General features: G+C 38.9%; 108 protein-coding genes and 1 pseudogene (2 of these 109 running past the window's edge). 82 read left to right on the top strand and 27 right to left on the bottom strand.

The window, feature by feature from the left end:
- Window positions 1-1,383, top strand: partial view of a glucose PTS transporter subunit IIA gene (locus DOK79_RS01390; protein ID WP_206853987.1) — the 3' portion only. Its footprint begins 591 nt before the window's first position; 1,383 of the gene's 1,974 nt are visible here — the last part of the coding sequence; the start codon falls outside the window, past its left edge; the stop codon is at window positions 1,381-1,383.
- Window positions 1,384-1,420: 37 nt separating this feature from the next.
- Here DOK79_RS01390 and nrdI read toward each other — a convergent pair whose 3' ends face one another.
- Window positions 1,421-1,870 (bottom strand): class Ib ribonucleoside-diphosphate reductase assembly flavoprotein NrdI, encoded by a 450-nt coding sequence (nrdI, locus tag DOK79_RS01385; RefSeq protein ID WP_206853986.1) that lies wholly within the window; start codon window positions 1,868-1,870, stop codon window positions 1,421-1,423.
- A gap of 211 nt (window positions 1,871-2,081) precedes the next feature.
- Between nrdI and DOK79_RS01380 the strand changes: the two genes are divergently transcribed.
- The 6 genes from DOK79_RS01380 to DOK79_RS01355 all read left to right on the top strand — a co-directional run bounded on the left by DOK79_RS01380 (window position 2,082) and on the right by DOK79_RS01355 (window position 8,805).
- The gene (locus DOK79_RS01380) at window positions 2,082-3,506 is read left to right on the top strand and encodes a basic amino acid/polyamine antiporter (protein ID WP_206853984.1); all 1,425 of its coding nucleotides are present in this window, start codon (window positions 2,082-2,084) and stop codon (window positions 3,504-3,506) included.
- Between the two features lie 252 nt (window positions 3,507-3,758).
- Complete coding sequence (locus DOK79_RS01375; protein ID WP_206853981.1) at window positions 3,759-4,547, top strand: TraX family protein; 789 nt, start codon at window positions 3,759-3,761, stop codon at window positions 4,545-4,547.
- A 297-nt stretch (window positions 4,548-4,844) separates the two neighbouring features.
- A complete protein-coding gene (locus tag DOK79_RS01370; RefSeq protein WP_104776690.1) occupies window positions 4,845-5,531 on the top strand; it encodes a DUF969 domain-containing protein in 687 nt (228 codons plus the stop codon).
- 1 nt (window position 5,532) lies between these two features.
- Window positions 5,533-6,486 (top strand): DUF979 domain-containing protein, encoded by a 954-nt coding sequence (locus DOK79_RS01365; protein ID WP_206853979.1) that lies wholly within the window; start codon window positions 5,533-5,535, stop codon window positions 6,484-6,486.
- Window positions 6,487-6,737: 251 nt separating this feature from the next.
- Complete coding sequence (pcp, locus tag DOK79_RS01360; RefSeq protein WP_206853976.1) at window positions 6,738-7,382, top strand: pyroglutamyl-peptidase I; 645 nt, start codon at window positions 6,738-6,740, stop codon at window positions 7,380-7,382.
- A 154-nt stretch (window positions 7,383-7,536) separates the two neighbouring features.
- The gene (locus tag DOK79_RS01355) at window positions 7,537-8,805 is read left to right on the top strand and encodes a hypothetical protein (protein ID WP_206853975.1); all 1,269 of its coding nucleotides are present in this window, start codon (window positions 7,537-7,539) and stop codon (window positions 8,803-8,805) included.
- Window positions 8,806-8,938: 133 nt separating this feature from the next.
- Here DOK79_RS01355 and pnuC read toward each other — a convergent pair whose 3' ends face one another.
- Window positions 8,939-9,685: a nicotinamide riboside transporter PnuC gene (gene pnuC, locus DOK79_RS01350; protein ID WP_206853973.1), complete on the bottom strand. Its 747-nt coding sequence runs from the start codon at window positions 9,683-9,685 to the stop codon at window positions 8,939-8,941.
- Window positions 9,686-9,967: 282 nt separating this feature from the next.
- On the opposite strand from pnuC, the gene DOK79_RS01345 reads away from it, so the two are divergent.
- The 5 genes from DOK79_RS01345 to DOK79_RS01325 all read left to right on the top strand — a co-directional run bounded on the left by DOK79_RS01345 (window position 9,968) and on the right by DOK79_RS01325 (window position 13,900).
- Window positions 9,968-10,348: a VOC family protein gene (locus DOK79_RS01345; protein WP_206853970.1), complete on the top strand. Its 381-nt coding sequence runs from the start codon at window positions 9,968-9,970 to the stop codon at window positions 10,346-10,348.
- Window positions 10,349-10,438: 90 nt separating this feature from the next.
- Window positions 10,439-10,948, top strand: a complete 510-nt coding sequence (locus DOK79_RS01340; protein ID WP_206853967.1) for a hypothetical protein — start codon at window positions 10,439-10,441, stop codon at window positions 10,946-10,948.
- Window positions 10,949-11,028: 80 nt separating this feature from the next.
- Window positions 11,029-11,208 carry a hypothetical protein gene (locus DOK79_RS01335; protein WP_019723704.1) on the top strand — a complete coding sequence of 60 codons (180 nt, stop codon included), beginning with the start codon at window positions 11,029-11,031 and terminating at the stop codon, window positions 11,206-11,208.
- A gap of 53 nt (window positions 11,209-11,261) precedes the next feature.
- Window positions 11,262-11,831, top strand: coding sequence for a GNAT family N-acetyltransferase (locus DOK79_RS01330; RefSeq protein ID WP_206853965.1), 570 nt, complete (start codon window positions 11,262-11,264; stop codon window positions 11,829-11,831).
- Between the two features lie 275 nt (window positions 11,832-12,106).
- Entirely contained in the window at window positions 12,107-13,900 is a 1,794-nt protein-coding gene (locus tag DOK79_RS01325) for a DUF4573 domain-containing protein (protein WP_339092689.1), read from the top strand.
- A 34-nt stretch (window positions 13,901-13,934) separates the two neighbouring features.
- Here the strand turns inward: DOK79_RS01325 and DOK79_RS01320 are convergent, their stop codons facing one another.
- Window positions 13,935-14,450 carry an LURP-one-related/scramblase family protein gene (locus DOK79_RS01320; protein ID WP_206858783.1) on the bottom strand — a complete coding sequence of 172 codons (516 nt, stop codon included), beginning with the start codon at window positions 14,448-14,450 and terminating at the stop codon, window positions 13,935-13,937.
- A 27-nt stretch (window positions 14,451-14,477) separates the two neighbouring features.
- The gene (locus DOK79_RS01315; protein WP_206858782.1) at window positions 14,478-15,347 is read right to left on the bottom strand and encodes a Cof-type HAD-IIB family hydrolase; all 870 of its coding nucleotides are present in this window, start codon (window positions 15,345-15,347) and stop codon (window positions 14,478-14,480) included.
- Window positions 15,348-15,470: 123 nt separating this feature from the next.
- On the opposite strand from DOK79_RS01315, the gene DOK79_RS01310 reads away from it, so the two are divergent.
- The 4 genes from DOK79_RS01310 (at window position 15,471) to DOK79_RS01295 (ending at window position 18,385) form a co-directional block, all read left to right on the top strand.
- Window positions 15,471-16,151: a uracil-DNA glycosylase gene (locus tag DOK79_RS01310; RefSeq protein WP_206858781.1), complete on the top strand. Its 681-nt coding sequence runs from the start codon at window positions 15,471-15,473 to the stop codon at window positions 16,149-16,151.
- Between the two features lie 155 nt (window positions 16,152-16,306).
- Window positions 16,307-17,287 carry a phosphate acetyltransferase gene (gene pta / locus DOK79_RS01305; protein WP_010734762.1) on the top strand — a complete coding sequence of 327 codons (981 nt, stop codon included), beginning with the start codon at window positions 16,307-16,309 and terminating at the stop codon, window positions 17,285-17,287.
- A gap of 116 nt (window positions 17,288-17,403) precedes the next feature.
- A complete protein-coding gene (gene tsaE / locus DOK79_RS01300) occupies window positions 17,404-17,880 on the top strand; it encodes a tRNA (adenosine(37)-N6)-threonylcarbamoyltransferase complex ATPase subunit type 1 TsaE (RefSeq protein ID WP_206858776.1) in 477 nt (158 codons plus the stop codon).
- On the top strand, window positions 17,870-18,385 hold the full coding sequence (locus tag DOK79_RS01295; RefSeq protein ID WP_206858768.1) for a GNAT family N-acetyltransferase: 516 nt from the start codon (window positions 17,870-17,872) through the stop codon (window positions 18,383-18,385). Before tsaE ends, DOK79_RS01295 begins: the two co-directional genes overlap by 11 nt.
- Window positions 18,386-18,486: 101 nt before the next feature.
- On the opposite strand, the gene DOK79_RS01290 is transcribed toward DOK79_RS01295, so the two are convergent.
- Together DOK79_RS01290 and DOK79_RS01285 are read right to left on the bottom strand one after the other, a co-directional pair.
- Window positions 18,487-19,020, bottom strand: a complete 534-nt coding sequence (locus DOK79_RS01290) for a 3'-5' exonuclease (protein ID WP_206858766.1) — start codon at window positions 19,018-19,020, stop codon at window positions 18,487-18,489.
- 155 nt (window positions 19,021-19,175) lie between these two features.
- A complete protein-coding gene (locus DOK79_RS01285; RefSeq protein ID WP_206858763.1) occupies window positions 19,176-19,928 on the bottom strand; it encodes an exodeoxyribonuclease III in 753 nt (250 codons plus the stop codon).
- Window positions 19,929-20,032: 104 nt separating this feature from the next.
- On the opposite strand from DOK79_RS01285, the gene DOK79_RS01280 reads away from it, so the two are divergent.
- The 3 genes from DOK79_RS01280 to DOK79_RS01270 all read left to right on the top strand — a co-directional run bounded on the left by DOK79_RS01280 (window position 20,033) and on the right by DOK79_RS01270 (window position 22,517).
- Window positions 20,033-20,953 (top strand): Gfo/Idh/MocA family protein, encoded by a 921-nt coding sequence (locus DOK79_RS01280; protein ID WP_206858760.1) that lies wholly within the window; start codon window positions 20,033-20,035, stop codon window positions 20,951-20,953.
- A gap of 70 nt (window positions 20,954-21,023) precedes the next feature.
- The gene (gene murB / locus DOK79_RS01275) at window positions 21,024-21,929 is read left to right on the top strand and encodes a UDP-N-acetylmuramate dehydrogenase (RefSeq protein ID WP_206858758.1); all 906 of its coding nucleotides are present in this window, start codon (window positions 21,024-21,026) and stop codon (window positions 21,927-21,929) included.
- Between the two features lie 18 nt (window positions 21,930-21,947).
- Window positions 21,948-22,517: a GNAT family N-acetyltransferase gene (locus DOK79_RS01270; protein WP_206858788.1), complete on the top strand. Its 570-nt coding sequence runs from the start codon at window positions 21,948-21,950 to the stop codon at window positions 22,515-22,517.
- Window positions 22,518-22,537: 20 nt separating this feature from the next.
- On the opposite strand, the gene DOK79_RS01265 is transcribed toward DOK79_RS01270, so the two are convergent.
- A complete protein-coding gene (locus DOK79_RS01265) occupies window positions 22,538-23,383 on the bottom strand; it encodes a hypothetical protein (RefSeq protein ID WP_206858756.1) in 846 nt (281 codons plus the stop codon).
- 281 nt (window positions 23,384-23,664) lie between these two features.
- Between DOK79_RS01265 and DOK79_RS01260 the strand changes: the two genes are divergently transcribed.
- Window positions 23,665-25,173 (top strand): flavocytochrome c, encoded by a 1,509-nt coding sequence (locus DOK79_RS01260; RefSeq protein WP_206858753.1) that lies wholly within the window; start codon window positions 23,665-23,667, stop codon window positions 25,171-25,173.
- A 111-nt stretch (window positions 25,174-25,284) separates the two neighbouring features.
- Here DOK79_RS01260 and DOK79_RS01255 read toward each other — a convergent pair whose 3' ends face one another.
- The 6 genes from DOK79_RS01255 to DOK79_RS01230 all read right to left on the bottom strand — a co-directional run bounded on the left by DOK79_RS01255 (window position 25,285) and on the right by DOK79_RS01230 (window position 29,974).
- Window positions 25,285-26,268 (bottom strand): NAD(P)H-quinone oxidoreductase, encoded by a 984-nt coding sequence (locus DOK79_RS01255; RefSeq protein WP_206858748.1) that lies wholly within the window; start codon window positions 26,266-26,268, stop codon window positions 25,285-25,287.
- A gap of 2 nt (window positions 26,269-26,270) precedes the next feature.
- Window positions 26,271-26,921 carry an NAD(P)-binding oxidoreductase gene (locus DOK79_RS01250; protein WP_206858747.1) on the bottom strand — a complete coding sequence of 217 codons (651 nt, stop codon included), beginning with the start codon at window positions 26,919-26,921 and terminating at the stop codon, window positions 26,271-26,273.
- 141 nt (window positions 26,922-27,062) lie between these two features.
- Window positions 27,063-27,677 (bottom strand): ECF transporter S component, encoded by a 615-nt coding sequence (locus tag DOK79_RS01245; RefSeq protein ID WP_206858744.1) that lies wholly within the window; start codon window positions 27,675-27,677, stop codon window positions 27,063-27,065.
- Between the two features lie 16 nt (window positions 27,678-27,693).
- Entirely contained in the window at window positions 27,694-28,245 is a 552-nt protein-coding gene (gene coaC / locus DOK79_RS01240; RefSeq protein ID WP_206858734.1) for a phosphopantothenoylcysteine decarboxylase, read from the bottom strand.
- A 14-nt stretch (window positions 28,246-28,259) separates the two neighbouring features.
- Complete coding sequence (locus DOK79_RS01235) at window positions 28,260-28,988, bottom strand: phosphopantothenate--cysteine ligase (protein ID WP_206858732.1); 729 nt, start codon at window positions 28,986-28,988, stop codon at window positions 28,260-28,262.
- Entirely contained in the window at window positions 28,985-29,974 is a 990-nt protein-coding gene (locus tag DOK79_RS01230) for an acryloyl-CoA reductase (RefSeq protein WP_206858731.1), read from the bottom strand. Before DOK79_RS01230 ends, DOK79_RS01235 begins: the two co-directional genes overlap by 4 nt.
- A 227-nt stretch (window positions 29,975-30,201) precedes the next feature.
- Between DOK79_RS01230 and DOK79_RS01225 the strand changes: the two genes are divergently transcribed.
- From DOK79_RS01225 to DOK79_RS01165, 13 genes are all read left to right on the top strand, one after another.
- Window positions 30,202-30,744, top strand: a complete 543-nt coding sequence (locus DOK79_RS01225; protein ID WP_206858725.1) for a helix-turn-helix domain-containing protein — start codon at window positions 30,202-30,204, stop codon at window positions 30,742-30,744.
- Between the two features lie 17 nt (window positions 30,745-30,761).
- Window positions 30,762-31,847, top strand: a complete 1,086-nt coding sequence (locus DOK79_RS01220) for a polyamine ABC transporter ATP-binding protein (protein WP_206858722.1) — start codon at window positions 30,762-30,764, stop codon at window positions 31,845-31,847.
- An 11-nt stretch (window positions 31,848-31,858) separates the two neighbouring features.
- Window positions 31,859-32,665, top strand: a complete 807-nt coding sequence (locus DOK79_RS01215; RefSeq protein ID WP_206858719.1) for an ABC transporter permease — start codon at window positions 31,859-31,861, stop codon at window positions 32,663-32,665.
- Complete coding sequence (locus DOK79_RS01210) at window positions 32,662-33,492, top strand: ABC transporter permease (RefSeq protein WP_206858717.1); 831 nt, start codon at window positions 32,662-32,664, stop codon at window positions 33,490-33,492. Before DOK79_RS01215 ends, DOK79_RS01210 begins: the two co-directional genes overlap by 4 nt.
- Window positions 33,489-34,562 carry an ABC transporter substrate-binding protein gene (locus DOK79_RS01205; RefSeq protein WP_206858715.1) on the top strand — a complete coding sequence of 358 codons (1,074 nt, stop codon included), beginning with the start codon at window positions 33,489-33,491 and terminating at the stop codon, window positions 34,560-34,562. Before DOK79_RS01210 ends, DOK79_RS01205 begins: the two co-directional genes overlap by 4 nt.
- A 563-nt stretch (window positions 34,563-35,125) precedes the next feature.
- The gene (locus DOK79_RS01200; protein WP_206858704.1) at window positions 35,126-35,941 is read left to right on the top strand and encodes a PRD domain-containing protein; all 816 of its coding nucleotides are present in this window, start codon (window positions 35,126-35,128) and stop codon (window positions 35,939-35,941) included.
- Between the two features lie 107 nt (window positions 35,942-36,048).
- Window positions 36,049-37,977: a beta-glucoside-specific PTS transporter subunit IIABC gene (locus DOK79_RS01195; RefSeq protein WP_206858693.1), complete on the top strand. Its 1,929-nt coding sequence runs from the start codon at window positions 36,049-36,051 to the stop codon at window positions 37,975-37,977.
- Between the two features lie 11 nt (window positions 37,978-37,988).
- Entirely contained in the window at window positions 37,989-39,482 is a 1,494-nt protein-coding gene (locus DOK79_RS01190) for a sulfatase-like hydrolase/transferase (RefSeq protein ID WP_206858690.1), read from the top strand.
- A gap of 67 nt (window positions 39,483-39,549) precedes the next feature.
- The gene (locus DOK79_RS01185) at window positions 39,550-39,861 is read left to right on the top strand and encodes a hypothetical protein (protein WP_206858683.1); all 312 of its coding nucleotides are present in this window, start codon (window positions 39,550-39,552) and stop codon (window positions 39,859-39,861) included.
- Between the two features lie 9 nt (window positions 39,862-39,870).
- Window positions 39,871-40,983: an anaerobic sulfatase maturase gene (locus tag DOK79_RS01180; protein WP_206858679.1), complete on the top strand. Its 1,113-nt coding sequence runs from the start codon at window positions 39,871-39,873 to the stop codon at window positions 40,981-40,983.
- A complete protein-coding gene (locus DOK79_RS01175; RefSeq protein ID WP_206858787.1) occupies window positions 40,983-41,759 on the top strand; it encodes a TSUP family transporter in 777 nt (258 codons plus the stop codon). Before DOK79_RS01180 ends, DOK79_RS01175 begins: the two co-directional genes overlap by 1 nt.
- Window positions 41,760-41,771: 12 nt before the next feature.
- Window positions 41,772-42,626, top strand: coding sequence for a formylglycine-generating enzyme family protein (locus DOK79_RS01170; protein ID WP_206858677.1), 855 nt, complete (start codon window positions 41,772-41,774; stop codon window positions 42,624-42,626).
- A 413-nt stretch (window positions 42,627-43,039) separates the two neighbouring features.
- On the top strand, window positions 43,040-44,269 hold the full coding sequence (locus DOK79_RS01165) for an ATP-binding protein (RefSeq protein WP_206858675.1): 1,230 nt from the start codon (window positions 43,040-43,042) through the stop codon (window positions 44,267-44,269).
- A gap of 262 nt (window positions 44,270-44,531) precedes the next feature.
- On the opposite strand, the gene DOK79_RS15465 is transcribed toward DOK79_RS01165, so the two are convergent.
- The 4 genes and pseudogenes from DOK79_RS15465 to DOK79_RS01145 all read right to left on the bottom strand — a co-directional run bounded on the left by DOK79_RS15465 (window position 44,532) and on the right by DOK79_RS01145 (window position 46,080).
- Complete coding sequence (locus tag DOK79_RS15465; RefSeq protein ID WP_422392106.1) at window positions 44,532-44,612, bottom strand: putative holin-like toxin; 81 nt, start codon at window positions 44,610-44,612, stop codon at window positions 44,532-44,534.
- A gap of 239 nt (window positions 44,613-44,851) precedes the next feature.
- Window positions 44,852-44,996, bottom strand: a pseudogene (gene pepG1, locus DOK79_RS01155) (type I toxin-antitoxin system toxin PepG1).
- A gap of 137 nt (window positions 44,997-45,133) precedes the next feature.
- Window positions 45,134-45,844, bottom strand: a complete 711-nt coding sequence (locus tag DOK79_RS01150) for a sugar-binding transcriptional regulator (protein WP_339093357.1) — start codon at window positions 45,842-45,844, stop codon at window positions 45,134-45,136.
- 14 nt (window positions 45,845-45,858) lie between these two features.
- Window positions 45,859-46,080 carry a helix-turn-helix domain-containing protein gene (locus DOK79_RS01145; protein WP_242543331.1) on the bottom strand — a complete coding sequence of 74 codons (222 nt, stop codon included), beginning with the start codon at window positions 46,078-46,080 and terminating at the stop codon, window positions 45,859-45,861.
- Window positions 46,081-46,269: 189 nt separating this feature from the next.
- Here DOK79_RS01145 and srlA point away from each other — a divergent pair, with 189 nt between their 5' ends.
- From srlA to rhaM, 19 genes are all read left to right on the top strand, one after another.
- A complete protein-coding gene (gene srlA / locus DOK79_RS01140) occupies window positions 46,270-46,803 on the top strand; it encodes a PTS glucitol/sorbitol transporter subunit IIC (protein ID WP_206858672.1) in 534 nt (177 codons plus the stop codon).
- Between the two features lie 20 nt (window positions 46,804-46,823).
- Complete coding sequence (gene srlE / locus DOK79_RS01135; protein ID WP_206858669.1) at window positions 46,824-47,846, top strand: PTS glucitol/sorbitol transporter subunit IIB; 1,023 nt, start codon at window positions 46,824-46,826, stop codon at window positions 47,844-47,846.
- Between the two features lie 22 nt (window positions 47,847-47,868).
- On the top strand, window positions 47,869-48,924 hold the full coding sequence (locus DOK79_RS01130) for a zinc-dependent alcohol dehydrogenase (RefSeq protein WP_206858665.1): 1,056 nt from the start codon (window positions 47,869-47,871) through the stop codon (window positions 48,922-48,924).
- 21 nt (window positions 48,925-48,945) lie between these two features.
- Window positions 48,946-49,938 carry a 2-hydroxyacid dehydrogenase gene (locus DOK79_RS01125; RefSeq protein ID WP_242543330.1) on the top strand — a complete coding sequence of 331 codons (993 nt, stop codon included), beginning with the start codon at window positions 48,946-48,948 and terminating at the stop codon, window positions 49,936-49,938.
- An 18-nt stretch (window positions 49,939-49,956) separates the two neighbouring features.
- The gene (locus tag DOK79_RS01120; protein ID WP_206858659.1) at window positions 49,957-50,328 is read left to right on the top strand and encodes a transcriptional regulator GutM; all 372 of its coding nucleotides are present in this window, start codon (window positions 49,957-49,959) and stop codon (window positions 50,326-50,328) included.
- Between the two features lie 20 nt (window positions 50,329-50,348).
- Entirely contained in the window at window positions 50,349-51,596 is a 1,248-nt protein-coding gene (locus DOK79_RS01115; RefSeq protein ID WP_206858655.1) for an NAD(P)H-dependent oxidoreductase, read from the top strand.
- Between the two features lie 16 nt (window positions 51,597-51,612).
- A complete protein-coding gene (locus DOK79_RS01110) occupies window positions 51,613-51,969 on the top strand; it encodes a PTS glucitol/sorbitol transporter subunit IIA (protein ID WP_206858653.1) in 357 nt (118 codons plus the stop codon).
- A 719-nt stretch (window positions 51,970-52,688) separates the two neighbouring features.
- Window positions 52,689-55,544, top strand: coding sequence for a GLUG motif-containing protein (locus DOK79_RS01105; RefSeq protein WP_206858651.1), 2,856 nt, complete (start codon window positions 52,689-52,691; stop codon window positions 55,542-55,544).
- Between the two features lie 722 nt (window positions 55,545-56,266).
- Complete coding sequence (locus DOK79_RS01100) at window positions 56,267-56,428, top strand: hypothetical protein (protein WP_206858649.1); 162 nt, start codon at window positions 56,267-56,269, stop codon at window positions 56,426-56,428.
- 5 nt (window positions 56,429-56,433) lie between these two features.
- The gene (locus tag DOK79_RS01095; RefSeq protein ID WP_339092664.1) at window positions 56,434-59,232 is read left to right on the top strand and encodes a GLUG motif-containing protein; all 2,799 of its coding nucleotides are present in this window, start codon (window positions 56,434-56,436) and stop codon (window positions 59,230-59,232) included.
- Window positions 59,233-59,458: 226 nt separating this feature from the next.
- Window positions 59,459-62,416, top strand: a complete 2,958-nt coding sequence (locus DOK79_RS01090) for a GLUG motif-containing protein (RefSeq protein ID WP_339092662.1) — start codon at window positions 59,459-59,461, stop codon at window positions 62,414-62,416.
- 532 nt (window positions 62,417-62,948) lie between these two features.
- Window positions 62,949-65,660: an LPXTG cell wall anchor domain-containing protein gene (locus DOK79_RS01085; RefSeq protein ID WP_206853380.1), complete on the top strand. Its 2,712-nt coding sequence runs from the start codon at window positions 62,949-62,951 to the stop codon at window positions 65,658-65,660.
- A gap of 291 nt (window positions 65,661-65,951) precedes the next feature.
- Entirely contained in the window at window positions 65,952-66,584 is a 633-nt protein-coding gene (locus tag DOK79_RS01080; RefSeq protein ID WP_206853384.1) for a response regulator transcription factor, read from the top strand.
- Window positions 66,585-67,715, top strand: a complete 1,131-nt coding sequence (locus DOK79_RS01075; protein WP_206853387.1) for a sensor histidine kinase — start codon at window positions 66,585-66,587, stop codon at window positions 67,713-67,715. It abuts the gene before it with no gap.
- Between the two features lie 65 nt (window positions 67,716-67,780).
- Window positions 67,781-68,716 (top strand): ABC transporter ATP-binding protein, encoded by a 936-nt coding sequence (locus tag DOK79_RS01070; protein WP_206853390.1) that lies wholly within the window; start codon window positions 67,781-67,783, stop codon window positions 68,714-68,716.
- 11 nt (window positions 68,717-68,727) lie between these two features.
- Window positions 68,728-69,828, top strand: a complete 1,101-nt coding sequence (locus DOK79_RS01065; protein WP_206853392.1) for an ABC transporter permease — start codon at window positions 68,728-68,730, stop codon at window positions 69,826-69,828.
- Window positions 69,828-70,958, top strand: coding sequence for an ABC transporter permease (locus tag DOK79_RS01060; protein ID WP_206853396.1), 1,131 nt, complete (start codon window positions 69,828-69,830; stop codon window positions 70,956-70,958). The genes DOK79_RS01065 and DOK79_RS01060 overlap by 1 nt, the downstream gene beginning before the upstream one ends.
- A 217-nt stretch (window positions 70,959-71,175) precedes the next feature.
- Window positions 71,176-72,228 carry a hypothetical protein gene (locus tag DOK79_RS01055; RefSeq protein WP_206853399.1) on the top strand — a complete coding sequence of 351 codons (1,053 nt, stop codon included), beginning with the start codon at window positions 71,176-71,178 and terminating at the stop codon, window positions 72,226-72,228.
- Window positions 72,229-72,630: 402 nt separating this feature from the next.
- On the top strand, window positions 72,631-72,954 hold the full coding sequence (rhaM, locus tag DOK79_RS01050) for an L-rhamnose mutarotase (RefSeq protein WP_206853401.1): 324 nt from the start codon (window positions 72,631-72,633) through the stop codon (window positions 72,952-72,954).
- Window positions 72,955-73,022: 68 nt separating this feature from the next.
- Here rhaM and DOK79_RS01045 read toward each other — a convergent pair whose 3' ends face one another.
- Window positions 73,023-74,963, bottom strand: a complete 1,941-nt coding sequence (locus tag DOK79_RS01045) for an ABC-F family ATP-binding cassette domain-containing protein (protein WP_206853405.1) — start codon at window positions 74,961-74,963, stop codon at window positions 73,023-73,025.
- A 216-nt stretch (window positions 74,964-75,179) separates the two neighbouring features.
- Between DOK79_RS01045 and DOK79_RS01040 the strand changes: the two genes are divergently transcribed.
- Both DOK79_RS01040 and DOK79_RS01035 read left to right on the top strand, forming a co-directional pair.
- Window positions 75,180-75,836 (top strand): redox-sensing transcriptional repressor Rex, encoded by a 657-nt coding sequence (locus tag DOK79_RS01040; protein ID WP_206853406.1) that lies wholly within the window; start codon window positions 75,180-75,182, stop codon window positions 75,834-75,836.
- 254 nt (window positions 75,837-76,090) lie between these two features.
- Window positions 76,091-78,334, top strand: a complete 2,244-nt coding sequence (locus DOK79_RS01035; RefSeq protein ID WP_206853408.1) for an ATP-binding cassette domain-containing protein — start codon at window positions 76,091-76,093, stop codon at window positions 78,332-78,334.
- 55 nt (window positions 78,335-78,389) lie between these two features.
- Here DOK79_RS01035 and DOK79_RS01030 read toward each other — a convergent pair whose 3' ends face one another.
- The gene (locus tag DOK79_RS01030; RefSeq protein ID WP_206853410.1) at window positions 78,390-78,734 is read right to left on the bottom strand and encodes a thioredoxin family protein; all 345 of its coding nucleotides are present in this window, start codon (window positions 78,732-78,734) and stop codon (window positions 78,390-78,392) included.
- A gap of 279 nt (window positions 78,735-79,013) precedes the next feature.
- Between DOK79_RS01030 and DOK79_RS01025 the strand changes: the two genes are divergently transcribed.
- Together DOK79_RS01025 and DOK79_RS01020 are read left to right on the top strand one after the other, a co-directional pair.
- The gene (locus tag DOK79_RS01025; protein WP_206853412.1) at window positions 79,014-79,931 is read left to right on the top strand and encodes a permease; all 918 of its coding nucleotides are present in this window, start codon (window positions 79,014-79,016) and stop codon (window positions 79,929-79,931) included.
- 10 nt (window positions 79,932-79,941) lie between these two features.
- Entirely contained in the window at window positions 79,942-80,781 is an 840-nt protein-coding gene (locus DOK79_RS01020; protein WP_206853414.1) for a TIGR03943 family putative permease subunit, read from the top strand.
- A 128-nt stretch (window positions 80,782-80,909) separates the two neighbouring features.
- Here the strand turns inward: DOK79_RS01020 and DOK79_RS01015 are convergent, their stop codons facing one another.
- A complete protein-coding gene (locus DOK79_RS01015; RefSeq protein WP_206853415.1) occupies window positions 80,910-81,383 on the bottom strand; it encodes a threonine/serine exporter family protein in 474 nt (157 codons plus the stop codon).
- A gap of 15 nt (window positions 81,384-81,398) precedes the next feature.
- Window positions 81,399-82,151 (bottom strand): threonine/serine exporter family protein, encoded by a 753-nt coding sequence (locus tag DOK79_RS01010; protein ID WP_206853418.1) that lies wholly within the window; start codon window positions 82,149-82,151, stop codon window positions 81,399-81,401.
- A gap of 174 nt (window positions 82,152-82,325) precedes the next feature.
- On the opposite strand from DOK79_RS01010, the gene DOK79_RS01005 reads away from it, so the two are divergent.
- The 8 genes from DOK79_RS01005 (at window position 82,326) to DOK79_RS00970 (ending at window position 85,975) form a co-directional block, all read left to right on the top strand.
- Complete coding sequence (locus DOK79_RS01005; protein ID WP_206853421.1) at window positions 82,326-82,718, top strand: helix-turn-helix domain-containing protein; 393 nt, start codon at window positions 82,326-82,328, stop codon at window positions 82,716-82,718.
- A 3-nt stretch (window positions 82,719-82,721) separates the two neighbouring features.
- The gene (locus DOK79_RS01000) at window positions 82,722-83,081 is read left to right on the top strand and encodes a hypothetical protein (protein ID WP_206853424.1); all 360 of its coding nucleotides are present in this window, start codon (window positions 82,722-82,724) and stop codon (window positions 83,079-83,081) included.
- Between the two features lie 306 nt (window positions 83,082-83,387).
- On the top strand, window positions 83,388-84,107 hold the full coding sequence (locus DOK79_RS00995) for a DNA/RNA non-specific endonuclease (RefSeq protein ID WP_206853428.1): 720 nt from the start codon (window positions 83,388-83,390) through the stop codon (window positions 84,105-84,107).
- Between the two features lie 259 nt (window positions 84,108-84,366).
- Complete coding sequence (locus DOK79_RS00990) at window positions 84,367-84,633, top strand: IreB family regulatory phosphoprotein (RefSeq protein WP_002290885.1); 267 nt, start codon at window positions 84,367-84,369, stop codon at window positions 84,631-84,633.
- On the top strand, window positions 84,630-85,061 hold the full coding sequence (gene ruvX, locus DOK79_RS00985; RefSeq protein ID WP_206853431.1) for a Holliday junction resolvase RuvX: 432 nt from the start codon (window positions 84,630-84,632) through the stop codon (window positions 85,059-85,061). Before DOK79_RS00990 ends, ruvX begins: the two co-directional genes overlap by 4 nt.
- Window positions 85,062-85,083: 22 nt before the next feature.
- Window positions 85,084-85,389: a DUF1292 domain-containing protein gene (locus DOK79_RS00980; RefSeq protein WP_010734809.1), complete on the top strand. Its 306-nt coding sequence runs from the start codon at window positions 85,084-85,086 to the stop codon at window positions 85,387-85,389.
- A gap of 151 nt (window positions 85,390-85,540) precedes the next feature.
- On the top strand, window positions 85,541-85,801 hold the full coding sequence (locus tag DOK79_RS00975; protein WP_339092643.1) for a hypothetical protein: 261 nt from the start codon (window positions 85,541-85,543) through the stop codon (window positions 85,799-85,801).
- A 24-nt stretch (window positions 85,802-85,825) separates the two neighbouring features.
- Window positions 85,826-85,975 (top strand): hypothetical protein, encoded by a 150-nt coding sequence (locus DOK79_RS00970; RefSeq protein ID WP_339092641.1) that lies wholly within the window; start codon window positions 85,826-85,828, stop codon window positions 85,973-85,975.
- Between the two features lie 60 nt (window positions 85,976-86,035).
- Here the strand turns inward: DOK79_RS00970 and DOK79_RS00965 are convergent, their stop codons facing one another.
- The 3 genes from DOK79_RS00965 to DOK79_RS00955 form a co-directional block, all read right to left on the bottom strand.
- Complete coding sequence (locus DOK79_RS00965; RefSeq protein ID WP_206853433.1) at window positions 86,036-87,358, bottom strand: 2-hydroxycarboxylate transporter family protein; 1,323 nt, start codon at window positions 87,356-87,358, stop codon at window positions 86,036-86,038.
- 262 nt (window positions 87,359-87,620) lie between these two features.
- Window positions 87,621-89,261 (bottom strand): malolactic enzyme, encoded by a 1,641-nt coding sequence (locus tag DOK79_RS00960; protein WP_206853436.1) that lies wholly within the window; start codon window positions 89,259-89,261, stop codon window positions 87,621-87,623.
- 218 nt (window positions 89,262-89,479) lie between these two features.
- A complete protein-coding gene (locus DOK79_RS00955) occupies window positions 89,480-90,874 on the bottom strand; it encodes a PLP-dependent aminotransferase family protein (RefSeq protein WP_206853439.1) in 1,395 nt (464 codons plus the stop codon).
- Window positions 90,875-90,967: 93 nt separating this feature from the next.
- Between DOK79_RS00955 and DOK79_RS00950 the strand changes: the two genes are divergently transcribed.
- Both DOK79_RS00950 and DOK79_RS00945 read left to right on the top strand, forming a co-directional pair.
- Window positions 90,968-91,939: an ornithine cyclodeaminase family protein gene (locus tag DOK79_RS00950; RefSeq protein WP_206853442.1), complete on the top strand. Its 972-nt coding sequence runs from the start codon at window positions 90,968-90,970 to the stop codon at window positions 91,937-91,939.
- The gene (locus tag DOK79_RS00945; RefSeq protein ID WP_206853446.1) at window positions 91,936-92,718 is read left to right on the top strand and encodes a PhzF family phenazine biosynthesis protein; all 783 of its coding nucleotides are present in this window, start codon (window positions 91,936-91,938) and stop codon (window positions 92,716-92,718) included. The genes DOK79_RS00950 and DOK79_RS00945 overlap by 4 nt, the downstream gene beginning before the upstream one ends.
- Window positions 92,719-92,815: 97 nt before the next feature.
- Here the strand turns inward: DOK79_RS00945 and DOK79_RS00940 are convergent, their stop codons facing one another.
- Entirely contained in the window at window positions 92,816-93,919 is a 1,104-nt protein-coding gene (locus DOK79_RS00940; RefSeq protein WP_206853447.1) for an alpha-hydroxy-acid oxidizing protein, read from the bottom strand.
- Window positions 93,920-94,151: 232 nt separating this feature from the next.
- Window positions 94,152-94,922: a DeoR/GlpR family DNA-binding transcription regulator gene (locus DOK79_RS00935; RefSeq protein ID WP_206853450.1), complete on the bottom strand. Its 771-nt coding sequence runs from the start codon at window positions 94,920-94,922 to the stop codon at window positions 94,152-94,154.
- Between the two features lie 174 nt (window positions 94,923-95,096).
- On the opposite strand from DOK79_RS00935, the gene ulaG reads away from it, so the two are divergent.
- The 11 genes from ulaG to DOK79_RS00875 all read left to right on the top strand — a co-directional run bounded on the left by ulaG (window position 95,097) and on the right by DOK79_RS00875 (window position 108,538).
- Window positions 95,097-96,158, top strand: a complete 1,062-nt coding sequence (gene ulaG, locus DOK79_RS00930) for an L-ascorbate 6-phosphate lactonase (protein WP_206853453.1) — start codon at window positions 95,097-95,099, stop codon at window positions 96,156-96,158.
- A 172-nt stretch (window positions 96,159-96,330) separates the two neighbouring features.
- Entirely contained in the window at window positions 96,331-96,786 is a 456-nt protein-coding gene (locus DOK79_RS00925) for a PTS sugar transporter subunit IIA (protein ID WP_206853735.1), read from the top strand.
- A 178-nt stretch (window positions 96,787-96,964) separates the two neighbouring features.
- Window positions 96,965-98,455, top strand: coding sequence for a PTS ascorbate transporter subunit IIC (locus DOK79_RS00920; protein WP_206853456.1), 1,491 nt, complete (start codon window positions 96,965-96,967; stop codon window positions 98,453-98,455).
- A gap of 15 nt (window positions 98,456-98,470) precedes the next feature.
- Window positions 98,471-98,782 carry a PTS sugar transporter subunit IIB gene (locus tag DOK79_RS00915; RefSeq protein WP_206853458.1) on the top strand — a complete coding sequence of 104 codons (312 nt, stop codon included), beginning with the start codon at window positions 98,471-98,473 and terminating at the stop codon, window positions 98,780-98,782.
- Entirely contained in the window at window positions 98,783-99,424 is a 642-nt protein-coding gene (locus tag DOK79_RS00910; protein WP_206853461.1) for a 3-keto-L-gulonate-6-phosphate decarboxylase UlaD, read from the top strand. It begins immediately after the preceding gene.
- A 1-nt stretch (window position 99,425) separates the two neighbouring features.
- Window positions 99,426-100,277, top strand: coding sequence for an L-ribulose-5-phosphate 3-epimerase (locus DOK79_RS00905; protein WP_206853463.1), 852 nt, complete (start codon window positions 99,426-99,428; stop codon window positions 100,275-100,277).
- 138 nt (window positions 100,278-100,415) lie between these two features.
- Window positions 100,416-101,486, top strand: coding sequence for an ABC transporter permease (locus DOK79_RS00900; RefSeq protein WP_206853465.1), 1,071 nt, complete (start codon window positions 100,416-100,418; stop codon window positions 101,484-101,486).
- Between the two features lie 15 nt (window positions 101,487-101,501).
- The gene (locus DOK79_RS00895; protein ID WP_206853466.1) at window positions 101,502-102,170 is read left to right on the top strand and encodes an ABC transporter ATP-binding protein; all 669 of its coding nucleotides are present in this window, start codon (window positions 101,502-101,504) and stop codon (window positions 102,168-102,170) included.
- Between the two features lie 17 nt (window positions 102,171-102,187).
- On the top strand, window positions 102,188-102,763 hold the full coding sequence (locus DOK79_RS00890; protein ID WP_206853468.1) for a TetR/AcrR family transcriptional regulator: 576 nt from the start codon (window positions 102,188-102,190) through the stop codon (window positions 102,761-102,763).
- A 396-nt stretch (window positions 102,764-103,159) separates the two neighbouring features.
- Window positions 103,160-105,910 carry a glycosyl hydrolase family 18 protein gene (locus tag DOK79_RS00885; RefSeq protein WP_206853470.1) on the top strand — a complete coding sequence of 917 codons (2,751 nt, stop codon included), beginning with the start codon at window positions 103,160-103,162 and terminating at the stop codon, window positions 105,908-105,910.
- 345 nt (window positions 105,911-106,255) lie between these two features.
- Window positions 106,256-108,538, top strand: a complete 2,283-nt coding sequence (locus DOK79_RS00875; RefSeq protein ID WP_206853472.1) for a glycosyl hydrolase family 18 protein — start codon at window positions 106,256-106,258, stop codon at window positions 108,536-108,538.
- A gap of 170 nt (window positions 108,539-108,708) precedes the next feature.
- On the opposite strand, the gene rnhC is transcribed toward DOK79_RS00875, so the two are convergent.
- A complete protein-coding gene (rnhC, locus tag DOK79_RS00870; RefSeq protein WP_206853474.1) occupies window positions 108,709-109,629 on the bottom strand; it encodes a ribonuclease HIII in 921 nt (306 codons plus the stop codon).
- A 1,114-nt stretch (window positions 109,630-110,743) separates the two neighbouring features.
- On the opposite strand from rnhC, the gene zapA reads away from it, so the two are divergent.
- The 5 genes from zapA to uvrC all read left to right on the top strand — a co-directional run.
- On the top strand, window positions 110,744-111,178 hold the full coding sequence (gene zapA, locus DOK79_RS00865) for a cell division protein ZapA (protein ID WP_206853476.1): 435 nt from the start codon (window positions 110,744-110,746) through the stop codon (window positions 111,176-111,178).
- Window positions 111,179-111,215: 37 nt separating this feature from the next.
- Entirely contained in the window at window positions 111,216-111,764 is a 549-nt protein-coding gene (locus DOK79_RS00860; protein WP_206853478.1) for a CvpA family protein, read from the top strand.
- Window positions 111,765-111,869: 105 nt separating this feature from the next.
- Window positions 111,870-114,230 carry an endonuclease MutS2 gene (locus tag DOK79_RS00855; protein WP_206853480.1) on the top strand — a complete coding sequence of 787 codons (2,361 nt, stop codon included), beginning with the start codon at window positions 111,870-111,872 and terminating at the stop codon, window positions 114,228-114,230.
- A gap of 85 nt (window positions 114,231-114,315) precedes the next feature.
- Window positions 114,316-114,630, top strand: a complete 315-nt coding sequence (trxA, locus tag DOK79_RS00850) for a thioredoxin (protein WP_206853482.1) — start codon at window positions 114,316-114,318, stop codon at window positions 114,628-114,630.
- Between the two features lie 271 nt (window positions 114,631-114,901).
- A protein-coding gene (gene uvrC, locus DOK79_RS00845; RefSeq protein ID WP_206853484.1) for an excinuclease ABC subunit UvrC crosses the window boundary here: on the top strand, window positions 114,902-115,343 show its 5' portion. 1,337 nt of this gene lie beyond the right edge of the window; the window shows 442 of its 1,779 coding nt (coding positions 1-442); its start codon is at window positions 114,902-114,904; its stop codon lies beyond the right edge, outside the window.

Raw genomic sequence — 115,343 nt, 5'->3', positions numbered from 1 at the left:
ATCAATGCGGCTCAAGTATTTGGCGCAACTCCTACGCTTGGTGGTGTCATCGGTGCGGTTGTTATGTTGTTGGGAATGAATCCAGAAGCGCCTTTAACGAACTTATTCACTGGTCAGCCCTTAGCTGCGGGACAAGGTGGTATCCTTGGAGTGATTTTTGCGGTTTGGTTGCTTTCAATCGTCGAAAAGAAATTGCACCAAATCGTTCCCGATGCGGTAGATATCATTGTCACACCAACCCTTTCATTGATCGTGATTGGTTTGATCGAGATATTCTTGATCATGCCATTAGCAGGCTTTATCTCAGATGGCATGGTTGGTGGAATCAATTGGGTACTTAGCGTGGGCGGAGCCTTTTCCGGATTTGTGTTAGGTACATTGTTCCTACCAATGGTGATGTTTGGTTTGCATCAGATTTTAACTCCGATCCATGCACAGATGATCGATCAAACAGGCTATACATTACTATTACCTATTTTGGCGATGGCAGGTGCAGGACAAGTTGGTGCAGCTTTAGCATTATGGGTTAGATGTAAAAAAGACAAAGAATTGACTGAGATGATCAAAGGGGCTTTGCCTGTTGGGATTTTAGGAATCGGGGAACCGTTGATCTACGGTGTAACGTTACCTTTAGGCCGTCCGTTCATCACTGCTTGTATCGGAGGAGGTATTGGTGGTGCGGTGATCGGTTTGATCGGAAATATTGGTGCGATTGCCATTGGCCCTTCTGGTGCAGCGTTGATTCCTTTGATTTCAAATGGCAAATGGTTTGGCTACGTTCTTGGGTTACTGGCCGCTTATGCTGGCGGATTTTTAGCTACTTTCTTTTTCGGGATTCCAAAAGAACAATTGCTGAAAGAAGAAATCGCAGAAGAAGCTTCTGATTATGACGAATCTTCGACTGTTTTGCCTAGTCAAACACAAGCAGTTCAACTATATGCAGTAGCGGACGGTACGGTGCAATCGATCGAACAGGCGAGCGATCCTGTTTTTGCTCAAAAGATGATGGGAGAAGGTTATTTCGTTGAACCGATCAACGGTCAGATCTATGCCCCAACTTCAGGGGTCATCAGCTCGATTTTCCCAACGAAACATGCCATCGGATTGACCACTTCTGATGGGTTAGAGATCTTGGTGCATATGGGCATCAATACGGTTGAATTAGGTGGAGTCCCATTCGATATAAAAGTGAGTGAAGGACAGACTGTCACAAAAGATACATTGTTAGCAGAAGTTGATTTAGCGGCAATCAAAGACGCCGGAAAGGAAACTTCTATGATGGTTCTATTGACTAATATGGAACATGTCCATACGTTTGTTTTGACACATACAGGTGAAGCAAAAGCAAAAACACCAGTAATGGATGTTGAAAGTGTGAAATAACAAAAAGCGCAAAATCCTTTCGATTTTGCGCTTTTTGTTATGCTTTATAACGGTCAACTAAGGCCCGATAGATTCTTTCGACATCTGTTGGTGTACCACGTAATTCATAGTCTTCTACCATAGGGAAGCCAAATTGTTCAGCATATTGTTTTGCTGTCAAACAATATTGATGATTAAAGTTTTTGTTCCCACTACCGATGACACCAAGACAAAGCGTATGATTTTCTTGGTATTCCAAATATTCACGCATAGTCTCTGTCAAAATCTCCTGATCACCGCTATCGATGCCATTACCTCCTTCTAAATAAGTAGGTACAAAGGTAAAAAAAGGTTCAGTTTCTTTTTCAAAGTCGCTATTTTCATGGATCTCTTTCAAATCGACTAAGGGAAGTGAAGCATCTATGTCATGCTGTTCCGCAGCAAATGCCGCTAATTTTTTGACGAATCCTCGGGTATTACCAGAAATTGAGATATATAAGATATTCATGATCTCGTCCTCCAATCATTCTTAACCAGTATAGCATTTTTTTGTTTTTTAGGTAGAGAAGAAAAAATGAAATGACCATTCGCTTTCCTTGTATAATTAGAAAAAAGTAGTTACAATTAAATTTCCATTAGAATTTTTTAGAAAGAAATAAATGGATCAAAGATTTGCTATACTTTGCATATAAAAGCGTTTTATTTTGGAGGATGGGTACATGGACACAGAGCAACAGAGAAAAGGTATTGGGTTGATCCCGTTAGCGGCCTTAGTGATTGGATCGGCGATTGGAGGTGGCGTTTTCGGTATTATGACCGACATCTCAGGATCGGCTGGTGGCCCGGCAATATTCAGCTGGGTGTTAGTTGGGTCTGCCATGATGATGCTCTCGCTGTCAATCAATAATATCAATAAAAAACGACCAGAGTTAGAAGGTGGTATTTTTAGTTATGCCGAAGCTGGTTTTGGTCGATTTGCAGGATTTATCAGTGGTTGGGGGTATTGGCTGACTTGTTGGTTAGGAAATGTGGCCTTTGCTACTTTATTGATGAGTGCGCTAGGTTACTTCTTTCCAATATTTGATGGCGGGCAAAATATTGCCTCAGTCATTGTCAGTACGATTTTTTTATGGGGATATGCTTGGCTTGTCAATCGCGGCGTCGAAAATGCAAGTTACGTCAATGCAATCGTGACGATCTGTAAGTTAGTCCCTCTGTTTTTATTTATTATCGTTGCAATCAGTACCTTCTCACTGCAACAATTTATCAATAATTTTTCAAGTGAGATCATCTTGAATGCGAATGGACAACCGGTTCCTTTCTCAGGACAGATTCTCAGTTGTATCATGGTGATGCTATGGGTATTTGTAGGGATCGAAGGAGCTTCTGTTGTTGGTTCACGAGCAAAGAAAAAATCAGATGTTGGAAAAGCCACGATTTTAGGTATTTTTGGCTTGATTGTTATCTATGTGTTAGTTTCCATGTTACCTTATGGCACGATGTCGATGCAGGAACTACAGACGATACAAACGCAACCTGCGATGGGCTATGTGTTTGAGATGATGGTTGGTAAATGGGGCGCCATCGTGATCAATGGTGGCTTGATCATTTCCTTGGTCGGTGTATGGTTGTCTTGGACGATCCTACCGATCGAAACGATGCGCAATATGGCGGATGACGGATTATTGCCGGCACGCTGGGGGAAAGTCAATAAAAAAGGGGCACCAACATATGCGATCGTATTAACGACTATATGTACAAATGCTTTTTTACTTTCTCTATTGTTTACCGATAGTGCCTATAACTTTGCTTACACACTCGGAACAGCAGCGATCTTCTTTACATGGCTGTTTTTAGGATTGTATCAAATGAAACTTTCTTATCAAAGAAAAGAGTGGGTCCAGTTCTTTGTTGGGCTATTAGCAAGTGCTTTTCAAGTTTGGGCGATGTTATTTGTCGCTTTCAATGAAGTGATGCTCGTTCTTGTATTGTTTTTACCAGGTATCTTGTTTTATCTCAAAGCAAGAAAAGAAAAACAACAAGCTACTCCACAGACAAAACTTGATTATCTATTGCTTTCATTAGTATCGATTTTTGGGATAGTAGCAGCGGCATTATTTGCAACTGGAGTGTTACATCTTTAGAGCAAAGTTAAGTTACTATTTTTGTTTTACTCAATAACATCTGAGAGATTGTCCAGATCATGGTCATTTCTCAGATGTTTTTTCGTGTCTGTTACCCGATAAAAGGATAAAAAGAAGGATCGTTCTCAGGACGATTGTAATGATTGATCAAACAAACAATTTTGTAAGGGAAAATATTGAGAGAAAGATGGTCGAAAGATAAGACGATTGTCTATACTTGTTTTGTGAGTCACAGAAAAAAGGAGGAAATATATGAGGGTAAAAGGGTTGACGAGCTATCAATTGAAATGGATAGCGATTGTCTTTATGGTCGTTGATCATATCAATAGTTATTTCGGGATGCAATTAGGGTTGCCTAGTTGGGTTTCATGGTTAGGACGTTTCGTTGCGCCATTATTTGTGTTTTTATTAGTTGAAGGTTTCAAGTATACGCACAGTAAATATCAATATGCAAAACGATTAGGAATGGCGGCTTTTGTAGTGGCTATTGGAAATGTTATCTATAATTTAGCAACAGGAAATTACATTAGTTCGTACAATAATCAGCCAAACTATTTTTTATTTTTAGGGCCACATAATATCTTTTTGACATTATTCTTACTATTTTGCTTGATGTGGGTTCTTTCTATAATGAATGGGACGATTTGGAGAAAGGTAATACTTTCAGTAGCAGCACTTGTGTTGATGTTCATCACTGTGGCTTTTTCTGAAGGGGGCATTTATTTAGTTCCGATGTTGTTGCTGATGTACTTCTTCCGTGAGAAAAAAGAACACGGGAAATTGATAGTAGGTATTTTTGTATATACGCTGATTCTATTTTGCTTAGCTATCTTATCTTATACACAAATGCCTGATTACCAATCATTGTATCAGTTTTTGACGTTCGATAACGAATTCATGATGGTAACAGTCATTCCGTTCATTATTTTGTACAATGGAAAACTAGGAGGGACTGGACGCGCATTTGACAAGTATTTCTTCTATTTGTTCTATCCGATACATCTATGGATCATTTACTTGATCTATACCTTGATCAACTAAGCTATATTCAATGAAACAAACGAGGTGATTAGAAATAGTTTTTTACTATTTGTAGTCTCCTCGTTTATTTTTATGATCGATATTAATGACTATATTTTAGTTAAGTAGTCAATAACAAAGGGTCGTTATGTAGTGTAAGGAAGAGAACAGCCGTAGAGTACGCATAAAATGGCTTCTTTGTTATAGAATTGACAGAATTTTTGCAATATAAAAATTTTTTTGTAAGATTTCTCTATATTTTCAGTCGATTTTATTTTATAATGAAAAAATATCATGTAATTTTTAGGAGGAAAACGGATGGAAAATTATCTTAGCCTTTTAGGCGTACTGATTGTTATTCTTGGTTTTGCTTTCAAGTTAGATTCGATTTTGATCGTCATGGTTGCGTTAGTCGTGACAGCTTTTACTGGTGGTTTAGGACTTGAAGGAATGCTAGAAACTTTAGGTACAAGCTTTGTAAATAACCGAGGAATGGCAATTTTTATTATCATTATGTTAGCAACTGGTACGTTAGAACGCAATGGTCTGAAGGAATCTGCTGCAACGTTGATCAAACGTTTCAAGAAGGTATCAGCTGGAATGATCATCGATATTTATGGTGTTTTCCGAATGATCTTTGCAGCCTTCAACGTTAGTTTCGGTGGTGTAGCCGGCTTTGTCCGTCCAATCATCATGCCGATGGCGTTAGGTACTGTGGAATCAAAAGGATTAACAGTTAATCCTGAACATGAAGAGGAATTAAAAGGGATGTCTTCAGCAATGGAGAATATCTGCTGGTTCTTTGGGCAAGTGCTATTTATCGGTGGTGCGGGTGCTTTATTGGTTCAATCCACATTGAAAGATTTAGGCTACGAAGTTACCCTTGGTCAGTTGGCGTTGGTGCAAATACCAGTCGCAATCACTGCGCTGATCGTAGCGAGTGTCTATTTCTATTTAAAAGAAAAGAAATTAGCGAAGAAATACTATCCAGGAAAGGAGAAATAAGATGGGTTTTTTAGACTTTTTTACAAATTCTGAAGTATTACTAAGTGAAAAATTATTAGAAATCTTATATATCTTGATGGGGCTAGTTTTGATCTATACAGGTCTTCGTAATGCTTTTGATAAAAGTAACCCTCATCGATTTGGTTCTGCCTTTTTCTGGACAGTTTTGGGTGTCGTGATTGCTGCTGGTCGTTGGATATCGCCAATTGCCAATGGGGTATTGATTTTCGCGATGACGATCCCAGCTATCACGAAAAAGGTGAGCAAGGGTGCAAGTCGTTTGCCATCAAAAGAATATATGGAAAAGATGTCAGACAAGTTAGGCATGAAAATCTTTATTCCCGCATTGAGTATCGGGATCTTTGCCATTTTATTCGCCCTGTTCACTGATTTAGGTGCTTTAGTCGGTGTTGGTGTGGGGGTATTCGTAGCGATGCTGATCTTGATGTTCTTTTCAAGAGACAACCGCCCAACAACCTTCTTAGATGATGCATCAGACATGTTAGGGACAGTTGGTCCTTTAAGTATGTTGCCGATGCTCTTAGCTTCACTTGGTGCGGTCTTCACGAGTGCAGGAGTTGGTACAGTGATCTCCAGTGCTGTCGGTACGATCGTTCCTGAAGGGAATGTCAATATTGGGATCATCATCTATGCGTTAGGAATGGTTCTATTTACAGTGATCATGGGGAATGCTTTTGCGGCAATCACCGTCATGACAGTAGGTATCGGTGCTCCTTTTGTCTTTAGTCAAGGAGCTAATCCAGCGCTGATCGGAATGGTCGCATTGACATGTGGTTTCTGTGGAACATTGCTAACACCAATGGCTGCCAACTTTAATGTGGTACCAGTAGCAATGTTGGAAATGAAAGATAAATACGGCGTGATCAAGAATCAATTGTTTGTTGCTGTATTCATGCTCGTTTTCCAAATCGTATATATGATTTTATTTAAATAAGTTTATTGAGCGAAAAAGAATCAACGATTTCCGTTAAATATGGAGAAGATTGATTCTTTTTCCGAACATCAAAACATTTCAATATTGTCCATTTTTTGTTAAAATGGACAGACACTGAACCATTCGAATAGGAACGAATGATTCCAAGTGCTGGATCGCGTCACAACTAACAAATTTTTGTTTGTTGGTTGAGTAAATCTTTTGATGATGAAATGACGTATTAAATTGATAGAATAATGGAGGAATGGAACATGAAAGTACTCGTAACTGGTTTTGATCCATTTGGTGGAGATAAAGTAAATCCTGCCTATGAAGCAGTCAAAAAAATGCCGTCTGAGATTGCCGGCGCAGAAATCATTAAATTGGAAGTTCCCACTGTCTTTGGTAAGAGTGGGCAAGTCGTGAAAGAAGCCATCCAAGAACATCAACCTGAGATCGTGATTTGTGTCGGTCAAGCAGGGGGACGTTCAGCAATTTCTTTTGAACGAGTAGCAATCAATCTAGCAGAGGCACGTATTGCAGATAATGAAGGAAACCAACCTTTTGATACACCATTAGAAGCAGACGGACCAGCTGCTTACTTTACCTCATTACCGATCAAAGCAATGACAAAAAATGTACAAGAACATGGATTACCAGCTTATATTTCTTATACAGCCGGTACATTTGTTTGTAATGACATCATGTATCGATTGCTACACTTGATCGAAACAGAATTCCCAACGATTCGTGGCGGCTTCATCCATGTGCCATTTTCACCAGATCAAGTCATTGATCGTCCTGTAGGGACACCAGCGATGTCACTTGATGATATTGCATCTTCATTGACTTATGCGGTAGAAGCGGCAGTAAACAACAAAGAAGACATTTCAGGCAATGCAGGAACAACTCATTGATCGCAAGTTGAATCAATAGAAGTGGCTGATGCGACTGAACGCTAGTTTAGAAATGTCACGTATGAAACAGCGAAAAGCCGAAACACTATTTTCGGCTTTTTTGTTGCTCTTTTGATTTATCTTACATCCCTATTTAGAAAAGCAGGTGCAAGCGATGAATGAAAGTTGGCAAGTCATTTTTGACGAGTGGTTTCCTAAAGAACTCAAGCAACACTATCCAATAAAAATCTCAAAACAGTATACAAGTAGCCAACGATGGGAAATCTACGAGCGGTTGACGAAAGAGCAACGAATCGTCATTGATCAACATCGCCGCTATTTGATCCATTCTCGTTTTTTGGAAGAAAATTATTTGGCAGCTACAGATTGGGTTTTTTCTGACTTCAAGATCAATCCTTTTTTTCGTACATCAAGAAGGCAACAGAAACTGTATTGTGAATGTGGGCGTGAATTGAAAGTGCAATATATCGTTCGTTCGTCGAAAACGGGCAAAGAGCTAAAATTAGGAATCAATCATTTTGCTGAACATTTACATGTTAGTCCTACAGTTGCAGCATCTATTAATCAAGGGATGACGAAAGTGGATCTGGCACTTGATGAGATCCTATGGCTAAAACAACAAAATATTGCTTTTCCAGAGCGCCTTTGGCAAGAATATTGTTTGATGCTGTATCATAATCGGCGCCTTAAACAGCCCATTCTTCCCGACAAAAAGCTGACTACACGAATCGCTGAATTTCGCCAAGCGCAATTACCGATTTATTTAGCAGACTATCAAGCAATGGAAAAATATATCCAGCAGGTGGGATATCAAACGAAAGATAAGCCGAAAAAATTCCTTGGGAAAAAAACATTGTTTGAGGACTTTTCAGAAGAATTGACGAAAGATGTTGAGAATTTCTTATCTAATTATCAACTATTTCTCCAAAAAGATTGGTCGTCTGTTTCATTTGAAGAAGCAAGCCACCCTTCTGTTGCTTTTTTTGAAAAGTTTATTGCTGATCTAAGAGAAGGATCAAGGGAAGAAAAGCATTTGGATGTTAACCGATTAGCAAAAGAGCAACGTTTTATCCAACCACAAATTTATCATTTTGTTTGGCAACAATATCAACGTTATGGCTTTACAACTGGTTTTTTCGATAGCATTCCTCGGGTAATGAGGAATGGTTTTCTAAAGACTTTACGCAAGGAACGTGAAGAAAAACAGCAAGCTGCAACAAAAACAGTGTCAGAAATAGAATGGCAAGAACTTGCAAAGAAACTCAAACAGCAATCCGTCCGCTCTTTGATGGAAGCATATGAACAAGCAAACTATGTATTTACTTCAGAACAACAGCTTGCATTGAAAAAATTCCAAGAATTGGAATCAGTGATACAAACGATGGATAAAGAGACTAGAATGTTGATCAAGGAATTGTTCTAGTGGTCTCGAACTATTGAGAGAATCATAACGTGTCGATACCTAGAAATAAGCGAGAAAAGTCCCAATCTATTTTTGGTGATTTTCTCGCTTTGCTAATGATTTTGAAAGAACAAATTAATTTCTAGTGCAAGTCTCAAGAAACATGATGTGAAAAGTATTCCGCTTCCATTCGTTGCATTCGTTCTCTTTCTTTTTTGTTGTACCAAGGGGATACAGTAAAGGCTAATAAGTCGTTGATCAAGTAAACTGAGCTATTGATAAACATCGCTAAACTAGCAGAACCATGAGTATATGAGACATACCAGAGAACCATTTGTGCAAGACCGGAAGCAAGCCACCAATAATATTGATTGTTGTAGCGAAGGAAGCTAATGATACCAGCAGACAGACTAATTGAAAAAGCAATCGCATCGATCCAAGGACGAGGATCATCTGTATACGTGCCAATCAAATAACCAGACGCCAAGTAAACCAAAATAGTACCAGCTATGGCGATCAACCAACTTTTTCCACTAAATTGTCGAATTTTAGAAGCCATATTATGGTTCCATTCTTTACTTAACAATACAGGGATATCTAAAGTAACCATATAGGCAATCTGTTCACCGATACTCAAGTAATTTTTAGCAGAAAAACCAACGATAATAAAACAAAGAGCAGAAAGTATCCCTAAGATACCATTGACTGATTTGGCGGCGTTGATCGATAAAATACATAATACACCTAAATTAGTACCGATAAAGGTAATGATCGCTAACCAAGTGATTGGCTGATTGACTAGAGTCATCACTTGGCATCCTAAACTAAAGTAGAATAAATAATAATTCTGTTGAGGCCAGCCTTTCAATTGATGAGTTAAAAATTTTAGATAATTACGCATGTAAAAAACTCCTTGGAACACAATATATAGTGTTTTATTATTTTCTGAACACAAATTATTGTATTCCTTTAAAAAAATATTTCTAGTCTTTCATTTTAAAAAAATATATGTTATTATTCGATTTGATTGTTTTCTGAAAAAATACATTTGCATTACAAATAATGAAAAAGCAGGATAGCCACGCGATGTGGTTCCTGTTTTTTTGTATTGAGGGAGAAAAATCTTTGTTCTTCCTACAAGTCCTGATAAGATAAAGGAAACAAAGAGATTGGAAGTGTAGAGATGAATTTAACAACGATCCACCATGTCGCAATCATTGTGTCAGATTATCAAAAGTCACGCACTTTTTACGTTGATTTATTAGGGTTTGAGGTTATCCGTGAGAATTATCGAGAAGACCGTGGAGATTATAAATTAGATTTGAAATTAGGTGAGATGGAGCTTGAGATTTTCGGCATTGAAAATGCACCTAAAAGACCAAGTTATCCAGAAGCTTGCGGCTTGAGACACTTAGCATTCAAAGTAGAAAGAATTGAAGAAACCGTAGCTGAATTGCAAAAACTGGGCATTGAAACTGAACCGATCCGCATCGATACCTTTACAGGAGAAAAAATGACCTTCTTTTTTGATCCAGACGGTTTGCCCCTCGAATTACATGAATAGGTAACAAATTTGTCACTTTTTCTTCCTTTCATTCGATTTTTTTCTTTTATGATTCTTGCTATTCTAAAAAGAAAACAGGGAGAGAATCGAATGAAAAAAATAATCATTGCAACGTCGATCGCCATCATTGTCAGCTTAGCCGCTCTATTAGGACTATTGGATGCAAACTTTTCCTTTGATGACATCAGTGACCAAGAATATCAAGTTTCATTGCAAAAAGCAGTGACTATCTTACGAGACGAATACCAAGAAGAGAAAGTTAGCCGTATCCAGTTCAACCAATTAAAGGAAGAACAAAGTAACAAAAAAATGTATGAGTATATTTTTTATACTCCTGATCGCGTCGTAACAGTGAACCCAATCTCAGGAAAGTCAAGAGTTGTGGAAGAAAGTCAGAAAGAGCCAGGGCAATTCTTTAGTTTAAAAACGATCCAGCAAGTGAAACATCCGCAGACTGCTATGAAAGAAGCGGTCCATAAAGTCGGAAAACAGCAAGGAAAAGCAAAAAGTTGGGAAATCACAACAAAAAGTGGTCAGTTGTATTATCGGATAGCCGTAGATGGCAAGAATCACTTAGAAGACGTGTTGATCAGCGCTTAAAAGAGAAGGGGTTTCACTTCTCTTTTTTGGTAGTTAAGAGTAAGCTAAAAGTGTAAAAAAAAGAAGGGATTGAGGAAATCATGCAAAAAATGATTTGTCCAAACTGTGGAAAAAAATTCACTTATGAAGAAGTAAACCATATCGTAGAACACGTAAAAAAAGAGATGCCGATCGTTTGTCCCTATTGCCGCTTTGAAGCGAAAACAATCGTTTCGAATGGGTACTTTGTGACACAAAAAATCGAGGATTATCTAAATTAGCTGTTTTGCTCTTAGATTTCATTGTGTTAGAATGAAAAAAAGGAGTGTCAGAAATGATTCGTAATGCAAGAAAAGAAGATGCGGCAGCGATTGCTCCGCTTATTTTAGTTATTTTGAAAGATATGGATCTACCCTTTCTTTTAAAGTACGGAGAAGAAAAAACATTGGAGATCTTAGAAGAAGCAATCACAGATCCAGACTATCGCTACAGCTATACAAGAGGGATCGTTGACGAGCGAGAAGGCAAGGTAGCAGGGATTGCTTATGGTTATACAGACGAAGAAGAGTCGTTTATCGATCAACCATTAGAGAAAGTGTTGCAAAAACATGGTATTTATGAACAGGTGGAAATGTTTGCGGATAGAGAAACCTTTCCTGATGAATGGTATTTAGATTCAATCTGTGTTTCTGAAGAATTTAGAGGACAAGGGATCGGTTCCTCTTTGCTAGAAGCATTACCTCCGATCGTAAAAAAACAAAACCGCGATGCCATTGGACTAAGCTGCGATAAGCAAAACCCGCAAGCTAGAAAATTATACGAACGTCATGGCTTCAAAGTAGTGGGCGAACGTACGATCAGTGGGCATCTTTATGATCATATGCAAAAGAAAATCGTCGAGTGATTTTTGTTATAATACTCAATAGTTAGAAATAAAAGAGGTGTATCTGAAGAAGATACGTCTTTTTTTTTGAAAAAATAAAAACATAATGTAGTACCTAAGTTAAAAATAACTAAAAGTGCGATTAAAGAGGAATTATCTAATAAATAGAATCTTATTTAAATGTGAATTTCTAGAAAAGTTTCATAAAAAGTGTTTATTTTATTGGTTATTAGGAATATAATAACAAATGTTTTTATGTTATGGAAATTCATATATTTATGAAAAGAGATGAAATTATGTTTAAGAACAAGTTTTTGAATCTATTCCTACTATCGGCTTTGGTGATCAATCTGTGTTTTCCAATCCAAGTAATTGCCGAAACATTTATTCCACAAGATCCAGGAAGTGTCTATGATGATTTGACTGGTGATTATGGACTACTAGGAATTGCTTCTCAGTTCCATGTATTCGCAAAAGAAAAAACAACGATCAATGCGCATACAGAGGGCAATGTAGCAACGGATGTGTTATCAGCCACAAATAATTTCGGTACCTCGATCACTACAGGAGATTTAAACAACGAGATCAACTATGCACAGGTTATAGAGAACATTAGCAGTTCAGTCGAGACCTCTGCTTCTGATACCCGCGTGAATGAATTTATTGTGGGTTCGGGAAATGTGGTCACGAGTGAAAATGATAAAGTTGTGGTCAACGGGACGAGATTGGATCATCTAACACAAGATGAATTCTATCAAGATCAACCAGGTCAACAATATATTGATTTTGAAAAGGAATTTGAACGATTGATTGAAGCTTCAGATAAGCTGATGACATCAGACTCATCAAAAACATATACAACTGCTGATTTTCCCGACATGAATAATCGTGTGATCGATTGTACAAGTATTGAAGGTGATGAACCTTTGATCATCAATGTGGATGCTTCGGTTCTTGCAATGAACACACCATTGCGAATCAATAATCCTGATGGGAAAGTGATTGTCATAAACGTGGTGGATGTACCAGAAGATTTCACTGTGCATTCACAAATCCAATATAATGATCGCTCAAACCATCAAACAGAAGATTTTTCTGATGCCAATATTTCTTGGAATTTTGGGACTAAAACTGGACAACTGACAATTGATGCACCATTTCAAGGAACGATTATTGCCCCTTGTTCGGATATCACGGTCAACCAAAGTCAGGATGGAACGATCATTGGGAAAAATGTTACTTTAAATGCCACAACAAACCGTTGGGATCCAAATGAAATTTTTCTTGCCACAGATACGGATGATAAGACAGGTGAAAGCAGTACCGAGCCAAGCACGAGTGAAAGCAGTACAGAACCAAGCACGAGTGAAAGCAGTACAGAACCAGGTACAAGTGAAAGCAGTACAGAACCAAGCACGAGTGAAAGCAGTACGGAACCAAGCACAAGTGAAAGCAGTACGGAACCAAGCACAAGTGAAAGCAGTACGGAACCAAGCACAAGTGAAAGCAGTACGGAACCAAGTACGAGCGAAAGCAGTACAGAACCAAGCACAAGTGTAAGCAGTACAGAACCAAGCACAAGTGAAAGCAGTACGGAACCAAGCACGAGCGAAAGCAGTACGGAACCAAGCACAAGTGAAAGCAGTACGGAACCAAGCACGAGCGAAAGCAGTACGGAACCAAGCACAAGTGAAAGCAGTACCGAGCCAAGCACGAGCGAAAGCAGTACCGAGCCAAGCACAAGTGAAAGCAGCTCGGATTCAGGAAACCGGGGGCATCATTCAGACACCACTACCACTAGCAGTTTTTCATCAACAAATACCTCTGAAGAACCTGTGAATAGCGAAAAAGTGACAACAGAGAGCGATGGAGTAGATACTGTGGGGACCGATAGAAGTGAAAACAAAGTAGGGGTAGTTGTTGGATCAAACAGCAATAACGGTGGTCCTTCAGCTAAAGATGAACAATCACAAAACCAACAATTTTTCCCTAAAACAAATGGGGAAAGAAATAATTTGTGGATCATGGTAGGTACAATGCTGATTTATGTAGTGACACTTCTTTTCTATAGAAGAAAACATGTTAACTAAAAAACGAACGCAAGGGATTCCTTGTGTTCGTTTTTTAGTTAACATCAAAGCGATAAGAAAGAGGTGTTTCTTTGTCTTTGTTTTTTCGATAGAGCCAATAATCAAGGACAGCAGCGATGCAGATACAAATAGGGGCATTCTCTTCATTTGGGATATCAAGAACATAGTAATCACCGGTAAAGAGCGTTGCTTTGTCCATTTCCATGATGGGTTCATTGAAATGTTGGATCTGATAGCGGTGATTATAGATATCTCCCTGTACAGTCCAATGTAATCGGCGGATATAATAAAAATCTCCTGGCCAATTGAAAATCTTTTGCATCGTACCGACTTTTTCGAAATCTTTGTAAAGTTCAAAGCGTGTACCAAATGTCAGGCTGATTTGCTTGATATGTGCGACTAGATCACCATTCATGGCATAAAGAGACAACGCATCTCCTTTCGTTCCCCAACGGCCGACCATCAAAAAAAGTGATTTCCCTTTTTCGTCTTTGACGATCGTCCGAGTAGCACGACTCAGCTGTTTTTCCTGAATGAAAAATTCTGACATGTTTGTTCCCCTCTTTTCTTCAAACAACTATAGATTTTCGTTGATTGCGCGCAAGATGGCTTTGCCAACACCTGATTCAAGATTTGTATCTGTTACGTATTTTGCGTAATCTTTGACTTCGATTTCTGCATTTCCCATGGCGAAACTAACGCCAGCGGTTTGCAACATGCTGACATCGTTGAAATTATCCCCGATCGTCATCACTTCGTCTAAATTGATACCACGTTCATGTGCGACGTGCGCCACTGCGATTCCTTTTTGAGCATTCTTATGATTGATCTCAATATTGTTTTGTCCAGAAGAAGTCACTGCCAGTTCGCCTAAACTACTGATTTCTTTCCCGACAGGTCCTAAAATGCGTGCCCCTTCTGTGTGGAAGCAGATGATTTTTAACACTTCTAATTTTTCATCAAGTAATAATTCACGTATGCTATCAACATAAGTGATGTGTAAAAGTTCAAGATTAGCGGAAGCCATGGCAATCGCCATTTTATAAGTCAAGTGAGGCATATGAGTCGCAATGGAAGAGGCGAAGCTTTCGATTCTCTTCGGTTGGCTTTCAGAATATAGCCCTTGATTTGTTGCTACTTCATAATAAATGCCATTTGCGTCTAAAATATCCATTACAGTCATTGCTTGGGGACTTGGAATCGGTACTGTAAAAAGCGATTTTCCTGATTTGTCATAGACTTGTGCGCCATTCAAAGTGATCATCGCACATTCGATTCCTACTTCATCTAAAGCTGCTCGTGCTTCTTGAGCGTTACGTCCAGTAGCTACCATAAATTCAATGCCTAGCTCGTTTGCCAAGCGGATCGCGTCAGTATTTTCTGTTGAGATACCCATGTGTGCATCGAGTAAAGTGCCATCCATATCAGAGGCAATTAGTTTGATCATGTCATTACCGTTCCTTTCCTTTTCTCTTCCCTAGTTTAACATACTAATACGAACTAGGAGGGAAGATTTTGACTTGTTAACAAATAATTTGTGAGTTATTCTGGAAAATAGGAGGTGGGGAATTTGAAAAAAATCATCCACAATAGTTGGCAAGATCGATTAGCTGATGAGTTTGAAAAAGACTATTATCAGCGTTTACGAAATTTTTTGAAAGAAGAGTATGCAACTCAAAAAATCCATCCCGATATGTACCATGTGTATGAAGCGTTAGAACTGACTCCCTATGAAGAAGTGAAAGTAGTGATTTTAGGACAAGATCCTTATCATGGTGTGAATCAAGCGCATGGTCTATCTTTTTCCGTACAGCCAGGAGTAAAAACACCACCATCTTTAGTCAATATCTACAAAGAATTGAAGAATGATCTAGGGATCGAACCTGTGGGGCATGGAAATTTAGTAAGTTGGGCCAAACAAGGGGTTCTACTATTGAATACCGTACTAACTGTCAGAGAAGGACAAGCTTATTCACATCGTGGGAAAGGCTGGGAACAGTTGACCGATGCGGTGATTGAGAAACTGAACGAACGGGACAAACCGATCGTATTTATTCTTTGGGGCAAACCAGCGCAGGAAAAAATGAAAATGATCGACAAGAGTCGTCACATTATAATAACAGCGCCTCATCCAAGCCCATTATCTGCCCATCGTGGTTTCTTTGGCTCAAAACCTTTTTCAAAAACGAATGATGCGTTGCTTGCATTAGGGGAAACGCCAATTGATTGGCAACTGCCTAAAACAGTGTAATGATACACCGCTTTCCTGTTATAGTGCAGTTTGTCTAGATTATGTGAAAAAGTTAATTATTATCCACTTTTTGACTGATACAGAAATTTAAAACTGTTCTTTTTTTTAATAATAGTGTATCATGGTAGTTAATAAAAATAACTGGAGGTCATCTTGTGGAATTGTTTGATAGTTTAAGATTTAAAATTGTACGTCGCGGGATCAAAATCGTGTTTCCAGAAGCAACGGATGCAAGAATTTTAGGAGCAGCAGCACGTTTAAAAGCAGAAGAATTAGTTGAACCGATTTTGATCGGTAGTAAAGAAGAGATTGAAGCAGCGGCCAATGCACGTGGTATCCAAACATCTAACTTCACGATCATCAATCCAAATGATTATGAAAAATGGGATGAAATGGTTGAAGCTTTTGTTGAACGACGTAACGGAAAAGCAACAAAAGAACAAGCTGAAAAAATCCTAAAAGATGTCAATTATTTTGGAACAATGCTTACATATATGGGCATTGCTGATGGTATGGTTTCTGGTGCGATCCATTCGACTGGAGATACAGTACGTCCAGCACTACAAATCATCAAAACAAAACCAGGTGTAAGCCGTACAAGTGGTGCAATGATCATGGTTCGCGGAAGAGATCAAGAAAAATATGTCTTTTCTGACTGTGCAATCAATGTAAATCCAAATGCACAAGAATTAGCAGAAATCGCTGTTGAGTCAGCAAAAACAGCTGAATTATTTGATATCGATCCAAAGATCGCTTTGATGAGTTTCTCAACAAAAGGTTCTGCCGCAGCTCCTGAAGTAGACAAAGTTGTTGAAGCAACTAGAATTGCGAAAGAATTAGCACCTCAATATACGATTGATGGCGAATTGCAATTTGATGCGTCATACGTACCAGCAGTCGCACAATTGAAAGCTCCTGACTCTAAAGTCGCTGGTCAAGCAACTGTCTTTGTTTTCCCAGAATTACAATCAGGAAACATTGGCTACAAGATTGCCCAACGTTTTGGTAACTTTGAAGCAATCGGCCCAATCTTACAAGGTTTGAACAAACCAGTAAGTGATCTATCTCGTGGTGCCAATGAAGAAGATGTTTACAAATTAGCGATCATTACAGGCGCACAAACATTATTAGATTAATCGAACAGTGTAAATAAAAGGAAAAGAGAAAGGGAGAACGGATGATTCCTGACTCTTTTCTTTTTTTTTGTTGGATTACACGTTATACTGACAAAAAAGAATGAGGAGAAATGAAGATGATTGAATTAACAAGTGTAGCGATGACTGATCAACTAGCAGAAATCATCGGAAAAGTTGCTCATCCAGGAGATAACCTAGTCTTGACTGGGGATCTTGGTGCAGGTAAAACGACACTGACTAAAGGAATAGCTAAAGGATTAGGAATCGATCAAATGATCAAAAGTCCGACCTATACGATCATTCGAGAATATACGCAAGGAAGATTACCTTTGTATCACATGGATATTTATCGTGTTGCTGCTAGCGGTGCTGATCTAGGTTTGGATGAATATTTTGAAGGTGAGGGACTATCTGTCATCGAATGGGGAAACTTATTAGAAGATGCTTTACCTGAAGATTATTTGGAACTGATTCTTGAAAAAAGTGATACAGAATTAGAAAAAAGGTATGTGAAATTCCAATCATATGGATCAGAGAGTCAAGCGTTTGAAAAGCGTATCCTTGAAGCATGGGCGGGTAGCTATGACAAGTGAGGTCGAATTGACGCTCAAAGAAGCCGATGAAAAGGATGCCCAAGGATTATTAAAGATGCTAAATCAAGCGAAACAAGAGACGGATTACTTTATTATTGATGAGCGTTCGCTTGGAATGAGTAAAGAAGTGCTCGCAGTTGAGTTGACCCGAATAAAAGAAAGCACAGAATACTTATTGTTTTTAGCCCTTATTAATGAACAAGTGATCGGTGTCGTTTCTGTTGCCCCTAAGTCTGAGTTACCTGAACAAGGTGAAATAGGGATCAGTATCTTGAAAGAATATTGGGGGATGGGCTTAGGAACGATCCTTTTAGAAGAGGCAATCATCTGGGCAACGGAAAATGAAAGCTTTAATACATTGGTACTTGACGTATTGGCCGATAACCAGCGAGCAATCCACCTGTATCATAAAATGGGCTTTCAAGAAGAAGCACGAAGCAATATTGAATTAATCGAACAAGATAAAGTGCCAACGATCAAGATGAAAAGAACGATTGAGGCATGAAGTGAAGATGATTTTACAAAACAAGAACCTGAAAAGTCGACCACTTTTCAGGTTCTTATTTTATTTTTAGACACATGTGATCGTCCATTTAGCTAGTAGAACTATTTTACTGTCACTAATTTTTTCAAAGGGTCTGTCCCGAAATATTTTTCCTGATACAATAAGATCTCCGCACAAGCTCGGCTATCTTCTAACGCATCATGGTGATTTTTCAATGTGATATCTAAATTCTCGCAAACCGTATTTAATCGGTGGTTAGGCATTTCAGGAAATAATCGTCGGCTTGTTTTGACCGTACATAACGAAAGATAATTAGGTTGGGGCAGTCGGTAGTAATCCAAGCAACCAGCCAATACTTTTGTATCGAAGGCAGCATTATGGGCCACAACTAATCGGTTTTTTTGGAAATACTTTTCGATTTTATGCCAAACATCTGGAAATTTAGGTGCCTGACGTACATCTTCAGGACGGATACCATGGATTTGGATATTACGCCAGAAAAATGGTGTTTCTGGTTGGATCAAGGTATAAAATTCATCGACAATCTGACTGTTTTCCACTTTCACAAGTGCTAAAGAGCAAGCGCTATGGGATTGATGGTTCGCAGTTTCAAAGTCCATCGCGATAAAATTCATTTTCAAATAAGCCTCCTTTAAAAAATAAACCATAACATAAATTTCTAAAAAAAGAAATAGCGTTTAACATTATGTAAAAAAGTAAATTCTGTCAGGTTCAAGGATCTCAGGAAGAAATTGGGCTACCCAATTTCTTCCGTTGCTATCCCTATTTGCTATTCGATGATCAGTTCGACAGGGCAGTGGTCACTACCTAAAATCGTGGTATGGATTTTTGCATCAACTAAGCGTGACGTCAAATCTTCACTCGTCAAGAAGTAATCAATACGCCAACCTGCATTATTTTTTCGTGCATTGAAGCGGTAGCTCCACCAAGAATAGACACCCTCTAGGTCTGGATAGAAGTGACGGAAAGTATCCACAAAACCATTATCAAGTAAATGGGTCAACGCTTCTCGTTCTTCAATTGAGAAACCAGCACTTTTTTGGTTTGTTTTCCAGTTTTTCAAATCGATTTTCTCGTGGGCAACATTTAGATCCCCACAGACGATTACCGATTTCTGTTTTTTCAACTCTTCTAGATAATCGTAGAAAGCAGCTTCCCATTCTAAGCGATAATCCAGTCGTTTCAATTCATTCTGTGAATTTGGCGTATAGCAAGTCACTAAGTAAAATTCTGGATATTCTAATGTGATCAAACGTCCTTCTTGATCATGCACATCGATCCCCATGCCATAAGAAACGTTCAATGCCGGTTCTTTCGCAAAAATCGCGGTACCTGAATATCCTTTTTTAACCGCATAATTCCAATATTGATGGTACCCGGGTAAATCTAAATCGATTTGTCCTTCTTGTAGTTTTGTTTCTTGGAGACAGAAGAAATCTGCATCAAATTCCTTGAATGTTTCTAAAAAATTTTTATTGACGATGGCTCTTAAACCATTAACGTTCCACGAAATCAGTTTCAAAAAAACACGCTCCTTCTCTATCGTATCTATGCGATTATATTGTACCTCATTTTTATTAAAAATAGTGTAAGATAAGAGTAATAATAGATACCAGGAGGGAAAAGATGAAAATTGGTGTAGTAGGAGTAGGGAATATTGCTGAAAAAGCATATTTACCCACATATGCAGAAAAACAAGGAATGATCGATTTTTATTTTGCGACACGTAATCAGGAAACGAAAGAGCGTCTGAAGAGAACCTATGGATTTACTCATTTGTATGAATCGCTTGATGAGCTAGTCGAACAAGGAATTGAAGCATGTATGATCCATGCGGCGACAAGCGTTCATTTTCAACTGGCAAAAAAATGTTTAGAAAATAAGATCCATGTTTATATCGATAAACCGTTAAGTGTTGATCTTCGAGAAATCGAAGAGTTACAGCAATTGGCAAAACAGCACCAAGTAACTTTGATGGTTGGCTTCAATCGTCGATTTGCGCCAATGGTCGAACAATTAAAAGCGATTCCAGAAAAGCGCTTGATCCAGTTACAAAAAAATCGCATTGCAGCAAAAGAAACGACTGCTTTTGTGATTTACGATCTATTTCTGCATCTGGTAGATACAGCAGTATATTTATTGGATGAGCCTATGATCAAAGCAAGTTCTCACATTAGAGAAAAAGAAGGCTTTATGGAAGTGGCGACGTTGCAAATTGAAACAGCGAATCAAACAGCGATCGTCACGATGGATCTTGCAAGTGGTGCAAATACCGAAACTTACCAAGTGACGAGTAAAGAGGGAACGTATGAGTTGAGCGATCTGACAGACTTAGTCATCCGTAAATCAAATACGACAGAAATGAAAAAATTCGGTGATTGGGAAACAACATTGAGCAAACGCGGCTTTGTGCCAATGGTCGAAAGATTTTTTGAAGAGATCCAACAAACGACACCAGACAAAGAAAAGTTGAAACAAACTGGCATTTACGATAGCCATGCGCTTTGTGAAGAAATGTTGAATAACCTTTATCGTCATCAGCTTTGAGCAAGACTGGCAAGATTGTTTTAAGCGTGATAGAATGATGAGGACGTTTGAAAAGAAAGGAAAGTCCTCAGTGAATAAAGAAGATATCGTAAGAAAAAATCCAGAGTTGAATCTGTTGCTTGATGAACCATTAAGACATTATACATTTACTAAAACCGGTGGTCCGGTAGATGTGTTAGCTTTTCCAAAAACAAAATCAGAAGTCAAGCAGCTAGTTGATTATTGTCGAGAAAACGAAGTCCCTTGGCTAGTGTTAGGAAATGCAAGTAACCTGATCGTCCAAGACGGTGGGATTCGTGGTGTAGTGATCATGCTGACGGAGATGAACCAGATCCGAGTAGAAGGCACGATGGTCATCGCAGAAGCGGGTGCGAAGTTGATCGATACGACCTATGCAGCATTAGCCGAGTCGTTGACAGGATTCGAGTTTGCCTGCGGGATTCCTGGAAGTATCGGTGGAGCGGTCTACATGAATGCGGGAGCTTACGGTGGTGAGATCAAGGACGTGTTTGCAGAAGTCGACTTATTATTAAGCGACGGTACGATCCAAACGCTGACAAATGAGGAAATGGCATTTTCTTATCGACATAGTGAATTACAAAAGATGGATGCGATCGTTTTAGAAGCACGCTTCCAATTGACACCTGGTGATTATGAGCTGATCAAGGGGCGGATGGATGAGTTGACACAATTGCGTGAATCCAAACAACCATTGGAATACCCTTCATGCGGCAGTGTCTTTAAACGACCTGTGGGCCACTTCACCGGACAACTGATCCAAGAAGCAGGATTACAAGGCTTGAGATGGGGCGGCGCACAAATCTCGGAAAAACATGCTGGCTTTATCGTCAATATCGATCATGCCACAGCGACTGATTACACTGAACTGATCGCCCATATCCAAGAAGTGATCAAAGAGAAGTTTGGTGTGACACTAGAAACAGAAGTACGAATCATTGGTGAAAAAAGAAGTTAAATGAAAGTGGGTGCAGCGATGTTAGATAAGCAACTGCCTTACGCTGAAATTTGGATGACGCGCCCCTTAGAGGAAGTGTTGCCAGATTATCCGCTGAATGAGCAGTATCACTTTGAAAAGTATCGACCAGGAGCAGAGAAAGATTGGGCGGCTATTGAGACTGCGGTCGGTGAATTTGATTCAATTGATGAGGCGCTAGCTTATTTTGATCAAGCCTTTGCATCTTATCAAGAAGAATTGACAAAGCGTATGTTTTTTGTAGTCAACGAAAAAAATGAACGCGTTGCTACATGCACTGCTTGGTGGAAGCTTCGTGAAGAAGAATATCCTCTGTTTCATTGGTTAGCGGTCAAACCGGAACATCAAGGAAAAGGGATCGCGCGAAGTCTGACGATCGAAGTGCTACGCCGCTTTCAACAGTTGACCTCTCAAAGCCCCGTTTATCTGCATACACAGACGTGGAGTCACCCAGCGATTAAACTTTATCAAAGCTTAGGGTTTACATTTATTCCTGATAACTTTGATGGCAGCGTGAATTCGGATTATCAGAAAGTAATGGATATTTTATCCTCGAAAGTAAAAAAATAAGGATGAGCAAAAGCTCAACCTTATTTTTTTTGTTTGTTTCCAGCGGTATCCATTCGCGTAGTTACCCCTTTTTTTCTAGGGATGAAGTTTCGGATGAACGTAAATTTTCGATAATCGTTTCGAGTATAAAGATAGCCGAAGATGCTGAAAACGAGTGCGCCAATAAAGTTGACGAATAAGTCTTTCATAGTATCTAAGATCCCGATATCTAAATAGCCATCATTCATAACGAATTCTTTGGCATTGCCATTTTCATCTTTGTAGGTCACGGTTGTTTGTTGGATATCTTTGATCGTATATACAGTATTGCCATCTTCACTCAGCTTGACGCTATTGATTTGGTCAACATAGTTGTCTTTTTGCATGTCCATCTGTAAGACTTGATCCGCTGAGAATTCGATAAATTCCCAAAAGACTCCTACGGTCATTGAAAAACAAAAAGAGACTAATGCGACTAGCAACGGGGTCAAATTCATGGTTTTGGTATTTTTGTTCAAGAGATAAACAAGCGAGAAACCAACACCACCTGCTAGAAAACCGCTCAATGCGTGTAAAGCTGTGTCCCAAAGTGAAAAATAGCCATAAAAGTCACTTAATTCACCCAAGACAGTGGCACTGAAAATAAAGGACAAGATAATGATTTCTAACGTATTGGGGATTTGGATCTTCAATAACTTTTCTAGTAGATAGGGGATCTCAAATAATAATAAAGTCAATAATAAGAGCATGATATTCCCCATATTACGGTCAATCACTTGGTCGACTAACATGACTACAACAATGACCCGTAAAATGATATAGATCGCATGAGTGACTTTCCCGGCTGACTTACTTCCTTTGGTAAAAAAATGTTTGATTACTTTCATAAATTAACTCCTTCGTGGTTCATACCGATTATACTTGTCTAGCGACAAAAGCCCAAATCTTCTGTTTGTAACGAAAGGAAAAAATTTTTTGGACTGGCTATTTATTCAAGAAATCCGTTTACTTTTTGATAGTTACTAGTTTAATATTGAAAACGTTGAAATATTACTGGTTATTTATAAAAGATGAAGATAACAGAAGTTCGAAAAAAATAAATTGTCTGTTGAATTTGTGAATGATATCACTTATGATGGAGTAAGTGTTAAATTTTAGGAGGACAACTATGAAGAAAACAATTAAAGGGTTACTGACAGTTACAGCAATTTTTGCCTTAGGTGCCTGTACGCCTGATGAAAGCGAATCTGCATCCAGTAGCTCTTCCACAAAAGAATCAACAGAAGTATCATCTGGAGCGTCTGCTCAAACTTACACAAATCCAGCTGAAATGAAAGACGAATACGATTTGATCATCGTTGGAGGAGGCGGGGCTGGTATGGCGGCTGCTATCGAAGCAAAAGATGCAGGCTTGAATCCAGTCATTTTTGAAAAAATGCCAGTTGCTGGTGGGAATACGTTAAAATCTTCAAGTGGGATGAACGCATCTGAAACCAAGTTCCAAGAAGAAGAAGGAATCACTGATTCCAATGATGCTTTTTATGAAGAGACATTAGCAGGCGCTAATGGAACAAATGACAAAGAAATGTTACGCTATTTTGTTGATCATTCAGCTTCTGCAATTGAATGGTTGGATGAAAATGGCATCAAATTAGATAACTTGACGATCACTGGTGGAATGAGCGAAAGACGTACACATCGCCCTTCTGACGGATCGGCTATCGGTGGCTATCTAGTGGATGGGTTATTACGAAATGTCCATGAACGTCAAATCCCGATTTTTGTAAATACAGAAGTGACAGATATCCAAAAAACAGGTGATACAGTCAACCAAGTAACGGTTCAAGTCCAAGGGGAAGAGCCAAAAGAAATCAGCGGAAAAGCGGTAGTTGTTACAACTGGTGGATTTGGTGCCAGTGAAGAATATATCCAAACTTACCGCCCAGATCTAGAAGGTTATGTAACAACGAACCAAGTAGGATCAACAGGGGACGGCATCAAGATGATCGAAAAATTAGGCGGTCAAACAGTCGATATGGATAAGATCCAAATCCATCCAACTGTTCAACAAGACGAAGGGTTCTTGATTGGAGAAGTTGTGCGTGGCGAAGGAGCGATCTTAGTTGATCAAGATGGTGAGCGTTTTGTCAACGAAATGAATACTCGTGACAAGGTATCAGCGGCAATCACTGCATTACCAGAAAAATCTGCTTATTTGATTTTTGATCAAGGCGTCCGTGACCGTGCGACAGCAATTGAGTTTTATGATGAAAAAGGCTATGTCACTACAGGTGAGACGATCGAAGAATTGGCAGAGAAAATCAACTTACCAGCAGAGACATTGGCTCAAACAGTTACAACTTGGAACGAAGAAGTGGCGAATCAAGAAGATACAGCATTTGGTCGTACAACAGCAATGGAACACGACCTTTCAAAACCAAACTACTATGCGATCAAGATCGCACCTGGGATCCACTATACAATGGGTGGCATCAAGATCAATACGAATACAGAAGTTTTAGACAAAGATGGAGAACCGATCACTGGCCTTTATGCAGCAGGTGAAGTCACTGGTGGCTTACACGGAGAAAACCGTATCGGCGGAAACTCTGTAGCGGAAATCATTATTTTCGGTCGACAAGCAGGACAACAAGCAGCAAAATTTGTTGCTAAATAAGCATAGAAATAACGAGAAAAGAGAACCTAAGGCGCATGCCTTGGGTTCTCTTTTTAAACATCACTATAATCGAATAACTGTCATTCCAGAGCTGACTCTTTCCGAACAAGCTCATTCACTAACTGTCAAAATAATCTTTCCGACAGTTTTATTTGCTTCCATATATTCATGAGCTTCTTTTGCTTCTGCTAATGAGAATGTACGATCGATGATCGGACGGATTGCTCCGGTCTCAAAATAAGGATCGATAGTTTCCATAAACTCTTGAGTTAATCTTGCTTTGTATTCGTCACTTCTTGGAGTCAATAATGTGCCAATCAATTGGATTCTTTTTTGCAATAACACTCTTAGATCAAGAGACTCAACTGTTGTCCCTCCAAGTGTGCCAATCAAGACCCAGCGACCATCAATGGCAATCGATGCCAGGTTTTTTTCCCAATACGAAGCGCCGATAAAATCCAAAAGAACATCAACGCCATTGCCATTTGTCAGCTTACGGACTTCTTCCGCAAAATCCTGTGTTTTATAGTTGATCACTTCATCTGCGCCGAGCTTTTTACAAAAGTCTAACTTTTCAGTTGAACCTGCAGTCACGATGACACGGGCTTGTGAATGTTGTTTGGCTAATTGGATCGCTGCGGTACCAACACCGCTTGCGCCAGCATGGATCAATACAGTCTCGCTCTTTTGCAGTTTTCCTAACCAATACAAGGTTTGATAGGCAGTTAAGAAAACTTCAGCAATACCAGCGGCTGATACGTAGTCAAGCGAATCAGGTAAAATGATCGCTCGATCTGCGGGAATAACGGCATATTCTGCGTAACCACCTAAATTCACTAAACCATATACTCTTGTTCCGATTGAAAGCTCAGAATGATCGCTGGCATTCTCGATGACTTCACCGGCAACTTCAACACCTAGAATAGGATAAGGTGCTTGAAGCGCAGTGTTTTCCCGACGCATGATATCCGTCCGATTGACCGCAGCGGTGTGGACTTTCAGCAATAGTTCCCCAGCTTTTGGAACAGGTCCAGGGACATCGATTTCGGTCAAAACGTCTGCCGAGCCGGGTTTTTTCATAGAAATTGCACGCATAATCAAGCCTCCTCAGCAAGTTGTTTGATTGCGTCTGGAACTGTAGCTGATCCTTCAGATAAAACAACGGTTGTTTTTGATATTGTTGGTTGATCCACTAACGCAGCTAATACTTCTGCTACCGTTTTTCTTGTAATCGTTTGAGCTGGTTTTTCATTTGGTTTCGTTAACTGGATCGTCATGACTTCTTCATCGTTGGTCAAAGCTACAGGTTGGAGGATGACATAATCCAATGCTGTTTGATTTTTCAACCATTCGTCAGCGTAATATTTAGTAATGTAATAATCCGTCATTGATTCAGGCCATTTTTCACGATTGTCTGCAAACGCCGCACTGATCATCAAATAGCGAGAAATATTTGCTTGCTCTGCTGCAATCATTGTTTTGATAGCGCCATCTAAGTCGACTTGTAAAAGATTCTTTCCTTGAGAACCAGCAGTAAAAATGACAAGATCACTGTCTTGAAAGGCTTCTGCCATTTTTTCTGAGGACCACGTTAAATCGAAGGGAACATAGGCAATGTTTTCTTCATCAAAAATTGCTTGGTTGGCAACATCTCGCACACCCGCGTAAACTTGATGTTCTGTTGTTCCTAGTTTCTGGATCAAATGACGTCCGATTTGTCCATTTGCTCCTACTACAAAAATATTCATATTCCTCATCCTTTCACTACTTAGCTGTATCATTCATGGTAACATCAAAACATAAAAAATTCAGGACTGAACACTTATCAATAAAAACCAAAAAAGAGCGAGCAGGATGCCTCACTCTTTTTTGATTTTTCGATCGTATCATTAACGCATCATTCGCAGCAAAACAGTAGACACCGCAGCTGTGACTAAACCTGCAACGATCGCTTCTGGCACGCCACTAGTAAAGATAACTGCAAGAATGGCGGAGTAAACAGCATTGATGTTGCTTCCGATGACTTGGGCATAATCTTGTTGGAAAAGAAAGTAGATCAAGTTCATCACTAAAACCGTGTTAGTAAGAGAACCAGCAATCCCAGCAAGAAACAAGGAAAGTGGACTAACTTTGTTCTTCGTCAATTTTTGGATGCCTTTATAAACAAAATACGGAACAACGCCAATCAAGATCCTTGGTATCAAAGCAATGATCAATGCTTTCCAACTTCCTTGATCCGTGCCGATCACTGGAATAAAAGGTGAGAACACAAAAGACAGAGGTGTTGGAATGAACGTACTGCGGATCATACTGATCACGCCAAATGTCCCTCCGAGAAAAGCACCTAGTCGTGGGCCTAAAACGATTGATGCGACGATGACCGGGATATGCATCGTGGTCGCATTGATCGGGCCAATCGGGATAAAACCGAGAGGCGTAACAGCCAGTAAAATCATAATAGCTAAAAACATAGCAGTCAAAGTAAAGTTTTTGGTATTTTTCATCATAACTCCTTAAATACTAGACCGACCTCTGATTAAGCAGAAGTGTGACTTGGTCGATAATGATTTGGTTATCTGCTAAAGCACCTTTGCCGAAATCTCCACAAGCTAAAAGTGATTCTCGTGGTTCAATTTCCTGATAACCGATTTCTTTTAAAGTGGCTAGATTTCTTTGATTGATCGGATGTTGATACATATTAGTATTCATTGCCGGCGCAATCAATTTTGGTGTCTCGGGTAAAAGTGCCATGGCAACCGTAGATAGTAGATCATCGGCTAAACCATTTGCCAGCTTTCCAATAATATTTGCAGTAGCTGGTGCAATCAAAAATAAGTCGGCTTGCTTGGCTAGCTCGATATGGTTGATGACTGAAGGATCGTTTTCTTGCATGACATCCGTGTGGACAGGACGTTTAGATAAAGATTGCAAAGTTAAAGGTGTAATAAATTTTGTACTGCTTTTCGTCATGATCACATCGACTTGGTAACCGAGTTTGACAAGTTGATTCGTGATATCTGCGCTCTTATATGCAGAAATACTACCAGATACGCCCAATAGGATTTTTTTCATTTCCGGATTCCTCCTTATTTTAAGATCGTAGAGACGATACATTGCGCAATCTCTTGCTTGGTGTAGGCTTCTGTAACTTCTCCATTTTTAGACAACAAGTAGCCATGATGGCGTGTTTCATTGATCTGTGTCAAGTCGTTGGCTAAAATATAATCGGTTTGGTTAGTGATCAAGCTCTTTTTAGCTACTTCCAATAACTGCTCTTTTGAGACATCGACTAATAATTTGAACCCAACGATCGTAGCTTTGGGTTGCCATTGGCGTAAAGAACGAATGATTTTTGGTGTTTTCTTCAAGGTCAAAACTAGATAGTCCGTATCCGATGAGATCTTCGCTTCTTTACTTACACTTTGTTCGGTTGCTTCAAGCCAAGAAGACAAGGAATCGGGAGTCAATGATTCTTTACTCAAGCGCTCAGCCAACTGTTGCTCAGACAGACTGAAAGCCGGTGTAAAATCACTGACCGCCATGCTATGGATGATCGCGTCGTAGCTCTTTTCTTGCATCAATCGTTCGAATGTATCTAGTAATTCTTGTGTAGATTCGATGAGATGGAATGTCAAACGTTCAGAATCGCTAGGTTTTACAGCGGGTTGCGTCGTTACGTAGTCGATCGTCACAGAAGGGTGTGTCAGAAAGGCTTCTGCGATTGCTTTTCCTAAGCGTCCACTTGAATGGTTCGTGATCGAGCGGACTTGATCGATTCGTTCGCTTGTGCCACCAGCTGTGATCAATACCTTCATACCGTTTCACCTACAGTGACAAGCGTTCTTCCTTGATGTGTCCCTTCAAGGATTTTTTTGGTCGTTTCTTCCAATTGTTCTAAGGTGATCTCGTTCACGACTAAGTGATCAGTCACAGAAAGATCGGCTAATTGTTGCCAGATATTCAAGCGTTTTTCATGAGGGACGTTGACTGAATCAATACCGATCAGCTGGATATTTCTTAAAATAAAAGGTAACACAGTCGTTGTTAATTTGATTCCACCTGCATTGCCGCATACTGCAGCAGCGCCATCATAGGCAATCAAAGGCAGTAAGCGAGTGAGCAGTTCTCCCCCAACAGTGTCGATGACATAATCCACTTGTTGTTTATCCAAAGGTTTACTTTTTTCTGGTAGAAAGGCTTCAGGATGCACCACTTGAGTTGCCCCTAGTTTTTGTAGCCAAGTTTGCGCTTCTTCTTTTCTCGAAAATGCAGTGATTTTTTTGAAGCCCATTTTGTGTAACATAGCAATGGCAACACTTCCTACTCCACCAGATGCACCTGTCACGACGACATGGTCGTCTGCTTTCATTCCTTGACTAAGTAAGGCATTCACGCAAAGGGCGGCAGTCAAACCAGCTGTTCCTAAAACCATTGCTTGACGAAGTGTCATCGTTTCTGGGAGAGGAACAAGCCAATCTCCAGGGATTTTTTGATAATCACTATAGCCGCCAGGTTGGCTAACGCCTATTCCATAGCCAGTTGCTAAAACTTGATCTCCGGGCTGGAAACGTTTGTCTAAACTTTTCATGACGACTCCGGAAAAATCAATACCAGGAGTCATTGGATAGGTACGGATCACTTGGCCATTTTCACTACAAGCCAACGCATCCTTATAATTGACATCTGAGTATGCGATTTTTACCCAAACTTCATTATTAGTCAGTTCGGGAAATTCTTTGTCGACAATGCTTGTATGGAAAGCTGGTTCATTGTTTACTTGAAACTGTTTGAATGTGTTCATTAGATAGAAGGTGCTCCTTTCGAAATTTTCCTTAATCATACCATAAAGCGTTTCATTTTCTAGTAGTTTGCTGATTAATTTCTATTAAAAAATAGTAGAAGCAACTGAAAAAAGTACGAGAAAATTTCAAGCAAAAGGGTTGTTTTTTTTGCTGAAGTTTGTATACTATTACAGGTGGTAGTAAACTTGGAGTTTACTATTAGAAAACTTCACGTAGGAGGAGACAAATGGAAATTGGTGAGAAGTTACGAAATCTGCGCATCCAAAAAAATTTAACGCAAGAAGAATTAGGGGAGCGGACGGATTTATCAAAGGGCTATATCTCGCAGCTTGAACGGGATTTAAGTTCACCATCGATGGAAACATTTTTCTCTATTCTTGAAGTATTGGGAGTTACCCCAGAAGCTTTTTTTCATCAAGAAACAGCCAACCTTCCTATCGTCTATACAAAGGAAGATCGTACCGTCTATTATGATGAGGAAAATGGGTACGAGCTAGAATGGTTAGTGACAGATTCAAATGAAAAAGAAATGGAGCCAGTGTTATTGACTTTTGATACTGCTGGTGAATATAAAACCTTTGAACCTTCCCTTTCAGAAACATTTATTTTTGTTTTAGAAGGAGAAATCGCACTAAGCTTAGGTGAACAAGAGTATGTAGCGAAAAAAGGTCAATCAATGTACTATCAGGCAACGACACAACACCAATTACGTAATCACCAAAGAAAACAAACAAAAGTATTGATCGTCGCAACCGAATCATACTTGTAATATAGGGGGCAGAAAAAGTGGGAAAACCAATCATATCATTCGATCAGGTCGTAAAAAGCTATGATGATGAAACAATTTTGAAGAAAGTCAGTTTTGAGATCGAACAAGGGAAATTTTATACATTGTTAGGGCCTTCCGGTTGTGGAAAAACAACGATTTTACGAATCATTGCAGGATTTACGGAAGCAACCGAAGGAGATATCTATTTTGAAGGAAAGCGACTCAATGATCTACCGGCGAATAAACGCCAAGTCAATACGGTTTTCCAAGACTATGCCTTATTTCCTCATATGAATGTATTTGACAATGTTGCTTTTGGCTTGAAAATCAAAAAAATGCCAAAATCGGAAATCGAAAAAAAAGTCAAAGATGCATTGCGCATGGTGCAATTACCAGGATATGAAACACGAGAAATCAGCGAAATGTCAGGCGGTCAGCGCCAACGGGTAGCTATCGCCCGAGCAATCGTCAATGAACCGAAAGTTTTGTTATTGGATGAACCATTATCTGCTTTGGATCTGAAATTACGTACAGATATGCAATATGAGTTGAGAGAACTTCAACAACGCTTAGGGATCACCTTTATTTTCGTTACGCATGATCAAGAAGAAGCATTAGCGATGAGTGATGAGATTTTTGTGATGAACAAAGGGAAAATCGTCCAAAGCGGTACCCCTGTAGATATTTATGATGAACCGATCAATCATTTTGTGGCAGATTTTGTTGGGGAAAGTAATATCGTCAACGGTGTTATGATCGAAGATAACTTGGTTGAATTTGTTGGTAAACAATTTGAGTGTGTCGATGGTGGGATGCGAGTGAATGAACCAGTGGAGATCGTCATCCGTCCAGAAGATTTGACGATCACTACACCAGACAAAGGAAAATTAGTCGTAACAGTGGACACTCAACTCTTTCGTGGCGTGCATTATGAGATCATTTGTTATGATGAGCAACAAAATGAATGGATGGTCCATTCAACGAAAAAAGCGCGTGAAGGCAGTCAAGTCGGTCTAGCTTTTGAACCAGAAGACATCCATGTTATGCGTTTCAATGAGTCGGAAGAAGACTTCGACGCACGTTTGGAAAGCTACGAAGAATAGGGGGAGAGAATATGAGAACAATGCGTAGGATCTATTCCATCCCTTATGTTTTATGGCTTGGATTATTCGTGATTGCGCCTGTTTTGATGATCATCTATCAATCTTTTTTTGATATGAGTGGTCAGTTTACATTAAGCAACTATGCCGCTTACTTTACTTCAGGGACTTATATCGCCATGACGATCAATTCGGTCTGGTATGCGTTCTTGATTACATTATTCACATTGTTGATCAGCTATCCGACTGCTTATTTTTTAACAAAATTAAAACATAAACAGCTTTGGTTGATGTTGATCATTTTACCGACTTGGGTCAACTTACTGTTGAAGGCATATGCTTTTATTGGGATTTTTAGTATCCATGGCAGTGTCAATCACTTTTTTGAGTTCATCGGTATTGGGCCGCAACAGATTTTATTTACTGATTTTAGCTTCTTGTTTGTGGCAACATATATCGAGATTCCATTTATGATCATGCCGATCTTCAACGCGTTGGAAGAAATGAATCCTTCGTTAGTAAGTGCCAGTAAAGATCTAGGAGCCAGTAATTTCGAAACGTTTCGCCGTGTGATTTTTCCGTTATCACTGAACGGGGTGAAAAGTGGGGTACAAGCAGTATTTATTCCTTCACTGTCCTTATTCATGTTGACTCGTTTGATTGGCGGAAACCGAGTGATCACACTAGGAACAGCTATCGAGCAGCATTTCTTAGTCACACAAAATTGGGGCATGGGTTCAACGATCGGTGTGATTTTGATCATTGCCATGTTCGTCGTGATGTTACTGACGGGTGAGAAGAAAAAAGGAGGCCGCTCATGAGAAAAAAATTCAAATGGTCATACCTTTATTTAGCGGTTGTTTTTCTGTTGTTGTACTTGCCGATTTTTTACTTGATATTCTACTCCTTCAATGAAGGCGGAACAATGAATAGTTTTACCGGCTTTACTTGGGAAAACTATCAAGCAGTATTCGAAGATACACGACTGATCATTATCGTATTGAATACGTTTATGTTGGCATTCTTATCCGCATTGATCGCAACGATCATCGGAACGTTTGGCGCGATGGGGATCTATTACACAAAAAAACGTCAGGCACGAACTGCATTATTGAGTATGAACAACATTTTGCTCGTTTCGCCTGATGTGATCATCGGTGCAAGCTTCCTGATTTTCTTTACGCTATTAGGCTTTGGCTTAGGATTTCAAAGTGTGTTGCTTTCACATATCGCCTTTAGTATCCCAATCGTTGTTTTGATGGTCTTGCCAAAGTTACAAGAAATGAACGACTCGATGGTAGATGCTGCGAGAGATTTAGGTGCAAACAATTTCCAAGTAGTAAAAAATATTATCTTACCATTTTTATCTCCAGGAATCATCGCCGGCTACTTTATGGCATTCACATATTCTCTGGATGACTTTGCGGTCACTTTCTTTGTGACAGGTAATGGCTTTACTACCTTATCTGTTGAGATCTATTCAAGAGCACGTCAAGGTATCAGTTTAGAAATCAATGCGTTGAGCGCACTTGTCTTCTTGTTCTCAATGGTATTGGTGATCGGTTATTACTTTATCAGTAAAGAAAACCGACCAAAACGATTGAAAAAAAATCGCCGCAACCGTGAGGAGGTGGCTCGTTTACGATGAAAAAATTACAATCTTTGCTTATCGGTATTATCTTGATCATTGGCGTATTGCTTGTGAGTGTTCGGCAATTAGAACGAGCAAGTGGAATGAGTGGGGCTAAAATCGTGACGATTTATAATTGGGGCGATTACATCGATCCTAGTTTGATTACGAAATTTGAACAAGAATCCGGCTATAAAGTGAATTATGAAACGTTTGACTCGAATGAAGCGATGTTTACCAAGATCCAACAAGGTGGGACTAATTATGATATTGCTATTCCGAGTGAATATATGATCCAAAAAATGATCGAAGAAAAACTAGTCATGCCTTTGGATCACAGTAAAATCAAAGGATTGGAAAACATCGATGATCGCTTTTTGGATCTAGATTTCGATCCGGACAATAAATATTCGATTCCTTACTTCTGGGGAACACTGGGGATCGTGTATAACGACAAAGTTTTCAACGAAGAAGAAATCAAACACTGGGACGATTTATGGAAACCAGAATTAAAAGATAGTTTGATGTTGATCGACGGAGCGAGAGAAGTGATGGGCTTGTCTTTAAATAGTTTAGGGTATTCTTTGAACAGTAAAAATATGACTGAACTGAATGAAGCGGCTCAAAAGTTGAACAAAATGACACCAAACGTCAAAGCAATCGTTGCAGATGAAATCAAAATGTATATGATCAACGAAGAAGCATCAGTTGCTGTGACATTCTCAGGGGAAGCAGCTGACATGATGTATGAAAACGAACATTTACATTATGTGATCCCAACAGAAGGGTCGAATCTTTGGTTTGATAATATCGTCATGCCAAAAACAGCGAAAAACCAAGAAGGTGCGTATGATTTCATCAACTTCATGCTTGATCCGGAGAATGCTGCGCAAAACGCAGAATATATCGGCTACTCCACACCAAACAAAGCAGCCAAAGCATTATTACCAAAAGAAATCTCAGAAGATGAACAATTCTATCCATCCGATGAAACGATTTCTCATCTTGAAGTTTATGAAAATCTCGGTTCAGAATATCTAGGGATCTATAATGATTTATTCTTGGAGTTCAAGATGTATCGGAAATAGCAGTAATCCAATCAATGGTAATCAGACAGCATCAATAATTTCAGGGTGTCTTCATTTACCTTTGTCATCATCAGTTTCACGATTTTCTCTCAAAAACGGCTTTATAGCCGTTTTTTTGTTCTTTCATCTTTTTCCTCCAATATTTCTCTCACTGTTTAATACTTAAAAATCTTTATTTATTAGCTATTTCTGTGTCTTGTATAGATCATGAAAAGAGAAGGAATGAGTATATCTCGATTTACTGATGTGGTGTATTATAACAAGTGTGCTTCACCTAGAAATACTAATGGATGAAGCAGTAGCGCCAATGAAGATTGGCATTCAAGGGGGAAGAGACCGGTGATAATTGAAGAGCAAACCTTCGTTTGCGGAGATAACCAAGGATAAAAAAACATCTTTCTTCCTAAAAAAAATTTAGAAAACGCTTGCTTTTATGTAGATTTTATTATACCATTTAGTCAATTGAATGGGTAGTTACTGGTAAAGCAGGCTATACCTTAGTATGCGCGTATATAATTACGTGTGTGTTAAGGTATGGCCTTTTTTAGGAGGTGGAATCTTGTTTGAAGGTTAAAAAGATACTAAACAATAATTCGGTGTTGGTAGGTGAAGGGGCAAAAGATTATATCTGGATCGGGACAGGCATTGGCTTTAAGATAAAACCTGGACAAGAAGCAGATGAAAAGAAAATTGAGCGGGTTTTTGTGTTGCAGAAACAATCAACAGAACGTTTGATGAATTTGTTACAGGATATGCCTGTCGAATATGCGAAGTTAGCAGACGATATTATCCAATATGGAAAACAAAAAATCACATATGAGTTAAGCGATTCTATTTATATTTCATTAACGGATCACCTTTATAACAGTGTGAGACTACAAAAAGAAGGGTTACATTTGAATAATCAATTGTTTTGGGAAATTCGTAAGTTTTACCCAAATGAATTTTTGGTGGGGGAATATGCGGTTCAATTGATTAATCAAAAATTTAAAACAACACTCGATGATTATGAAGCAAGTAACATTGCAATGCACTTTATCAATGCACAATTAAATAGTGACGAGCGAGTTGAAAACATTCAATCATTAACCCACAAGATTCGAGATATTTTAACTATTATTAGGATGCATAACCACGTGGATGTTGATGAAACGAGTTTATCATTCGATCGGTTTGTGACACATCTAAGATTTTTCTTTAAACGCTTGGAAACTCGTACAACTGAAAATTCGAGTAACCCGTTATTGGTTCATGTGATCGAAAAATATCCTGAAGCGTATGAAACAACCTTGCTGATTGGCAAATATTTAAAAAAAGAATTAATTGATGAAGAACAATTATATTTAACGCTACATGTACAAAAATTAATAGAGAAATAATTCAAGGTGTTACTGGTCATGCAGGCAAGACTTGACGAAGTTGTTGTGAGACAACTTTGTTTAGTCTTGCTTTTTATTTATACAAATTTTTGGAGAGGATGTTTGTGATGGATTATCAAGAATTAAATGAACAAATATTAGAAAATATTGGAGGAAAGAAAAATATCAATGCTTTAGCACATTGTATGACTCGTTTTCGTTTCAAATTAAAAGATGAATCGAAAGCAAACACAGAGGCGATTAAAAAGATTCCAGGGGTTGTAACGGTTGTTCAAAGTGGCGGTCAGTATCAAATAGTCATTGGAAATCATGTTGGAGAAGTATATAAAGAATTTGTAGAGTTAGCTGGAATCAAAGATGCATCAACTTCGGAAAATGATGTAGATAAGCCGAAAGGGATTTTAAATAAATTCATTGATATTGTATCCGGCGTATTTACTCCAGTCATTAATGTTTTGATGGCCGCCGGTATGATCAAAGGATTATTAGCTTTACTAGCAGCTTTTGAATTAATTGATAAAGCATCAGGAACATATTTGATTTTGAATGCTACTGGTGACGGTCTCTTTTATTTCTTTCCGTTGTTCTTAGGTTATACAGCATCGAGTAAATTTGGAGGGAAGCCCTTTATTGGTATGGCTATTGGTGCTGCATTAGTGTATCCATCAATTGTTGCAGCAAATAGTGCTGGAGGGGAAGCATTATTCACTTTATTTCAAGGAACAGTCATTGAATCCCCAGTCTATATCAAATTTTTAGGATTACCAGTAATTTTGATGAACTATGCTTCAAGTGTTATTCCTATCATTGCAGGAACTTATTTAGCTGCTAAATTTGAGGCTTTTTTAACAAGAGTTATTCCTCGTATGGTGCGTAGTTTCTTTGTTTCATTTCTAACATTGATTATTACAGTCCCTTTAATATTTTTAGTTGTTGGGCCTATTACAACTTGGGTGGGGTTGTTTCTTGGACAAATGTTATCAGCAGCAAATGATTTCAGTCCAATCATCGCAGGAATTGTGATTGGCGGCTTTTGGCAAGTCTTTATTATGTTTGGTTTGCATTGGGGATTTGTTCCAATTGCAATGAATAACTATGCAACGCTAGGATATGACGTAGTTATGATGGCTGGTCTTGCAACACCTTTGGCAATGGCAGGTGTGACATTTGCAGTTTTCTTCAAAACAAAGAACAAAAGACTAAAAGAAATCGCTTTTCCTGCAGCTTTGTCCGCAGTATTCGGAATTACTGAACCCGCATTATATGGTGTAACATTGGCTAGAAAAAAAGTTTTCTATACTACTTCGCTGGCAGTTGCCATTGCCGGCGCAATTATGGGGATTTTTAACACACGAGTGTACATTAATGGAGGAACAGGGATCTTTGCCTTGCCAAGATTTATCAACCCTGAAGTTGGTTTCGATAATAGTTTTATTGGATTTGCAATTGCTTGTGGAGTTGCATTTGTCGTAGGATTCTTAATTACTTACTTCTATTCTTATAATCCAAAATTGGATGAAGAAACAGATGAAGTTACTGAAAAAGAGAGTATTCCTGTCAATGCAGCTTTAGGTCAAACAGTTTTATATGAACTGGATACACCAATCAAAGGTGAAGTGATACCTCTAAGTAAAGTATCTGATACTGCGTTTTCGACAGGTTTACTTGGTCAAGGGGTAGCAATTTTGCCAACTGAAGGGAAAGTCTACGCACCAGCAGATGGTAAGGTGACAACGTTGTTTCCAACATATCACGCTCTTGGTCTAACAACCGATGAAGGAATTGAGCTATTGATTCATATTGGTATGGATACAGTGAATCTACAAGGAAAATACTTTGATCCAGCTGTAAAACAAGGTGATACAGTGAGAAAAGGCCAATTGCTATTAACATTTGATATTGATGCGATTGCAGCTGCGGGGTATTCATTGCAGACACCAGTAATTATTGCCAATTCAAAACATTATTTAGAAGTTGTAAGTTCAGAAGAAAAGAATGTAAATATTTCAAATAATTTATTTACAGTTATCGCCTAGGAGGAGTTTAAATGAGTGGCAAGAAAAATATCTTTTTATTTGTAGCCGATCAAATGCGTAATGATTCATTGGCACATATGGGGAATCCAGCATCCATTACACCTAATTTAGATGATCTAGTTTCAGAAGGCGTTTCTTTTGAGAACGCATACTGTCAAAATCCAGTATGCGTACCTTCTAGAAATAGTTTTTTAACAGGCTTATATCCACATGTGAGTGGACATCGTACGATGCATTATTTACAACGTGAAGATGAACCCAATATTTTGAAGGAAATGAAGAATAATGGTTACGAAGTTATCTGGATTGGTCGCAATGATGTGGTGCCTGCCGACCGCACAAAAACAGAATATTGTGATGAATATTATGATGGCATTACGAACGAGAATATGCGTGATGCTGAAAATAATCAGATGAATCACTCTGCTGAGATGAATGAAGAGAGTAAAAAGTTATACGATAAAATGTTATCAGGAGATACTTATTACTCTTTTTATATGGGGAAATTACCAGATGGAGAAGGCTATGGAAAAACAGATTGGAACTGTGTAGAAAAAGCATTGGAGTATATCGAACGTCGTAGTAAAGAATCTTCAGATAAACCGTTCTTCGTTTACTGTACTATTTCATTTCCACATCCGCCATATGCCTGTGAAGACCCATGGTATTCAAATATTGATCGAAGTAAGCTGCCTCCGCGTCGTCCAAATATTCAAGAGGTTCCAAACAAGGCTTCGATGCTATACAGTATTAATGAACGACAAGAATTAAACGGTTGGTCAGAGGAGCGTTTTGATGAATTGAGAGGAACTTATTTAGCGATGGTTTCTCGTTTTGATCATCAAGTAGGGTTGATTAAAGAAAAATTGAAAAAGTCGGGTTTATATGACGATACGAACTTGATCATCTATAGTGATCATGGTGATTATACAGGAGATTATACAATTACGGAAAAAGTTCAAAACTGTTTTGAAGATCCGATTTCGAATGTACCTTTATTGATTAAGCCTGCAAAAGGATTAGTAGTAGAACCACGTATTTCTAAAGCACAAGTTGAATTGCTGGATTTACCATCTACGATTGCTGAAATGGCAGAGATCGACTTATCGTATACGCAGTTTGGTAAGTCACTATTACATGTAGTAGCTGGTGACGAAGAACACAAAGATGCGGTCTTCTGTGAAGGAGGACGTATTCACGGTGAGAGACAGGCGATGGAGTTAGGTCATGGACCAGAATCTCCTTACTGGCCACGATTATCAACACAATACAGTGAAGGTCCAGAGCATACAAAAGCAGTCATGTGTAAAATGGGAGATTTTAAATACACAATGCGTCTGTATGAAACAGATGAATTGTATAATACTGCCGAAGACCCAATGGAAATCAATAATTTAGCGGTTTTAGATGAATACCAAGAGTTAGTTCAAAAAATGAAAAATCGAGTTACACAGTTTTATATGGAGACAACAGATTATGTACCTATGAAACGTGACAAACGGTAATAATGATTCAAATAAACAACCGAAGTATCGAGAAACATGGGTGAATTTCCAAAAAGTGAAATACTGGATGACATTTAATGAAGTTCATTCAGTCCTACATGCTTCGGTTTTGAACCAAGAGATGCTTAAACAAAGAGGTTCTGATGATTTCACAAATATGATTCAAGCTTGGCATAACCAAATCGTGACAAGTAGCAAATTAGCAGAAATTGGGGAAATAAAAGAAGATTCTACAACTGGGGAAATGAGTAAACTCTATGGGGTTATTTGTATCGATTTATATTACCAAGGGAATGGTACATTGGATTGTTCGAAGAAAAACCATTTGATTGGTATAAAGAAGAATTGCGACAAATGGAGAAAATTTAGAAGAAAGTAGGGATATACCTTGAAACATATTTCCGTGTTGATCAAACCAGCTTCAGCGCTTTGTAATTTACGATGCAAGTATTGTTTTTATGCTAATGTCAGTTCATTACGTGAAGTACGTTCTTATGGAAAAATGAAAGCTGATGTTGCTGAACAAATGATTGCGAATATTTACAAAGATTTAGAAGATGGTGATGAGTTAACACTGGCGTTTCAAGGAGGAGAACCAACTTTAGCAGGGTTATCCTATTTTCAAAATATAACTGAGTTGATTGAAAAACAAGGTAGACGTGTGCATGTCCGTTATGCGATACAGACGAATGGTACAGTGATAAATGAGAAATGGTGTGTATTTTTTAAACAACATAATTTTTTAGTGGGGTTGTCAATTGATGGACATCCCCTCTATCATGACTTGAATCGAGTAGATCCTAGAGGTCGAGGAACGTTTCACCGTGTTCTTCAAACAAAAGAGCTGTTTGATCGTTACGAAATCGATTACAATGTACTTTGCGTATTAACTGATCCGTTGGCGAAAGAAGCGAAGAAAGTGTTTCACTTTCTTAAAGAACAACAGATTAGTTATGTTCAATTTATTCCGTGTCTGGATGATTTAGACGTATCGGAACGAAATAGCTATGCATTGACACCTAAGCGTTTTGCAAGTTTTTATCATCAAATCTTTCAATTGTGGCTTGCTGAACTTCGGCAGGGGAATTACATAAGTATCAAGCTATTTGACGATATCTTGAATTTATTGGTTCGTCAACAAATAACAGCGTGTGGGATTTTAGGAAATTGTCAGGTGCAGTATGTTATTGAAGCTGATGGGAGTGTTTATCCTTGTGATTTTTATGTCTTGGACGAGTATCGTATGGGTTATATTCAAGAACAAACATTGCGGGAATTATTTTCGCAAAATGTTTCAAAAAAATTTCTTTGCGAAAGAGATCCTTTATCTGAAAAATGTCAAACCTGTCCCTTTATTAAAATGTGCCGCGGAGGCTGTAAGAGGATGAAAGATGCAATGTATGTAGATGAACGTGATTTTTGTGGTTATGCCTCTCTATTAAAAGAATTTGTTCCAAAAATAGATGAAATTTTAGGGATATTACAGGAGGTTTACGCATGATTGTTGGAATCATTTATTTTTTTGTGATTGTAACCGCCAATACGATCGGCGCTGTTTCTGGCATGGGTGGCGGAGTCTTAATCAAGCCGATTTTTGATTTTATCGGCGCGCACACAGTGGCGGCAATTTCGTTCTATTCGTCAGTTGCTGTTTTTACGATGTCAATTGTTTCGACAAGTCGCCAACTAATGAGTGGGCGGAAAATCAATTGGAAGATTGTTGTTTGGGTATCCACAGGTGCAGTACTAGGCGGAATTTTAGGCAATAGTACATTTGAATACTTCTTACGAATTTTTGCAAATGATGATGCCGTTCAGATGATTCAAATTATCCTAACGATAATTATGCTCTTATTTGCTTTTTTCTATACAACATACGATTGGAAAAACTTCCAATTAAGATACAGTTTTTGGTATTTATTTTGTGGTCTGATTTTAGGCTTTTTTGCTAGTCTTCTAGGCATTGGAGGCGGACCAATTAATGTTTCTTTACTAATGTTAATGTTCTCGGTTTCAATAAAAGAAGCAACGATGTACTCGATTTGTACAATTTTCTTCTCCCAACTCTCTAATCTAGTGACGATGGGGGTGTCTTCCGGTTTTGGCAATTTCGATCTAACTATATTGATATATATTGTGCCTGCTGGGATTATCGGTGGGATGTTAGGAGCGAAGTTAAGCAATGTGCTATCTGAGAAAAAAGTAACAACGGTGTTCCAATTAGTCATTATTTGTGTATTGTTGATTAATTGTTATAACGGTTTTCAGCTACTATAAGGAGTGACAAGAATGATAAAAATACCTGGTGGAAGTTATAAAGTAGGAACAAATCACGTAGACGGTTTTGAAGCAGATCATGAAGGACCTCGTTTATCGGTTATAGTTCAAACCTTTTGGATGGATGAGACGACTGTAACGAACGCTGAATTTGCTAAATTTATTGAGGAAACAGGTTACGTAACTGAGGCTGAACGTTTTGGTTGGTCGTTTGTCTTTCACTATTTTTTGAGTGAACAAACACGGATGAAAAGTCAATTAGTTTCCAATATGGTATCGTGGTACGCTGTAGCTGGTGCTGATTGGCGTCATCCAGAAGGTCCAGATTCAACGATTGAAATGCGTATGGATCATCCTGTTGTACAAGTCTCTCGTAACGATGCGATTGCTTATTGTAAATGGGCGGGCAAACGTTTACCAAGTGAAATAGAATGGGAGATTGCAGCTAAAGGCGGGACAAATAATGAGCGGTATCCATGGGGCGATGAAGAATTTATCTTAGCTGGTAAACATCGAGCAAATATTTGGCAAGGGGATTTTCCACACACGAATACAAAAGACGATGGTTTCACGAATACAGCACCAGCCAAATGGTACGAGCCAAATGGACTAGGGATGTATCAAGCGATTGGAAATGTCTGGGAATGGTGTAGCAATCCAGCACGAGTTGATTTGAAAAAATTTCAAACAACAACGAGTGAAGAAATTTGGCAAGCATATCAACAAGTAGATGATAACTTTTACGCAACACGAGGAGGTTCTTTCCTCTGTCATTATTCTTACTGTAAAAGATATCGGATTGCAGCACGTAATGGGAATTCAGGTATGTCTGCTGCAAACAACTTAGGATTCCGTTGTGTAAAATAAGACGATGGCAGAAGTAATCAAATTCAAGAAACAAACTTAATAATCTACAATGTTTCTTTTAGATTTTTGAAACTATTTAAGATATTTATGTAACTTAGTTTATTTGATTTTAGCATGTAGAATTAGAGTAAAATCACTAATCAAAAAATTCAATATAAGTTAGAATCTTATTCTCTGGATGAAATACGAGCAAGCCTAACTAGAAATAACTAAAGAGAGATATCAGAGAAGAGGAAGTAAAAATTTTAATACTCATGTTTTTCAAAAGAAAGCAATTAATTTTTCCAAACGAGAGTTAGAAAGTAGTCCACTCATTTCTTGCTATAAATCAGAATCATAGTTTCCATTATAATGAATAATTACCTGTTAAATGCATCTTGTTTCCATTATAATGGAAACAAAGAGGTGAGATTATGATTGTTAGAAAAAATTATTTAGAATTAATTATACCGTTTGTTGACACTGAACCGATCAAAGTGATGACAGGAGTTCGACGTTCAGGCAAATCCATTATGCTAGAGTTGATTCAAAACTATTTAAAGTCAAAAGGGGTAAAAGAAGAGCAATTTATTATTATTAATTTTGAAGAGTTAATCTTTGAACCATATTTAGAATACCATGCACTAAATGACTATATAGAAAAAAAAATAGCTCAAACTAATTTGAAAACATACATTTTTTTAGATGAGATTCAAGAAGTTAATCATTTTGAAAAAGTGATAAATTCTTTGCGTGCAACTTATAAAAGTAGAGTAGATATTTATATTACAGGTTCCAATGCAAAACTGTTATCTGGTGAATTGTCTACTCTGATTAGTGGGCGATACGTTCAATTTGAAATTTATCCTTTTAAATTTTTAGAATATGTTGAAGGAAGGCGTAGTATTGGAGATAATAGGAGTGAAAATGATTTATTTCAATCTTATTTAGTTGAAGGTGGTATGCCCTTTCCAGTATTTCAAAATATACAATATCGGGATCGATTAAATTATTTAAGTGATGTTTATAATTCAATTATTTTGAAGGATATTATCGAAAGAGAAAATCTCAGAGATCCTGAATTATTAAGAAGATTGTTGAATTTTGTTTTAGGAAATGTTGGAAGAACTTTTTCAGCAAACTCGATAACAAAATATTTGAAAAATGAGGGTCTTAAAGTATCGCCAACGACAATTCTCAATTATCTAGGATTTGCTACTGATGCTTACGCAATCATTCCATTAAAAAGATATGACGTTCAAGGTAAAAAATTTTTGGCTTCTCAAGAAAAATATTATGTTGTAGACCATGGATTAAGACAAGCGATTATCGGTAGAAATGAAGAAGATCTTGAGCTTGTGCTAGAGAATATCGTATTGTTGGAATTGATGGCACGAGGCTATGAGGTGTCAGTTGGAAAAACGAATCAATACGAAATAGACTTCATTGCTGAACGCAAAACGGAAACAAAAATCGACCGTAAATATATTCAAGTTAGTTATTTATTAGCTTCCCCTGAAACCCGTGAGCGAGAGTTTCGCCCCTTGAAGGAGATTGCCGATAATTATGACAAAATGGTTTTAACACTCGATCCATTTACAAGTGATGTCGATGGAATTGCGCATGTAAATTTGATACAGTGGTTATTGGATGATAACTACTGAGATCTAAATCAGTAGCAAGAAAGACAATCTTTGTATCAATAAGAAATTAATAGGGACAATAGTTGCTTTTGTTTTGCAAATTATTTATTCCTATAAATTATTCCTAAAATATCAATCAGAATTTAAGAAGAAGCCGAAGCTGTGTTATAATAAAAACGAAAAAAGGAACTGCGTCAACAGCTCCCTTTTGACAGCACCGTTAAAACCGGTGACAGAATTATATTTTAATTTGAAATAGACGTCTCCCGGAAAAAAGTGTCGGCTATTTCTTTTTGTCGTTTTTGTTGGTCAAGGTTAGGATGCCAAAGATCAGAGTTGCGGTAAATAAACTGAAACGAATCATTAGCTCTAGCGTTGATGCAATAGACAAAAGGCTTCTCCTTTCATAGATTTCAGTACTTATCTCCATTAAAATCTGCTTAATAAAAAATCAGAATTGAAGAAGAAGCCGAAACTATGCTATAATAAAAACGAAAAAAGGAACTGCGTCAACAGCTCCCTTTTGACAGCACCGCTAAAAGCTAGTGGCAAGTGTAATAGTTAACTCAAAGAGAAGTAACCATCGGCTCGCTAAAGTGACGGTTACTTCTCTTTGTCATTTTTCAGCATTGTAACAACCAAGCCAACTAAAGCGATGGTAAACATACCGAAAGCTAAAATTGTTTGGACTGTTTCATATGCGGACAAATAGGCTTCTCCTTTCATCGATTTCAGTACTTATCTCCATAAGCACCACCACCTTTTTCGAAGTCGCCACCGTCATTTCACTTTACTGTCTAAAAAAGTATAGCATATCGCCCTAGTTAGAGTCCTTGAACTTTGGATAATAACTAGTTTTTTTTATTTTTTTTCAAAAAAACTAAATTACAATTCTGCATTCAAAATCTCATTCGCGATCTCATCAGTTGTTATCAAATCAGTAATCAAATGATTGATACACGCATAGTAAATCCCTGACCACTTTTCTTTTTGATATGCAATGGCAATCACTTGTGGAATTTTCTTTAAGTCTTCGATGCTGATACCGATCACATTGGTATTTGATAAGTGATTGACTTCTTTTCCTTGTTTATCGAAGAAGCGAGAATTGATATCACCAACGATATTCAGTTCAAGAAGCTCAGCGATATCTTTATCTGTAATATACCCCATGTCTTGCATCGTATTTCTGTGTTGCGGGGAAGAGATGCTGACGATTGCCATATCAACATGTTTGGCTTCTTCCAACACTTCTTTGATGTTTTGATTGTTCTCCAGCACTTTTTTTGCAGAGGGATCATTGATCAAAGCGGGTGCATATAAATATTTAGATGAGCTTCGTGTTTTTTTCGCAAATTCATAACATAGATGATTCGAATGAACTTCAAAATTATCTGTACCCATTCCACCAATCAGGGGAATAAACACTTTATTTTGATAAGATTCAAATGGAAATTGTGAGACTAATGCTTGGATTGATTTCCCCCAAGACAGTCCAATCGAATGGACTGTCTCGATTTTATTTTTGATCGATAAGGCGGCTGTCTGACCGAGCAATTTTTTGATCTCAGAAGTAGATAAATTATTTGTATCGATAACAGTAGCTGATTTTAAACCAAATTTTTTTCCAATTGATTTTCTAGATTGACGGAATAAACTTCTTCGCTATTGAAGAAGAATTCAATGAATCCTTGATTTCTGGCAGCAACTAACCATTTTGAAATCAAGGATCGAGAAACGCCCATTTTCTTTGATATTTCGACTTGTGTCAAACCTTCTTTGTAATAAAGGGTAGCAACTTTGATTAAGTTTCGTTCTTCAGATTTATTCATTTTTTTCTCCTTTGTGGTCACTGGATTCTTCGTAATATTACATCAATTTTATACCAAATAATTTAAAAATAAAAGAAAATACCATTTGACAAGAAATGTGTCACTTGATATTATGAGTTCGAAGGTATCAAATGACACAAATCGTGTCTTTTGATATTAAAGAGCAAATTTTATCATAGGAGGAAGGTTATGGATTTTTTAGTAAAGCTTTCAGACGGTTTCATCGGGATGTTCCAAGCTGGAGCAGACACATTTATGGGGTTTCTGACTGGGATAGTGCCGCTTTTGATTACTTTGATTTTATTTGTAAACGCTTTAATCAAGATCATCGGTGAAGACCGAGTATTTGGATTTATGCAAGTATGTACAAAATTCATGATTCTTAGATACACTTTGATTCCATTTTTAGCTTGTTTTTTCCTGACAAACCCGATGTGTTATACATTTGGTCGCTTTTTAAAGGAGGAACATAAAGCAGCGTATTATGATTCAACAGTTTCCATGTTACATCCGATCGTTGGACTCTTTCCTCATGCGAACTCAGCAGAGTTATTCGTTTTCCTGGGCGTCGCTTCTGGATATGCTCAAGTAGGAAATCAGAGCGAATTAGGCTTACGCTACCTCTTAGCGGGTTTTGTGATTATTTTGATTCGTGGGATTTTGACTGAAAGAATCGCCGCTGTATTAGCAAGTCGTGACAAGAAAAAAGCTGTGAATGCCTGAATGAAATAGGAGGAGAGCGAATGGGAAATAAAGTAATCGTTAATAAAGGAAATGGTGGCTGGGGTGGACCTTTGACCTTAGTTCCTGATCATAAAAAGAAATATATCATCAGTGTCACAGGTGGAGGCATCCATCCTGTAGCGGAAAAAATTGCAGAATTAACAGGAACGACCGCAGTTGACTCATTCAAAAATCCAGTTGAAAAAGAAGAAACACTTGCCGCTGTCATTGATTGTGGAGGAACCGCTCGATGTGGCACATATCCTCGCATGGGTATCCCAACAATCAACGTTAAATTGCAAGCGCCTTCGGGTCCGCTAGCTAAGTTTATGACTGAAGATATCTTTGTATCAGGGACTACGGTGAATGATTTACAGCTAGTCAATGGTGAGTTGCCGGATGAAGCGATCCAAACTGCACCAACTACTTTAACTGAAAGCTTACAAGAGGAAAAGGCAGTCGATGAAACGGAAGCGTCTACTGCGGAAGCTTCGGCAGATTCAACGAAAAGAAAAGGATTCCTCGGATTTATCGATATGATCGGGCGTGGGGCTGGGACATTTATCAATATCATGTACCAAGCAGGGCGTGAAACGATCGATACAGTGATGACGAATATTATTCCTTTCATGGCTTTTGTCGCTACCTTGATCGGGATCATCAATTACACTGGCATCGGAAATCTGATTGCTCGAGTCTTATCACCATTAGCTGGAAGTTTGATTGGTTTAGTTGTTTTAGGTCTGATCACGAGTTTGCCTTTTCTTTCACCACTACTCGCTCCAGGGGCAGTTATTGCATCTGTGATCGGCTTGCTGATTGGGACAGAAATTGCAAACGGTACCATACCGGCGCATTATGCTTTACCCGCTCTATTTGCTATCAACTCTCAAGTTGGCTGTGACTTCGCTCCAGTTGGTATGACTTTAGGAGAAGCAAATCCTGATACGATTTCTTCTGGCGTTCCAGCCATCTTATTTTCTCGCGTGATTACCGGTCCATTAGCAGTTGTAGTTGCTTACTTTGTGTCGTTTGGACTATAAAAATAAAAATCGAGGTGGAAAGATGATTCCCAATAAAATAAAATTCGCATATTTAGCAGAAAAAGGAAATGCAAAAGTAACAGAAATGCCAATGCCAGAGTTATTAGATGATGAGATTTTGGTAAAGCAAGACGCATGCAATATTTGTACAACTGATTACCAACAGTGGCAAGGGTTAAGAGAACACCAAGGCTATCCAATGGCAGGAGGTCATGAAGGGGCAGGAACGATCGTAGCAAAAGGAAGTAAAGTCGGCGCAACGTTTGAAGTTGGGGATTGTGTGAGTGTGATCTATGATTACTGTGGCTATTGTGATGAATGTAAGCATGGAGAAGTCACTGGTTGTGAAAACATCAAGCAATTTGGCAAAAATTATTCCGATGAATTTTATGGGATCTTTGGATTTGCGAACTATTTTATCAGAAAAGCAAAAAGCTTTGTCAAGATGAGTCCAGATCTAGCACCTTCAGAAGCAGCATTTGTTGAACCACTTTCCTCGGTGATCCAGAATATGAAAAAATTGAGAATCAAATCTGGTACAGATACCGTCGTTGTGATCGGCGGAGGGACAATGGGCTTACTCAACGCTGAAACAGCTCGTGCATTCGGTGCGAGAGTCATTGTTTCCGAGTTGATGGAAAAGAAAATTGAGATTGCTGAATCTATGGGATTTGAAGTGGTCAACCCTAAGAAAGAAGACCCTGTTCAACGAGTAAAAGAATTAACCAATGGGAAAGGTGCAGATATCGTGATCGTTGCAGTTGGGCTAACAATTGCTAACAATCAAGCACTAGAAATGGTCAAGCCAAAAGATGGGAAAATATCGATGTATGCAGCGGGGTACCCTGCGCCAGAAATGGATGTTGATCCAAACAAGGTCCATTATATGCGCCTAGAGTTGATTGGAACATATGGCTCTACATTAGAAGATTTTTACGATGCGGCACAAATGTTGAATACTGGCAGAGTCGATGTTTCAAAACTGGTGGAGACACACATCCCATTAGATGATATCCAAAAAGCTTTTGAGACAGCAAGCACACCAGGAAACTACCGAGTATCAGTCACGTTAGATTAATTCAAAAGGAGCGAGCAAGTGATGAAATGTTTGGCAATTGCAGATTTATTCATTGATAAAAAAATGATGGATGACGGTTTAGCGTTATTAAAGGAAAAAGGCATCGAAGTGGAAGTCAAAGAGTGGCAACATGCTGATTTGGAAGCCTTGCAAAAAGACAATATCACTTTGGAAAAACAAGGCAGTGAATCAGTAGATCTCCCGGACTATTTAATGGAAGGAATCGAAGAGTACGATTACTTGATCACGCAATTCGCTCCTGTAGGAAAAAAAGTCATTGATCAGGCAAAAAAATTAAAATTTGTTGGGGTATTACGTGCTGGTATTGAAAATGTCAATCGCGAATATGCGGAAGAAAAGGGAATCACCGTTTTCAACACGCCTGGACGTAGTGAGACAAGTGTTTCGGAATATACAGTAGGCTTGATGCTTTCTGAGATCCGTAATATTGCCAGAGCGGATGGGAAATTGCGTAATGGTGAATGGGAGAAACACTATCCAAACGGTGTTTTGACCCCTGAGTTGAAAGAATCTGTTGTCGGTTTGATCGGGTACGGGGCAATTGGTCAAAAAGTTGCGAACTTGATACGTCCATTTGGTGGGAAAATCATTTTCTTTGATGATTATTTCAAAGGAGAAACAGAGGATACTCAAGTTTCTCTAGACGAACTGATTGAACAAGCAGATATCATTTCGATGCACTATCGTTTGACGGAGCAAACAAAAAATATGATCAACAAAGAACATTTTAAAAAAATGAAAGACTCTGCGGTTATCATCAACAGTGCGAGATCAGGATTGATCAACGAGAATGATTTGATCGAAGCTTTGCAAACAAAAGAAATCACTGGAGCCGCAGTAGATGTGTTTGAGCAAGAGCCGTTGCCGGCTGATCATCCATACTTGGCTTTAGAAAATGTCACCATCACACCACATATTGCTGGATCGACAATTGGAAATTTTGCCAACTCACCGAAGATTTTAGCCAATCGCATGGTGAATGAATATCTTTAAAAAACAGGAGTGTGAGCTATGGGGGAAATTCGTTTAGTGCTGCTCGTCGTTATACTACTTGGTTTGAACGTTATGACTTCGATCAGACATTCTAATTACTACAAAAAGACAGTCAATCAGATCATTCAAAACAATTCAGAAGGATATTTCGGTATTGGTATGACGCAAAGTATATTCAAAAAAAGAAACATTGTGTTGATGGTCACCAGCCTTGATGGTGTGATAAAAGAGTGTCAAGTGATGTCTGGCTTAACGATCTTTGCAAAGTTCAAACCATTTGAAGAAGTAAATGGGCAAGCAATTACGGACATCCCTGAACACCTTCTGAACGGAAAATATGGAGAAGCACTCACACAAGCAATCGAGTTCATTGAAAGTGAAAGAAAATAAACTATTTTGGAGGAACTATAATGACGTTATATGGAAAGCTTTTACAAAGAGAAAAAGATGGTGCGCCAATCAAAGTGGGCGTCATTGGTGCAGGACAAATGGGGTTTGGAATGGTCTCACAAATCTCAACGATTCCTGGTATGATCGTTGGCGGAATCAGTGATATCAATCTGGACGCGGCAAAACGAGCAGCAGATGCATACAATGCGAGTGCAGAGCAGAAAATCAATATTCTGACCAGTACAGATTTCAAAGAAATCGTCAATTCCGATAATGTAGAAATTATTGTTGATGCCACTGGAGTACCGGAGGCTGGAGCCAAAATTGCTTTAGCAACATTGATTGCGAAAAAACACTTAGTTTTATTGAACGTGGAAATCGATATTACAGTCGGGCCATTGATGAAACAGCTTTATGATGCGGCTGGATTGATCTACACAGGATCAGATGGGGATGAGCCTGCAGCAACCGTTCAGATGTACGAATTTGCTAAGAGTATGGGGATGGAGGTATTAGTCGCAGGAAAAGGGAAAAACAATGCACTGAAAGTAAACGCCAATCCTGATACAGCTCAAGCGGAAGCTGATGCAAAAGGAATGAACAGCCATATGCTAGCTGCTTTCCAAGACGGTACAAAAACGATGGCAGAAATGAATCTTCTTTCAAATGCAATCGGTTACTTACCAGATGTTGTTGGTATGCACGGGATTGCGGCTGATTTAGATGGGACAGTCGAGAAATTAGACTTGAAAGAAAACGGCGGGATCTTAAATAATTTTGGTGTGGTTGAGTATGTGGATGGCATTGCGCCAGGAATCTTCTGTATCGTTAAGGGACAAAATGAAGGCGTCCAGCATGAATTGAACTATCTAATGAAAAAAGGGGAGAGAGATCATCACCTCTTATACCGTCCGTATCATCTATGCAGTTTAGAAACACCATTGACGATTGCTCGAGCAGTCTTAGAAAACGATACAGCTATCGTGCCTATGGGCGCACCAATTTCTGAAACAGTTGCTGTAGCGAAGCGTGATATCAAAGCAGGTGAGAAAATTGATGGTATCGGTGGTTATTGCGTCCGAGGTGTACTTGAAACACATGCAGACATGAAGAAAAATGGCAATGTGCCAATCGGATTAGTCGGCGGTGGTTCAGTAGCAAAACGTGACATCAAAGGTGGTGCGTTCTTGACAATGGACGATATCGAACTGGATGAATCGACAACAGTGTTCAAGATCCGTCGATTGCAGGACGAAACATTCGCGTAAGATTAGGAGGCTGACGATGCATAAAACGAAGATAACTCAGATTGGTCATATCGTTGAAGATTTTGCTGAAGAATTTTTATTGGTTCTTTTTGGACCTGAAGCACCACCTGAATTAAGAGATATTTGTGTGATCCATGAGAACGTGACAAAGCCAGAGAATGTGTTGAGAAAAAACGCTACGCTAAAAATTGGTCAAAATAAATATCGAATACTTGAAGTTGGCTCAGACGCGAATGCGAATTACGAATCACTAGGACATATCTCGGTTTATTTTAGAGAAACTGAAAATAATGAGATCCTTCCTGGAGCAATTTTAGTGGAGCCAAAAGTTTTTCCGATACTTGAATTGGGAGACGAGATCACGATTGAATGATAATTGAAAAAGTAAATTTTGTTTGACTGATTGTTATGATGTTTGATCAATGAAAAAAATGGTTGAAAAATATAATCAAGAATCACTCAAAGCTACTGTAAGCTTTGAGTGATTTTTTTGGCGTACATTAACCTGTTACGAGAGGGATTTAATGATGAAACTAAAATAACGATGATAAACTATCGGATATTGCTTGAAGGAATAAATATTCGTGATTTCTGGATAATAAATCGAGTATTGTCGATCACTTATTTGAAAAAAAATAGACCTTTCTAATCATTTTATTTCTAAAAAAAGACGATACTTCGAATGTGGAGTGTTTTTCTATCATCTGGAAACATTATAATCTCCAATAGATACATTAAAAAAGAATGTTTATGGAAAAGTATTTTAACTGCGATGTAATCAGTAGCATATCGATAGTTTTTTATCCAAAGAATGTAAACGGATTTATTTAAGTTGGAATCAAAGGAATGGTATTAAACATAACAATATTTTAATATCGATCGTTGCTTTATTTTCCAGGAAAGTAATATAAAAAAACTTTTTATTAAATATCAAATTATGCATAATAAATAAAAAACATAAAATTATAAAATGATTAGAGTTCTTTAATTTTAAGAGTTTATTAAATAGCTAAAAAATTCAATTTTAAATCAATTTATGAGATAATTAATATATAAATTAAAATAAGATTAGAATTAGGAAGGCGGATTATTATGGTTAAGTTGAACAAGAAAAAACTGATGGCAAGTGTGCTTTTAAGTTCGATGGTATTTGCGCAAACAGCGCCTACTATTGCAAGCGCTTTAGAAGAGAGTGATCCAAACAGGAAAACTGTGATTGAAGCAGAGTCAATAGATGAAAAAATAGAAAATAGTAACGATGAGACTTTGATTAATCAAGTGGCACCCGACGAATTAGAGGTTCTGGAAGAAGCAAGTAATGTGGAAACCATTCCTGAAGACATTGACCAAGAAACAGTAGAGACAACCGAACAGCTGATTGAAGAGCAGCAGACATTGTTGGAAGAAATGGAAGAGCAAAATGAAACGGTGATTGAATCATACTTTTCTGGAGCGGGTGATGGTTCGATCAGCGCACCATTCCAAATCACTACTGAAGCTGAATTACATGAAATGCGAAATGATTTAACGGCGCATTATCAATTGATGAATGATATCACACTAACTTCAGAGTGGATACCAGTTGGATATGGATTAACTTTAGCGACAAAATTCACTGGAAGTTTTACAGCTGAACCTGGGACAGTTATCCATAATGTGAGAGTTAACTCTGGTGCGCAAGCTGGTGATGTGAGCAATCGAGGATTTTTTGGTGTAGTAGATGGCGCAACGATTTCAGGGATCACTTTGGAAAAGCCGCACATTGTGGGCGGGCTGAATGGGCTCAATACTGGAGGGTTGATTGGACAAATCAACGATCAATCTGGGAATCCAACAACCGTCACTGATTCTGCTATCAGTGGTGGAATTATCGAAGCGACTGGTGGGAGTGTTGGTGGGCTCGTTGGCTACATGGCGAATAGGGTCTCTGGTACTATGGTTCTTCGTTCTTCTTCTTCAGCAACGATCACAGTAAATGCGAATCCTAACATGTACCCTCAAGCAGTGGGCGGTTTGATCGGAATAAATGGGAATGTAGTAGTGGACAGTTATGCGACAGGCAATGTCACAGCAAACGCAACCAATACAGGTGGCTTGGTTGGTTTAAATAGCTTGGGCGTCGTTCGTCGTTCATATGCCACAGGAAATGTCGATGGTCAAGATAATGATAACATTGGTGGTTTGATCGGTGGGCAGGATTTCTATAGTACAGTGGTGGATTCTTATGCGACAGGAGATGTTATTGGACGAGAGAATGTCGGTGGGTTCATCGGAGCAGTTTATTCATACAATACCGTAGTAGCACGCAACTATAGTACAGGAAGCGTAGTTGGTACTAGTTATGTCGGTGGATTTATCGGTAACGCTGATAATTTGACTATCGAAAATAGCTTCGGAATGGGTGATGTGACGGGAGATTCGAATGTAGACCATTTTGGCTTAGGTGGTACGAATAGCAATAACTTCTACTATAATAATGCTGAAGTGCGCTCTCAAGGTATGCTAGTGAGTGGGCAAGTTACCCCAAACGTTATTGAGCCGTTAGATGTCATTGAATTACGAACACAAAGTACTTATGAAGCGAATGGTTGGGATTTCGGTAGTACTTGGGTGTGGGATGCTGCATCTAATTATCCTAAGTTAGGACTAGGTAACGAAATCGATACGTTACCGATCGATGCGTTAGGCGAAACGCTTCAAGTTCCGTATGGTGGAGCAGAAACAAGGATTCCGCTCATTGAGGCATTTTCTTTATTTGGTCGCGGAGGAAATCCAGAAGATTACCTTTTTGAAACAGATGCGGATGGGGTCAGTCTTTCAGATGATGGCGACTATTTGATTTTGGAGATCACGAGTATTGGTACCTATGAGATTACGGCTACACCAATCAACCGTCTGACTACGTTAGAACCTGGACAGAATTGGAATAAAGCAATCGTTGAAATCACTCCAGGAGAAATTGTTCTAGAAAAAGGAACGGTCTATACTCGTGCCTTTAATGGGACGACAGGAATCGATCATTTTGATGCACCAACGTTAAGTGGGCTAGCGCCAGGAGATGAAGTGACTTGGATAGAAGGAGACTTCCAGTATACGGATAGTGCTGCTGGCACAAATACGATTGAAGGAGCAAACTGGACACTTGATTGGGGAACGATCGACAACTCCAACTACGTTATTACAGGATTGCCCACTATTGGATCTGACGAGTACCTTGTCACCGATATTTTTGATGTAGAAGCAATTACAAAAGCAAATGGTGCATTCTTGAAAATTGACGAAGAGCTAGCGGCACAAAACAATACCCATGAAGTGATCACGATTGCGGGAACAGCGCTTCTTCATCACGACGATACACCAGATACACCTGGTGAACAGTGGTACCATGACCATGCAGAGGAATTACTCCAAGATGTGACCTTCTTGATCTACGACACAGATCCACAAGCGAATCCATTGGCACGAGTGGTTGCTTATGCAGATGGGATAGCGGCAGTAGACGGCGCATTTGTAGGTTTAAGTGCCAACACCACGTATTGGATCACTGCAACTTCAGATGAGAGTGCGAACTTTAACGCAGGGGAAGAATCGGATCCAATCGTTCTTACTACGTCACTTTCAGGAGACAATGGAGGAAACGGAGATAATGGTGGAGATAACGGGGGCAATGGAGGTACCGGCGGAAATACTGGAAATACCGGAAACACTGGAAATAATATCAGCGCTCCTTCAGGGAACAATCAAACTGGGACGATTCCAAATGGTGGAAGTGTGAATACTTCTGGAAATGGTAATGGAAGTATTCCTACGAATGCTGCATCAGCCGGAAATAATAGCAGAAGTGGTAATTTACCGAAAACTGGTGAAGTAGCGAGTACATTCGTATTGCTTGGCTTTGGTGCGGTAGGCACAGCGTTAGCTAGTTGGCTGAAACGTAAGAAGAATTAAACGATAATATAAAGAATGAGATTGAGAGAATGGTGAGCAGATTCAAAAAATCTTCTTGTTGACCTATTTCTCAATCTCTTTTTTTATTTTCTGATGTATTTCGATCGATTTTTTTTCTTATGTGTATCAGTTGAAAGATTGGTATTTCCTGAAAATAAAATAACGAAATTAGGGTGTTGGATCATTTGTTGGAAGAATAAATATTCATGTCTATTGAATGGTATCTTAGTGTTAGACTCTCAGTGATATCAATAATATCAACGATCTGTCCAATCATTTAATTGTTTGTGGAATAGGTTATTTGTTATTATTTTCTTGTTTTTTTTGTTTTTGAAAAACATTATAACCATTATCAACTGGAATAATGGCAAAGGTTAATAAACAAGTATTTAGGAGTTGAGCGGTAAATGTGCTGCCGAGGATAGCTTCTAACTTATCTTTGTAAGCGGTTTTATTTAAGTGGATAATTGAAAGAGTCGAGTTAAATATAACAATGTTTTAATATCGCATGTTTTCCTATTTCCAAGTAACGAAAGGCTAAAATCTTTTCGATTAAATATTAACGATTACGTAATGAAATAAAAAACAAAAGGTTATAATATAATTAGAGTTATCTAATACAAAAAGCTTTTCAAACAGTAAAAAAATTCATTTAAAGAAAGTTTTATGAGATAATGTGCATATAAATTAAAATATAATTAGAAAATAAGAGGTGGTTTTTTATGGTTAAGCTGAACAAGAAAAAACTGATTGCAAGTGTGCTGTTAAGTTCGATGGTGTTCGCACAAACAGCACCGACTTTTGCAAGCGTTTTAGAAGATATCGATCCAATCAATCACACAGTCACTGAAGCAGAGGAAACAATTGAAGAATTAAAGAATTAGATGAAATGGAAAATCTTATCGATGAAATCATAGATGAAGAGGTGTCATCAAATGAACCAGATATTCTAGATGATGAGAGCAATATAGTGGTAGCGACTGAGAAAATCGAACAAGAAGTGCTAGCAGAGGATTTGCTACCTTCGTCTGACGAACTGGCAGAAACAAACTTGTCTGAAAGTGATGAAGTAGAAATACTGGTCGAAGAAATGCCTGAGTTGCAAGAAGAGAACGAAGACTTAGAAGAGGCTTCGATCAGTTCAAGATTTACCGGTGTAGGAGACGGAACAGCTGTCTCGCCTTATCAAATCACAAATGAAGAACAGCTGAATGCCATGCGTGACGATCTGACTGCGCATTATAGAATTATGAATGATATCACCTTAACGTCAGAGTGGATACCAGTCGGCTATTATTCTACATCGTATGATACTATAAATAGAAATTTTAGAGGTAGTTTGACGTCTGAACCTGGTGCTGTGATCAAAAATTTAACGATCAAATCTAATTCACCGGATACAGCAGCGACTCGAGGGTATAGAGGGCTTTTTGCAACAACTGATGGTGCGACGATTTCTGGAATCACTATCGAAAATCCAAATGTTATTGCGGGAGACGGTGCTGGAACAGGTGCGTTAATCGGACGTGTGATCGATTCGCCAAATGCTGTTACAATGGTGAGTGATACTAAGGTTATTGGTGGGAATATTGAGTCGACCGTACAGGGATATATTGGAGGGTTGATTGGTTACTCCGAATATAGTATTGTTTCTCGCTCCTCTTCCTCAGCTACTGTTACGTTAGCTGCAACAACAAGTGAAGGAACAGGTGGCTTGATTGGAGTAAGTGGTCGTGGTCAAATCATCGATAGCTATGCTACAGGGAATGTAACTAGTAACCGAGCACATACAGGAGGGTTGATTGGCTATAATCTTGGTGGAACGATCAAGCGTTCGTATGCAACCGGAGACGTAACTAGTGGTGGTGATTACACTGGCGGCCTTATTGGAGGAAATTCTTATACGGCATCTATCTATGATTCTTATGCTACAGGGAATGTACAAGGTAGTAGATATACTGGTGGATTAGTTGGAATGCTCGATACTGGGGTAATTGAAGTTGCACAAAGTTATAGTACAGGGAATGTCGTTGGGACAAACTACACAGGAGGCTTTGTAGGCAGAGTGTCTGGAGCATCAGTTAGGATCCGAAACAGTTTTGCAATGGGAGATGTGAGTGGAACTGGGAATGTCGATGTTTTTGGTGTAGGCGGAACTATCGTTAATAATTACTATTATCATCTTGCGAAAGTTTTATACGGTGGAGTAGCCCCGGAACAACTACCGAATGATATGGGTAAACTTGAGCCTCTTGATGTCATCGAGTTACGCACGCAAACGACCTATATCGAGAATGTTTGGGATTTCAACTCCGTTTGGGTCTGGGATACAGAAACGAATTATCCTAAATTAGGCTTAGGAACTGAGGTCGATACGTTACCAATCAATGCGATCGGTGAAACGATCCAGGTAACTTATGGTGGTTCAGAAACGCGCATTCCTTTAGCGGAAGTGTTTTCTTTGATTGGTCGAGGCGGCAATCCTGAAGATTTCCTTTTTGAGTCGGATGGCGGAGCGATCAGTATTTCCGAAGATGGAACTGACTTGATCATGGCGATCGACAGTGTAGGAATTTACGAAATCACTGCGGTTCCTTTAAGTCGTTTAACGACATTAGAACCCGGACAAAATTGGGGGAAAGCAACGATTGAAGTAACGCCAGCTGAAATTACAGTAGAAAAAGGAAGAGTATTTGAACGTACTTTTAATGGTACAACGGAAGTGACTGACTTCGATCTTCCAATCTTATCAGGGGTAGTCGGAGACGACGAAATCGCTTGGCAGGAAGAGCTATTCCAATATACTGACAGCATTGCGGGGACAAATACGATTACTGGTGATAATTGGCGAATCGATTGGGGAACCGTAAATCAAGAGAACTATGAAGTCGTTGGTGTATTAGCTGATGAAAGTGATAATTTCCAAGTGACCGACTTATTCGAGGTCGAAGGAATCGTCAAAGCAGCAGGTGCCTTCTTAAGAATCGATGAAGAGTTAGCGGCACAAAACAACACCCATGAAGTGATTACGATTGCGGGTACTGCCCTTCTTCATCACGATGAGACACCAGATACACCTGGTGAACAGTGGTACCACGACCATGTAGAGGAGTTACTTCAAGATGTGACCTTCTTGATTTACGACACAGATCCACAAGCGAATCCATTGGCACGAGTGGTTGCTTATGCAGATGGCGTAGCAGCAGTAGACGGGGCATTTGTAGGGTTAAGTGCGAATACCACGTATTGGATCACTGCGACTTCAGATGAGAGTACGAATTTTAGCTCAGGGGAAGAATCTGCCCCAATCATGCTTACTACATCACTTTCAGGAGATAATGGAGGAAACGGAGGAAATGGAGATAATGGTGGAGACAACGGAGGAACTGGTGGAAATACAGGAAACACAGGAAATAACATTGGCGCTCCTTCAGGAAGCAATCAAACTGGCAATAATCAGCCAGGGAACAATCAATCTGGAACTACCCCTACTCCAAATGGTGGAAGTGTAAATACTTCTGGAAGTGGTAACGGAAGTGTTCCTACGAATGCTGCATCAGCCGGAAGTAATGGCAGAAGTGGTAATTTACCGAAGACAGGCGAAGTAGCAAGTGCGTTTGCACTGCTTGGCTTTGGCGCGGTCGGTACAGCTTTGGCTAGTTGGTTGAAAGGTAAGAAAAATAATTAAACGATAATTTGAAAAGTGAGATTGAGATAATTATGCGTAGGCTCAAGAAGTAATCCTCAAATCCTTAAATCAGCTTTTTAGTTTTAGGTGTTGGACTATTTTTAGAAATTATGCATCCTTGTTTCAATCTCTTTTTTCGAGTAGTTTTCTGTTTTATTTCACTTGCCTCTCTTATTTTTATTAGGTGAATAATGATTTAAATCATAATTTGAAAGGTGGATTTTCTATGAGGAAGTTGAACAAGAAAAAACTGCTTGCAAGTGTACTTTTAAGTTCGATGATGTTAGCACAAACTGCACCGACATTTGCAAGTGTTTTAGATAGTGTCGATCCAATGAATCACCCAGTAGCTGAAAATGAGGAAACAGTCGAAGAGTTAGATGAAATAGAAAATCTTAAAGATGAAATCATGGATAATGAGGTTGAATCCAATGAGATAGAGGCTTTGGAAGATGCGAGCGATATCAGGGTAGAAACTGAGGAAAACGCAGAAGAACCATTTCCAGAAAAACCTTTATCTTTGTCTGATGAACCGGAAGAGGCAGACTTACCTGAGATGGATGAAGCAGAAACGTTTGCCGAACCAATAGCTGAGTCGCAAGAAGAGAACGAAGATTTGGAAGAAATTTCGATCAGTTCAAGGTTTACGGGTGTAGGAGAAGGAACAGCTGTTTCACCTTATCAAATAACGAATGAAGAACAGTTGAATGAAATGCGAGCGGATCTGACAGCGCATTATAGAATCATGAATGACATTACATTAACTTCAGCGTGGATTCCTGTCGGTTATTATTCTACGTCGTTTGACGCTGTAAATAGAAATTTTAGAGGCAGTTTGACCGCTGAACCTGGCACTGTGATCAGGAATTTAACGATTACGGCTAATTCGTCTGATACCGTGTCAGGGCAAGGCTATAGAGGTCTTTTTGCGACAACCGATGGGGCTACGATTTCTGGAATCACTATTGAAAATCCGCGAGTTGTGGCAGGAGATGGTGCTGGAACTGCGGCATTGATCGGACGTGTCAGAGATTCTACCGATTCTGTTACTAGAGTGAGTGATTCTAGGATTATTGGCGGAAGCATCGAATCAACGATGTATGGTTTTATTGGTGGTTTAATTGGTTACGCAGGAGCCAGTATTGTTTCTCGTTCCTCTTCTTCCGCTAGTATTAGGTTTAATTCAATCAGAAGTCAAGGAGTAGGTGGCTTGCTTGGCGTAAGTACTAGCGGGCAAATAATCGACAGTTATGCTACTGGAGATGTGACAAGTACCCAGGTGAATACAGGTGGTTTGATTGGTAACAATTCTGGTGGAAGGGTCACTCGTTCCTATGCGACAGGAAATGTCACTAGTAGTGGTGACTATACAGGTGGACTTATCGGTTTAAACGATTCTGATGCAGCTATCTACGATTCTTATGCCACCGGGAATGTAAACGGAAATGAAAATACAGGTGGGCTCGTGGGGATGATCGATAGTGGCGTTCTTGAGACGCAGCGAAGTTATAGTACAGGAAATGTTATCGGCACAAATTATACTGGGGGCTTCGTAGGTAGAGCTTTGGGAGCAACTACCATTCAAAATAGTTATTCAATGGGCGATGTTAGTGGAACTGGGAATGTTGATGTTTTTGGTGGTGGTGAAGGAAATAAGGTAAATAATTACTACTATCATCTTGCAAAAGTTTTAGACGGTGGGGCTGTTCCTGAACAACTACCAGATGATCTTGGTATACTTGAACCGGTTGATGTCATCGAGTTACGTACGCAAACGACCTATAGCAAGAATGGCTGGGATTTCAACTCGGTTTGGCTCTGGGATACTGAAACAAACTATCCCAAGTTAGGATTAGGTAATGAAGTCGATACATTACCAATGAATGCGCTAGGAGAAACGATTCAAGTGACGTATAGTGGACCAGAAACGCGCATTCCATTGGCAAAAGTCTTCTCTTTGATTGGTCGAGGCGGCAATCCTGAAGATTTTCTTATTGAGTCGAGTGGCGGAGCAATCAGTATTTCCGAAGATGGCAATGACTTGATCATGGCGATTGACAGTGTGGGTGTTTATGAACTCACTGCGGTTCCGTTGAGACGTTTAACCACATTAGAACCCGGACAAAACTGGGGTAGGGCAACGATTGAAGTGACTCCAGCTGAAATCACTGTGGAAAAAGGCAGGGTATTTGAGCAAACATTTAATGGAACAAGAGAAATCCTTGATTTTGAACGTCCAACATTATCGGGTTTAATTGAAGGTGACGAAATCAATTGGCAGGAAGAGGTATTCCAGTTCACTGATCCTATTGCTGGAACGAACACGATCGAAGGGGATAGTTGGCAGATTGATTGGGGAACCGTGAATCAAGAAAACTATGAAGTCGTTGGTTTATCAGCAGATGAAAATGGTGAGTACAAAGTGACCGACTTATTCGAGGTCGAAGGAATCATCAAAGCAGCTGGAGCTTTCTTGAAAATCGATGAAGAGTTAGCGGCACAAAACAACACCCATGAAGTGATTACGATTGCGGGTACAGCGCTACTTCATCATGATGAGACACCGGATACACCGGGTGAGCATTGGTACCATGACCATGCAGAGGAGTTACTTCAAGATGTGACCTTCTTGATTTACGACACAGATCCACAAGCGAATCCATTGGCACGAGTGGTTGCTTATGCAGATGGCGTAGCAGCAGTAGACGGGGCATTTGTAGGGTTAAGTGCGAATACCACGTATTGGATCACTGCGACTTCAGATGAGAGTACGAATTTTAGCTCAGGGGAAGAATCTGCCCCAATCATGCTTACTACATCACTTTCAGGAGATAATGGAGGAAACGGAGGAAATGGAGATAATGGTGGAGATAACGGAGGAACCGGTGGAAATACAGGAAACACAGGAAATAACATTGGCGCTCCTTCAGGAAACAATCAAACTGGCAATAATCAGCCAGGGAACAATCAATCTGGAACTACCCCTACTCCAAATGTTGGAAGTGTAAATACTTCTGGAAGTGGTAACGGAAGTGTTCCTACGAATGCTGCATCGGCCGGAAGTAATGGCAGAAGTGGTAATTTACCGAAGACAGGTGAAGTAGCAAGTGCGTTTGCACTGCTTGGCTTTGGTGCGGTCGGTACAGCTTTGGCTAGTTGGTTGAAAGGTAAGAAAAATAATTAAACGATAATTTGAAGAATGAGATTGAGATAATGATAGGCAGATTCAATAAATATTCCTATGACCTTAAAATAGCTGTTTAGATTTTAAGTTTTGGACAATTTTTGAAAACTGACTGTGATTATCTCAATCTTTTTTAGTATTGTCTGATTCCTTTTTCCAAGGCATCGTTTTATATCAAGTGATTTGAGTGGAATACCAAGGAAAAATAATCAGTGAAATAAAGTCAATTGATCGATGGTCGCTCAATTATCTGAGGGATCTCATTTTTTTGTAGAGAATTAAATGAGTGGGGATGAACATTATGATGTTTTAATATCATTCGTTATTAAATTATTGCAGAGGCACTAACCTAAATCACTACGATGAAATTTGAAAATTCACATAATAAATAAATATAAAAATGTTATTATATAATTAGAGTTATCTAATTATAATAAGCTTTAAAACAGCTAAAAAATTCAATTTATTATTATTTTATGAGATAATAATGTTGTTAATTAAAAAATAGTTAGAAATGAAAGGGTGGGTTTTTATGGTTAAGTTGAGTAAGAAAAAACTGATTGCAAATATCCTTCTGAGTTCTATGTTGTTGGCACAAACAGTACCAACTTTTGCGAACACTTTAGAGAATGATGAGATGGTAAGTCAAACAGAAAGTGGTAGTGGTGTACCGGGTAAAGCAACCGCTCAAGAGGAAGCGACAGATCGGTTAGAAGATCAGTTCTCACTGTCTGAAGAATTCGATGAGACAAATGGAATGGCTATTGAACCTTTATTTTCAGGGGGAGGTAATGGTTCTATCGACTCTCCATTCCAAATCACCACTGAAGCTCAATTAAATGAAATGAGAAATGATTTAACCGCTCACTACCAATTGATGAATGATATCACGTTAACTTCAGACTGGATTCCTGTGGGCTATGGGACAACTTCAGCAACAAAATTCACAGGAAGTTTTATAGCCACGCGTGGAACAGTTATTCGTAATATGAGAGTGACTACGGGCGTACAATCAGGTGATGAAGACAATCGTGGGTTCTTTGGCGTGACTGAGGGTGCAAGAATTTCCGGAATCACATTAGAAAATCCACTTGTCATCGGAGGAGGCAGCGGAGGTGCTACCGGTGGATTGATTGGCAGAATCAGTGATGCAACGAGACCAACAACTGTCACTGATTCTGCTATTATTGGTGGAAGTATTGAAGCTAGTAGTACCTATGTAGGGGGGCTAGTCGGATTTATACCGATTAATACTTATGGTACCGCTGTGATTCGTTCCTCATCTTCTGCGACAGTTACAGTTAATGGGGATGTAAATGACACTAATCAGGCTGTCGGCGGTTTGATTGGCTACAATGGAAATACTGTAGTCGATAGTTACGCAACTGGTCATGTAACAGCTAATGTGCACAATGTCGGCGGTTTGATTGGCTATAATCATTATGGGCATGTCAGTCGTTCATATGCGACAGGTAATGTCACTAGCTCAGGAGGCGAGGGCCATGGCGGATTGATTGGAACAAATTATTTTGGTGGTACAGTGGTTGATTCTTATGCGACTGGCGATGTCACTGGAATAAATAAGGTTGGTGGTTTTATCGGAGAGATCCAGGCTCTTGCGAAGGAGGTCGCTCGGAGCTATAGCACTGGGCATGTCGTTGGGGTCGATTTTGTTGGCGGATTTGTCGGAAAATCTAATTCTTATAGGCCAAAGAATAGCTACGCGATGGGGGATGTCATTGGAGAGACAAATGTCCACCATTTCAATATAGAAAATTATAGTATTCATAGTTATTACTATAATAATTCCAAAGTGTTAGCCGGTGGAGAACGTGTGGAGGGCAAAATCACCCCAGATGTTCTCGAACCGTTAGATGTCATTGAATTACGAACACAAAGTACCTATAAATCCAATGGATGGGATTTCGGTAGTACTTGGATATGGGATACTACGACAAATTATCCTAAGTTAGGAATAGGTAATGAAGTCGATACGTTACCGATTGATGCATTAGGTGAAACGATCGAAGTTCCATATGGTGGAAGAGAGACAAAAGTTCTCCTTTCTGATGCGTTCTCTGTATTTGGACGTGGTGGCAATCCTGCTGATTATCTTTTTGGAACAGATGCAGATGGGTTCCGTCTCTCAGATGATGGTCAATATTTGATTTTAGAGGTGACAAGTATTGGCACTTATGAAATTACTGCTACACCACTCAGACGTCTGACTGTGCTAGAACCTGGACAGCATTGGAATAAAGCAACTGTAGAAGTTACTCCAGCTGAAATTACGCTAGAAAAAGGGACGGTTTTTGCTCGTTCATTCAATGGAACGACAAACATCGATCGTTTTGATGCGCCAACACTGACTGGCTTAGCGCCAGGCGATGAAGCGACTTGGATAGAAGAAGACTTCAAATATAAAGATAGTGTTGCGGGCACAAATACGATCGAAGGGGCAAACTGGACACTTGATTGGGGAACGATCAATCTTTCTAATTATGATGTAACAAGCTTACCAACTAACGGAGAGGATACCTACCTGATTGAGGATCTCTTTGAAGTCGAAGCGATTACAAAAGCAGCTGGGGCTTACTTGAGAATTGACGAAGAACTAGCAGCACAAAACAATACGCATGAAGTGATCACGATTGCAGGGACAGCGCTGCTTCATCATGATGATACACCAGATACACCTGGTGAAGATTGGTACCATGACCATGCAGAGGAGTTGCTTCAAGATGTGACTTTCCTGATCTATGATACGGACCCTCAAGCTAATCCTCTTGCACGAGTAGTTGCTTATGCAGATGGGATAGCCGCGGTGGATGGGGCGTTTGTGGGATTAAGTCCTAATACGAGCTATTGGATTACTGCTATTTCAGACGAGAGTACGAACTTTTCAGCAGGGGAAGAATCTGACCCAATCGTTCTTACCACAGCGCGTTCAGGTGGTAATGGTGGGAATGGCGGAAACGGAGGACCTGGTGGAAATACTGGGAATAACGCTGGTGATCCTTCCGGTAATAATTCACCTGGGAACAATCAACCTGGTACAACTCCAAATGGGGGAAGCGGCAATGGTTCGGGCACTAATGCTGCAGCGACTAGTACTGGCAGAGGTGGTAAATTACCGAATACAGGTGAAGTAGTTAGTGCTTTTGCATTGTTAGGCTTTGGTGCGGTAGGTACCGCTCTAGCAAGTTGGCTGAAACGTAAGAAAGATAATGAAACGATGGTATAAGAAATAAGACTAAGATAGTCGTAGATGCAAGCTGAAAAAACCCAAAAATGTTTCTTTTAGTTTTTGGGTTTTTTCTTATCTTCTAAAGATGATTGTGTCATACCCTATAACGATCAAGACCTGCTGACTCGTACTTCTATTTACCTATTCTTTCTAGTATACTAAAAAAAAAGAAGAAGTGTTGAGACAGAGATGACGATTCGAATGATTTAACTAAAAGTAAATTGATACACTGTTTACTCGCTTTTTCTCGCTGACCTATTTGTTTAAAATAAAACATGGAGAATCGCTATGACAAAAATTTTATTAGTAGATGATAGTGCGCTGATTACAAGTGGCTTGAAAATCATATTAGAAAGTGCAGCAGACTTTCAAGTGGTTGGGATTTGTCATGAGGGGGATTCAGCCATTCAATTTTGTAAAGAAAACCAAGTGGATATCGTATTGATGGATGTGCGTATGCCGGGAATGGATGGCGTTACTGCTACGAAGCAGATCACGGAAGAATACCAGATACCCGTCATTATTCTAACTACTTTTGATGAAGATCGCTACATAGATGAAGGAATACGCAATGGTGCGAGTGGTTATCTTTTAAAAACAACTCCTCCAGAAGCAGTGATCCAAGCAATTAAAAGTGTGTTACAAGGACAAACGATCCTTTCAAAAGAAATCCTTGTGAAAGCAACACAACACTTAGACAAGAAGAACAATCAAGAAGCGAATCTAACTGTATTAACAGAGCGCGAGCAAGAGATCGCCCATTTAGTCGCAAAAGGTATGACGAATAAAGCGATCGCGCAAACACTATTTTTAAGCGAAGGAACTGTCCATAATAATCTTTCAATGATTTTAAAAAAATTGAACTTGGATCATCGCACACAACTAGCGATCTACGTTCTCACTGGCGAGGTAATGACATAGATGCAAGCAATCAGATTATCGATCAATTTGTTGTCGATCATTGGCTTGATCGGACTGACGATCGATCAAACCTCTTCACAAACATTGATGTTCGTGATTGGTTTAAGTATGGCATGGTTAGCACTATTCTTCTTAGGCGAAAGCTTTCAAAGTTATCGTCCTTGGTTTGTTGTTTTGCAATTGATCAGCGTTTTGTTAAGTTTGATTTTTGTCGAACAAGTGATTTTTTTGTTGCCACTTTCTCTGCTACAAGGCTATTTTTGTTTGGAAAAACCGTGGTTGCTTTTATTTATAGGGTTGATCAGTTATAGTGTGGGGAGTTTCTTTCTTTCTTCTTCGTTGTACTTTTTATTTGTTTTGTGGGTAAGTGGGATGATCAGTATCATTTGGTCTGCGGAAAAGATGACGAAAGAGCAAGAAGAACTGACTATTTCTTCGGATTATTTGCGGATCGAACGAAACAAGTTATCCAAACTTTTTTCGCAAAGTACGTTGAATGCGGAAGTCATGCAAAAAGAAGCAACATTAGTCGAGAGACAACGGATCATCCATGAGATACATGATCATCTAGGGCACGACTTGACGAGCTGTTTGATCCAATTAGAAGCAGCAAAAGTCACTAATAAAAACCAGCCAGAACAAGCGCAACGATTGTTGATCCAGTCGAGTGATATTTTAAGAAAATCGATCCAAGAAGTGCGCAATCTTTTACATGATGAACGTCCTACAAATGAATCTTTCAATATCAATAAAGTCAAGGCGGAACTTCAACGTTTCTCCGATAGCCATCAAATCATTGTCGATTTTCAATATAGTGGCGCTTTAAATAAAATCAGTCGCTTCCACTGGCAAGTCATTGCTGCAAATTTGAAGGAGTTTTTAACGAATACGTTGAAATATAGTGAAGCTTCGACTGTAACGGTACGTTTACATGTCTATCAAAAATTTTTGCGCTTTGAATCTAAAAATAATGGAGCAAGTGCAGGAGACATTCGTAAAGGGCTTGGTATTTTAGGAATGGAAGAGCGAACAGCAGTGTTGAATGGTAAATTGTTGATTGATGGAACGAATGGGTTTCAGATCACTACGATTTTACCTTTTGAGCAAGAACATGAGATTTCTAATTCATAAATCATGAGGAACTGTACTACTGCAGTTCCTCTTTTTTTTATAGAATATAAGAAAGGAGTGATTAGATGAATGTATTGAGCGTGCAAAAATTGACTAAAAAGTTTGGACAGAAGGTTGCTGTGGACAATGTATCATTTGAGGTGCCTGAAGGAACGATTTTAGGATTGTTAGGACCAAACGGAGCAGGGAAGTCAACCGTGATCAATATGATCACTGGTCTGTTGAATAAAACATCGGGAACTGTTCAGTTGTTTTCAGAAGAGATGAGCGAACGAAAAAGAGAACTTAGAAGAAAATTAGGCGTGGTTCCACAAGACCTAGCGATTTATTATGATCTATCGGCTGAAGAAAATGTTCGCTTTTTTTGTGGACTCTATGGAATCAGAGGAGAAGAATTAAAAAATAGTGTAGAACAAGCACTGCGAACGGTTGATCTATATGAACGAAGAAAAGAACGACCGAGTGCTTTTTCTGGTGGGATGCAACGACGGTTGAATATTGCGATGGCGATTGCCCATCGACCTGCTTTACTGATCATGGATGAGCCGACGGTCGGAATCGACCCACAATCTAGGAATTATATCTTATCAGCAATCGAAAAAATGAAAGAAAACGGCACGACGATCATCTATACAAGTCACTACATGGAAGAAGTTGCGCGTTTGGCAGATGAGATCGTCATTATCGATCAAGGCCAAGTGATTGCTTTCGGCAGCGAGGAAGATTTAGTGAGTCTTGTAACAGATAAAATCAACCTACAGATCACCGTGGAGAATCCAGAATTGCTAAATATCCAAGAAATCAGTGATATCAATGGAGTTATCAATGTGTCACTCGAAAAACAACAATTGCAGATCATGACGTTGCTTGAAAGTAAATTGTTGAACCAGATTTTGATGTTATTGATCAAGCAGGAAGTCAGGGTAGTGGATGTATTACAACAAGCGCCGGATCTAGAAACAGTTTTTCTGAGTCTGACTGGACGCACGCTAAGAGATTAGGAGAAGCGATCATGAATAAAAAAATAATTATTCGAACCCTGATACAAAGTTTACGTGAAAAATCTAATTATATTTATTTTGTTGCTTTTCCGATCACATTGATGTTCATTCTCGGGGCAGTGCTTCAAGGTGTGTTCAATAATGATTTGGTATCTGATATAGAACCCTTGACTGTACAATATCAAATCGACGATCCAGAAGTTCGGGGAATTTTCCAACAGGTGACTTCTTTTACTGACGGCACCATCCATTTTGAAGAAGTGGCAAATAAAAAAGAGGGATTAGCGAATATAAGACAACAAACGGCGGATGCCTACTTGTCTTTTTCAGACCATGTCGAGGTGCAGAGTCGGGAACTGTCCAATGTGGAAAAAACGATACTTCAAAGCTATTTAGTAGAAATCGTACAGGAAATCAAACGTCAAAGTATCATTATGGAACAACAATTACCACCAACTGCTGGCTTAGTTTCAGCTGATCAGTTTACGGATGCGATAGTTATCGATCAGGAAAATCAACGAGAGACCGCCACATCTTACCAATATTATGCGATTGCGATGATCAGTCTCTTTGTATTATATTTTTCTGAAACTGGACTAAGCATGTTTCGCGAAGCACGGCAACATGGAACGGTGCAAAGAGAATTAGTCACGCCACTTAGCCGTAAAAAAATTATTTTATCGACATTTTTCGGCCATTTTGTTTTTGGGATGTGCGTCGTGTTGCTCTTGATGCTCCTTTCTCAATTTTTATTTGATGTACCTTGGTATTTAAGGTTTGGTTTTTCTTATTTTAATCTCATTGCGCTTATGGGAAGTTTTTTAGCACTAGGTCTATTTTTAGAAACTGTTGGGGATCGTGGCGAAAAAAGAATTGGATCTAGCACAACGCAGATCTTTATCCAATTGACTGGCTTTCTAGGAGGCGCATATTTTCCAACGAATGAAACAATGATGAGGTTCTCACCACTAGGCTGGGCCTTAGCATCAGTAAGAGAAAGCCTATGGACGGATAATCCATTGCATTGGGTAGGTATTTATGGGAATGTTGGCATATTGCTCGTCCTACTCACATTGTCAGTCGTTATTTTAGATAAAAGGGAGGTATTCTAATGAAAGATATCTTTTGGGTCATTAGAGAACGGTTCGTTCTTTGGCGAAATCGCCCATTACAAATTTTATTTCTTATCGGGATTCCTTTCTTAAGTGTCTTACTTTATCTTTTTGCCTATGGCGATCAAGAAACGAATTTGCTGACGATCGGGGTAGTGGATCAAGATCGCTCATCCTACAGTGAGTTGCTTATTGAGAGTTTAGAAAAACGTGTGGCTGTTCAGAAAATTGCCTCGGTAGAAGATATCGATCAAGTACTTTCACGACAAAACGCGGTGGCAGTCATTACGATTCCTGAGGGGTATCAAGAAAATGTTTCTGAAACTCCGGAACTTTCTCTACGGACATTTCAAAAAGGGGAACTGCTAAATAATGTGGATCGGTTAGTTCAACGTGCATTAGCAGAGGTTGCCAGCATCCAATCATTAGCAGAAGCAGGAGGAGAAGGTGAATTGCTTGACCGCTTGAAGGAACCGACAGAAATCGAGATCCGTCAAGTAGATCAAAGTGCAACGACTGAACAAATGTCGGTTCAAATCATCGGCTTTTTATTGATGATGCTTTTATTTCAAGCAGGAAATTTTGGCACGACGACTATCCAAGAAGAGCGACGGAATAAAATTTATACACGCTTGATGACTACTTCTATTGCTAAAAGTACTTATTTTATTGGCACAACGATCTTTGCGATGTTTGCTATGCTGATCCAAGTGATTTTAGCGGTCATCGTCATGACAGGTCTATTCGATATCGATCCTGGGTTAAGTGCGTTTGATTTGATTTTATTACTGACCCTATTCAGTATACTAGCGGTAGGTTGGTCGATTGCTATTGGTGTACTCGCATCAAGTACGAACGTTGCAGCGGCTTTACAAAGCATCTTGATCACTGTTACCAGTTTACTGTCAGGTGCTTTGATCCCACATGAGGTAATGCCAGAATTCATGCAGAAAGTTTCGATGATCACGCCACAATATTGGATTTTGACGATGATCAAAAATTTCCAATCGGGGCAAACCTGGGAAGGCAACCAAAGAGAAATGCTCATCTTGATTATTTATATTCTATTCTTCCTTAGTTTGGCAGTGTATGGTTATACGAGAAGGAATAGACAAGAAGTGTATAGTTGATGGAATAAAAGAGTGGAGCATCGCCTCTCTTAAAGATGAAGAACAACAGATCATTCCATGGCGGTTTTTTGGAATGATCTGTTGTTTACTTAAAAAGTATTGGCCATGTTTAATGAACCCCCCAAGTCATTTTTTTCAGTTTTAAGAAAAGAAGGGCGACCGGAACGATTTTCAAACTGTATACTCATTTTATCAACTAGAAATGAGGAGGGATACTATGGGAATCAGCCAACGTATCAGAAATATTTTTACTCAGACGCAAGAATCAGCGGTGACGATTGAAAGTCAACCGCCTTCTTTAGATCAATTTTCGGGTAATATCAGAGATGAATTAGCAACGTATCAAAAGCGCCAGATACCTGGAAGTGTTCCATCAAGTAAGGAAGCGGCAATTGAGCGTCTGCAGCATGCACAAGAAATTGCGATGTCCTGTCAAAATGAAGAACAACCTGTGTTGAGTGCTGAAATGACCGAGTATTTTAAAGATAATTTCTATTTAACGGATTATCTGCATTTATGGTTAAATATCGATTCAGAGAAACTTCATGGATACCAGCAACAGAAAATTAAAACAATGGAAGCAAATGTTGATGATGGGGTTCAAACACAATTGATTCTATTACTGGAAGAAAAGATCGCTACACGAAAAGAAGTCCTCCTTATTTGCTTGGATAAGCCGGAATTTAATCTGCAGATGAATGAGGAGACAAGAGAAGAAGTAATCAATCGAGCGAAAACAGCCTTTTTTATGCTAAATCCAATACTCCAAAATCATTTGCAGAAAGTTGCAGCACAAGTAATGGATCCAAAGGAAGATTTAGTTTATAACTCGCCAACAGAACGTGCATCCAAAATAAATGATTTAATCGATCAAGAACCTAGGACTAGGCGAATGGGGGTAATTGAACCAGCAGTGGTTCTGAATCGAAAGATGACGATCATAGAAAAGCCTAAAGATTTTAATGACCGAGAAAAATTAGTATCAAAAGGCAATCTAAACAAACACAACCAATTATCGTCAGTGATTGCTGCGGGTAAAGAGAGTGCGAAGGATAATAATAAAAAAGCAATGAAAAACAGCAACCCGAAAATAACCGTTTATAAAAATAATCAGAAATCAATGAAGAGAAGACGATTCGTCTTTATTCGACGCCAACTAAGAAAGCTTAATTTCAAAAATCGACAGAAAGTCAATCTCTTGATGCAGCAAATAAAAGCGGATAAGAAAGCAAGCAAAAGAGTAGGCGATTATTTTGGTTATCATCGTTAAGATGGTTTGTAAACACGTAAAAGTTATCCTATAGGATGATTCATTTATCAGTAAATAACTGTAATAATCGCTGTTTTACTTTTTCTTAAAGAATTATCCTAATAAAAGACAAAATTTATAGAGGAATTCTTCAAACTTATCTTCTATTCTATATACATACCAACCAACAACCCTATACTTTTTCATTTTTACTCCTCAAGTAAAAATAAACTCCTAGACCGCGGCTACCCACCGCGGTCACTTTTTTTATTCTCTGAAAAAATCCTGTGAATCTGCCACCGTTATCCTTTGTTTTTGCTATTGTAAACGCTTGCTTTAAATTAGAAAATATAGAAGTAGCTAAGAACAACAGATGATGACTGTTCCACATCAAGAAAAACAGATGGTGAAAGGGGAATTTAAATGATTAAAAAAGCAGTAAAAATGAAATTGTACCCAGGGTATGAAGCAGAGTACCTGAAACGGCACAATGATTTGTGGCCAGAGATGCGTGAGATGTTAGCTGAACATGGCGCGCATTCCTATTCAATCTTCCTTGATCCAGAAACAAATGCACTTTTTGGCTATTTAGAGATTGAAGATGAAGAAAAATGGCGTCAGGTACCAGAAACAGAAATCAATCAAAAGTGGTGGGTGTACATGGAAGATCTTATGGAAACAAATCCAGACCATTCGCCAGTATCGGTCGAATTGAAACATGTATTTGACTTACATCATCAAGTCTAAAAAAAACGCTGAAGATGGCAGTATGGCCAGCTTCAGCGTTTTTTTTATCGAAGATCGAGAGAACGATCTTACTGAATCGTTTCGATTTCTTCTAACTCCAGACTTAAGTTTTCCCACTCAGTCAACTTTTCTTCTTGTTGTTGATGGGCTTCATCAAGCGCTTGATTTAGTTCATTCAATTTGACATGGTCATCTAAAACAGCAGGGGAGACCATCTGTTGTTCAAGCTCTTCCACAGTTTCTTCAAGTTTAGCCATGTCTTCTTCGATTTGTGTGATTTTACGTTGCAAGCTCCGAATCAACTTTTGTTGCTCTTTGCTTTGGAAATACGTGGACTTGTTCGTCGAAGGCGTGCTCACTTCGGGCTGTTCAGCCGCTAATAGTTCAGCAATCTCCTCTTCTTCTTTTTTCTTTTCTAAATAATAATCATAGTCACCTAAGTAGACTTTGCTCCCATTTTCTGAAAGTTCAATCACTTTTGTGGCGATACGGTTGATAAAGTAACGGTCATGGGAAACAAAGAGTAACGTTCCTTCATAGTCGATCAACGCATTTTCTAATACTTCTTTATTATCAATGTCTAAGTGGTTGGTCGGTTCATCCAAAATCAAAAAGTTTTCTTGGTTCATTGCTAGTTTAGCTAGTGCGACCCGGGCTTTTTCTCCACCACTTAATAGGGGGATCGTTTTTTCTACGTCTTCACCAGAAAATAAAAAGGCACCTAAAATTGAACGGATATCTTTTTCAGGGACTGTTGGATGCTCATCCCAAAGTTCTGCGAGGATCGTTTTGTTGGTATGCAGCTCTGCCTGACCTTGGTCATAATAACCGATGCTGACATTTGTACCCAGTGTTTCTTTTCCACGAATAAAAGGTAATTTTTGTATGATCGATTTCAGTAACGTGGATTTTCCGATTCCATTCGGACCAACCAAGGCGATCGCTTCTTGACGGCGAATATCCAAGTTGATTGGTTCCGATAAGATCGTTCCATCATAACCAATGGCGGCATCTTCTACTTGTAAGACGACATTTCCAGAGGGTTTTGCCACATGGAATAGAAAATGTGCTTGTTTCTCATCTCCTTGTGGTCGATCCAGACGTTCCATTTTCTCTAATGCTTTGCGACGGCTTTGTGCGCGTTTTGTCGTTGAGGCACGTACAAGATTTCTGGCAACGAAGTCTTCTAGTTTATTGATTTCTGTCTGTTGTTTTTCATAAGCTTTCCAATCTGAAGCCAGCTGTTCAGCTTTCATATCCAAATATTTAGAATAATTACCCTTATAATGACGCATCTTTTTGCGACTCAACTCATAGACTTCAGTCGCAACTTTATCCAAGAAGTATCGGTCATGGGAAACAATTAGCAAGGCACCGGTATAACCTTGTAAATAGTTTTCCAACCAAGCTAGAGTTTCAATATCCAGGTGGTTGGTCGGCTCATCCAGAATCAAGATGTCTGGGTGTTGCAAAAGCATCCTAGCAAGAGCTAGTCTTGTTTTCTGACCACCTGATAACGTGTCGATTTTTTGATCATAAAAAGATGGGTCAAATTTGAATCCATGCAATACAGAACGGATCTCATTTTCGTAACTATAGCCATTCTTATCAGAAAAATCATGCTGCAATTTATCATATTCTTTCAAGAAAGATTGATAAGCTGGTGTATCAGGATCACCTTCACTGATGAACACTTCAAGATCACGCATTCGTTGTTCCATCAAACGTACGTCTTCAAATGCTTTTAGCATCTCATTCCAGACGGTTTCAGTTGAATCTAACCCAGTATCTTGAGCTAAATAGCCAAGGGTAGCTGTTTTGTTTTTGGCGATATTCCCTAAATCTGGCGCTTCGATACCAGCAATGATCTTCAATAATGTCGATTTACCGGCACCATTTCTTCCAACCAAGGCAATACGGGCGCCAGTTTGGATCTCTAAGTGGATATTTTCAAATAAAATCTCTGCGCCAAAATGGCGGGCGATTTGATTAGCTTGTAATAGTATCATCGAATCCTCTTTTCTACTTTGTGAATTCTCCTAGAATTTTCTCTTGTTTTTTCTATTGTAGTCTACCATAAATTCATAGTTACTGCGAGATTCTAAGTGGATGCCAAAATGAGAATAAGAATAAAAATTCACAATATACGAGCAACGAAATTGATTTTTTTGTGCAAGTACTGATATGATGTATAAATCGAGAAGAAATACTGTGGAGGTAATGAAGTGAAAGACCATATAATTCCAAAGGCAACGGCAAAACGCCTTCCTTTATATTATCGTTATTTAAGAATTTTGAATAACGCAGGCAAGAAAAAAGTTTCATCAACTGAACTAAGTGAAGCAGTCCAAGTAGATAGCGCAACGATCCGTCGGGACTTTTCCTATTTCGGAGAACTGGGTAAACGCGGCTATGGCTATGATGTAGAGGACTTGATGCATTTCTTTGCAAAAACATTGAATGATGATCAATTGACGAATGTCGCATTGATCGGGGTGGGGAATCTAGGAAGTGCTTTATTGAAATACAAATTCCACCAAAGTAATAGCATCCGTGTCAGCTGTGCGTTTGATGTCAATCCTGAAATCGTCGGTCGCATCGTGGATGGCATCCCTGTATATCCGATGGATGACATGATCGAACAAATCAAGATCCAGCAAATCGAGGTCGCGATCTTAACGATTCCTGCCGAAAAAGCACAAGAGGTTGTGAACCGCTTGACAGAAGCTGGTGTTAAAGGAATATTGAACTTTACATCTGCTCGTCTAAATGCACCAACAGAAGTATTGATCCAAAATGTCGATTTAACAAACGAATTACAGACATTGATCTATTTCTTGCATTCCGACTCATCTTTACATGAAAATGAAGAACACGAATAAAAAGAAGCAAAGAATGTTCAAATTAAGTAAACAAACTATTTTTTTCTGGTCATCAGAAAAAATAGTTTGTTTTTTTTATATATTTTTTTGAAAATAATAAAGAAAAGAAATGAAAGCGGGGATTGCTTATATTCCTGAGATAAACTTGATTGGCAAAAGAAGAGTATCTTGAAAATATACTATAGGAATCCCTTGTTTCTATGTTATAATAATAGTTCACTAAAAAATATCAAGCGCATACGGGAGGATCAGCAATGCAGGAATATATCAAGATACATAATGCAAGACAGAATAATCTAAAAGGTTTTGATTTACAGATTCCAAAAAGAAAAATCACGATTTTTACAGGGGTCTCCGGTTCAGGTAAATCTTCAATCGTTTTTGATACGATTGCGCAAGAAGCTGGTAGACAGCTCAACGAAAATTTTTCTAAATTCGTACAGAATTTCCTACCTAAGTATAGTCAACCAGAAGCTGATGCTATCGATAATCTCTCCATGGCAGTCGTCGTAGACCAAAGCCGTCTAGGGGGGAATTCTCGTTCGACATTAGGAACGATCACAGATATCAATCCACTGATCCGCCTACTTTTTTCTCGTATTGGTACACCCTACTTAGGCCCTGCTTGGAATTTTTCATTCAATGATCCTCACGGAATGTGTCCGGCATGCGAAGGAATCGGACGAATCGTGGGGTTAAATCTCGACAAAGCACTAGATCTAGAAAAGTCATTGAATGAAGGAGCAATCCTACTCCCGGGTTACAAAATTGGTTCTTGGTTATTGAAATCTTTCACGAACACAGGTTTTTTTGATAATGATAAACCTCTGAAGGACTACTCAAAAGAGGAAATGGCAAAATTCCTGTATGCTTCTGGAGAAAAAATCGATTCGTTATATATGGAAGGGATGAGTTCGACCTACGAAGGATTAGTGGCTCGTTTCAATCGTTCGAATATCAAAGGAGGCAATGAAAGCTCTGCGACAACTCAGAAAAAAATTGCCGCTTTTATGGACGAACAAACGTGTCCAGAATGTCAGGGGAAACGCTTTAACCAAAAAGTGTTAGATTGTAAGATCAACGACTACTCCATCGCGGATTTCTTAGCGATGCAATTGGATGAACTTTTAGAAATATTATCCGAGATCACAGATGAAATGATCCAACCAGTATTGAAAAATCTACAATCACGTTTGCAAGACCTGATCAACATCGGTTTAGACTATGTTTCTTTAAATCGGGAGACAGCTACCTTGTCTGGAGGAGAAAGTCAAAGAGTGAAAATGGTCAAGCACTTATCTTCTAGTTTGAACGACGTCATCTATATCTTTGATGAGCCAAGCATTGGTCTGCATCCAAGAGATGTCCATCGGTTGAACGAGTTGTTGATCAAGTTACGCGATAAAGGAAACACAGTGATCGTTGTAGAACATGACCCTGATGTGATCAAAGTGGCAGATCATATCATTGACGTAGGACCAAGAGCTGGAAAAAATGGCGGCCACATCACCTATGAAGGGAGTTACGAAGGGTTACTCGTTTCAGATACGTTGACTGGGAAAGCATTTGGCCAAATGGCAGATTTCAAATCTGAACCTAGAAAGACGAATGACTTTATCGAGACGACAAAATCTACCTTGCATAATCTGAAACATACTTCTCTTAAAGTGCCTTTAGGTGTTTTTACAGTAGTGACTGGAGTGGCAGGATCAGGCAAGAGTAGTTTGGTGAATGGGGTGTTTGCGAAAGAATATCCAGAGGCGATCACGATCGATCAGTCAGCTGTTGCAGGGAATATTCGTTCCAATCCAGCAACTTATTCAGGGATCATGAATGATATCCGTAAGGTTTTCTCGGCAGAAAATAATGTGTCTGCCGGACTATTCTCTTATAATTCAGAAGGCGCCTGTGAAACATGTAAAGGACATGGCCATATCAAAATGGAATTATCTTTCATGGATTCTGTTGAGATCCTTTGCCAAGCTTGTGGCGGCAAACGGTTCAAAGAAGAAGTGTATCAATATAAATTAAAAGAGAAATCGATTGATGAAGTGTTGGCAATGAGTATTACTGAAGCTGTGGGATTCTTTGAAGAAAAATCGATCCAACGAAAACTAAAGCAAATTTTAGAAGTAGGATTAGGCTACATGACATTAGGACAACCATTGAATACGTTGTCTGGTGGAGAATGTCAACGTTTGAAACTTGCGAAGGAGTTAAGCAAAAAAGGGAATATCTACATTATGGATGAGCCTACAACAGGTTTACACATGGCAGATATCAAGAGTATTTTGGACATCATCGAACGGTTGGTCAATAAAGGCAATACAGTCATCGTCATTGAGCATAATTTAGAGATCATGAAGGCGGCAGACTGGTTGATCGACGTAGGGATAGATGGGGGAATACGTGGAGGAGAGATCCTTTATGAAGGAATCCCTGAAAATATCAGTACTTGTAAACAATCGATCACCGCTCGTTATTTAATGGGTGTTTAACTAAAAAAGCTACAAGTCATTCGTGTATGAAAATGACTTGTAGCTTTTTATATTACTAGAATAAAGTATCATAGCTGACTTGCTCACCGGATAGACTTAGTTGATCTAAGCGTTTTGTCAGTTCTTCAAAACGAATAAACCGTGCTTGGCGCTCGACTTCTTTTCCACGATGAAAGAGCAAGATCACTGGTGCGGTCAATGCTTGAAATGTACCAGCAACTTCTGGGGTCTCAAAGGCATCTAAATCGTACGCTGGAAAAGGATAATGGGTCAATAGCTGTTCTAGCTTTGGCATTACTGCATGACAAACGCTGCAATCGGGTGTGGAAATCGCCACAACGACAGTCGGTTCTTCTTGGATTGTCTTTTGGACTTCAGATAAATCAATCGTTTTTTTCATTATGATAGCTCCTCAAAGTTGCTTCTGGTAGTTCATTAATTCGTTTGTGAAAAAGGATTCAACCATGAGCAAATCAAAAAAGGTGACAAGGATTCGCTGATTTTTGGGATGAATCGATTTCTTGACTGTGCTAAAAATAAATCCATAAGAGGAAAATGTCAATAAAAAAGCTTTTTTGATTTCTTAAACTTCTGAAAAAAATTTAAGGTTTCTTGTATTTTGCCGTAGAAAAGCGTATATTGATGGGCGAATGAAGTTCAAATGACAAGGAGAAATTATATGTTTTCATTTATTCCAAATTCGGTATTGCAGATGGGGACGATTTTTTTGTCGATCGTTATCGAAGCCTTGCCGTTTGTATTATTGGGATGTATCATCTCAGGCGCATTACAAGTATTTTTGACCCCCGAACGTGTGAAGCGGTGGCTACCTAAAAACCGCTTTTTATCCATTATCGTTGGTTCGATTCTAGGCTTTTTCTTTCCCTCTTGTGAATGTGGAATCATTCCCATCGTGCATCAGTTCGTTAAAAAAGGTGTTCCCGTGCACACCGCTTTTGCTTTTATGTTGACTGCACCGATCATTAATCCAGTCGTGATCTTTTCAACATTTATTGCATTCGGTAATACGTGGAAGATGGCGGGACTTCGTATGTTGGGCAGTTTCATTGTGGCGTTGATCGTAGGTATTTGGTTAGCCTATATCCAAAAAGGAACGATTTTAAAATTGCCGTTTGATCCAGAGGCAGTTGAACCTGCGCACCATACACATGAAGAAAACGAGTCAGTTGGCCCGCGCAAATGGGGTCATCAAGTCTTACATGTCTTGACTCATTCGATTGATGAATTCTTCGATACAGGACGCTATTTGATCCTTGGTGGGTTGATTGCAGCGGCAATGCAAACCTACTTACCTACTCGAGTGATGCTGACTTTAGGATCAACAAAATTATTAGCTATTTTGATCATGCTGTTATTAGCCTTTACAATGTCACTTTGTTCCGAAGCAGATGCTTTTATTGGTTCTTCTTTACTAAGTCTTTTTGGTACAGCACCAGTTGTTGCATTTTTAGTTTTTGGACCAATGGTGGATATCAAAAACCTATTGATGATGAAACGTTACTTCAAAACTCGCTTCATCGTTTCATTGATCGGTCTGGTCACATTAAGTGTGATCGGCTTTACACTATTTATTTAGGAGGAGAAAGATGCTGCGATTTTTGATTTTATCTGGTTATTTTGAAATGATGATGTATCTTCAAGTATCAGGGCGCTTAGATCAATATATCAATGTCCATTATCGTTATTTGGCAGTATTGTCCATGGTTTTATCGGCTTTATTAGCTTTAGTCCAGTTATATCTTTGGGTAAAAGCAGATGGAAAAAAAGTAGCGCATGAGTCACATGATTCGCATGATCACGGATTAAGCAAACTGTATCAACGATTGATTGCTTATCTTTTATTGGCACTGCCAATCGTCGTTGGCACATTATTTCCGACTGTCAGCCTAAACACGACGATCGTTGAAGCGAAAGGCTTCAACTTCCCATTAAGTAAAGAATCTGTCGGTGATCCACAAATACAAACGCAATATCTGAAGCCGGATACCAGTATCTATTTCAATAAATCTGATTATCAAGACCAGATGAATGAGTTGAAAGATAAGTATGAGGACGAGCAAAAGATTGTGATCACTGATGAGAACTATTTGGAGATCATGGAATTGATCTACAATTATCCAAGTGAATTTATTGGTAAAAAAGTTTCTTATGAAGGCTTTATCTATCAGTCGAAAAATGACAATGTTACTGATACATTTCTCTTTCGATTTGGGATCATCCATTGTGTTGCCGATTCAGGCGTGTTTGGCTTGCTGACTCATCTGCCAGAGGGAATGACCGTGCAAAATGATGACTGGTACAAAGTTGAAGGAACGATCCAAACGGATTTTTACCAGCCATTCAAACGAGAGATTCCTTCAGTCGTTGTGACAAAAGCAGAGAAAATCACTGCGCCTGAAAATCAGTATGTGTATCGGGCATTTTAGCTGAACCTGTGAAACAGAGTTTTGATACGACTATCCAGATAAAAAAGCGATAAAAGACAAAATCTTTGTAAGATTAGTCTTTTATCGCTTTTAATTTTGTAAAAATAAAATGCCACAACAACTAAAAATCATTTTTTTTTGCGACGTTTCAATACGATCGCTTCACGTTTCAGTTTGAAACTGCGGATATTATGGTTGAAGACCTCAGAGATCACTAAACCTAAGGCAATCGCCCCTGCGATCATGATGGCTTGAACAGTGAAAAATGCCGCATCTTGATAAGCACCCGTAACTAAACTGCGAACTGCTTGATAGGCTAATCCTCCAGGAACTAGCGGTACCATGCCAGGAATATTGAAGATCGTGACAGGCATTTTCAATTGCTTAGAAAAAAGATCACTGGCAAAAGCAACACCTAAGGAACCTAATAGTGAGCCTAAAGCCGCTCCACCGCCCATATCCAGACACAACCAATAGATCATCCAACCGATTGCTCCAGCGAATCCACACCAGATCAAAGCTCTCCTTGGAACGTTCGTGATGATTGCAAAAGCCGCAGTCGCTAAAAAACTAAAAGAAAATTGAATGATTACATGCCACATGGATAAATTCCTTTCTTAGTAGAAAATTTGAAAGATAAAGGCGATCGCAAAGCCGATCATTGCAGCAGTCATCATGGCTTCGGTTCCACGAGAAACGCCTGAAACATAATGACCTGCTAACAAATCGCGAATCGCATTGGTGATCTGAACACCAGGAACCAATGGCATGACACACCCAATGATGATCAAATCCTGATTGAGACCGATCCCTAGACGCACACTCAAAATGGCGGCAATACCGATAATCAATGAGGATAGAAATTCAGCTAAAAACTTGATCCTAAAAAATCGTAAACTACAAAGATAAACAATGTAACCAACGCCACCGATCAGCAAAGTGATCGGCAAATCCTGCAATTCACCACCAAATAAAATCATGATCGTACCACTAATGATCGCAGCACTGATGATTTGCAGCCATACTGGGAACATCCGCCGATCTTTCTCGACTTCTTGTAACTCTTGATAGAGTTCTTCCAAAGTCAATTCATTGGCGACATACTTTCGCGATAAGTTATTGACCTTGACGACTCTTTCTAAATTGATCGTCCGATTAGTGATTTGTTCCATACGGATCGTAGAAGTCCGATCAAAGCCGATAAATAGCCCTGTTTGGGTCACATAGCTGACTAAGCGATAATTTCCTGAAGCAGAAGCGATCCGGCTCATCGTATCTTCTACACGGTACATCTCTGCGTTGCTTTCCGTCATGATTTTTCCGGCTAGCAAACAGGTATTAAGTAATAAATCCAAATCTCTTTCTGGCATGATAAATTCTCCAATGATTATTTTCTTGAATTTATTTTACTACAAAAAAACGATAAAACGTATAAAAAGAGAAATTGCCTTTTAAATATGAGAAGTACCTTCAAATGTTTAAGATAAAGAAAGCTTTCTTCTATATTGTTGACCAATCGTTCAAGAATATGGCATAATCAGGATATGGGAAGAATAAGAGAATTTAACGAAGAAACAGTTTTGACAGAAGCAGCCAAAGTATTTGCTAAAAATGGGTATGCAGGAACATCAATCAGTCAGTTGGTAAAAGCCACTGGTTTGCTTCGAGGCAGTTTATATTCTGCTTATTATAGTAAAGCTGGTTTATTTAGAACTTGCTTCAACTATGTGGCAGAATGTGACGCTAGCAGTAAAGAAGGATTGATTGATTTGTTGATCGTTGCTTTATTAGAACGGTCAGCTGATGACAAGGAAGTGAACAAACTCGCAACGAATGTCATCGCCGAATTAGAAAAGAAGAACAAGATTCCGATTGAGACGATCATTGCCAAGCGAATCATGCTTCGAGGGAATCTTATCAAAAGAGAGGAGAAGTAGAAAATGGCTAAAGTTGAAATCAAAAATGATCAATTGATCATCAGCATGGAAGGAGCAAGAAAACTTTGGGCGATGAAAAGTGAGATCGCTACCCCTTTGACCAATGTGATGGGGGCCACAGCCGATCCGGATGTGTGGGAAGATACACCAAAATTTGGTGAAAAAAGAGTAGGTGTTGACGCATATGGTCACTACTTTGCAGGGACGTTCGTCCAAGACTCAAACAAAATATTCTATGATCTCAAGAGAAAAGAAGATGCAGTCGTGATCACATTAAAAGATGAAGAATTCAGCCGTCTCATCATAGGTGTAGAAGATCCACAAGCAACAGTGGCGATGATTGAACAGGCAATGAACAGATAGTCATAGGAAAAAGGAAGTATTCATTTAGTTGCTCAACTCCGAGAAATAAGCGTGCACCCCTGAAATTGCTTTGCCGATTTTGGGGATGCACGCTTATTTCTGATTGTCATTTTTTAAGAACAGCGTTTCTCCAATTTTAAACGACTTAACGAACGAGCGGTATCAAATGGCCTTTATACGTTTATTTCAGTAATTTGATTAAAAGTGCGTATCTAACTTTTGAAGGAGTTAAAGTACTTCTCTATTTATAAAAAGGGGAACGTATGTTAAGATTTATGGAGTTCAACGGAATAAAGGAGTAGATATATGAACAAAAAAACAACGAAAGCAATCGTAGGAGTCGCTGTTGCCCTTTTAGCGGGCGCATTAGGGATCTCCACTACCCAGAAAGACTCTGATCTCATTCAACAGATTACAGGTTTATTTGATTCAAAACCTCAAGTGTCACAAGTAGCGAATGTTCCAGAATATGATGGAACACATCAAGAAATCGAAATCAATCACAATAAACCAACCTTTACAGAAGAAGAACTGAGTTTAGAAAAAGGAACGTGGGAAAGCTATTCCGATATCGACCGCTTGAATCGCGTGGGCCAAGCAAATGCCATGTTAGGAAAAGAGATGTTTCCTAAAGAAAAGCGTGAGTCTCTTTATATCGATCCCACAGGTTGGAAGCAAAAAAAATTAAGTGATGGACAGTGGTTGTACAATCGAAGCCATTTGATAGGTTTTCAGCTGACTGGACAAAATAATAACATCAAAAATCTGATGACGGGGACACGTTCGTTAAATACCCCTTATATGCTTGCACATGAGAACGATATTGCCGCATACATCAAAGAAACAAATCATCATGTTCGCTATCGAGTAACCCCACATTTTGAAGATGATGAACTAGTGGCACGAGGTGTTCAGTTAGAGGCACAAAGTATTGAAGATAACCAAATCTCTTTCAATGTTTTTATTTATAATGTCCAAGATGGCTATACGATCAACTATCAAACGGGTCAAGCCAAGAAAACATAATCAATGCGTGTCCGTTATTTGAATATTTTGTGAATTTTTTGAAAAAACAGAGAAAAGGCTTATTTTTAAGTCAATATCACGTATACTGTAAGAAAGTCTACTCACAAATGTTGGAATCGATGCAATCAAAATAAGAAATCATTATTATTTTTATATTTCTGACTAAGTTAGAATATTTATTTGTAGTTTTGCCACATTTCGAGTAAAATAAAGGGTGTAGAGGGTAATTTGACTACCCTGCGGAAAGAGGTGTAGAATCATGGGTTTTACAGATGAAACCGTACGTTTTGGTTTTGATGATAGTCGTAAAAAAGAAGTCAGCGAAACATTAGCGATCGTTTATCGGGCTTTGGAAGAAAAAGGCTACAATCCAATCAACCAGATTGTGGGCTACTTGCTTTCTGGAGACCCGGCCTACATTCCTCGTTATCGTGATGCAAGGAATTTGATCCGTCGTCATGAACGCGATGAAATCATGGAAGTGATCGTTAAAGACTATCTCTCAAACCATGGAGTGAATCTATGAGAGTGATGGGCTTGGATGTCGGCTCAAAAACAGTAGGCGTCGCTGTCAGTGATCCTTTTGGCTGGACTGCACAAGGCGTAGAGATCATTCGTATCGACGAAGAAAAAGAAGAATTTGGCTTCGATCGATTGGCAGAATTAGTCAAACAGTACGAAGTCGATCGTTTTGTTGTCGGTTTGCCGAAAAACATGAATAACTCAATCGGTCCTAGAGCAGAAAGCTCAATGGCTTATGGAGAAAAAATCAAAGAAATGTTTTCTCTACCAGTCGAGTATCAAGATGAACGACTAACGACAGTACAAGCAGAACGCATGTTGGTCGAACAAGCGAATACATCAAGAGCAAAAAGAAAAAAAGTCATCGATAAGCTTGCTGCGGTGATGATTTTACAAAATTATTTAGATGGTTCGGGGAAACAACTATTTTAAAAAATGGAAAAGAGGGGTTCTAATGGCAGAACACAATCATACACATGATCATGAAGGACATGAACATATCACATTAGTCGATGATCAAGGAAATGAAACATTATACGAAATCTTGTTGACAGTTGATGGACAAGAAGAATTTGGCCGTAACTATGTATTACTTTATCCAGCTGGCGTACCAGAAGATGAGGACGTAGAATTACAAGCTTATGCCTATGTGGAAAACGAAGATGGCACAGAAGGCGAACTAGAACAAATCGAAACAGACGCTGAATGGGACATGATTGAAGAAGTCTTCAATACATTCATGGCTGAAGAAGAAGAATAGTTTTAAAACAGTGGAGAAACCTTAATATAATAAGGTTTCTCCTTTTTTGTTTTTCTTTTGACCAAGAAATTGACCAAGCTTGATATCGAAAGAAAGACTAAGGCTATCCTTATCTCAGTACATAAAACACAACAAAGAAAGGAAGGATCAAATGATTAGAACTGCTCGTTTGGAAGATGCAGAAGCGATAAATCAGCTTAATAAGGAAGAATTAGGGTATGAAATATCTTTGTTGGAAACGACGAAACAATTGAAGAATATCTTAGCTCAACCAGAAATGTATGTCATCGATGTTTATGAAGAAGATAGTACAAGGAAAGTATTAGGATATGTACATGCGCAGAAGTACGAAACGTTGCTAAGTCCAACGATGTTCAATATTTTAGCATTAGCGGTTTCTTCAAACGTCTAAAAACAAGGGATTGGTAGGCAATTGATGGAGAGGATAGAAAAGCAAGGAAAAGAGCGAGGCTATCATGGCGTTCGACTAAATTCTGGCGAACATCGAAAAGAAGCGCATCATTTTTACGAGTGTATCGGCTATCATTCAACAAAATGGCAAAAACATTTTCTCAAAGAATGTTGACTCGTGCGATATAAAAAAACTTCCCGACCACTGATCGAGAAGTTTTTTTATTCATGAGAATCAAGAGAATAGTTGCATCAAAAATCCTGAAATAATCAAGACGATTGCGCCACCTAAACGATTACCCATTTGGGCAAAAGCAATCAATTCCATACGATTTGCTGCGGATAAAACAGCAACATTTCCTGTTCCTCCCATTGAATTGTTACATAACCCTGCTGTGATCGTTGATTCGATTGGATAAAGTCCGAATAGACGACCAACAAAAGCAGAAACGAGTGAGATGACGATGACACTTGTTAAGCAAAGGACGACGAATTGCCATGTAAGAGCAGAAGCTAAAACATTTAAGTTCAATAAGGCAATCCCGATTCCTGCTAAGACAGCTGCCGTTAAGTTTTTAACGATCAAGTTGTTGAACATGATGGCTGCATCTTCATAATACTCAGGAAGAATATTGGTGATTTTACAAATTACTACGATGATGATCATAAAAGCATACGCATGAACTTTTGGTACAAAGAAATTACAAATTTGTCCAAGGATAAAGAAGGTGATCGAAACTATTAGACCAACACCTAATTGTGGGATAGAAGGTTTCACGTCGCGTGGTTTTCCGTCGCCTAGATCTCCTTTTTCCATTAGTTTGCCGTTCCCGTTCAATTTTGGCATAGATTGTCCGGCACGAGCAACTAAAGCGGCACCGATGATGGCTAGCACATTTGTCATTGCTGTGGCAGGGATCAAACGTGAGATAATAGCAGAAGCATCTGTTCCTAAGACGTTTGCATAGATCGTTGATAGTGGAACAGCACCAGCACCTACACCGCCAGCCATTGCGGGTAAAGAGATGTACAATACTGAATTTGCAAAGCCATTACCAATCAACATTCCGACTAGACCAACAGCAAAAAATGATACGACCATGGAAATAAGTGCAACAGGAATAAAACGGACGGAAGCTTTCATCAATAATTTACGATTCATGCCTAGAATACTTCCGGTAATCAATGCAGCGATATAAAAATCTAAAAAGCCCATATTGTTGACAAAGTTTTCAGTTGATTTCACTACATAATCAGGCAAAATACCAAATGTGGCAATTGCTGCGGAAGCAAAGATCGCAAATACAGAGCCACCACCTAAATAACTTTTAACGATGGGGATCTTTGTGCCGATAAAATGGAATAGATTACCAAAAATGACGAGTACGGCAATAGGACCGATCATGTTCGTTGGCAATTTACCTAATGCCATCGCAACAATCAAGACGAGAACCATGATCAAATAGAGCGGCAAGCTGACGCCACTGATCTTTGTGTCCCAAAAGCCTTCTTTTTTTGTTTTAGTGACTGTAGCAGTCGCTTTTTGTTGATGTAACATCCTTACAGATCCTTTCTTTGATTAACGAGAATTGCAAATACTTATAAAATAGCTTGCTTCTAGTCGCTAATCATTTTCAATAGTTTACGGCAGAAAACACCCCTTGGATCTATTCGTTGAGAAATCGTTGGTTTTCCTATTTTCTCGTTTCGTACAGATCCAAGGCTTTGATGTATGCCGTATTTGCTACTTCAAGTCTTTTTTGATAAGAAATGTTTGAGTAGCAAATAGTTATGAAAGAGTAGTTAGCAGATCAAGCGAGTTAAGCTTCTAGATCTTGATATTCAGGTACCCATTTTGCTGCTTCGACTGTTGCTTTGATGTCTGTGATTTCTTCACGGTTCAATTGTTGATCAACGACTGATTGAGCAACTGTTTCAGCAATCGTTTGTGAAAATTCAGTGATTCTTGCAACAGGAGGCAAAATAGCTGCGCCTGGTTTTGTGACATCAACGATCCCACCTAATGCACGACTTGCTTGTGAGATGATTTCAGCGTTGACACGAGTAGCGGTTGAAGCAATCAAGCCTAGTCCTAATCCTGGATACATCAATGCGTTATTTGCTTGTCCAATTTGGTAAGTCACTCCATTGTATTCTACATCATCGGCAGGGATACCTGTTCCGACTAATGCTTTTCCATCTGTCCATTCAATCAAATCTTTTGCTTTTGCTTCTGCAAGTTTTGTTGGATTAGACAAAGGCATGATGATTGGTCGTGGTGTATGACTTGCCATTTCTTTGACGATTTCTTCGGTGAATGCTCCAGGTTGAGTAGATGTACCGATCATAATTGTTGGATGAATCGCTTTGACCACTGCTTCTAGATTTGTTAATTCTTCACTGTTGGCAAATTCAGAACGTTGACGTGCAAAAGGAATTTGTCCAGGAGTCAAGCCTTCAGTATCTTCGAATAATAGCCCTTGTTTGTCCACTTGGTAGAAGTGCTTACGTGCTTCTGTTTCGGGTACACCTTGGCGGATCATTTCGTCTAATAAGATATTAGCAATACCGACACCAGCAGTTCCGGCACCAAATGTTAGAATCGTTTGATCTTTCAAAGATTCACCAGAAATATTCAATCCACCTAATACTCCGGCTAGTACGACAATACCTGTTCCTTGGATATCATCATTGAATGTTGTGATTTTATCTTCATATTTTTCTAAGATCGTTGCGGCATTGCCACGACCAAAGTCTTCCCAGTGAAGCAATAATTCAGGGAATAATTCTGTAGCAGATGAAACGAATTGGTCGATGAATTCATAATAAGAATCTCCTTCGACACGAGCATGTTTGTTTCCTAAGTATAATGGATTATTTAGTAACTCTTCGTTATTGGTACCAGCATCGATCGATACAGGTAATACTTGCGCTGGATTGATACCAGCAGCTGCGGTATAAACCATTAATTTTCCGATGGCGATGTCAACACCGTTAACGCCCCAGTCACCCATACCAAGGATTCCTTCTGCATCAGTGACAACGATCAAACGGATATCACGACCGTCTGCAGCATTTTTTAAGCTTTCTTTGATCAATTCTGGTTCATCGATTGAAAGAAATGCAGCATCTTGTGGTTTTAAGAAAATTTCATTGTATTGTTCGATCGCATCTGCAACAACTGGATCATATACTACAGGCATGAATTCGACTAAATGTTGACCCATCAATTTATAGAACAATGTACGATTAGTATTGAATAAGTTCATTAAGAAAATACGTTTTTCTAAATCTGTTTGTTTACTTAAATATTGTCCATATGCTTGAACCGATTGTTGTTCTAATGTTTGGACAGTACTTGGAAGCATGCCAGCAATCCCATATTTTTTACGTTCTTCTTTTGTAAAAGCAGTTCCTTTATTTAGAAATGGATTATTTAATAAGTTTAACCCTGTGATCATAAGTAATTCCTCCTAAGTTTTAATACATACGAAGTATAGGATTCACTACTGACTATAGTCAAAATAGGTAGTTATGATAAATTTTATTTATATGACAAAAGAAAAAAGGAAACTGAGACAAAAGTAAAATTTACTTTTGTCTCGAGCTCCTTTGATGTGGTTCTGATCGGGAGTAAATAAAAAGAGTCAGTGGAATTGTGTTGACTTTATGGAATCAGTCACCGTTGGAAGTGAATGATTTCTTTTTTGACGATCTCAAGCCCTTTTGTTAAAACTTCCAAAGGATTAGAGGATAAAGCAATTCGAATGAAAGGATCATCTTGTGGATGTGTCGTAAAGCGATGCGAATGATAAACACGAACCCCTTTATTTAAAAAAGCTTGTTCGATCGCTCGTGGAGATAGGTCATCACGAACAGCGATAGGCCGATAAAAAGGAAGTGGATTGGTCGGGCGCGGCAAGTTGAAAAATGTATCGAATATTTCGTTTGCTTGCTTTGTGTAATTGGCTTTTGTTTCAAGTATTTTCTGTGCGGTTTCTGAACATAGTATTTGTGTGATGATCTCCGCCTCTAAGCTAGAGGTTTTGACATTGATATTGAAAATCGCTTGTTGGATCTTTTCTTTATATTTTTCAGGAAATACTAGAAAAGCGACACGCAATCCTGCACATATATACTTTGTCATTCCTGCAAGATAAATGGTTTGTTCGGGGAGTAATTGCTGGAATGAAGGAAGTAATGTCTTTTGATTGTAAGTGGTCATAAAAGAATGGATATCGTCTTCGATCACGATCAATTGTTCTTTCAAGATCACTTCTTTTAATTGTAGCCTGCGTTCTTCTGACAATTGAAAACCAATAGGATTATTACATGAAGGCATCAGAAAAATACCATGGATCTTCTTTTTCCGGCATTCTTGTTCAAGTAATTCGGGCAGCATGCCATCATCATCAAAATCGATTGGCACGATTTCCATATGATAAAGTTGAGCAAGCTCAATGAAATTCGAGTAAGTATAGCGATCAACTGCCAAACGATCTCCAGGAGAGAACAAAGCAGCGAGAGTGACTGCTAAGCCATTTTGAACGCCTGAGACAATGGCAATCTGTTCATTTGAGGTGTAGACGCTTTGTGTTTCCAACCAATTTTTGGCAATCGTCAATTGATAATTCGTACCTAAAGGTTCACGATAGCTAAGCAACCCGCTGATCCCGTGGTTTTGTGAGGCTGCTTGGATAAATGGAGTAATCATTTCGTTGCATTGTTCAAAAGAACTAACTAAACCAAAATCAATGATATGATCGGGCACTTGGTCGGAAGAAATCGTGATCGATGTGAACGCATTTGGTGATACGAATGTGCCACTCCCGATGTTCGTATAGAGTAATCCTTTTTCTAATCCTAACTTGTAGGCTTGACCCACAGTTGTAAAATTGATGTCTAAAAAGTCAGCGAGCTCTCTTTGGGAAGGTAATCTTGTATTTTTCTGTAATTTATTTGATAAAATATCAGACTCTAATTGCGTGATGAGTGATTGATAGATTGGGCGATGTAACTTTGTTTTATCTGGACGCCAAGTCAGTGGATAGTTCTCATAAGAATTGATTGACATGCTCGTTCCTTCTTTCAAAAATTGTATTCCATACAATTATATCATTGAATGTATTGTTTTTGAGGATTAGGATAAAGAAAAAGGAGATGGAACATGAAAATAATCAATAGTAATGAAGTAATCACTCAGTTGAGTTTTATAGAAGCAATCAAAGTGATGGAACAGTGTTTTAAAGATTTTCAAGCAGGAACGATTTCTCAAGAAAAACGAATGGTCCAACAATTACCTGATGGAGAGAATCATAATGTATTTGCTATGATGCCTGCTTATTTAGGAAAGAATCGTTACTTTGGTTCCAAAATCATCACAGCTTTTCCAAATAACCACAAACAAAATTTGCCTTCTCACTTAGGAGAGGTTTTACTTTTCGATTCAAAAAACGGACAACCCGTTGCGATGGTCAATGCAAACGCCGTAACTTGGATACGAACAGCGGCAGTTTCAGCTTTAGCTACGAAATTTTTAGCAAAGAAATCAGCAAATGCGCTGACATTGATCGGATCTGGGCAACAAGCGGCTTCACATCTAGCGACTATTACTTGTGTTCGAGCAATTCAGCGTGTGTTTGTCTATGATTTAGATGAAACGAGACGAAAACAATTTATTTTACAGTACCAAGAAGATTACCCTGAACTAACTTTTATTGAGTGTTCAAAACTAGAGGAAGCCACGAAAGAAACAGATATTATCTGTACATTGACCCCAAGTAAAACGCCAATTTTGTCAAGAAAGAATATTCAACCAGGTACCCATATCAATGCGATCGGGACATTCACTCCCGATACCCGTGAGTTAGCCAGTGATTTGATGGCGTTTGGCCAATTATATGTAGATGATTATCAAGCAATAAAAAGGGAAAGTGGCGATTACTTGATTCCCTTAGCAGAAGGTGTATTGACTGAAACAGCGATTCTCGGATCGTTAGGTGAATTAGTTACTCATCAGAAAAATGGTCGTACAGACGAACAAAGTATTACGATATTTGATGCTGTGGGCTTAGCAGTAGAAGATTTATGCTGTGCCGAATACATTTATGAAAAAATAAAGGGAGTAGTTTTGAAATGAATTTATCTTATTATGTAGTTGATGCCTTCACAAATGAGGTTTTCAAAGGAAATCCTGCGGCGGTATATGTCTTGGATAAGTGGTTATCAGATGAGACCATGCAAAAAATCGCAATTGAAAATAATCTATCTGAGACCGCTTTTACTGTAAAAAAAGGGAAGAGCTATGAATTGCGCTGGTTTACTCCGGATCGTGAAATTGATCTATGTGGCCATGCGACTTTAGCAACCGCGTTTGTCTTATTCAATTTCTATGGCATCACGGAAGACACGATTTCATTTTCCACGCAAAGTGGTGAGTTATTTGTGACGAAGAAAGAGGAAAGATATGCGATGGATTTTCCAAGTATTCTACCGCAACCAATCGCTATATTACCAGAATATGAGCAAGCAATCGGTGTAAAAATACTAGAGGCGTATCTTGCTAGAGACTTATTTTTTGTTTTAGAAGATGAAGAGACCGTGGCAAATCTGACACCTGATTATACTGCAATGACCCAATTGCAAGCAGGAGTTGGGGTAATTGTTACCGCCGAGGGTAAGAATGAAGATTTTGTTTCTAGAACATTTTTCCCAAAACTAACGATCAATGAAGACCCAGTATGTGGTTCAGCACATGCCAACTTGATTCCTTATTGGGCAAAAAAACTTGGAAAAGATCAATTCATTGCGCAACAGCTTTCTCCACGAGGAGGGTATTTGACGTGTCAGTGGTTGGGTGACCGAGTGATGATCAGTGGAGAAGCGACCTTATTTGCAAGAGGGGAAGCATATATCTAGAGAATTCGAGAAATGGCTAGCTAAGTAAAAAATCTCATTATTATAGAAACAACTCCAACGTCAAAAGACATTGGAGTTGTTTTTTTGATTCTTCGGTTTAGTGGAAACGATTTTCACGTAATGTCACATTTTTGATATCTTCTACTGTTTGAGTTCCCGCAAGTTGCATGACCATTTCGAGTTCTTTCTTGAAGAAGTCGAATACTTGGTGGATGCCTGTACTTCCTCCAAGGGCTAAACCGTAGATAGCAGGACGGCCGATAGCAACTAGATCAGCACCAGAAGCGATTGCTTTAAAGACATGCTGTCCACGTCGAATACCGCTATCGAAAACGATCGGCACACGTTTATCAACTGCTTCTGCTACATATTTTAAGGAATCAAAAGAGGCAGGACCACCATCTAATTGACGTCCACCATGATTGGATACCCAGATGCCATTTGCACCGGCATCTAAAGAACGAAAAACGTCGTCTTCTGATTGGACACCTTTCACATAAACTGGTAAGTCAGAATGGGTAGTGATAAACTCAATATCTTTTGGACTTAACTTTTGTTTGGAAGATTTATATACAGCATCCATCGTTTGGCCAACGCCTGATTGATAGGCTTGAACGATCGGCATTGGTAAAGGGAAGGTGAAGCCATTCCGCAAATCAGTTTCCCGATTTCCGCCAACAGTAGCATCAGCGGTCAAGACGATGGCTTTTGCGCCATTACGTTTTGCCATCTCTAAAATATCGAGATTGATGGCATCATCTTTACTCATGTAAAACTGAAACCATTGCGGTGCATCTGGTCCACCCGCTTCACGAATGTCTTCCAACGTACAGGAAGCGTAAGAACTCGCTGTATAAATCGTATGAAAATCTGCCACTCCTTTAGCTGAAGCTTTTTCTGCTTGTGTATGAGCTAAGCCATGAGCGGCAATAGGAGCCATGATGATTGGTGCAGTTAGTGTTTCTTGGTCAAAGTAGGTAGTTGTATCTGGTATTTCTACATCTTTTAAAACATGAGGAATAATCAATTGATGATTGAATGATTGCACATTTTCTTGATAAGTATATAAATCACCAGCACCGCTACTGATATAGCCGAATCCACCAGTAGGAATCACTTGTGCCGCAGCCATTTCTAAATCTTCTGTGTTAATAAAATTAATCTGACCTTCTTGTGAGCCAGCTTGATAAATTTTTTCCATAAAACAATCCTTCTTTCCGAATATCGATCAATTAAAAATGTTTTGTCAGCGTTTACATTTTTATGCTACACCTTGTTTTTAAAACAGGCAAATAATCTGTTTTATTTTATTCTTATTTATTGAATAACTATTGCTTTAGATGAGTCTATGGGCGTTTAAAATACTTAAAATAAAAAATTGATTTAAATGGATTCTGTTTTTTATCTGTTAACTATTTTGTGAAATTTTTCTTTTATGACAAACTGACTCGAATAACTGAGACACCTAATTGTTCGATTTTTTTTGCAAGTTTAGGCGAACAATATTGATCAGTGATCAAATAATCAAATGCTGAGATATCAGCAATCTTAAATTGCGCAGTCTGTCCAATCTTGCGATGGTCTGCAACGAGGATGCGGCACTTGATACTTTTTTTGATCATCCATTCGTTGATTTTAGATTCATTCAATATTTTTGTTGTAACCCCATTATTCAAGTCTATTCCACTACAACCGATGATACAGGCATCGGCATTCATATCGGCTAATGTCCGAGCGGCAATATCACCCACCAACACTTCTTTAGGTACGCGCAGTTCACCACCAGTGAGGATATAACTATAATTGCCTGGTCTAACAGAGGAAACAACTTTCAAATTATTCGTAACAATCGTGACGTGGTTTGATTCCAGATAATCCAAGGTAGCTAAGGCAGTGGAGCTTGAGTTGATAAAGACGGTGGCATAATCCCCAATATACTGACTGGCATAACGAGCAATCTGATGTTTGATCCTTGTTGGGCCTGAAAGATCAAAATTCATTTGATTGTCATAGTTGAAAAGACAGTGACCGTGTTCACGTATGATTTCATTTTTCTCTTCTAATAATGTTAGATCACGACGGATCGTGCTCAGTGATACCTGGAGTTTTTCAGCTAGTTCAATCGTCGTCATCTGTTCACGTCCTTGTAGTAGATCAAGAATTTCATTCCGTCTTTTTTCAATCATCAACCGAGAATTTTTCATAGCATTCCTTCCTTTTCTATTGTGTTTTTTTCTATATGACTGATTATAGCTAAACGAGCATAAAAAAATTTGAAACAATCACATAAAGTAATAACAGTCATATAAAGCTATTCCAATCGTTATGATAGCGCTCTATTATTTATGTATACCGAACATAAAAGGGGGAAATGGCGCATGGATGTGACAGAAGTAACAAAAGAAAGTTGGCTACTGTCGACTTTCCCAGAATGGGGAACTTACCTGAACGAAGAAATCGAAATGGAACAAGTAAAAGAAAAAAGCGTATCTATATGGTGGTTAGGGTGTACAGGTATTTGGTTGAAGACACATGAAGGCACGAATATCCTTTGTGACTTATGGTGTGGGACAGGAAAACGAACACATGGGAATGGACAAATGAAAAAAGGGCACCAGATGATGCGGATGAGCGGCACGGAAAAGATGCAACCGAATTTACGTACGCAACCTTTCGTGATCGATCCTTTTAAAATCAAAGACGTGGATGCTTTAGTCGTGACGCATATCCATTCTGATCATTTAGATATCCACACTGCCGCAGCTGTTCATCAAAATTGCCCAAAAGCAAAATTTATCGGACCCAAAGCAGTGGTAGAAACATGGCTTTCTTGGGGGATACCGAAAGAAAAGACGGATGTAGTCAAACCTGGTGATGTAGTCAGGGTCAATGAAGTAGAGATCGTTGCGCTAGAAGCGTTTGATCGGACAGCTTTGATCACACATGATGATCCTGATGTCCGACTAAAAGAGCAGTTCCCTCAAGATATGGATACGATCGCTGTCAATTATCTGTTCAAAACTTCTGGCGGTTCAATCTACCATGCCGGAGACTCTCATTATTCCAATCTCTTTGCAAAACATGGCAATGAGCATCAAATCGATGTTTGTTTAGGTGCATATGGAGAAAATCCGCGAGGTATCACAGATAAGATGACTGCCAGTGATTTATTGAGGATGGCAGAATCGCTAAGAGCTCAAGTAGTGATCCCAGTCCATTATGATATTTGGTCAAATTTTATGGCTGATCCTAGCGAGATCACTCAATTATGGCGAATGAAAAAAGATCGATTAGCTTATCAGTTTTCTCCTTATATTTGGCAAGTGGGGGGGAAGTATACGTATCCAGATAATAAACAAGATCTAGCATTCAACTTTGATCGTGGTTTCCATGATGTCTTCACCCAAGAAAATGATACGCCATTTCCATCATTTTTATAGTAAATCGAGCACTATATTTTTTAAAATCAGCAAAATCGAGATTTTTTATCGATGAAAAAAAGTGAGAGGAGGAAGAACGTATCAAAGTCAGTGATTGCAAGACAAAGGCTTCACGTAATGTGAACACATTATTGTCGCATAGTTTAAAAACTGCTTGATACAGTTTGTGGAGATGTTGAGATATTTCTATGAAAATGGATTAGTCAATTATGTAGAAACGGAGATCGATGATTGGCGAGTAGCAATTGAGGAGAGTGGTCGTCTCTTATTAGAAAAAGGCATCGTTGCTCCTACCTATATTGAAAAAATGATTCGTTGTGTCGAAGAATATGGTACATATATCCTGATTGCTCCTCATGTAGCGATGCCTCATGCCATGCAAGGGAACTCGAATGTATTCGATACAGCGATTGCATTTACCAAAATGAAAGTGCCAGTTTCTTTTGAAGATGACTCAAAGTCTGCCAGTCTATTTTTCACTTTAGCAGCAAAAGAACCAGAGCAGCATCTGAGTAACATCCAATCATTATCGGAATTGCTGATGCAAGAAGGATTGATTCAAGCACTACTTGCAACGGAGTCGCTGGAAGATTACCAAGTAGTCATGGAAGAATATGACCAAGCATAGGTAGAAGTAGCCCATTGCTTGTTGCATATGACTGATGGGAAAGCTTTAGTCTAACATAAAAATTTATAAACTAAAATAGGATGTAAGGGAGGGAGTCCGTCCAACTGAAAACCTACTCGCTAAAAAAATAAGTCAACGTTTTTGGAGGATTTAGGAGGGTTTTCGGTAACGGGAAAATATGGGAGATATCTTTATGGAGATATGGACGTATTTTGCGACAAACATATTGACGCAGCCAGCTTACTTGATCGGTTCGATCGTTTTATTAGGGTATATACTCCTTGGTCGACCAATATATGAATGTTTAGCTGGTTTTTTGAAAGCTACTGTAGGTTATCTGATCTTAGCTGTTGGATCAGGAGGTTTAGTGAATAATTTTCGCCCGATCTTGGTTGGATTAAAGGATCGATTCAACCTTGAAGCGATGGTGACCGATCCATACTTTGGTCAAAATGCTGTAGATGCGGGATTGATGGAAACGTTCGGGCGAACATTCAGTGATGTAATGATTTTATTATTGATTGCATTTATTTTGAATATCCTGCTAGTTCGTTTCCAAAAATATACAAAACTTCGAGCTGTATTTACGACCGGTAATGTCCAAATCCAGCAAGCAGCGACAGCGTTTTGGATTTTACTTTTCTGTTTTCCTGAGTTAGGGAGAGTAGAAGTATTAGTATTTATGGGCATTATTTTAGGTTGTTACTGGGCAGTTGCTTCTAATTTGACTGTTGGTGTGACGCAAGAACTAACCGATGGGGCTGGTTTTGCAATTGCGCATCAACAGATGTTTGGGGTGTATATCTTTTCTACACTAGCAAAATGGTGGCAAAAAAATAGTCGTAAAAAAGCAGGGAATAGAAAAGCCGATAAAAAACTGGAAGATATGGAACTTCCTGGTTTCTTATCGATCTTCAATGAGAATATGGTAGCGACTTCTTTATTGATGTTGTTTTTCTTTGGCATCATATTGTTGGTACTAGGACAAGAGTATCTGATCGAATCAGAGTTTATGGTGCAAGGACAAAGTTTTCTTTTCTATATCCTGACAACTTCTTTGAATTTTGCTGTGTATTTAGCGATTTTACAACTTGGGGTACGGACTTTCGTGGATGAATTGACACAATCTTTCCAAGGGATTTCGAATACTATTTTACCAGGTGCTGTGCCAGGGATCGATGTGGCTGCGACCTTTGGATTCGGTTCACCAAATGCTGTAACGATAGGATTTTTATTTGGGGCATTAGGTCAATTCTTAATGATCATTTTATTGATCTTATTCCGATCACCAACGATCGTGATCGCTGGGTTCATTCCACTATTTTTTGACAATGCGGTAATAGCTGTTTTTTCTAACAATCGTGGGGGCTTTAAAGCGGCATGCTTGTTCCCATTCTTATCAGGACTGATCCAAGTCGGTGGTTCTGCTCTGTTTGCAACATGGATCGGGTTATCTCGCTATGGTGGCTATATTGGGATGTTTGACTGGGCGAGTGCTTGGCCAGCATTTACTGTATTGATGAAATTTTTAGGGTATGCAGGAGTCGTGCTAGTCGTTATTGGTCTGTTGCTTATTCCTCAACTGCAATATCGAAAAAATCCAAAAGGGTATTTTCTGATCGTCGAGGATTATCAAAAATATAAAGAGAATTTTGGAGAAAACAATTGATTGGAGGAGATTTGATTGAGAATTTTAGTTTCATGTGCAAATGGCTCGGGTACAAGTTTAATGATGATGCGTAGTGTAGAAAAAGCAATGAGAGAACTAAATATTACAATTACCAAAATTCATCATTGTCCGATTTCTGAAGGGAAAAGCTCTGCGAGTCAGTATGATGTCGTATTTACACCACTTAATTTTATGCCGATGTTTATACAAGCAATCGAGCGAGGCGTGACAGTTGTTGGGATCAAAAATGTCATGTCACCGACGGAAATCTGCGAGAAATTCAAGGAAACAGAATTATACAATGAATGGCAATCAAAGGAGAAATAAATGAAACGACCAAAATTACAAATCGCTTTAGATCATAACAAATTAGCCTCTGCTTTAGCTGATGTCAAAAGGATCGGAGAAATCGTTGATGTGATCGAAGTAGGGACGATCCTTTGTCTTCAAGAAGGCAAGAAGCCGATCGAATGTATCAGAGAGATGTTTCCAGAAAAAACAATCGTTGCAGATACGAAATGTGCCGATGCTGGAGAAACGGTAGCTGAGAATGTAGCAAAAGCTGGAGCTGATTTCATGACAGTGATCTGTTGTGCCTCATTGCCCACCATGCGAGCTGCGCAAAAGAAAGTCAAAGAACTTCAAGTTGAATTATACGGGGAGTGGACGCTAGAGCAAGCCAGACAATGGCGAGAGATTGGGATTTCTCAAGTAGTCTATCATCAAAGTCGAGATGCTTTGTTAGCGGGGGAAGTTTGGGGAGAAAAAGATTTAAAGCTAGTTCAACAATTGATCGATTTAGGCTTTGACGTGTCTGTGACTGGAGGGCTTTCGATTTCCACTTTAGCGTTGTTCCAAGGGATGCCGATCTTTCACTTTATTGTGGGTAGGGGATTGACGGCAAGTGCAGATCCTGTTAATCAAGCTCAGGCATTCCAAGAAGAAATCAAACGTTTATGGGGAGAATGAGATGGTGAGGATCGGGATATACGAAAAGGCGTTGCCTAGTAACTGGACATGGCAAGAGCGGCTAGATGCAGTCAAAAACTTAGGGTTTGATTTTCTGGAAATGTCAATCGATGAGAGCGATGAACGATTGGCACGTTTAGATTGGTCGGATGAACAAATCACTCGTTTAAAACAAGCGATCGACGCTTCGGGTATCTCTATCCACTCCCTTTGTTTGAGTGGCCACCGGCGTTTTCCTTTTGGTTCAGCGGATAGAGACAAACAAGCACAAGCATTGGCCATGATGAAAAAAGCGATAAAACTTGCGTATCGGTTAGGTATCAGGATCATACAAGTAGCCGGATACGATGTTTACTATGAGGAAAAATCAATCGAAACAAGGGAGTCTTTTATTAGAGGGATGCGTGCTAGTATCAAAGAGGCAGCACAGTATGGGATCATTTTGTCCGTCGAGATCATGGACGACCCATTCATGAATTCGATACGTAAATTTATGTACTTAAAAAAACAAATCCCATCCCCTTATTTACAAGTATATCCTGATTTAGGCAATTTATCTGCATGGCCTGAAAATGATGTTTCTGTTGAACTTGAACAAGGAATCGAGTATATCACTTCGATCCATTTAAAAGATACGCAACCAGTAACTACTAATAGTCAAGGAAAGTTTCGAGAAGTAGTTTTCGGGCAAGGCTGTGTTGATTTTACTGGTGTGCTTCAAACGTTGAAACGCTTGAACTACGAGGGAACTTTCCTGATCGAAATGTGGAGCGGTGCGGATCACGATTATGAACAGCAAATTTTAGAGGCGAAGAACTATCTATTGCCGAAATTAAAAGAAGCTGGCTTCTAATTGTAAAAAAAACACATAGATTTTTATTTTGTAGAGCCAAACGAACGATAATATTTTTTTTGAGCAGATTACTCCTCTTAAAATTTATCAAGTGATAAGATATGTTTATCGCTTGATAAATTTTTAGGAGGTATTTTTATGTTTTTAGCACTAAATGAAATTATTCATTCAAAATTACGTTATGCCTTAGTGACAGGTGTGATGTTTCTAATAGCTTATCTTGTCTTTTTTTTGACGGGATTAGCCTATGGTTTAGCACAAGACAATCGTACTGCTGTGGATAAATGGGAAGCTGATACTATTGTCTTATCGAAGGATGCGAATACAAACTTAGGAATGTCAATGATCACGAAAAAGACAGCAGAAGAAGTGAAAGGTGATCAAGTCGCTTATTTAGCTCAAACACCTGGCGTAGTAACGAGTCCAGATCGTCCTGATGCAGATAAAGTCAATGTTAGTTTTTTTGGGATCGATCAAAATCAATTTATTATGCCCAATATCGTGGAAGGAGAAGAGTTCAATTCAAATGATGAAGCGGTTGGTGATATCAGTTTAAAAGAAGAATATGGGTTAGATATCGGTGATACGATCAAATTATCAGGAAGCGATAAGACGTTCAAATTGACTGGTTTCACTGAAAATGCAAAATTCAATGTCTCGCCAGTTGTTTATACAACGATCAATGCATATCAAGAGATTCGATTTGAAAAAGAAGATGCGACTGAGAATGCACGTATCAATGCAGTAGTTGTCCGAGGAGATGTCGAAAACTTGCCAAGTGATTTGGAAAAGATCAGTATATCCAAATTTATCAATGAATTACCAGGATACAATGCGCAAGTATTGACTTTTGGTTTCATGATCGGCTTTTTGATCGTGATTGCTGCAATCGTGATCGGCATATTCATCTATGTTTTGACAATGCAAAAAATCAATATTTTCGGTGTACTTAAAGCACAAGGAGTCACAGGCGGATTTATTGCCCGTTCAGTGGTTGCACAAACATTCTTACTTTCGTTTTTCGGTGTGGCACTTGGATTACTTGGAACGTTCGTTACCTCGCTTGTTTTACCCGATGCCGTTCCTTTCCAAAGTAACTGGCTGTTTTTCGGTGTCATTAGTGTGATGATGTTGATCGTCGCCATTTTAGGGGCACTCTTCTCAGTGAGAACGATCGTAAAAATCGATCCATTAAAAGCAATCGGATAGAAAGGGGAATGGAAAATGAAAGCAATTGAATTTATAGACGTTGAAAAAAGCTTTAAAGATGGTGATCAAACCATCCAAGCGCTGAAAAAAACAAATATGAGTGTCGATAAAGGAGAATTTGTCGCGATCATTGGACCATCTGGTTCCGGAAAGAGTACCTTCTTGACGATTGCGGGAGGTTTACAGACACCCAATAAGGGAATCGTGAAAATAAATGGAGAAGATTTCAGTGAACAACCGGAGAAAAAAAGGGTAAAATTACGCTTCAAGGAAATCGGTTTTATTCTTCAAGCGTCCAATCTGGTCCCGTTTTTGACCGTCAAGAAGCAACTGATGTTAGTCGATAAAATCAAACACGAAAATCGACAAGACGAAGCGAAGCAATTGTTCGAACAACTTGGTGTCGATAAACTACTCAATAAATATCCAGAAGATCTTTCAGGTGGCGAACGACAAAGAGTTGCAATTGCCCGAGCACTTTATAATGATCCTTCCATCATTTTAGCGGACGAACCAACGGCTAGTTTAGATTCGGAAAAAGCAGTAGAAGTTGTGGAGATCTTAGCGAAAGAATCGAAGGAAAAAAATAAAGCAATCATTATGGTTACTCATGATACCCGACTTATTGACAGATGTGATAAAGTATTTATGATAGAAGATGGTGTCTTTCAAGAAAAAAAATAAGTCAGAGGGTGTAAAATTTGGTCCATCGATACAATAAGGATACACAAGAGAAAATTTTAAAAGAAGCGAATCGTTTATTTATGTCAAAAGGCTATCAAGGAACTTCAACACGGGAGATTGCCAAAAATGCTGGAATTACCCAACCAAACCTTTATCATTATTTTAGTGATAAAGAAAAATTGTATTGTGCAGTTTTAGAAGAGCATTTGAGTACTGTAGGTACAGACTTAAGAGCGATTTTAGAAGAGAATAAACTTGATTTTAAACAATCTTTGACTAAAATGACGAAGTATTTGATCGATACCCATCTTTTAGACCTTTTTATGATGCACCATGATTTAAAATCAAACCTTTCTGCCGAGACGAGAAATCATCTTTTTAGCTTGTGGAAAAAAAGTTATCGTGAACCATTTGAAGTGATCTTTTCGACAAATCAGCCTTTGATGCGTACGCATGTTACAACAGAAATAGCTGCAAAACATTTTTTTCTTCTGTTAGCACCATACATTACGGAATCGTCAAATTCACTTGAAAATCCGTTTAGTGTCGAACAATTGATCGATTTATATCTTCACGGTGTATTAGCTGAGTAAAAACTTCAAAAGAGTCTTTTTGATTCTTTTGAAGTTTTTTTGTTATTCTTTTTTAGATGATTGTTATTTTTAGATTAGAATAATGAGTGATATCTAATTTATATGGTAATTGAGAAAAAGAGTTAAAAAATAAGGAATATAAAGATTTTTAATAATAACAATTATAAAATAGAAATATAACCATTGTGTTTTAATCGATTTATAAATTAATTTTAAGGAAACGCTTGAAAAGGCTATTATCAGGTGATAATATTTTTTTAGCAACACAAGCTTCATGAGTTTAACTCACTATTTGAAAGAAATAGAGGGGGGAATGAATAACATATTTGTGTGTTTTTTGGTTACATAAACTGTTTTTTGAAAAGTGAATAGGGTAAAAAAAGGGGAGAGTTAAAAATGAAAAGTGTTAAAAAAATTGGGTTGGCAGCAATGTTATTTTCTTCTGTTGTTTCAACAGCACTTCCTACAGTTGGACAATTGTCTGTAGTGAATGCTGAAGAAATCCAGCAGACTGAACAGCAAGCAAGTTATAGAAACGTAATGTACTATGGTGACTGGTCGATTTGGGGCGGCGAAGGAAACTTTTATCCAAAAGATATCCCAGCTGATCAATTGACACACCTGAATTTTGCCTTTTTAGATTTTGATAGTAATGGCGAGTTAGTCTTTACTGATGCAGACGCAGCGACTGGCGCACCTGTTGGATTACCGGGCGTACAATGGAACTCTGCTAGTTCTGGTATCTTAAATGCAATTCAAGATTTACGTGGAAAAAATCCAAACATGAAAATTGGTGTTTCATTAGGTGGTTGGTCTAAATCAGGTGATTTCTCTGAAGTAGCAGCAAACCCAACGAAACGTAAGAACCTTGTAGATAATGTCGCAAAATTTATTAAGTATACAAATATGGACTTTGTGGATGTGGACTGGGAGTATCCAGCGGATGTTCGTCAACCAGATTTAGTGGATAACAAAAATGACGAAGGAACACCACACGCAAAACCAGAAGACAAAGAAAATTACATAACATTATTGAACGAAATTCGCGAAACGATCGACAAACAAGGTGAAGAATTAGGTAAAACATATGAATTGTCTGTGGCATTACCAGCAGCACAAGGAAAATTAAATTCAGGAATCGACGTAAAACGATTATTTGAAGTTGTAGACTTCGCAAATGTCATGACTTATGACTTAACTGGTGCATGGGCGGACACAAGTGGTCACCATTCAGCACTTTATGGAAATCCAGATGATCCTAACTATGACAATGGTTTTTCTGTTGACCAAACAGTTGAATACCTACGTGAAAAAGGTGCGCCTTCAGAGAAAATCGTTATTGGTGCAGCATTCTACACTCGTGGATGGAACGAAGTAGCAAAAGGGGACAATGCAGAAACTCCAGGATTATTCCAAAAAGCAACACAATCAAATAAAGATGCGGACCAAACACCAAGTTATGGAGCAAAAAATAAAAATCCATTAACAGTAGGTGACGGTGGACGCGCAAGTGGTGTATGGCCATATCGAGATATCACAACTTTACTTGGCAATACTTCTGGCTTGAAAGAATATTGGGATGACGTAGCGAAAGCGCCATTTATGTACAGCGAAACAACTGGCGAATTCTTTACTTATGAAAATGAAAAATCAGTCACTTATAAAACTGAGTATGTGAAAGAAAATCAACTTGGTGGAATCATTTCATGGCAACAATCACAAGATAAAGAAACAACTGGAACAAAACGCGATAAATTGACCAATGCAATCAAACAAGGATTGTTTGGCAGTGAAAAACTTCCAGAATTTGAAATCAAGAGCACGCCATTGGATGTCGATGTTGAGATCTCAACGTATACACAATATGGCGTGAGTGGTTACGATGTAAAAATTACGAACAAGGAAAAAATGGAAGAAACTTCTTCTGTATTGAAATTAGTTGAATTTTCACAAGAAACAATCAAATTACCTAAATTAGTGATCCCAATGGCGACAAATGAAAAACTTGGCGCTGGCGATTACAAAGCAGGTAAAGTAACAAACGTGGATGGCGCTGCAATCGTTGATTTGTCTTCTGTTTACGATGGGAAAGAAATCAAGCCAGGTGCATCTTATGAGTTCAGATTAAGCTCAAGCTCTGCTGAAGCAGATGTCGCTGTTGACAATATCGACTCAATCACTTTAAGCCAAAGAATTGGTGATGAAGGAATTGAGATCAATAAACAAGTCATCTTTGGTGAAGGTTCAACAACTGAACCAGGTACACCGGATACAGAAGCACCGTCAGTACCAACAGGTCTTACAACTACAACGATCGGCGAAACAAATGTTTCACTATCATGGACAAAATCAACAGATGATAAAGCAGTAGCGGGCTACTATATTTTCCGCGATGGCAAACAAGTAGGTCAATCAGCAACAACTACATTTACTGATGCAGGTCTAACTGAAAATACTGAATATTCATATACAGTAAAAGCATTTGATCGCGCGGGAAATGTGTCACAAGAAAGTAAAGCATTAGTTGTAAAAACATTAGAAAAAGCACCGGCAGATTTAGAAGCACCTTCAATTCCAGTAGATTTGAAAGCTTCAACGATTGGTGAGAAAAATGTCTCATTGTCTTGGACTCGTTCAACTGACAATGTAGCAGTAGCAGGTTACTATGTTTTCCGTGATGGCAAACAAGTAGGTCAAACAGCAACAACTACATTTGCTGATGCTGGTTTGACACCAAATACCGAATACACATATACAGTAAAAGCATTTGATGCAGCAGGAAATGTTTCAGAAGAAAGTAAAGCACTAGTTGTCAAAACTTTAGAAGAAACAACTCCGCCAGCTGAAGGTGAATGGGATCCGAAGAAAGATTACAATGCAGGAGACGTAGTGACTCATAAAGGCAAAACGTACCGTGCAAAATGGTGGACTCGTGGCAATGAGCCAGGGACTGAACAATGGGGACCATGGGAATTAATCGATTCAGATGAAACAACTCCGTCAATCGAAGGCGATTGGGATAGTAAAAAAGGTTATGTTGCAGGAGAAGTAGTCACTCATAAAGGCAACAAGTATCGCGCAAAATGGTGGAATCAAGGTAACGAGCCAGGAACTGAACAATGGGGACCATGGGAATTAATCGGTTAATCTAGATTTAAAAGGAACAAGGCTGCTTGCCTTGTTCTTTTTTTGTATATCGTTATTCTATTTTGTTATTTATCTTATTTGCTAAGGTTTGTCTAAAAAAAATCGTTAGTTAAAATAAATGCAAAGTCTAGTTGTTTAAAATAACTAAAAAAATAAATTTGAAACCGATTGCAAATATTTGCATTAAAAATAAACTAATGTTAAATTCATATTTGTAATAGATTTATAATATTTTTTTACTTAATTTCTAATGTGATAAGGAGTGGTAAAATAACTAAAAATCCATAATATTTAATCGTGTGTTTTTTCGCTAAAAAAAATGATGAAAAGGGAGAAAAGAAAAATATGAAAAAAATAAAGAAAGTTAGTTTGGTCGCTTTGTTATTTTCTTCGGTTGTTTCGATGGCATTTCCAGCATTTTCTGAGGCGCCTGAGGTTCATGCTGAAGAGGTACAACAATCACAAGAGGCTCCTTATCGTAACGTCATGTACTATGGGGATTGGTCGATTTGGGGGGGAGAAGGGAATTTCTATCCTAAAGATATTCCTGCCGATCAGATCACTCATTTGAACTTTGCCTTTTTAGATTTTGACAGCAATGGTGATTTAGAATTTACGGATGCTGATGCAGCGGTAGGTGCGCCTGTTGGACAAACAGGAGTTCAGTGGAACTCAGCAAGCTCGGGTATCTTGAATGCCATTCAGGATCTGCGTGGAAAAAATCCAAATATGAGAATTGGGGTTTCTTTAGGTGGTTGGTCTAAATCAGGTGATTTTTCTGAAGTAGCCGCTGATCCAGTCAAACGACAGAATTTGGTAGAAAATGTCACCCGATTTATCAAATACACGAATATGGATTTTGTCGATGTCGATTGGGAGTATCCTGTTGACGTTCGCCAGCCTGACTTGGTAGATAATGTCAATGATGAAGGAACGCCACATGCGATACCAGAAGATAAAGAAAATTATATTACTTTACTTAATGAGATTCGTGAATCCATTGATGAACAAGGAGAAGAATTAGGGAAAACCTATGAGTTATCAGTAGCACTACCTGCATCTCAAGGCAGACTAACTGCTGGGATCGATATTGACGGTCTATTTGAAGTTGTTGATTTTGCCAATATCATGACTTATGACATGAACGGTGGCTGGGGAGATCGCAGTGGCCATCATACCGCACTTTATGGCAATCCGGCTGATCCAAATTATAACCAAGGCCTTTCAGTTGATCAGACGGTCCAATTTTTACGAAATGAAGGTGCTCCAGCTGAGAAAATCGTGATCGGTGCTGCTTTTTACACACGTGGTTGGCATGAAGTAGCAGAGGGCAATGATCCTTTACTACCTGGATTGTTCCAAACAGCCGAACAAAGCAATCGAAACGCCGATCTTTCACCAACTTTCGGTGCGAAAAATAAAAGTCCATTAGTAGTAGGCGATGGTGGTAGAGCCGGTGGTGTTTGGCCTTACCGCAATATTCCAGATTTGATCAATGCGACAAGTGGATTGACTGAATATTGGGACGATGTCGCAAAGGCGCCTTACATGTATAGTTCAGAAACAGGTGAATTTTTCAGTTTCGATAATGTGCGCTCGATCGGATACAAAACGCAATATGTGCAGGAAGAAGAATTGGGTGGTGTGATTTCTTGGATGCAGTCACAAGACAAAGAAACCACGAGTACAAAGCGTGATGAGCTGACGAATGCGATCAAAGATGGATTATTTGGTAATACGCCATTACCACAGCATGAAATCGTCACTGCACCTTTAGCTATCGACGTTGAAATCATTCCTTATACTGAAAACAATGTAAGCGGATACGAAATCACGGTAACAAATAATGAAACATTAACAGAGTCATCTACTGTATTAAGCGCTGTGGAAGCGGCCCAGAAAACAGTTAAATTGCCTAAATTTACGATCGATCTGAATAGCAATGAAACATTAAGTGCAGGCGATTATAAAGCTGGAACTGTCACTATGGATGACAGCACAGTGACTGTTGATCTATCTTCCGTTTATGATGGAAGAGAAATCGCGCCAGGAGATTCTTATGATTTCCGACTACAATCCGATGATTCCGTCGTTTCGGTGGATCATTTCGACACGATGACTTTAAGCCAACGAATTGGTACGGATGGTATCGAGATCAATCACCAAGTGATTTTTGGTGCAGAAGACCCAGATCCTTCTGATGTCGAAGCACCATCGATTCCAACTAATGTGGCAGCAACAGCAATAGATGCGACAGAAGTGACATTGGGTTGGACAGCTTCGACGGATAATCACCGAGTAGCTGGTTACTATGTTTACCGTGATGGTCAATTAGTTGGACAACCACGTACACCATCATTTACAGATACCGGGTTAACACCTGATATGGTATACACTTATACAGTCAAAGCCTTTGATGCGTCAAACAATGTCTCGGCTGCCAGTCAACCGGTGATCGTTCAAACGTTAGATACTGTTACGCCTGGATACCCGGCGTGGGATCAGACACAAATCTATGTTGCTGGGGACAGAGTCACACACTTAGGGCATACGTATCAAGCGAAGTGGTGGACACGAGGTGATGAGCCCGGAACGCAACAATGGGGACCATGGGATTTGATTAATTAACTTGTATTTTTGAGTGGACAGTTAGCTATATTTTTATGAACCGTTAAAAAAACAAAGATCCTCGTTGCTGTTCAAACAATACGCAACGAGGATCTTTGTTTTAAATAGTGACGTAAAAAATCAATTGATTGATCCTGCAATTCTAATTGCAAGAGTTTTATAACAAATACTTAATTGGCAAGTTTTTTTGCTTTTTCCGTATTCGCAAAATGTAATTTTGCATAATTTGCCAATAAAGCTTCGCCACCTTTTTTTAGGATGGCTGCAGCTACTTGATCAGATTTTGTACCAGCGCCAGATGGGAGAGTGATCCCAAGTTCAGCGGAAGCTTTATCCAACTCTTCTAAAAAGCTTGCTCGACTAATGATCGAGGCTGCAGCAACCGCTAAATGATATTGTTCACCTTTCGTTACAAAGTAAAGTTTTTCTTGTATTTGATTTTTTTCTGAGCGGGCATATTTTTTAAAGTTAGCTTCCGGTGTGAACTGATCGATCAAAATGGCATCCGGTTTGACAGGCGCAATCTTTTGTAACAATAAGTGGATGGCTTGATTGTGCAAAGCAACTTTCATCCGCACTGCATTGTACGTGGGTTGGATCTCATTGTATTTTTTAGGCGGTAAAACCAATAATTGATAAGGGATTGTTTCCTTTAACACTTTGGCTAATTGGATAATCTGCGCATCTTTTAGTTCTTTTGAATCTTTGACACCTAATGTGCGTAATTCTTTAAGTTTTGTCTGGTCTACATAAGCAGCACAAACAGTCAATGGACCAAAGTAGCTGCCGTTGCCGACTTCATCACTACCCAACACAGAGAGTGTTTGTAAATCCTTTGGTAAGGAAGCAGAACCAGCGCCAGCTTGAGATGATTTTTTTGGCGCAAGGGGAGTTCCCCATTTGGCTGCTTCTTGTTCGGCGCCGCTTCCTTGGAACATCACTTTACCTGACGTATAGGCGGTGATCGTCGTTCCATTTTTCTTAGCTGAAAAATGGGTATAAGGGATTGGCTTTTGTACTAAAAACGCACGATAGGCGTCTTTCATCGTTGCTAGTTGATTTGGTGTTACTTTTAAGATAATATTACTCATTCGTTCCGTTGCCAAAAAATCTATAAATATTTCTAACCAACAATAAAAGTTGTCAGATCAATGTTTGATTCCTGTTTCTCCGTGTCCGATTTTGCCACTTTCTTGCTACTCTCGTTTGTTCTGACACTCCACAGGCGTTAATTCGGATACAACGAATCCTATCATTCTAGGTTTTTATTTGATTAAAAAACCGTAAATCAATTACGATAACTCGCTAAATTCAGACTGGTCTTACCTCGATCTATTGTATAACTTCAGTTCTCGTAATGATCATTGCGATCAGATATTTTTAAACCTATTTTCTTATGTCCAATCTTTGTGGCATCGTTTAGAACTTAGATAAAATCGATCTGCTTCTATTCACTCAAGGCCATCATTTTCAAATTTCTATTGAAACTGACGTTTGAATCCATAGAACTTTCGCTACTGATTTGGCTAAATGCTTATTTTTCATCATGACCTTTACATCCAATGTTTCAGCAACAATTTTTGATCATTTGGTTTTCACGATCTCTGTCGTTGTTTGATGAATAGAGTTCTGACGAAGATTTGCTAGTTTTCGCTGTATCTGTCATTTTTTTAATTTATAGATGTTACATGTTTTGACAAATAGGGTTCCCTCCTTATTCATCTCGCATTTTTGAGAAGCTTTGCGCTGTAACCGACACAAAAGCGTTCAATTTTCTTCTTACTATTTCGTCCCTATTTTTGTAGATTCAGCTGTTTAGGCAACTGCTAAAGCTTTGATACTAAGAATGGTTCCCAGTCAAAAAATTTGTAGACCGATGACTTTATTGGCAATTGTTCAACTAAATCGACGTTATCATTATCCTTTCATAACTAAAAATACGCCATATCTTGCAGTTTAGATGCTAATTTTATAGGTATCTATAGACTTAATTTAACTGTTGATTCCTCCTGTTTCGATCAAGCTGTGTGAAAAGGTTTTTTTGACTAGGTCCAGCTGATTTGAAATCAATGCACACATAGCATTTTTGCAAAGTTTATCATATAATAGTAAAGTATTTATAATGAAGCCTTGTGTGTACAGTTAATTACTTAACTATATGGTACACTAGTTAATATTTTTGGCAATAGGAGGAGACGGATTCATATGTCACATGAAAAAACACGCTATAAAGCTGTGATTGCAGATCAAACATATACCATTATCGGGCAAGAGTCAAAACAGCATATGGATATGGTCACGAAACTAATCAATGAACAATTAGCTGAATTAAAAGAATTGTCCCCTCAATTAGACAATGAACAAGCAGCTATTTTATTAGCAGTCAATGCATTTTCAGATCAATTGAAAAGACAGGAAAAAAATCTGAAATTGATCAAAGAAGTCACTGAACTGAAACAAAAAATGGTCAGATACACAGAAATGGAGAATCGCATCAAACGAATCGAAGCAATTGAAAATGAAGCACGAGAAGTATTAAAAGAAAGTGGAAGCGACCATGAGATCAAAAATCATGTGGAAGCTCAACAGATTTTAAACGAAAAAAGAAAAGATCAAATCAAACAAAGATCTTCGAACTGATATAATAAGTATTATATAGAAGAGAAAGGAAGAATGTATGCTTAGTCTTTTGATTTTATTTATTTTGCTGATTGCATTTTTTTCTGGGGCAAGTCGCGGCTTTGCGTTACAAGCCATCTATCTGATTGGCTATTTTGTATCGTTTCTAGTAGCGCAAACCTATTACAAAACCTTAGCCAGTCATCTGCAATTATTTATTCCTTATCCTGCGGTAACAGCTAATTCTAACTTAGTTTTTTTTGATCAAGCGTTTTCGTTCAAATTAGATGAAGCTTTTTATGCAGGTGTGGCGTTCTTGATCATTTTATTTGTCGGTTGGCTGATTACACGATTCATCGGGGTTTTCGCGCACGGATTGACGTTCATTCCAGTACTCAAACAATTGGATTGGGTGGCAGGAGGAGTCTTGTCCGTCATCATTACCTATATTTCGTTGTTTTTAGTTTTGCGTTTGCTGACGTTTATTCCAGTAGGATTTATCCAAAATCAATTCAGCGGCAATAACCTGGCGACATTTATGGTCGAGCGAACACCGATTTTAGCAAATAGGATCTATGATCTATGGGTGACACAAGTGATCAATTAAGTAAGAGATTATTTCTTGTCAATGACAGAGGCTATGAAGGTGTCGGTTAGTCTTGTAGACTGCTTAGCCCTCTGCCTCTTTTTTAGTGAAAGTAAGGTGAAAAAAATGAATAAACGTATCCTTGAAACATTAGAGTTTGAAAAAGTAAAACAACAAGTGCGACAGTTCGTGATCACAGCACAAGGGCAAGAAGAATTAGCTCAACTTGTGCCAGTGAATGAAGAAGAAACGATCAGATACTGGTTAAACGAAACGGAGGATGGTCTAAAAGTCCAACGCCTACGTGGCGGTATCCCGATCCCTAAATTAGAAAATATTCGCCCCCATATGAAACGAATCGAGATCGGTGCTGATCTGAATGGGCTTGAACTCGCACAAGTGTCACGCGTTCTTTCTACCACTAGCGAATTACGTCGTTTCATTGATGATCTAGCAGATAGCGAAATCGAGTTTGAACGTCTTTATTTTTGGTCCGATCAATTAGTTGCGATTCCTTCACTAAGTCGTCGCTTGAAAGAAGCAATCGACGATGATGGCCGGGTGACAGACGATGCGTCTCCTGAGTTGAAGACGATCCGCCAAAATATCCGGAGAAGTGAACAAGCGGTCAGAGAACAACTAGATGGGATCGTCCGTGGAAAAAATGCCAAATACCTGAGCGATGCCATCATCACGATGCGAAATGATCGCTATGTTATTCCAGTAAAACAAGAATATCGTGGTGTCTTTGGTGGTGTCGTCCACGACCAAAGTTCTTCGGGTCAAACATTATTCGTCGAGCCAAAACAAGTCGTTGAATTGAATAATCGTTTGCGCCAGTACCAAATCGCGGAACGCAATGAGATCCAACGAATTTTAAGTGAATTATCAGCAGAGTTAGTCCCTCATCGTCAAGAGATCCTCCACAATGCATTTGTCATCGGTAAAATGGATTTGATGAATGCGAAAGCACGTTTTGGGAAAGAATTGAAGGCGATCGTGCCAACGATCAGCACAGAAAACATTGTTGATTTGAAGCAAGCTAGACACCCGTTGATTGATCAAGAGAAAGTTGTGCCAAACGATATCTCGATTGGGGAAAACTATCAAGCCATCGTCATTACTGGGCCGAATACTGGTGGGAAAACAATCACCTTGAAAACACTCGGCTTATTGCAACTGATGGGGCAAGCAGGTTTACCGATCCCAGCGGATGAAGAGAGCCAAATCGGGATCTTTGAAGATATTTTTGCAGATATCGGGGATGAACAATCGATCGAACAGAGTTTATCGACTTTCTCCTCACATATGACGAACACTGTGGATATCCTTTCAAAAGTCAATGAAAAAAGTTTAGTTTTATTTGACGAACTAGGTGCGGGAACTGATCCGCAAGAAGGTGCGGCTTTGGCGATCGCTATTTTAGATGATCTTGGAAAGAAATCAGCATACGTGATGGCAACGACTCACTATCCTGAATTGAAAGTCTATGGCTACAATCGTTCAAATACCATCAATGCAAGTATGGAGTTCAATGTGGATACCCTTAGCCCGACTTACCGTCTGTTGATCGGTGTACCGGGTAGAAGTAATGCATTTGAGATTTCAAGTCGTCTAGGGTTAGACAACCAAGTCATCGATGAAGCAAAGCAATTGATGAATGATGAAAGTCAAGACTTGAACGAAATGATCACTGACTTAGAAAATCGTCGAAAAATGGCAGAAACAGAATATTTAGAAATGCGTCATTATGTCGATGAAGCGCAACGCCTTTACAATGATTTGAAAGAAGCATACAGTTACTTCTTTGAAGAACGTGAACAAGAAATGGCAAAAGCAAAACAAAAAGCCAATGCACTCGTTTCTGAAGCAGAAGAGAATGCAGAAAAAATCATCGCAGATATTCGCAATTTACAAAAACAAGTAGGACAAGGGACAGTGAAGGAGCATCAATTGATCGATGCAAAATCACAGTTGGCAAACTTGCATCAAGAAGAACAACTGAAGAAAAATAAAGTCTTGAAAAAAGCGAAAGAACAGAAAACGTTAAAACCAGGTGATGAAGTGTTAGTCACGACGTATGGGCAACGTGGTACGTTATTACGTAAAAATGGCAACCAGTGGCAAGTGGAGATCGGTATCTTAAAGATGAATGTCTATGAAAGCGAATTGACACCGATCGCGCCACAAAAAGAACCACAACAACGAGTGATCCATACTGTTCGCTCAGATGCCAATTCAGCGGTCTCTAACCAACTTGATCTTCGTGGGAAACGCTATGAAGAAGCACTGAATGAAGTCGATCTATATTTAGATGCGGCAATCTTAGCTGGCTATGCTCAAGTAACGATCGTCCATGGAAAAGGGACAGGAGCATTAAGAACAGGAATCACCGATTATTTGAAAAATCATCGCAGTGTGAAGAGCTTTGATTTTGCGCCAGGAAACCAAGGTGGTAATGGTGCGACGATTGTTAAATTTAAATAAAACTTACTAAAGGTAAGCAAATAGCTCGTATCTCAACATCAATAGTGCTATACTAAGAATAGACTAATAAATGGAGGTCTTTGATATGGCTCAAGTAATTACAGATGCAACATTCAACGAAGAAACAGATAAAGGATTAGTTTTGATCGACTTTTGGGCAACTTGGTGTGGACCTTGTCGAATGCAAGCGCCAATTCTAGACCAACTAGAAGAAGAATACGATGAAGATGAATTCAGAATCGTGAAGATGGATGTTGATGAAAATCCTGAAACGCCTCAACAATTCGGGATCATGAGTATTCCAACATTACTTTTGAAAAAAGACGGCGAAGTAGTCGAAAAAGCGATCGGTGTCCAATCAAAAGAGCAATTACGTCAAATGATTGCCCAACACTTATAAGATAAGTAACCACTAAATCAGACTGAGACAACAATCATATGGATTGCTGTCTCGGTTTTTTTGCGACTTAAAAACCATCTAAAGGGCTGGGGCTGTGAAATACAAAAAGTAGATCAAGCGAGCTAGAAGTAACTTTTTTGAAAAAATTGGGAAGAGAAACAAAGTTTTACAGAACAGATTTTTAAAAAACATTCTTATTTCTCTTCCCTTGATACTTCTCTTCCAACCTCTGTTATAATAGCGATATCGGAAATGTAAAGGAGCAGTCATCATGAATGAACGAATAAAAAATAAATTGGCATTACTACCTGATCAGCCTGGCTGCTATTTGATGAAAGACAAAAACGGCACGATCATTTATGTAGGAAAAGCCAAGGTCTTGAAAAATCGTGTGCGTTCCTATTTTACGGGAAGTCATAACACGAAAACCGAGCGATTAGTCAGTGAGATCGAGGATTTTGAATATATCGTCACAGAATCTAATATCGAAGCTTTACTTTTAGAAATCAATTTGATCAAAAAGAATGATCCTAAGTACAACATTATGCTAAAGGATGATAAAACATATCCTTTTTTAAAAATCACGAATGAAAAATATCCACGGTTAGTGATTACTCGGAAGGTCTTAAAAGATAAAGCTTTTTACTTCGGACCTTATCCCGACGTTGGTGCAGCGAATGAAACGAAAAAGATTTTAGATCGTTTATTTCCGT

The organism is Enterococcus sp. DIV1094, assembly GCF_017316305.2.
Classification (GTDB): Bacteria; Bacillota; Bacilli; order Lactobacillales; family Enterococcaceae; genus Enterococcus_B; species Enterococcus_B mangumiae.
The sequence above is the reverse complement of the archived record's forward strand: the minus strand, read 5'-3'. Positions and strand labels throughout refer to the sequence as shown.

Coding starts and splice junctions, on each gene's coding strand:
- DOK79_RS01005 (WP_206853421.1), top strand. CDS start 82,326: ATGGGAAGAATAAGAGAATTTAACGAAGAAACAGTTTTGACAGAAGCA.
- DOK79_RS01215 (WP_206858719.1), top strand. CDS start 31,859: ATGAGAACAATGCGTAGGATCTATTCCATCCCTTATGTTTTATGGCTT.
- DOK79_RS01210 (WP_206858717.1), top strand. CDS start 32,662: ATGAGAAAAAAATTCAAATGGTCATACCTTTATTTAGCGGTTGTTTTT.
- DOK79_RS01070 (WP_206853390.1), top strand. CDS start 67,781: ATGAATGTATTGAGCGTGCAAAAATTGACTAAAAAGTTTGGACAGAAG.
- trxA (WP_206853482.1), top strand. CDS start 114,316: ATGGCTCAAGTAATTACAGATGCAACATTCAACGAAGAAACAGATAAA.
- DOK79_RS01280 (WP_206858760.1), top strand. CDS start 20,033: ATGAAAATTGGTGTAGTAGGAGTAGGGAATATTGCTGAAAAAGCATAT.
- DOK79_RS00960 (WP_206853436.1), bottom strand. CDS start 89,261: ATGATCACAGGGTTAAACTTATTAAATAATCCATTTCTAAATAAAGGA.
- DOK79_RS00950 (WP_206853442.1), top strand. CDS start 90,968: ATGAAAATAATCAATAGTAATGAAGTAATCACTCAGTTGAGTTTTATA.
- DOK79_RS00940 (WP_206853447.1), bottom strand. CDS start 93,919: ATGGAAAAAATTTATCAAGCTGGCTCACAAGAAGGTCAGATTAATTTT.
- DOK79_RS01185 (WP_206858683.1), top strand. CDS start 39,550: ATGACATTTAATGAAGTTCATTCAGTCCTACATGCTTCGGTTTTGAAC.
- DOK79_RS01115 (WP_206858655.1), top strand. CDS start 50,349: ATGACGTTATATGGAAAGCTTTTACAAAGAGAAAAAGATGGTGCGCCA.
- DOK79_RS01015 (WP_206853415.1), bottom strand. CDS start 81,383: ATGTGGCATGTAATCATTCAATTTTCTTTTAGTTTTTTAGCGACTGCG.
- DOK79_RS00885 (WP_206853470.1), top strand. CDS start 103,160: ATGAAAAGTGTTAAAAAAATTGGGTTGGCAGCAATGTTATTTTCTTCT.
- DOK79_RS01025 (WP_206853412.1), top strand. CDS start 79,014: ATGTTTTCATTTATTCCAAATTCGGTATTGCAGATGGGGACGATTTTT.
- DOK79_RS01165 (WP_206858675.1), top strand. CDS start 43,040: ATGATTGTTAGAAAAAATTATTTAGAATTAATTATACCGTTTGTTGAC.
- DOK79_RS00900 (WP_206853465.1), top strand. CDS start 100,416: ATGTTTTTAGCACTAAATGAAATTATTCATTCAAAATTACGTTATGCC.
- DOK79_RS01380 (WP_206853984.1), top strand. CDS start 2,082: ATGGACACAGAGCAACAGAGAAAAGGTATTGGGTTGATCCCGTTAGCG.
- DOK79_RS01295 (WP_206858768.1), top strand. CDS start 17,870: ATGACAAGTGAGGTCGAATTGACGCTCAAAGAAGCCGATGAAAAGGAT.
- DOK79_RS00855 (WP_206853480.1), top strand. CDS start 111,870: ATGAATAAACGTATCCTTGAAACATTAGAGTTTGAAAAAGTAAAACAA.
- DOK79_RS00920 (WP_206853456.1), top strand. CDS start 96,965: ATGGGAGATATCTTTATGGAGATATGGACGTATTTTGCGACAAACATA.
- rnhC (WP_206853474.1), bottom strand. CDS start 109,629: ATGAGTAATATTATCTTAAAAGTAACACCAAATCAACTAGCAACGATG.
- DOK79_RS00975 (WP_339092643.1), top strand. CDS start 85,541: ATGATTAGAACTGCTCGTTTGGAAGATGCAGAAGCGATAAATCAGCTT.
- DOK79_RS01035 (WP_206853408.1), top strand. CDS start 76,091: ATGCAGGAATATATCAAGATACATAATGCAAGACAGAATAATCTAAAA.
- DOK79_RS01235 (WP_206858732.1), bottom strand. CDS start 28,988: ATGAAGGTATTGATCACAGCTGGTGGCACAAGCGAACGAATCGATCAA.
- DOK79_RS01105 (WP_206858651.1), top strand. CDS start 52,689: ATGGTTAAGTTGAACAAGAAAAAACTGATGGCAAGTGTGCTTTTAAGT.
- DOK79_RS15465 (WP_422392106.1), bottom strand. CDS start 44,612: ATGATTCGTTTCAGTTTATTTACCGCAACTCTGATCTTTGGCATCCTA.
- ulaG (WP_206853453.1), top strand. CDS start 95,097: ATGGATGTGACAGAAGTAACAAAAGAAAGTTGGCTACTGTCGACTTTC.
- coaC (WP_206858734.1), bottom strand. CDS start 28,245: ATGAAAAAAATCCTATTGGGCGTATCTGGTAGTATTTCTGCATATAAG.
- tsaE (WP_206858776.1), top strand. CDS start 17,404: ATGATTGAATTAACAAGTGTAGCGATGACTGATCAACTAGCAGAAATC.
- srlE (WP_206858669.1), top strand. CDS start 46,824: ATGGGAAATAAAGTAATCGTTAATAAAGGAAATGGTGGCTGGGGTGGA.
- DOK79_RS00925 (WP_206853735.1), top strand. CDS start 96,331: ATGTTGAGATATTTCTATGAAAATGGATTAGTCAATTATGTAGAAACG.
- ruvX (WP_206853431.1), top strand. CDS start 84,630: ATGAGAGTGATGGGCTTGGATGTCGGCTCAAAAACAGTAGGCGTCGCT.
- srlA (WP_206858672.1), top strand. CDS start 46,270: ATGGATTTTTTAGTAAAGCTTTCAGACGGTTTCATCGGGATGTTCCAA.
- DOK79_RS01365 (WP_206853979.1), top strand. CDS start 5,533: ATGGGTTTTTTAGACTTTTTTACAAATTCTGAAGTATTACTAAGTGAA.
- DOK79_RS01225 (WP_206858725.1), top strand. CDS start 30,202: ATGGAAATTGGTGAGAAGTTACGAAATCTGCGCATCCAAAAAAATTTA.
- DOK79_RS00970 (WP_339092641.1), top strand. CDS start 85,826: ATGGAGAGGATAGAAAAGCAAGGAAAAGAGCGAGGCTATCATGGCGTT.
- DOK79_RS00905 (WP_206853463.1), top strand. CDS start 99,426: ATGGTGAGGATCGGGATATACGAAAAGGCGTTGCCTAGTAACTGGACA.
- DOK79_RS01000 (WP_206853424.1), top strand. CDS start 82,722: ATGGCTAAAGTTGAAATCAAAAATGATCAATTGATCATCAGCATGGAA.
- DOK79_RS01120 (WP_206858659.1), top strand. CDS start 49,957: ATGGGGGAAATTCGTTTAGTGCTGCTCGTCGTTATACTACTTGGTTTG.
- DOK79_RS01195 (WP_206858693.1), top strand. CDS start 36,049: ATGGATTATCAAGAATTAAATGAACAAATATTAGAAAATATTGGAGGA.
- rhaM (WP_206853401.1), top strand. CDS start 72,631: ATGATTAAAAAAGCAGTAAAAATGAAATTGTACCCAGGGTATGAAGCA.
- nrdI (WP_206853986.1), bottom strand. CDS start 1,870: ATGAATATCTTATATATCTCAATTTCTGGTAATACCCGAGGATTCGTC.
- DOK79_RS01315 (WP_206858782.1), bottom strand. CDS start 15,347: ATGATCAAACTAATTGCCTCTGATATGGATGGCACTTTACTCGATGCA.
- DOK79_RS00935 (WP_206853450.1), bottom strand. CDS start 94,922: ATGAAAAATTCTCGGTTGATGATTGAAAAAAGACGGAATGAAATTCTT.
- DOK79_RS01370 (WP_104776690.1), top strand. CDS start 4,845: ATGGAAAATTATCTTAGCCTTTTAGGCGTACTGATTGTTATTCTTGGT.
- zapA (WP_206853476.1), top strand. CDS start 110,744: ATGTCACATGAAAAAACACGCTATAAAGCTGTGATTGCAGATCAAACA.
- DOK79_RS01100 (WP_206858649.1), top strand. CDS start 56,267: ATGGTTAAGCTGAACAAGAAAAAACTGATTGCAAGTGTGCTGTTAAGT.
- DOK79_RS01045 (WP_206853405.1), bottom strand. CDS start 74,963: ATGATACTATTACAAGCTAATCAAATCGCCCGCCATTTTGGCGCAGAG.
- DOK79_RS01190 (WP_206858690.1), top strand. CDS start 37,989: ATGAGTGGCAAGAAAAATATCTTTTTATTTGTAGCCGATCAAATGCGT.
- DOK79_RS01090 (WP_339092662.1), top strand. CDS start 59,459: ATGAGGAAGTTGAACAAGAAAAAACTGCTTGCAAGTGTACTTTTAAGT.
- DOK79_RS01330 (WP_206853965.1), top strand. CDS start 11,262: ATGATTCGTAATGCAAGAAAAGAAGATGCGGCAGCGATTGCTCCGCTT.
- DOK79_RS01335 (WP_019723704.1), top strand. CDS start 11,029: ATGCAAAAAATGATTTGTCCAAACTGTGGAAAAAAATTCACTTATGAA.
- DOK79_RS01265 (WP_206858756.1), bottom strand. CDS start 23,383: ATGAAAGTAATCAAACATTTTTTTACCAAAGGAAGTAAGTCAGCCGGG.
- DOK79_RS01340 (WP_206853967.1), top strand. CDS start 10,439: ATGAAAAAAATAATCATTGCAACGTCGATCGCCATCATTGTCAGCTTA.
- DOK79_RS01030 (WP_206853410.1), bottom strand. CDS start 78,734: ATGAAAAAAACGATTGATTTATCTGAAGTCCAAAAGACAATCCAAGAA.
- DOK79_RS01095 (WP_339092664.1), top strand. CDS start 56,434: ATGGAAAATCTTATCGATGAAATCATAGATGAAGAGGTGTCATCAAAT.
- DOK79_RS01205 (WP_206858715.1), top strand. CDS start 33,489: ATGAAAAAATTACAATCTTTGCTTATCGGTATTATCTTGATCATTGGC.
- DOK79_RS01255 (WP_206858748.1), bottom strand. CDS start 26,268: ATGCGTGCAATTTCTATGAAAAAACCCGGCTCGGCAGACGTTTTGACC.
- DOK79_RS00875 (WP_206853472.1), top strand. CDS start 106,256: ATGAAAAAAATAAAGAAAGTTAGTTTGGTCGCTTTGTTATTTTCTTCG.
- DOK79_RS01085 (WP_206853380.1), top strand. CDS start 62,949: ATGGTTAAGTTGAGTAAGAAAAAACTGATTGCAAATATCCTTCTGAGT.
- DOK79_RS01080 (WP_206853384.1), top strand. CDS start 65,952: ATGACAAAAATTTTATTAGTAGATGATAGTGCGCTGATTACAAGTGGC.
- DOK79_RS01060 (WP_206853396.1), top strand. CDS start 69,828: ATGAAAGATATCTTTTGGGTCATTAGAGAACGGTTCGTTCTTTGGCGA.
- pcp (WP_206853976.1), top strand. CDS start 6,738: ATGAAAGTACTCGTAACTGGTTTTGATCCATTTGGTGGAGATAAAGTA.
- DOK79_RS00895 (WP_206853466.1), top strand. CDS start 101,502: ATGAAAGCAATTGAATTTATAGACGTTGAAAAAAGCTTTAAAGATGGT.
- DOK79_RS01320 (WP_206858783.1), bottom strand. CDS start 14,450: ATGTCAGAATTTTTCATTCAGGAAAAACAGCTGAGTCGTGCTACTCGG.
- DOK79_RS01250 (WP_206858747.1), bottom strand. CDS start 26,921: ATGAATATTTTTGTAGTAGGAGCAAATGGACAAATCGGACGTCATTTG.
- DOK79_RS00980 (WP_010734809.1), top strand. CDS start 85,084: ATGGCAGAACACAATCATACACATGATCATGAAGGACATGAACATATC.
- DOK79_RS01230 (WP_206858731.1), bottom strand. CDS start 29,974: ATGAACACATTCAAACAGTTTCAAGTAAACAATGAACCAGCTTTCCAT.
- DOK79_RS01290 (WP_206858766.1), bottom strand. CDS start 19,020: ATGAATTTTATCGCGATGGACTTTGAAACTGCGAACCATCAATCCCAT.
- DOK79_RS01065 (WP_206853392.1), top strand. CDS start 68,728: ATGAATAAAAAAATAATTATTCGAACCCTGATACAAAGTTTACGTGAA.
- DOK79_RS01375 (WP_206853981.1), top strand. CDS start 3,759: ATGAGGGTAAAAGGGTTGACGAGCTATCAATTGAAATGGATAGCGATT.
- DOK79_RS00945 (WP_206853446.1), top strand. CDS start 91,936: ATGAATTTATCTTATTATGTAGTTGATGCCTTCACAAATGAGGTTTTC.
- DOK79_RS01325 (WP_339092689.1), top strand. CDS start 12,107: ATGTTTAAGAACAAGTTTTTGAATCTATTCCTACTATCGGCTTTGGTG.
- DOK79_RS01010 (WP_206853418.1), bottom strand. CDS start 82,151: ATGCCAGAAAGAGATTTGGATTTATTACTTAATACCTGTTTGCTAGCC.
- DOK79_RS00860 (WP_206853478.1), top strand. CDS start 111,216: ATGCTTAGTCTTTTGATTTTATTTATTTTGCTGATTGCATTTTTTTCT.
- DOK79_RS01020 (WP_206853414.1), top strand. CDS start 79,942: ATGCTGCGATTTTTGATTTTATCTGGTTATTTTGAAATGATGATGTAT.
- DOK79_RS00910 (WP_206853461.1), top strand. CDS start 98,783: ATGAAACGACCAAAATTACAAATCGCTTTAGATCATAACAAATTAGCC.
- DOK79_RS01125 (WP_242543330.1), top strand. CDS start 48,946: ATGAAATGTTTGGCAATTGCAGATTTATTCATTGATAAAAAAATGATG.
- DOK79_RS01170 (WP_206858677.1), top strand. CDS start 41,772: ATGATAAAAATACCTGGTGGAAGTTATAAAGTAGGAACAAATCACGTA.
- DOK79_RS01345 (WP_206853970.1), top strand. CDS start 9,968: ATGAATTTAACAACGATCCACCATGTCGCAATCATTGTGTCAGATTAT.
- DOK79_RS01110 (WP_206858653.1), top strand. CDS start 51,613: ATGCATAAAACGAAGATAACTCAGATTGGTCATATCGTTGAAGATTTT.
- DOK79_RS01355 (WP_206853975.1), top strand. CDS start 7,537: ATGAATGAAAGTTGGCAAGTCATTTTTGACGAGTGGTTTCCTAAAGAA.
- DOK79_RS00965 (WP_206853433.1), bottom strand. CDS start 87,358: ATGTTACATCAACAAAAAGCGACTGCTACAGTCACTAAAACAAAAAAA.
- DOK79_RS01260 (WP_206858753.1), top strand. CDS start 23,665: ATGAAGAAAACAATTAAAGGGTTACTGACAGTTACAGCAATTTTTGCC.
- DOK79_RS01075 (WP_206853387.1), top strand. CDS start 66,585: ATGCAAGCAATCAGATTATCGATCAATTTGTTGTCGATCATTGGCTTG.
- DOK79_RS01245 (WP_206858744.1), bottom strand. CDS start 27,677: ATGAAAAATACCAAAAACTTTACTTTGACTGCTATGTTTTTAGCTATT.
- DOK79_RS00990 (WP_002290885.1), top strand. CDS start 84,367: ATGGGTTTTACAGATGAAACCGTACGTTTTGGTTTTGATGATAGTCGT.
- DOK79_RS01270 (WP_206858788.1), top strand. CDS start 21,948: ATGTTAGATAAGCAACTGCCTTACGCTGAAATTTGGATGACGCGCCCC.
- DOK79_RS01145 (WP_242543331.1), bottom strand. CDS start 46,080: ATGAATAAATCTGAAGAACGAAACTTAATCAAAGTTGCTACCCTTTAT.
- DOK79_RS00995 (WP_206853428.1), top strand. CDS start 83,388: ATGAACAAAAAAACAACGAAAGCAATCGTAGGAGTCGCTGTTGCCCTT.
- pnuC (WP_206853973.1), bottom strand. CDS start 9,685: ATGCGTAATTATCTAAAATTTTTAACTCATCAATTGAAAGGCTGGCCT.
- DOK79_RS01130 (WP_206858665.1), top strand. CDS start 47,869: ATGATTCCCAATAAAATAAAATTCGCATATTTAGCAGAAAAAGGAAAT.
- DOK79_RS00955 (WP_206853439.1), bottom strand. CDS start 90,874: ATGTCAATCAATTCTTATGAGAACTATCCACTGACTTGGCGTCCAGAT.
- DOK79_RS01055 (WP_206853399.1), top strand. CDS start 71,176: ATGGGAATCAGCCAACGTATCAGAAATATTTTTACTCAGACGCAAGAA.